At 69.0% G+C, this 113,746-nt stretch carries 100 protein-coding genes and 6 pseudogenes (1 of these 106 only partly in view); 48 read left to right on the forward strand and 58 right to left on the reverse strand.

Translation table 11 applies throughout. The annotated features are described in order from the left end of the window. The 23 genes and pseudogenes from ACGFY9_RS03455 to ACGFY9_RS03565 all read right to left on the reverse strand — a co-directional run. Positions 1 to 286 carry the 5' portion of a DnaB-like helicase N-terminal domain-containing protein gene (locus ACGFY9_RS03455; RefSeq protein WP_393751471.1) on the reverse strand. Its footprint begins 875 nt before the window's first position, so 286 of the gene's 1,161 nt are visible here — the first part of the coding sequence; the start codon lies at positions 284 to 286; its stop codon lies beyond the left edge, outside the window. Beyond that, positions 283 to 528 carry a hypothetical protein gene (locus tag ACGFY9_RS03460; RefSeq protein ID WP_393751473.1) on the reverse strand — a complete coding sequence of 82 codons (246 nt, stop codon included), beginning with the start codon at positions 526 to 528 and terminating at the stop codon, positions 283 to 285. Before ACGFY9_RS03460 ends, ACGFY9_RS03455 begins: the two co-directional genes overlap by 4 nt. Positions 529 to 558: 30 nt before the next feature. After that, the gene (locus ACGFY9_RS03465; RefSeq protein WP_393751475.1) at positions 559 to 1,482 is read right to left on the reverse strand and encodes a hypothetical protein; all 924 of its coding nucleotides are present in this window, start codon (positions 1,480 to 1,482) and stop codon (positions 559 to 561) included. Further along, positions 1,479 to 3,267: pseudogene (locus tag ACGFY9_RS03470) on the reverse strand (type IV secretory system conjugative DNA transfer family protein). The gene ACGFY9_RS03465 and the pseudogene ACGFY9_RS03470 overlap by 4 nt, the downstream one beginning before the upstream one ends. Positions 3,268 to 3,375: 108 nt before the next feature. Further along, positions 3,376 to 4,050 (reverse strand): hypothetical protein, encoded by a 675-nt coding sequence (locus ACGFY9_RS03475; RefSeq protein ID WP_393751477.1) that lies wholly within the window; start codon positions 4,048 to 4,050, stop codon positions 3,376 to 3,378. 118 nt (positions 4,051 to 4,168) lie between these two features. Beyond that, positions 4,169 to 5,401, reverse strand: a complete 1,233-nt coding sequence (locus ACGFY9_RS03480) for an acetyl-CoA carboxylase biotin carboxylase subunit family protein (protein WP_393751479.1) — start codon at positions 5,399 to 5,401, stop codon at positions 4,169 to 4,171. Between the two features lie 62 nt (positions 5,402 to 5,463). Further along, positions 5,464 to 6,678, reverse strand: a complete 1,215-nt coding sequence (locus ACGFY9_RS03485; RefSeq protein ID WP_393751481.1) for an MFS transporter — start codon at positions 6,676 to 6,678, stop codon at positions 5,464 to 5,466. A 53-nt stretch (positions 6,679 to 6,731) separates the two neighbouring features. Further along, positions 6,732 to 7,775, reverse strand: coding sequence for a hypothetical protein (locus ACGFY9_RS03490; RefSeq protein WP_393751483.1), 1,044 nt, complete (start codon positions 7,773 to 7,775; stop codon positions 6,732 to 6,734). Positions 7,776 to 8,124: 349 nt separating this feature from the next. Next, the gene (locus ACGFY9_RS03495; RefSeq protein WP_393751485.1) at positions 8,125 to 8,271 is read right to left on the reverse strand and encodes a hypothetical protein; all 147 of its coding nucleotides are present in this window, start codon (positions 8,269 to 8,271) and stop codon (positions 8,125 to 8,127) included. Between the two features lie 329 nt (positions 8,272 to 8,600). Beyond that, entirely contained in the window at positions 8,601 to 10,400 is a 1,800-nt protein-coding gene (locus ACGFY9_RS03500; protein WP_393751486.1) for a hypothetical protein, read from the reverse strand. Next, positions 10,397 to 11,539 carry an AAA family ATPase gene (locus ACGFY9_RS03505; RefSeq protein WP_393751780.1) on the reverse strand — a complete coding sequence of 381 codons (1,143 nt, stop codon included), beginning with the start codon at positions 11,537 to 11,539 and terminating at the stop codon, positions 10,397 to 10,399. The genes ACGFY9_RS03500 and ACGFY9_RS03505 overlap by 4 nt, the downstream gene beginning before the upstream one ends. A 194-nt stretch (positions 11,540 to 11,733) precedes the next feature. Continuing rightward, positions 11,734 to 11,955, reverse strand: a complete 222-nt coding sequence (locus ACGFY9_RS03510; protein ID WP_393751782.1) for a hypothetical protein — start codon at positions 11,953 to 11,955, stop codon at positions 11,734 to 11,736. 144 nt (positions 11,956 to 12,099) lie between these two features. Continuing rightward, on the reverse strand, positions 12,100 to 12,870 hold the full coding sequence (locus ACGFY9_RS03515; protein ID WP_393751488.1) for a hypothetical protein: 771 nt from the start codon (positions 12,868 to 12,870) through the stop codon (positions 12,100 to 12,102). A 97-nt stretch (positions 12,871 to 12,967) separates the two neighbouring features. Further along, a complete protein-coding gene (locus ACGFY9_RS03520; protein ID WP_393751490.1) occupies positions 12,968 to 13,546 on the reverse strand; it encodes a hypothetical protein in 579 nt (192 codons plus the stop codon). 133 nt (positions 13,547 to 13,679) lie between these two features. Further along, the gene (locus tag ACGFY9_RS03525; protein WP_393751784.1) at positions 13,680 to 14,312 is read right to left on the reverse strand and encodes a hypothetical protein; all 633 of its coding nucleotides are present in this window, start codon (positions 14,310 to 14,312) and stop codon (positions 13,680 to 13,682) included. Between the two features lie 76 nt (positions 14,313 to 14,388). Beyond that, positions 14,389 to 14,859, reverse strand: coding sequence for a hypothetical protein (locus ACGFY9_RS03530; protein WP_393751492.1), 471 nt, complete (start codon positions 14,857 to 14,859; stop codon positions 14,389 to 14,391). A gap of 33 nt (positions 14,860 to 14,892) precedes the next feature. After that, complete coding sequence (locus ACGFY9_RS03535; RefSeq protein WP_393751494.1) at positions 14,893 to 16,398, reverse strand: ATP-binding protein; 1,506 nt, start codon at positions 16,396 to 16,398, stop codon at positions 14,893 to 14,895. A gap of 26 nt (positions 16,399 to 16,424) precedes the next feature. Then, positions 16,425 to 16,877, reverse strand: a complete 453-nt coding sequence (locus ACGFY9_RS03540) for a DUF6238 family protein (RefSeq protein ID WP_393751496.1) — start codon at positions 16,875 to 16,877, stop codon at positions 16,425 to 16,427. A 35-nt stretch (positions 16,878 to 16,912) separates the two neighbouring features. Continuing rightward, positions 16,913 to 18,385, reverse strand: a complete 1,473-nt coding sequence (locus tag ACGFY9_RS03545) for an SCO6880 family protein (RefSeq protein ID WP_393751498.1) — start codon at positions 18,383 to 18,385, stop codon at positions 16,913 to 16,915. A 239-nt stretch (positions 18,386 to 18,624) separates the two neighbouring features. Further along, positions 18,625 to 19,989 carry an ATP-binding protein gene (locus tag ACGFY9_RS03550; protein WP_393751500.1) on the reverse strand — a complete coding sequence of 455 codons (1,365 nt, stop codon included), beginning with the start codon at positions 19,987 to 19,989 and terminating at the stop codon, positions 18,625 to 18,627. Positions 19,990 to 20,017: 28 nt separating this feature from the next. Further along, positions 20,018 to 20,707, reverse strand: a complete 690-nt coding sequence (locus tag ACGFY9_RS03555) for a hypothetical protein (RefSeq protein ID WP_393751502.1) — start codon at positions 20,705 to 20,707, stop codon at positions 20,018 to 20,020. Continuing rightward, positions 20,707 to 21,015, reverse strand: a complete 309-nt coding sequence (locus ACGFY9_RS03560) for a DUF6112 family protein (protein WP_384848499.1) — start codon at positions 21,013 to 21,015, stop codon at positions 20,707 to 20,709. Before ACGFY9_RS03560 ends, ACGFY9_RS03555 begins: the two co-directional genes overlap by 1 nt. 88 nt (positions 21,016 to 21,103) lie before the next feature. Further along, positions 21,104 to 22,237, reverse strand: a complete 1,134-nt coding sequence (locus ACGFY9_RS03565; protein ID WP_393751504.1) for a C40 family peptidase — start codon at positions 22,235 to 22,237, stop codon at positions 21,104 to 21,106. A 578-nt stretch (positions 22,238 to 22,815) separates the two neighbouring features. Between ACGFY9_RS03565 and ACGFY9_RS03570 the strand changes: the two genes are divergently transcribed. The 10 genes from ACGFY9_RS03570 to ACGFY9_RS03615 all read left to right on the forward strand — a co-directional run bounded on the left by ACGFY9_RS03570 (position 22,816) and on the right by ACGFY9_RS03615 (position 35,483). Next, positions 22,816 to 23,562 carry a DNA-methyltransferase gene (locus tag ACGFY9_RS03570; RefSeq protein ID WP_393751506.1) on the forward strand — a complete coding sequence of 249 codons (747 nt, stop codon included), beginning with the start codon at positions 22,816 to 22,818 and terminating at the stop codon, positions 23,560 to 23,562. Between the two features lie 137 nt (positions 23,563 to 23,699). Further along, positions 23,700 to 23,918, forward strand: coding sequence for a hypothetical protein (locus ACGFY9_RS03575; RefSeq protein WP_393751507.1), 219 nt, complete (start codon positions 23,700 to 23,702; stop codon positions 23,916 to 23,918). 25 nt (positions 23,919 to 23,943) lie between these two features. Continuing rightward, positions 23,944 to 24,099, forward strand: coding sequence for a hypothetical protein (locus ACGFY9_RS03580; protein ID WP_393751509.1), 156 nt, complete (start codon positions 23,944 to 23,946; stop codon positions 24,097 to 24,099). 457 nt (positions 24,100 to 24,556) lie between these two features. Beyond that, positions 24,557 to 27,073 (forward strand): N-6 DNA methylase, encoded by a 2,517-nt coding sequence (locus ACGFY9_RS03585; RefSeq protein ID WP_393751511.1) that lies wholly within the window; start codon positions 24,557 to 24,559, stop codon positions 27,071 to 27,073. After that, on the forward strand, positions 27,066 to 28,301 hold the full coding sequence (locus tag ACGFY9_RS03590) for a restriction endonuclease subunit S (RefSeq protein WP_393751513.1): 1,236 nt from the start codon (positions 27,066 to 27,068) through the stop codon (positions 28,299 to 28,301). The genes ACGFY9_RS03585 and ACGFY9_RS03590 overlap by 8 nt, the downstream gene beginning before the upstream one ends. Positions 28,302 to 28,340: 39 nt before the next feature. Further along, positions 28,341 to 31,667, forward strand: coding sequence for a type I restriction endonuclease subunit R (locus ACGFY9_RS03595; RefSeq protein WP_393751515.1), 3,327 nt, complete (start codon positions 28,341 to 28,343; stop codon positions 31,665 to 31,667). Between the two features lies 1 nt (position 31,668). Beyond that, positions 31,669 to 32,427, forward strand: a complete 759-nt coding sequence (locus ACGFY9_RS03600; protein ID WP_393751517.1) for a M48 family metallopeptidase — start codon at positions 31,669 to 31,671, stop codon at positions 32,425 to 32,427. 95 nt (positions 32,428 to 32,522) lie between these two features. Then, entirely contained in the window at positions 32,523 to 33,470 is a 948-nt protein-coding gene (locus ACGFY9_RS03605) for an ABC-three component system protein (protein WP_393751519.1), read from the forward strand. After that, on the forward strand, positions 33,467 to 33,733 hold the full coding sequence (locus ACGFY9_RS03610) for an ABC-three component system middle component 6 (protein WP_393751521.1): 267 nt from the start codon (positions 33,467 to 33,469) through the stop codon (positions 33,731 to 33,733). Before ACGFY9_RS03605 ends, ACGFY9_RS03610 begins: the two co-directional genes overlap by 4 nt. Next, a complete protein-coding gene (locus ACGFY9_RS03615; protein WP_393751523.1) occupies positions 33,711 to 35,483 on the forward strand; it encodes an ABC-three component system protein in 1,773 nt (590 codons plus the stop codon). The genes ACGFY9_RS03610 and ACGFY9_RS03615 overlap by 23 nt, the downstream gene beginning before the upstream one ends. Before the next feature lie 156 nt (positions 35,484 to 35,639). On the opposite strand, the gene ACGFY9_RS03620 is transcribed toward ACGFY9_RS03615, so the two are convergent. Beyond that, positions 35,640 to 36,575: a hypothetical protein gene (locus tag ACGFY9_RS03620; protein ID WP_393751525.1), complete on the reverse strand. Its 936-nt coding sequence runs from the start codon at positions 36,573 to 36,575 to the stop codon at positions 35,640 to 35,642. 215 nt (positions 36,576 to 36,790) lie between these two features. On the opposite strand from ACGFY9_RS03620, the gene ACGFY9_RS03625 reads away from it, so the two are divergent. The 5 genes from ACGFY9_RS03625 (at position 36,791) to ACGFY9_RS03645 (ending at position 47,502) form a co-directional block, all read left to right on the forward strand. Beyond that, entirely contained in the window at positions 36,791 to 38,551 is a 1,761-nt protein-coding gene (locus tag ACGFY9_RS03625; protein ID WP_393751526.1) for a DUF262 domain-containing protein, read from the forward strand. 241 nt (positions 38,552 to 38,792) lie between these two features. Beyond that, a complete protein-coding gene (locus ACGFY9_RS03630) occupies positions 38,793 to 40,052 on the forward strand; it encodes a helix-turn-helix domain-containing protein (protein ID WP_393751528.1) in 1,260 nt (419 codons plus the stop codon). 60 nt (positions 40,053 to 40,112) lie between these two features. Further along, the gene (locus tag ACGFY9_RS03635) at positions 40,113 to 41,357 is read left to right on the forward strand and encodes a hypothetical protein (RefSeq protein WP_393751530.1); all 1,245 of its coding nucleotides are present in this window, start codon (positions 40,113 to 40,115) and stop codon (positions 41,355 to 41,357) included. Then, positions 41,354 to 44,683, forward strand: coding sequence for a hypothetical protein (locus tag ACGFY9_RS03640; RefSeq protein WP_393751532.1), 3,330 nt, complete (start codon positions 41,354 to 41,356; stop codon positions 44,681 to 44,683). Before ACGFY9_RS03635 ends, ACGFY9_RS03640 begins: the two co-directional genes overlap by 4 nt. Positions 44,684 to 44,697: 14 nt before the next feature. Further along, positions 44,698 to 47,502, forward strand: coding sequence for an RNaseH domain-containing protein (locus ACGFY9_RS03645; protein WP_393751534.1), 2,805 nt, complete (start codon positions 44,698 to 44,700; stop codon positions 47,500 to 47,502). Positions 47,503 to 47,555: 53 nt separating this feature from the next. Here the strand turns inward: ACGFY9_RS03645 and ACGFY9_RS03650 are convergent, their stop codons facing one another. The 7 genes from ACGFY9_RS03650 to ACGFY9_RS03680 all read right to left on the reverse strand — a co-directional run bounded on the left by ACGFY9_RS03650 (position 47,556) and on the right by ACGFY9_RS03680 (position 54,477). Continuing rightward, the gene (locus ACGFY9_RS03650) at positions 47,556 to 47,792 is read right to left on the reverse strand and encodes a DUF397 domain-containing protein (protein ID WP_393751536.1); all 237 of its coding nucleotides are present in this window, start codon (positions 47,790 to 47,792) and stop codon (positions 47,556 to 47,558) included. Then, positions 47,770 to 50,127 carry a tetratricopeptide repeat protein gene (locus ACGFY9_RS03655; RefSeq protein ID WP_393751538.1) on the reverse strand — a complete coding sequence of 786 codons (2,358 nt, stop codon included), beginning with the start codon at positions 50,125 to 50,127 and terminating at the stop codon, positions 47,770 to 47,772. Before ACGFY9_RS03655 ends, ACGFY9_RS03650 begins: the two co-directional genes overlap by 23 nt. A gap of 122 nt (positions 50,128 to 50,249) precedes the next feature. Then, on the reverse strand, positions 50,250 to 50,330 hold the full coding sequence (locus tag ACGFY9_RS03660) for a hypothetical protein (protein WP_393751786.1): 81 nt from the start codon (positions 50,328 to 50,330) through the stop codon (positions 50,250 to 50,252). Continuing rightward, the gene (locus tag ACGFY9_RS03665; RefSeq protein WP_393751540.1) at positions 50,327 to 50,458 is read right to left on the reverse strand and encodes a DUF397 domain-containing protein; all 132 of its coding nucleotides are present in this window, start codon (positions 50,456 to 50,458) and stop codon (positions 50,327 to 50,329) included. Before ACGFY9_RS03665 ends, ACGFY9_RS03660 begins: the two co-directional genes overlap by 4 nt. After that, complete coding sequence (locus tag ACGFY9_RS03670) at positions 50,455 to 52,845, reverse strand: tetratricopeptide repeat protein (protein ID WP_393751542.1); 2,391 nt, start codon at positions 52,843 to 52,845, stop codon at positions 50,455 to 50,457. The genes ACGFY9_RS03665 and ACGFY9_RS03670 overlap by 4 nt, the downstream gene beginning before the upstream one ends. After that, positions 52,842 to 53,261 carry a hypothetical protein gene (locus ACGFY9_RS03675; protein WP_393751544.1) on the reverse strand — a complete coding sequence of 140 codons (420 nt, stop codon included), beginning with the start codon at positions 53,259 to 53,261 and terminating at the stop codon, positions 52,842 to 52,844. The genes ACGFY9_RS03670 and ACGFY9_RS03675 overlap by 4 nt, the downstream gene beginning before the upstream one ends. Before the next feature lie 307 nt (positions 53,262 to 53,568). Next, positions 53,569 to 54,477 (reverse strand): hypothetical protein, encoded by a 909-nt coding sequence (locus tag ACGFY9_RS03680; protein WP_393751546.1) that lies wholly within the window; start codon positions 54,475 to 54,477, stop codon positions 53,569 to 53,571. A gap of 884 nt (positions 54,478 to 55,361) precedes the next feature. On the opposite strand from ACGFY9_RS03680, the pseudogene ACGFY9_RS03685 reads away from it, so the two are divergent. Both ACGFY9_RS03685 and ACGFY9_RS03690 read left to right on the forward strand, forming a co-directional pair. Then, positions 55,362 to 55,478: pseudogene (locus ACGFY9_RS03685) on the forward strand (GntR family transcriptional regulator); the annotation flags it as partial. Between the two features lie 204 nt (positions 55,479 to 55,682). Beyond that, complete coding sequence (locus ACGFY9_RS03690; RefSeq protein ID WP_393751548.1) at positions 55,683 to 56,435, forward strand: DUF4118 domain-containing protein; 753 nt, start codon at positions 55,683 to 55,685, stop codon at positions 56,433 to 56,435. Positions 56,436 to 56,702: 267 nt separating this feature from the next. Here the strand turns inward: ACGFY9_RS03690 and ACGFY9_RS03695 are convergent, their stop codons facing one another. Beyond that, the gene (locus ACGFY9_RS03695; protein ID WP_393751550.1) at positions 56,703 to 58,121 is read right to left on the reverse strand and encodes a hypothetical protein; all 1,419 of its coding nucleotides are present in this window, start codon (positions 58,119 to 58,121) and stop codon (positions 56,703 to 56,705) included. Between the two features lie 113 nt (positions 58,122 to 58,234). On the opposite strand from ACGFY9_RS03695, the gene ACGFY9_RS03700 reads away from it, so the two are divergent. Continuing rightward, positions 58,235 to 59,497, forward strand: a complete 1,263-nt coding sequence (locus tag ACGFY9_RS03700; protein WP_393751552.1) for a molybdopterin-dependent oxidoreductase — start codon at positions 58,235 to 58,237, stop codon at positions 59,495 to 59,497. Positions 59,498 to 59,819: 322 nt separating this feature from the next. On the opposite strand, the gene ACGFY9_RS03705 is transcribed toward ACGFY9_RS03700, so the two are convergent. The 4 genes from ACGFY9_RS03705 to ACGFY9_RS03720 all read right to left on the reverse strand — a co-directional run bounded on the left by ACGFY9_RS03705 (position 59,820) and on the right by ACGFY9_RS03720 (position 63,179). After that, positions 59,820 to 60,722 carry a class I SAM-dependent methyltransferase gene (locus tag ACGFY9_RS03705; protein WP_393751554.1) on the reverse strand — a complete coding sequence of 301 codons (903 nt, stop codon included), beginning with the start codon at positions 60,720 to 60,722 and terminating at the stop codon, positions 59,820 to 59,822. Next, entirely contained in the window at positions 60,719 to 61,336 is a 618-nt protein-coding gene (locus tag ACGFY9_RS03710) for a DUF2064 domain-containing protein (RefSeq protein WP_393751556.1), read from the reverse strand. Before ACGFY9_RS03710 ends, ACGFY9_RS03705 begins: the two co-directional genes overlap by 4 nt. Continuing rightward, the gene (locus ACGFY9_RS03715; protein ID WP_393751558.1) at positions 61,333 to 62,091 is read right to left on the reverse strand and encodes a glycosyltransferase family 2 protein; all 759 of its coding nucleotides are present in this window, start codon (positions 62,089 to 62,091) and stop codon (positions 61,333 to 61,335) included. Before ACGFY9_RS03715 ends, ACGFY9_RS03710 begins: the two co-directional genes overlap by 4 nt. Positions 62,092 to 62,180: 89 nt before the next feature. After that, on the reverse strand, positions 62,181 to 63,179 hold the full coding sequence (locus ACGFY9_RS03720; RefSeq protein ID WP_393751560.1) for an NAD-dependent epimerase/dehydratase family protein: 999 nt from the start codon (positions 63,177 to 63,179) through the stop codon (positions 62,181 to 62,183). Between the two features lie 233 nt (positions 63,180 to 63,412). Between ACGFY9_RS03720 and ACGFY9_RS03725 the strand changes: the two genes are divergently transcribed. After that, positions 63,413 to 63,784: a hypothetical protein gene (locus tag ACGFY9_RS03725; protein WP_393751562.1), complete on the forward strand. Its 372-nt coding sequence runs from the start codon at positions 63,413 to 63,415 to the stop codon at positions 63,782 to 63,784. A gap of 104 nt (positions 63,785 to 63,888) precedes the next feature. On the opposite strand, the gene ACGFY9_RS03730 is transcribed toward ACGFY9_RS03725, so the two are convergent. Beyond that, positions 63,889 to 65,151, reverse strand: coding sequence for a hypothetical protein (locus ACGFY9_RS03730; protein WP_393751564.1), 1,263 nt, complete (start codon positions 65,149 to 65,151; stop codon positions 63,889 to 63,891). Positions 65,152 to 65,164: 13 nt separating this feature from the next. Between ACGFY9_RS03730 and ACGFY9_RS03735 the strand changes: the two are divergent. Then, positions 65,165 to 65,368, forward strand: a pseudogene (locus ACGFY9_RS03735) (response regulator transcription factor); the annotation flags it as partial. Between the two features lie 45 nt (positions 65,369 to 65,413). Here ACGFY9_RS03735 and ACGFY9_RS03740 read toward each other — a convergent pair. After that, positions 65,414 to 65,611, reverse strand: a complete 198-nt coding sequence (locus ACGFY9_RS03740) for a DUF4333 domain-containing protein (RefSeq protein WP_393751566.1) — start codon at positions 65,609 to 65,611, stop codon at positions 65,414 to 65,416. A gap of 96 nt (positions 65,612 to 65,707) precedes the next feature. Between ACGFY9_RS03740 and ACGFY9_RS03745 the strand changes: the two are divergent. Next, positions 65,708 to 66,163 (forward strand): annotated as a pseudogene (locus tag ACGFY9_RS03745) (DUF5994 family protein); the annotation flags it as partial. A gap of 1 nt (position 66,164) precedes the next feature. Here the strand turns inward: ACGFY9_RS03745 and ACGFY9_RS03750 are convergent. The 4 genes and pseudogenes from ACGFY9_RS03750 to ACGFY9_RS03765 all read right to left on the reverse strand — a co-directional run bounded on the left by ACGFY9_RS03750 (position 66,165) and on the right by ACGFY9_RS03765 (position 70,389). Beyond that, positions 66,165 to 66,813 (reverse strand): annotated as a pseudogene (locus ACGFY9_RS03750) (B/F/G family RNA polymerase sigma-70 factor). 154 nt (positions 66,814 to 66,967) lie between these two features. Then, positions 66,968 to 67,300, reverse strand: coding sequence for an SCO4225 family membrane protein (locus ACGFY9_RS03755; protein WP_393751568.1), 333 nt, complete (start codon positions 67,298 to 67,300; stop codon positions 66,968 to 66,970). 60 nt (positions 67,301 to 67,360) lie between these two features. Further along, entirely contained in the window at positions 67,361 to 68,053 is a 693-nt protein-coding gene (locus tag ACGFY9_RS03760) for a response regulator (protein ID WP_393751570.1), read from the reverse strand. Next, positions 68,050 to 70,389 (reverse strand): histidine kinase, encoded by a 2,340-nt coding sequence (locus tag ACGFY9_RS03765; protein WP_393751572.1) that lies wholly within the window; start codon positions 70,387 to 70,389, stop codon positions 68,050 to 68,052. Before ACGFY9_RS03765 ends, ACGFY9_RS03760 begins: the two co-directional genes overlap by 4 nt. Before the next feature lie 213 nt (positions 70,390 to 70,602). Here ACGFY9_RS03765 and ACGFY9_RS03770 point away from each other — a divergent pair, with 213 nt between their 5' ends. From ACGFY9_RS03770 to ACGFY9_RS03790, 5 genes are all read left to right on the forward strand, one after another. Further along, a complete protein-coding gene (locus ACGFY9_RS03770) occupies positions 70,603 to 71,025 on the forward strand; it encodes a DUF5707 domain-containing protein (RefSeq protein ID WP_393751788.1) in 423 nt (140 codons plus the stop codon). A 165-nt stretch (positions 71,026 to 71,190) separates the two neighbouring features. Then, positions 71,191 to 72,855 (forward strand): IS1182 family transposase, encoded by a 1,665-nt coding sequence (locus ACGFY9_RS03775; protein WP_393751574.1) that lies wholly within the window; start codon positions 71,191 to 71,193, stop codon positions 72,853 to 72,855. Positions 72,856 to 72,971: 116 nt separating this feature from the next. Then, the gene (locus ACGFY9_RS03780; RefSeq protein ID WP_393751576.1) at positions 72,972 to 73,418 is read left to right on the forward strand and encodes a DUF3052 domain-containing protein; all 447 of its coding nucleotides are present in this window, start codon (positions 72,972 to 72,974) and stop codon (positions 73,416 to 73,418) included. A 127-nt stretch (positions 73,419 to 73,545) separates the two neighbouring features. After that, positions 73,546 to 74,439 carry a glycosyltransferase family 2 protein gene (locus ACGFY9_RS03785; protein ID WP_393751790.1) on the forward strand — a complete coding sequence of 298 codons (894 nt, stop codon included), beginning with the start codon at positions 73,546 to 73,548 and terminating at the stop codon, positions 74,437 to 74,439. A gap of 440 nt (positions 74,440 to 74,879) precedes the next feature. Then, positions 74,880 to 79,079 carry a BTAD domain-containing putative transcriptional regulator gene (locus ACGFY9_RS03790; protein ID WP_393751792.1) on the forward strand — a complete coding sequence of 1,400 codons (4,200 nt, stop codon included), beginning with the start codon at positions 74,880 to 74,882 and terminating at the stop codon, positions 79,077 to 79,079. Positions 79,080 to 79,122: 43 nt separating this feature from the next. Here the strand turns inward: ACGFY9_RS03790 and ACGFY9_RS03795 are convergent, their stop codons facing one another. Beyond that, positions 79,123 to 80,811 (reverse strand): bifunctional 3'-5' exonuclease/DNA polymerase, encoded by a 1,689-nt coding sequence (locus ACGFY9_RS03795; protein ID WP_393751578.1) that lies wholly within the window; start codon positions 80,809 to 80,811, stop codon positions 79,123 to 79,125. Between the two features lie 264 nt (positions 80,812 to 81,075). On the opposite strand from ACGFY9_RS03795, the gene ACGFY9_RS03800 reads away from it, so the two are divergent. After that, positions 81,076 to 81,621, forward strand: coding sequence for a Uma2 family endonuclease (locus tag ACGFY9_RS03800; RefSeq protein ID WP_393751580.1), 546 nt, complete (start codon positions 81,076 to 81,078; stop codon positions 81,619 to 81,621). Positions 81,622 to 81,643: 22 nt separating this feature from the next. On the opposite strand, the gene ACGFY9_RS03805 is transcribed toward ACGFY9_RS03800, so the two are convergent. After that, positions 81,644 to 82,360 carry a Clp protease N-terminal domain-containing protein gene (locus tag ACGFY9_RS03805; RefSeq protein ID WP_393751582.1) on the reverse strand — a complete coding sequence of 239 codons (717 nt, stop codon included), beginning with the start codon at positions 82,358 to 82,360 and terminating at the stop codon, positions 81,644 to 81,646. A 74-nt stretch (positions 82,361 to 82,434) separates the two neighbouring features. Here ACGFY9_RS03805 and ACGFY9_RS03810 point away from each other — a divergent pair, with 74 nt between their 5' ends. Beyond that, positions 82,435 to 83,289: a hypothetical protein gene (locus tag ACGFY9_RS03810; RefSeq protein ID WP_393751584.1), complete on the forward strand. Its 855-nt coding sequence runs from the start codon at positions 82,435 to 82,437 to the stop codon at positions 83,287 to 83,289. Positions 83,290 to 83,736: 447 nt separating this feature from the next. Here the strand turns inward: ACGFY9_RS03810 and ACGFY9_RS03815 are convergent, their stop codons facing one another. After that, positions 83,737 to 84,360: an HAD family hydrolase gene (locus ACGFY9_RS03815; protein WP_393751586.1), complete on the reverse strand. Its 624-nt coding sequence runs from the start codon at positions 84,358 to 84,360 to the stop codon at positions 83,737 to 83,739. Between the two features lie 203 nt (positions 84,361 to 84,563). On the opposite strand from ACGFY9_RS03815, the gene ACGFY9_RS03820 reads away from it, so the two are divergent. After that, the gene (locus ACGFY9_RS03820; protein WP_393751588.1) at positions 84,564 to 85,679 is read left to right on the forward strand and encodes a DUF2786 domain-containing protein; all 1,116 of its coding nucleotides are present in this window, start codon (positions 84,564 to 84,566) and stop codon (positions 85,677 to 85,679) included. Between the two features lie 6 nt (positions 85,680 to 85,685). Here ACGFY9_RS03820 and ACGFY9_RS03825 read toward each other — a convergent pair whose 3' ends face one another. From ACGFY9_RS03825 to rpmB, 4 genes are all read right to left on the reverse strand, one after another. Next, complete coding sequence (locus ACGFY9_RS03825) at positions 85,686 to 86,207, reverse strand: DUF4232 domain-containing protein (RefSeq protein WP_393751590.1); 522 nt, start codon at positions 86,205 to 86,207, stop codon at positions 85,686 to 85,688. A gap of 63 nt (positions 86,208 to 86,270) precedes the next feature. Further along, complete coding sequence (locus tag ACGFY9_RS03830) at positions 86,271 to 86,741, reverse strand: hypothetical protein (RefSeq protein WP_393751794.1); 471 nt, start codon at positions 86,739 to 86,741, stop codon at positions 86,271 to 86,273. A gap of 129 nt (positions 86,742 to 86,870) precedes the next feature. Next, the gene (rpsN, locus tag ACGFY9_RS03835) at positions 86,871 to 87,176 is read right to left on the reverse strand and encodes a 30S ribosomal protein S14 (protein WP_366497569.1); all 306 of its coding nucleotides are present in this window, start codon (positions 87,174 to 87,176) and stop codon (positions 86,871 to 86,873) included. Further along, complete coding sequence (gene rpmB / locus ACGFY9_RS03840) at positions 87,176 to 87,412, reverse strand: 50S ribosomal protein L28 (protein ID WP_393751592.1); 237 nt, start codon at positions 87,410 to 87,412, stop codon at positions 87,176 to 87,178. Before rpmB ends, rpsN begins: the two co-directional genes overlap by 1 nt. A 75-nt stretch (positions 87,413 to 87,487) precedes the next feature. Between rpmB and rpmG the strand changes: the two genes are divergently transcribed. From rpmG to ACGFY9_RS03865, 5 genes and pseudogenes are all read left to right on the forward strand, one after another. Then, the gene (gene rpmG, locus ACGFY9_RS03845; protein ID WP_033287272.1) at positions 87,488 to 87,652 is read left to right on the forward strand and encodes a 50S ribosomal protein L33; all 165 of its coding nucleotides are present in this window, start codon (positions 87,488 to 87,490) and stop codon (positions 87,650 to 87,652) included. A gap of 5 nt (positions 87,653 to 87,657) precedes the next feature. Next, a complete protein-coding gene (locus ACGFY9_RS03850) occupies positions 87,658 to 87,906 on the forward strand; it encodes a type B 50S ribosomal protein L31 (protein ID WP_393751594.1) in 249 nt (82 codons plus the stop codon). A gap of 2 nt (positions 87,907 to 87,908) precedes the next feature. Then, positions 87,909 to 89,194, forward strand: a pseudogene (locus tag ACGFY9_RS03855) (GTP-binding protein). A gap of 2 nt (positions 89,195 to 89,196) precedes the next feature. Continuing rightward, positions 89,197 to 89,442, forward strand: coding sequence for a 30S ribosomal protein S18 (gene rpsR, locus ACGFY9_RS03860; RefSeq protein WP_393751596.1), 246 nt, complete (start codon positions 89,197 to 89,199; stop codon positions 89,440 to 89,442). A gap of 287 nt (positions 89,443 to 89,729) precedes the next feature. Then, positions 89,730 to 89,948 carry a DUF397 domain-containing protein gene (locus ACGFY9_RS03865; RefSeq protein ID WP_234478148.1) on the forward strand — a complete coding sequence of 73 codons (219 nt, stop codon included), beginning with the start codon at positions 89,730 to 89,732 and terminating at the stop codon, positions 89,946 to 89,948. Positions 89,949 to 90,017: 69 nt separating this feature from the next. Here the strand turns inward: ACGFY9_RS03865 and ACGFY9_RS03870 are convergent, their stop codons facing one another. Continuing rightward, positions 90,018 to 90,509, reverse strand: a complete 492-nt coding sequence (locus ACGFY9_RS03870; protein WP_393751598.1) for an ATP-binding protein — start codon at positions 90,507 to 90,509, stop codon at positions 90,018 to 90,020. A 375-nt stretch (positions 90,510 to 90,884) separates the two neighbouring features. Between ACGFY9_RS03870 and ACGFY9_RS03875 the strand changes: the two genes are divergently transcribed. The 6 genes from ACGFY9_RS03875 to ACGFY9_RS03900 all read left to right on the forward strand — a co-directional run bounded on the left by ACGFY9_RS03875 (position 90,885) and on the right by ACGFY9_RS03900 (position 96,491). After that, positions 90,885 to 91,709 carry a helix-turn-helix domain-containing protein gene (locus ACGFY9_RS03875; protein ID WP_393751796.1) on the forward strand — a complete coding sequence of 275 codons (825 nt, stop codon included), beginning with the start codon at positions 90,885 to 90,887 and terminating at the stop codon, positions 91,707 to 91,709. A 119-nt stretch (positions 91,710 to 91,828) separates the two neighbouring features. Next, positions 91,829 to 93,289, forward strand: coding sequence for an aldehyde dehydrogenase family protein (locus tag ACGFY9_RS03880; RefSeq protein ID WP_393751600.1), 1,461 nt, complete (start codon positions 91,829 to 91,831; stop codon positions 93,287 to 93,289). A gap of 114 nt (positions 93,290 to 93,403) precedes the next feature. After that, positions 93,404 to 93,949: a DinB family protein gene (locus tag ACGFY9_RS03885; RefSeq protein WP_393751602.1), complete on the forward strand. Its 546-nt coding sequence runs from the start codon at positions 93,404 to 93,406 to the stop codon at positions 93,947 to 93,949. Between the two features lie 24 nt (positions 93,950 to 93,973). Continuing rightward, a complete protein-coding gene (locus ACGFY9_RS03890; protein ID WP_393751603.1) occupies positions 93,974 to 94,615 on the forward strand; it encodes a PadR family transcriptional regulator in 642 nt (213 codons plus the stop codon). Positions 94,616 to 94,689: 74 nt separating this feature from the next. Next, positions 94,690 to 95,733 (forward strand): ATP-binding cassette domain-containing protein, encoded by a 1,044-nt coding sequence (locus ACGFY9_RS03895; protein ID WP_393751605.1) that lies wholly within the window; start codon positions 94,690 to 94,692, stop codon positions 95,731 to 95,733. Next, a complete protein-coding gene (locus ACGFY9_RS03900) occupies positions 95,730 to 96,491 on the forward strand; it encodes an ABC transporter permease (protein WP_393751607.1) in 762 nt (253 codons plus the stop codon). Before ACGFY9_RS03895 ends, ACGFY9_RS03900 begins: the two co-directional genes overlap by 4 nt. 299 nt (positions 96,492 to 96,790) lie before the next feature. Here the strand turns inward: ACGFY9_RS03900 and ACGFY9_RS03905 are convergent, their stop codons facing one another. After that, on the reverse strand, positions 96,791 to 98,197 hold the full coding sequence (locus ACGFY9_RS03905) for a glutamate decarboxylase (RefSeq protein WP_393751609.1): 1,407 nt from the start codon (positions 98,195 to 98,197) through the stop codon (positions 96,791 to 96,793). A 39-nt stretch (positions 98,198 to 98,236) separates the two neighbouring features. Beyond that, on the reverse strand, positions 98,237 to 99,520 hold the full coding sequence (locus ACGFY9_RS03910) for an ion channel protein (protein ID WP_393751611.1): 1,284 nt from the start codon (positions 99,518 to 99,520) through the stop codon (positions 98,237 to 98,239). A 137-nt stretch (positions 99,521 to 99,657) separates the two neighbouring features. Between ACGFY9_RS03910 and ACGFY9_RS03915 the strand changes: the two genes are divergently transcribed. Further along, on the forward strand, positions 99,658 to 100,440 hold the full coding sequence (locus tag ACGFY9_RS03915; protein ID WP_393751613.1) for a MerR family transcriptional regulator: 783 nt from the start codon (positions 99,658 to 99,660) through the stop codon (positions 100,438 to 100,440). A gap of 21 nt (positions 100,441 to 100,461) precedes the next feature. Here ACGFY9_RS03915 and ACGFY9_RS03920 read toward each other — a convergent pair whose 3' ends face one another. Next, positions 100,462 to 100,827 (reverse strand): YbjQ family protein, encoded by a 366-nt coding sequence (locus ACGFY9_RS03920; protein WP_363101818.1) that lies wholly within the window; start codon positions 100,825 to 100,827, stop codon positions 100,462 to 100,464. A gap of 144 nt (positions 100,828 to 100,971) precedes the next feature. Between ACGFY9_RS03920 and ACGFY9_RS03925 the strand changes: the two genes are divergently transcribed. Further along, positions 100,972 to 101,907 carry a DedA family protein gene (locus ACGFY9_RS03925; protein WP_393751615.1) on the forward strand — a complete coding sequence of 312 codons (936 nt, stop codon included), beginning with the start codon at positions 100,972 to 100,974 and terminating at the stop codon, positions 101,905 to 101,907. A gap of 119 nt (positions 101,908 to 102,026) precedes the next feature. On the opposite strand, the gene ACGFY9_RS03930 is transcribed toward ACGFY9_RS03925, so the two are convergent. Beyond that, on the reverse strand, positions 102,027 to 103,682 hold the full coding sequence (locus ACGFY9_RS03930) for a threonine/serine exporter family protein (protein ID WP_393751617.1): 1,656 nt from the start codon (positions 103,680 to 103,682) through the stop codon (positions 102,027 to 102,029). Positions 103,683 to 103,785: 103 nt separating this feature from the next. After that, complete coding sequence (locus tag ACGFY9_RS03935; protein ID WP_019070224.1) at positions 103,786 to 104,277, reverse strand: inorganic diphosphatase; 492 nt, start codon at positions 104,275 to 104,277, stop codon at positions 103,786 to 103,788. Positions 104,278 to 104,356: 79 nt separating this feature from the next. On the opposite strand from ACGFY9_RS03935, the gene dacB reads away from it, so the two are divergent. The 6 genes from dacB (at position 104,357) to folE (ending at position 112,128) form a co-directional block, all read left to right on the forward strand. Then, positions 104,357 to 106,051, forward strand: a complete 1,695-nt coding sequence (gene dacB / locus ACGFY9_RS03940; RefSeq protein WP_393751619.1) for a D-alanyl-D-alanine carboxypeptidase/D-alanyl-D-alanine-endopeptidase — start codon at positions 104,357 to 104,359, stop codon at positions 106,049 to 106,051. Positions 106,052 to 106,187: 136 nt separating this feature from the next. Then, a complete protein-coding gene (locus ACGFY9_RS03945; RefSeq protein WP_393751621.1) occupies positions 106,188 to 107,309 on the forward strand; it encodes a zinc-dependent metalloprotease in 1,122 nt (373 codons plus the stop codon). A gap of 193 nt (positions 107,310 to 107,502) precedes the next feature. Further along, a complete protein-coding gene (gene tilS / locus ACGFY9_RS03950) occupies positions 107,503 to 108,543 on the forward strand; it encodes a tRNA lysidine(34) synthetase TilS (RefSeq protein WP_393751623.1) in 1,041 nt (346 codons plus the stop codon). A gap of 65 nt (positions 108,544 to 108,608) precedes the next feature. Continuing rightward, positions 108,609 to 109,169 (forward strand): hypoxanthine phosphoribosyltransferase, encoded by a 561-nt coding sequence (gene hpt, locus ACGFY9_RS03955; RefSeq protein WP_393751625.1) that lies wholly within the window; start codon positions 108,609 to 108,611, stop codon positions 109,167 to 109,169. A gap of 186 nt (positions 109,170 to 109,355) precedes the next feature. Beyond that, positions 109,356 to 111,389 (forward strand): ATP-dependent zinc metalloprotease FtsH, encoded by a 2,034-nt coding sequence (gene ftsH / locus ACGFY9_RS03960; protein ID WP_393751627.1) that lies wholly within the window; start codon positions 109,356 to 109,358, stop codon positions 111,387 to 111,389. 133 nt (positions 111,390 to 111,522) lie between these two features. Further along, positions 111,523 to 112,128 (forward strand): GTP cyclohydrolase I FolE, encoded by a 606-nt coding sequence (gene folE, locus ACGFY9_RS03965; protein WP_318017968.1) that lies wholly within the window; start codon positions 111,523 to 111,525, stop codon positions 112,126 to 112,128. Between the two features lie 68 nt (positions 112,129 to 112,196). Here folE and ACGFY9_RS03970 read toward each other — a convergent pair whose 3' ends face one another. From ACGFY9_RS03970 to folB, 3 genes are read right to left on the reverse strand one after another with little or no spacing between them, the layout of a single operon-like run. After that, complete coding sequence (locus ACGFY9_RS03970; protein WP_393751629.1) at positions 112,197 to 112,685, reverse strand: DUF3180 domain-containing protein; 489 nt, start codon at positions 112,683 to 112,685, stop codon at positions 112,197 to 112,199. 59 nt (positions 112,686 to 112,744) lie between these two features. Further along, positions 112,745 to 113,356 carry a 2-amino-4-hydroxy-6-hydroxymethyldihydropteridine diphosphokinase gene (folK, locus tag ACGFY9_RS03975; RefSeq protein WP_393751631.1) on the reverse strand — a complete coding sequence of 204 codons (612 nt, stop codon included), beginning with the start codon at positions 113,354 to 113,356 and terminating at the stop codon, positions 112,745 to 112,747. After that, entirely contained in the window at positions 113,353 to 113,712 is a 360-nt protein-coding gene (gene folB / locus ACGFY9_RS03980) for a dihydroneopterin aldolase (RefSeq protein ID WP_033286136.1), read from the reverse strand. Before folB ends, folK begins: the two co-directional genes overlap by 4 nt. Between the last annotated feature and the right edge of the window lie 34 nt (positions 113,713 to 113,746).

Genomic DNA, 113,746 nt, shown 5'->3' on the forward strand with positions numbered 1-113,746 from the left:
GCGGGCAGGCGGAGATCAGAGTGTGGGGGTAGGCGGCGGTCAGTCCGCGGACGTGGCGGCCGGCCTCGTCGACCGCGTCGGTCACCCACGACAGCGACGGTGCGGACCTCTCGCCCGCCACCGCCGGGTGGCCGACCTTTCGGAGGGTACGCAGAGCGGCGAACAGGGCCCGGTGAACAGGCCGTTGGAAATGATCCGGGGCGAGCCAGTCGAGACGGTCGAGCTGGCCGGGCTCGATCAGTACCGAGCCGAGGACCGCCTGCTCGGCCTTCAGTAGCGGGTTCACCGCTCCTGCCCGAAGCGGGGAGTTGGAGGGTCGTCCCGCTGACAGCGGAGATCGGCGATGGCCTGGTCGGCGGCGGCCATCGCCACGGCGAAGCGGTCCAACTCGTCGGCCAATACCGGATCGGCGGCCAGCACTGAGCCGGAACCGGTAGCCAGCCACCACCGACCGTAACGCCGGACAGCCGGTGACTGGGCAAGGCATTCGGAGCGCGGCGGAGGGGAGAACGGGGGGAGTGAGGACACGAGGGAACTCCTGAACAGGAATCGAGAGGGTCAGGCCGTGAGATCGACGTCGGCCTGCACGGGGGTGCCGGAGCGGCAGGACCAGGGCGAGCAGCCGTCCGGCTCGCCGTTCTCCAGCTCGGCGTCCGCGAGTGCGTCGAAGATGTCGCCCTGGCGTCCGGACCACTCGTGGGCGGTGACCCGGTCGATCGGCGCCTGATCCAGGGGACGGCGACTGCGGTGCAGATACGCCTGCCCGAGCAGCGGTGTGCCCTCAGCGGTCGCCCGCGCGTTGCCCGACCTGATCGCGGCATCGAACTCCACGACGTCGCGCCACTCCTCGGGCGAGCCGTCGCGCAGCGCCCGCCACTGGGCGTTGCCGTGGTACGGGCACCCCAAGCACGCGCTCTTCGGCGTCTGGCCGAACCCCCGCGAGCGCAGCAGCCGCAGGCAGTCCGAGCGGGAGAACCCGGCCTCGATCAGCGGGAACCGGTTCTTCATGTAGGCGACGTCCGCGTCCTTGGCCCGGGTGAACTCGTCCACCGAGATACCGATCCACTGCTCGACGTGGACCCCGGCGGGAATCCGCTGGGGATAGGGGTAGCCGAGCAGCTCGCGGACCTTCTCCTTGATGGGCCGGATCTTGTACTGACCCGTGCACTGGCGTCGTGACATCCCTTCACTGCCAGTGGAGTTGAGGATGTGCAACGGCATCGACGCGAACCGCTTGGACGGATCGAGCGCATCGGAGCGGATGTTGCCCGACGACACCCGCAGGACCGGAATCCCGGCGGGCGCGGCGATCTCCCGCTCGATCCGGTCCAGATGCTCGTAGACCGCGCGCGGCTCCCAGCCGGTGTTCGCGAAGATCGCCACGTCCAGGCCGGGCAGGTGGCCCTCGGCGGCCATGAGCAGCAGACAGGTCGACTGGACCCCGGCGCCGAGCGAGAGCACCTTGAGCGTCGGGGCGCTCATGCCGACAGCCCGAAATCGTCGCGGTTTACGGACTTGGCGAGCGCCCGCTCCGTGATGGCCTTCGTCGCGCGAGCCGAGGCCGGACCGACGACCTTGGCCGCGGGCTCCTTGTACCAGGGCCGCAGATCGAGCATGGCGACCCGGATGCCGGTGGCGAGCAGCAATGCCTTGCCCTTGGGGAGGGCGCGGATCGCGTCCGGGGGCAGGATCCGCTCGGTGCGCATGCTGACCGAGGTGGACTTGCCGCTCTCGCTGGTGGACACCGAGGTGGTCTGGACGTCATGGTCTCCGACCTGTCGGCTGAGTCGGTCGGCGAAGTCGGCGTCGTCGATACCGCTTCCGATGATCTTGATGGTGGCGGCGGACCAGAGGGCGTCCATGCCGGCCTCGCCCCAGCATCGCTGGCCCTGCCGGTAGGACTGCAGGATTGTCATCGGGATGACGCCCCGGCTGCCCAAGTGGGAGTACAGGTCGGGGAGATCGGAGATCTTGCAGACGTTCGCGGCCTCGTCGAGGACGCACAGGGCGGGCGGGTCGAGCCGTCCGCCGGAGCGCTCGGCGACGACCACGGCCGCGCGCATCACGGCGTCGGCCGCTGCCGCGATGATCGCGCTCGCGCTGCCGCCGCCGTCCTTGCTGAGCAGGTACAGGGTGTCGCGGGAGGTGGCGAACGTGAACGGCTGGAACTCGGGGAGGTCCTTGCTGGGCGTGACCCAGGCCGCGACGTCCGGGTCGAGCAGGCAACTCGCGTACTGGCGCGCGGTCTCGTAGATGCCGTCCCGCGTCTCCGTGGCTCCGCTGACGGTGCCCTGGAGCTGGGCGGCGACCGCGTCGTGGCCGGCGTCGGTGAGCAGGTCGACCGGGGTTCGGTCGGCGGGGGAGGCGAGCCAGGCCAGGACGTCGGTGATCGGACGCCGGTGGCTGGCGGCAGCCAGGAACAGCGCGCCGAGCGTGTTGCTCGCGGCCGTCGACCAGAAGTCGGAGCCGTTGGACTCGTCCACGCTCGCAGCCACGAAGTGTCCGGCAAGGCGCTTCGCCCCGGCCAGATCGCGGGCGTCGGCCAGGATGTCCCACCACATCTCGCGCGGGTGGTGGGCGATCTGCTGGGGGTCCAGCGTCCAGACCGTGCCGACCTCGGCGCGGGCGTCCACCGTCGCGGTGAAGGCGTCGTTCGCCGCCTTGTTGGAGGTCAGCAGCACCGGGCCCGGAGCCGCGAGGATCGCGGGGATCGCCAGTCCAGAAGTCTTGCCGCTCCGCGGGGCCATGATCGCGACGATCACGTCCTCCCAGGACGCGCGGACTTCGACCCGATCGGAGGAGAGCGCGCCGAGCAGGATGCCGCGGTCAGCAGGAGCGACCTCTTTTACACTCCCGGCCGTTCAGGGACGGCCGAAGGCTCCGGGCCTTGGCGGTGATCTCCTTGTCAAGCAGCGGAGCAAGGTCTGCCTTGCGGGCGAGACCGCTCTTCGCGGTACCGCGCAGCCGGAACCACAGCATCAGGCCGACGACGGTCAGGGACACGGACAGCAGTCCGGGGATGATTCGCGCGCCGACGAGCAGGGCTGCGGGGCTCAGGGTCGGCCACAGCACGTCGGGATGAAGCAGCGCATCAGTGGCCCTGAACGGAGACCAAGGTCCCACTCCCCAAAGGGAGTTGGTGAGATTTCCGCTCAGCCAGGCCAGCGAACCGAAGGCGAGCGCGATGCCGAGTAGGCCGAAGAGGAGGTAGAGGAGCGCGTCCGACCCGGTGGTGGTCGAGGGCGCGCTGGTACGCGGTGCGGGCATGGTGAGTCCTGGAATTGAGCGCAGGCGAGAAACGGTGGCGGGGCGCGCGGCGCTCTTCTGCTGGTCATCGAGGAAGCTCCTGCTCAAGAAAGGAGTCGGCGGTCGGGGCTATCGGGTACGAGGGGCTCGGGGCGGCGGAGTGCTCGGCGCAGCGTCTGAGGGGCCGACCGGGGACGTCGTGCCCTGGGCGGCTGCCTTCGGTGAGGAGGTACGGGCAGCGCGCTGCCGATTCGTTTCCGCAGTGCCATCGGCGGTCGGCGGGGCCGGAGCGACCGGACCAGCGCCGAGGACATCGCTGAGCAGTTCCCTGGTCCGCAGGACGTTGACCATCTCGTGGTGCCTGGGGTCGGTGAGTTCGGCAGGGCACGCGGCGATCCCGTCCTCGGCGAGCGCCAACTGCTCCTGGACGTCCAGGAGCATGCCGTGGGCGGCGGCCAGCCGTGTCCAGGTCTCGAAGACGGGGTTGTGGTCCGGGGTGTCGAACGTCAGACGGACGCGGGTCCAGTCGGCGGCAGCGGCGACAAGTTCAGTCAGCTGAGGGAGAGCGCCGACCAGCGCGCCGTTGACCTCTTCGATGATCGCGGCGACCTCGCTGGGCGTCGCGGTCTCGGCAAGCCGGGCGATCATCCCCGGAACGGAGTACGGGTCGGAGGACGGATGGGGCAGGTGGCGGACCTGCAGAGGCTTGTCGGGGCCCGGCGTTTCGCGGCCCTGGGCGAGCCGGATGTTGTGCTGCATCGCGGCGCCGACGGCCTCGCCGATGCTCGGGTAGAAATCGGGCACGGTTGCTCCTCGACCATGTGCTGGACCTCTGGGCCGGGTGGGGGGCACGAGGCCGACGTGCTCCCTACCTGGAAGGACGGACGCCGATCCCCATGCCGGTCTTGTGGCGGTGGACGGTTCACGGGGCCACCGACAGAGCCAGAGCGTCAGTGAGGCGCGAGAGAGAGTCCTGGGCCGCTTCGGGACTGTCGGCGGTGACGACAAAGAAGCCGACCCGGCTGGTGTCGAGGTTGCCCGCCGGCGGCAGTACGACCCGCTCTCCGACGTCTCGGAGCCACGTCACCTGGTGCAGCCACGGGAACTCCGGACCAGGGTGGATCGCCAGGGCGCGCGCGGAGAGGGTGCCGGAGGCCGGAGGATAGACGAGCTTTATCGCAGCGGTGCCGTGCGCCGTGGGTGTCAGGTCGGGAACCTGTCCGCAGGCGACATCGGACGCGATCCGAGGCAGGTCGAGACCGGTGGCGAGGCGGACGAGCTGACCGATCAGATCGCCGCCGATCCGGGAGTTGACCTCGATGATCCGCGGCCCGGACGCGGTCAGGCGCATCTCAACATGCTGGACGCCAGCCGTGACGCCGAGCGCCCGCACTGCCTGAACGGCGATGGGGGCGACCTCGGGCAGGAGCGGGTCGCCGGCACTCAGGGTGTGGCCGACCTCCTCGAAGTAGGGAGGGAAGGCGACCTCCTTGCGGGTCACGGCCAGGGCGGTGGTGACACCGTGCTGGGTGACGCACTCCACCGATATCTCCGGGCCGGACAGATACTCCTCGACCAGCACACCGCTGCCTTCCGGGCCTTGCTCACCGGCTCCGGCGGCGGCGAACTCCCAGGCGGAGGGCAGGAGTTCAGGGGTATCGACGCGGATGACGCCGATGCTGCCCGCGTGCGAGGAGGGCTTGAGGACGACCGGGAAGCCGGTGCGGACCGCGGCGGTGGTCGCCTCGGCCAAGGTGTCGACACGCGTGGACGCGGCCGAGGGCACACCGTGCTCGGCGAACAGGCGGCGGCTTGTCGCCTTGTCCCGGCAGGCGTTCATCGCCACCGTGCTGTTGCCGGGCAGGCCGAGGCGGGCGGTGAGTTCGGCGCTCGGTACGAGCGTGTACTCGTCCCAGGTGACGACTCCGGCGATGGGGTGGCGCGCGGCCAGAGCCAGGCCGGCAGCGACCACGGCCGCCGGGTCGTGGGTGTCGGCGACCTCGTGGTCGACCACCAAGTGCTGCTGCCAGGACGGGGGCTTGGTGTCGATCACCGCGATCGGGTACGCGGCTGCGGCCTGCTCGACGCAATAGCCGCGAAACACGGGCTCGGTTCCGCCGACGACGATGAGCAGCGGCCGGGTGGATCGGGACATGGGAAAGCCTCCGTGATGCGGTGGTGGGAATGAGAAGAGGAGGGAGGCGGCGGTTCAACGGCTCATCGCGAGGCGTCTGCGCGGGGAGCCTTCTCGCGGTGTGTGAGAACCGGTTGCTGGAGTGGCTCGTACGCGGTCCGGTGCCGTCGGAGACCGGCGAAACATGCGCTCAGCGCCAGGCCCTGCAGAGCCGCGCACGCCAGCAGCAGGTGCGGAATGTCAGCGGCGGGAACGGCCGCGATCAACCCTCCGGCCAGCGGGAGCGGTATGACCACCAGGATGATCGTCACCGCCAGAGTGGAGCCGAACGCCCGTACCGGGATGAGCCGGGTACGCAGCGTGCGCAGCACGACGGTGATCGCTCCTTCGCTGGCCATGACCACCGTCACCATCACGGTGTACGCGGTGAAGTCCGGAGCCAGGGCGGTCGCCACGCACGCCATCGTCGAGACGGCGGCCGTCACCGCGCCGACCGCCCAGACGCCGAAGCGGTCGATCGTACGGCGGCTGGCCCACACGGCGATCAAGGAGGCGACGGCTGCCGCGCTCCAGACCGTACTCATGGCGAGGGCGGAGTGACGGAAGCGATGGATGACCATGATCGGGGCGGCGGCCTGGAGGACGCCGGTGGCCAGGTTGGAGGCGGCCAGGCCACCGACCAGCCAGGCGAGCGCCGGGGTACGGCGCACCGTCGTCCATCCCGTCAGGAGACTGCTGGGAGCCGGGCGGTGACCCGTGACGCCTGCGTCGACGGACGTGATCGCGGCAGCGGTAAGGGCCAGCACGGCGACCGTGGCCATCAGTACGGTCGGGCCGACGAGGAGGAGCAGGCCGCCGAGCAGCGGACCGGCGAGCATCGCGCCTTGGTCGATTCCGGTCTGTACGGCCTGAACGCGGTGTGCCGCATGGCCCGACCTGCGGCCGGCCTCGGCACCCAGGGTCTCCATCGCGACGAAGGAGACCTCCGTGAGCAGCCCCGAGGCAGCGCCGAAGGCCAGGACAACGCCGGTGGTCGTCGAGCCCGTGCTCGGCAGGGCCAGCAGCATCGCACCGGTCACGGCGACCGAGACGGCACGGACCAGGTTGGACATCCGGAAGACGCGGCCGGCACCCCACCAGTCGACCAGCGAACCGGCGAAGGTGAAGGCAGCCAGTCGCGGCGACCACTCCAGCAGAAACGCCAGGCCCGTCAGGGCAGTTGAGCCGGTGGTGACCAGGACCAGCAGCGGGATCGCGTAGGTGACCGTCGTGCTGGCCAGCGCATCGGTGGTGCGCATGACGTAGATGCGTGGCAGACCGGCATCCGGAGTGTGCGAAGGGATCACTTGGGTCACCGCGTTCGGGGGCCGGGAGCCTGCGACGGGCGTACGACCGGGCTGGGGCCCGCTGCCCCGGTACCGGGCGACGAGGAGGCCTTGGCCTTCGCCACTGCGGGCGATGTAGCAATGGCGGCGCTTCGGGATTCGGGGAGTTCCGGGGAATGCGTCTGGGTGCCGACTTGCGAGCGCGGCAGGTTGTTGGAGTGGCGCAACTCGCCCTCCCAGCCGATGAGTTGCGACTGCGCCGAGCTGACGAACTCCGCGGCGAACTCGAACCGGTCAGCGAGCTGGTATGCCTCGTCGTGGAGGTCGGTGATCTGTTCCCCCGCCGCCTCCAGCGCTTCCCGGACGCGCTCCAGCGCACCGTGCTCGGAGTGGAGGAGGTGATCGACCGCCCGCCGAAGGGCGGCGCCGTCTTCTGCGGCCCTGATCTGGTCGGTGACCCGCAGGAGTTCGCCTCCGGCGATGTAGGGCCCGAGCAAGTTTGTCGGGCCGGTACCCAGGGCTGTGTCGAGGGAAGGGGTGAGATCGACGTCGTAGCGCGCGGCACGGAGCATCTCGGCTGCGTGGGTGGCGATGGCGGCGCGGTCTGCGGCCGGGGTGGTGGTGGGAAGGCGGTGGCGTCGGCCGTACCAGTCCTCGATCTGCTGGAAACCGGCGTGCCTGAGGAGTGTGGCGGAGAGGTCGTCGCTGGCTCCCTTCGCCGAGACGCTGCCGCTGGGTTCGGCGGTGATGGTGATGGAGGGGGCAGGCACGTGAGTCTCCTGGGAGGGGGGTACCGGGTGTGGAGCGGTGGGCTGATGAGCCAGTTCGGTGGCCAGGCGGTAGCACTCCGCTTGCAGGCGGAAGGCGTCGCGGTAGGAGTTGTGGAGGCTGCCGTCCTCGCGGGCGAGGGTCGCCACGATGTGCACTTGCCGTGGCTGGTTGCGGACGGCGATCCATCGGCATGCGTCCGGATCGCCGTCCGGGGCGATCCCGGTAACGGTCACCAGACGGCGGGCGACGGTGGCCCACTGCGAGTCTGTGAGATCCGGCCGACGAGGGTCGGAGCGCACGGAGCAGATCCACGTCGGCCGTTCGGGCGCACGTCCTCGGAGGCGCTCGACGGGTGCATCGAGGGCGTGGGCCAAGTAGGGCAGTGAGTCCGGCTCCGCGAGTAGTTCGATCGGGGCTCCGTGGGCGTCACCTGCGATCAGGCGAGGACTGGTGTGGTTTCCGCGTTCGCCTGGCCCGTACAGGTATGAGAGCAGGCCGGCGGTGTTGCTGGCGCGCTGCAGGTGGGCGATCACGGCGGCTACCTCGATGGGGAGTGACAAACAGGAGCCCGGTCGTCGGGCTGTCAGGGAGAGGATCCGCAGAATCCGCGATTTCGCGCGGCCGGAGATCCCTGGTAGACGCCGCTGCTCACCCCGGGGTGTCGAGGCCGTGGTCGTAGGTGAAGTTCGCGCACGCGGCACGGGCGAAGTAGGCGTCGTTGTGCAACCGGGCCCAGCGGCCGTCCTGACGGATGACGGTCGCCACGATGTCGAGCCCGCTGGCCTGGTTGCGCATGGCCACCCACCGGCAGGCCGCCGGGTCGGCGTCCGGCTCTATCTCTGTGGCGTCCAGAACCTCGCGCGTCAGCTCGAATCAGCCGCCGTCGTCGATTTCCACGTCGGTGGTGTTGCGGATGGCGCAGTGCCAGGTGAGCCGCCGGGACGCGGTGTGCCCGGTCCGCGGTTTCCGCAGCGCAGGGGGTACTCGGGCATGGGGTATCAAGGTCCTTGAAAGAGGAGCCGGTGCCCCGCAGAGGCGGGGCACCGGGCGGTCAGAAGTGAGGGTTCTCGGTCGGCCGGTCGGCCTCGGTGGTTGCCCGGAGCAGCTCTGTGAGGTCGTCAGGCTCAGCGTGTCCTGCGGATGGCGTCTGTGGCCGCCGTGGCGATGGCGGCGGGAGCGCTGGAGGGCTGGGGCAGGTGCAGCAGGGTGGTTCCCGGCAGGTGATGGGACCCCGTGGTGAGGGTGAGCTGGAGTACGGCGCAGCCGGCGGTCGTGAGCTGTTTGACGCGGGTGACGGCTTGAGCGGTTTCGTCGCTGGCGTAATGGGCGTCGGTGACGATCACGAGGAGGCGGCCGGCGCCGGGGCGGCTGAGTTCGAGGCCGTGGTCGAGTGCGTCGATGGCGTCGGCGAGGTTGTGGTGGCCGCCGTTGGCGGCGAACGTCGTGACGCGTTCTGGTGCTCGGTGGGTGGGTCGGGTCAGTGCGGTCAGGTGCTTGTCGTAGGCGATGGTGGCGGTGAGGGAGTCGGGGTCGGTCAGGGCTGCTGCGCGTGCCACGATCCAGGCGGCGGACGCGACGGGCGCGCAGGCGGCGCGCATGGAGCCGGAGACGTCGACGGCGATACCCACACGCAGCGGTGGGGTGGGGGAGTTCCGGCGGCGGGTGTGGGTGAACGGTTGTGCGGTGGGGACCGACCCGGCCGCGCGCTGAGCGTCGCGGGCGAGGGCCGCGCGCATGTTGAGGCGGCCGGGCGGGGTGGGGCTGGTGGTCCGCTCCTCGGTCCGCTCGCGGTAGGCGGCGGCACGCAGGGCGCGGCTCAGGCGCGCGGCGGCACTCTGCTCGGCGGCGGTGGGCCTGCGGGTGCCGGTGACCGGGTTGCCGTAGGAGGCCGGTGTGCCGTCGGGGGTGACGGTGGTGCCACGCGGGTTGAAGACCGACTTGGCGGTGGCGGCGGCTTTGCGTCGCTGGCCGGCCCGCTGGGCGCGGTCCTGGGCCTGCGCCGTGGACTGCGCGGCCATGGCGTTGGTCGCTGCGGCCTGTGCCGCGAGGTCGGCGGCGTCGGTGGCTGCCGTGCTGTCCATGACGACCCCCACGGCGCCGGACAGCAGATCGGTGAGGTTCTTAGGCACGGGCAGGGCGGGGGCCGCGGTGTCCAGAGCGTCGCACCATTCTTTCGCGTGCGCGAGCATGGTCGTGGCGTCGTGGTCGGCGCACTGGTGGGCTGCGGTCCAGATGCGGGTGAGGGTGGCCAGCAGGTTTGCGCCCAGCACCTTTTCGCACAGATCGGCGACGGCCCGGGTCTCGCCGGCGTCCAGGATGCCGACGTCACGGCGGCCCAGGACCAGGGCCGCCACGGCGGCGGCGTGCTCGATGCCCTGGAGGGTGGGGTGCGCTGTGTCGGGCATGACCAGGGTTCGGGCACTGGTGCGCAGGTACGTGCGGTCCGTGGGCCGCCGGTTCAGGTGTGCGCCTTCGACGCGGCTCTCCTCCAGCAGGAGCGCGGCCTCGACGACACGGGGGTTCGCTCCGGCAGGCTTCGTCCAGACGGAGTGGGCCGCGTGCGCGGCCTCGTGGACGAACACTCCCCAGGCGGCGGGATACCGCTCCTCGTCGCCCACGATCCGCGGATGGATCTCGTGGGGCTTAAGCGGGGCGAACAGGCCGGCGTCGAACTCGACCTCGCCCAGAGTGGGGAAGAACGCGGCCGGTGCGCCGCTGCGCGTGCCGGGGCGGCAGGTGACGAGGAGGTCCTGGCGGCCGGAGAGGGCGACCAGCCGGTCGCCGAGTTCGGCTCCCACGCGCAGCCACAAGTGCGGGGAGGAACGGGGTTGCGCGGGCGGGGCGCCGTCGTCGTCCCATCGCGCGAGGTCGGCGTCGTCGTTCCGGGTGGTGGCGGGGGACTGGACGTGGTGGTGGGCGCTCATCGCGAGCGGCCCCGGTGTGCGGAGCCGGTGCTGCCCGGGGGCTGGCGGACGGCCGGGGCGGGGAGCTGCTTGCCGAGGGTGAGGGGCGCGATCTTCTTGACGCCGGAAGCCTTGATGACGGCGGCGGCGACGGCGTCGCGATCCTCCAGAGGAGCGATGCCGACGAGGTTCGCGAGCGCGGCTTTGGTGCCGAGGACGGCCTCGGTCTTCTGGTAGCTGAGCAGCTCTCGCAGTTGGGGGGCCCATCCCAGTTCGCCGAGTTCGACTTGGTGGGCGAGGTGCCGGGCGACCCGGACCACCCGGGCATCGATCCTCAAGGCCAGGGCGAGGTCGTAGTCCGTGCCGATCTGGATTTGCACGCTGAACCGGCTCGCGAGCGCCTCCGTCAAAACCGCGCCGTGGACGCCGGGATTGTGGCCCGCCACCACGTAGAAGCCCGGCTCGGCCTTGATGGTCTCGCCCTTGTGGGCCTTGACCTGGATCTGCCTGCGCCCGTCCATCGCGGGATACAGCGCCGCCAGGACCTTCGGTGAGATCAAGGTGGCATCGTCGATCAGCAGGGCGCGGCCCTCGGTCATCGCGGTGACCAGCGGACCGTACTGGAAGACGTAGGCTCCCGCGTCGTCCTGTGTGTACTCGCCGATCAAGTCGCCGACCGTGGTGTCGCCGTCACCGGCGACGGTGAGCAGGTCCGGGAACGCCGCCTCGACCAGACTCGTCTTGCCGGTGCCCGGAGGGCCGTAGAGCAGCACCGGCACGTCGGCGTCGCGCAAGCGATTCAACGCCTCGACGTCGGGCAGATCGGCCAGCTCCCGGGGGTGGTAGACCTGGCCCCCCGCGCGGCGGATCGGGCCGGTCTGCCTGGGCGTGGCTGCCGCGGGAATGGTCGTGCGGGCCGTGGCCGCCTGGGCGCGGGGAGAGTGGGTGCCCGGTGGGCTGATCACAGCGGTCTGCGCGGCTGCGGCGGTTTTCGCGTTCGCGCGGAACTCCGGTTGTCCCCTTCCGCCTTGGCCGGCCTCGCCGCGTCGCACCAGGGTGAGGGCGGCGTTGCGGACGGCGCCGTGGGAGTGGCCCAGTTGCCTGGCCATGTCCCCGATGGTGAGCGTGTCCGCCGGCCGGTCGGCCAGCAGTCGGGCCACCTTGGCCCGTAGTTCGCCGCCCTTGGTGCGCGCTGGACTGGTAGGCGTTCCGGGTGTGGTCAAAACGAGGCCCCTTCAACAGGTGCGGGTGCGGGCGGGGTTGGCGATGCGCGGCAGAGGCCGGCCGCTCCCGGAGCGGATCACGGACTGTGCCGACATCGGCGACCGGGCCAACCGGGGCGTACCGTCGGCGCTCACCGGCCGACCGAGGGCTCGGTCCAGGGGCAGGGGATGGCCGGCGACGAGCAGCTCGCCGGCTGCCGGGCAGGCCCGTGCGTCCGCTCCGTACCGGGTTCCGTCGCCCGGCAGGCGCAGCCTGGCGTCTCTTCGAAGCCGGCCTGGAGCAGGATCCGCCGGGCGGCGGCGTTGTAGCCGGTGGTGGTGATCTCGCCGGTGATGGCGTGCCGGATCGTCATGAACGGCTCTGCTGGTGCTTCGGGCAAGGCGGATCTCCTATCGGTGGTGGCGGGAAAGCGGTGGGGTGTTGGGCGAAGGCGAGGCGGGCCCGGAGCCGGGTGTACCAACAACGGCCATGGGAACTGCTCCTTACGGAAGTTGGGTCAGTGGTTGCGGGAGAACGCGATGCGCGGGTCGACTGGCCGGGCCGCCGCAGCGGACGCGGCGGGAGCGGGAACCGGACTCTTGCCCGGGAGGCCGGCGCGGGCCGGGCTGGCGGCGAGCGCGGCGGCGCTGACGGGGAACTTGTGGGTGGCCAAACCCTGACCGCGCTCGTGACGTGCGGCTGGCGCGGGTGCCGGAGGGCGGTGGGCCGCTACGTCCTGGGCGAGACGGGGCTGTACCGCGACCTGGAGGTCGGATCGTTGCATCGACACCGTGGTGCTGGCGACCGTTTCCAGTGCTTCGCTGCGGTTGGAGGCGATGGGCAGCGTGTAGATGTCCAGGTCCGGGTTCAGCCGCCAGCCGTGTTCCTCCAGGATGAGTCGGCCGCCGAGCGCAGAGGAGTGGTCGCTGGTGGCCGCGACGATGCCGAGCCGCGGATGCTCGGCGAAGGCGACGTCGGGATCTATGCGCGGAGGGCGCTCACGGGCCGGAGGCGCACCGGAGGCCAGTGAAGGGTCGAACGCGGCGTCCACGTCGACCTCGTAACGGGCTTTGCGGAGCAGTGCGACGGCCCGGGTGGCGCGGCCCTGTCCGTCACGCTGCTGGTCGGCCAGCGCGTACAGCGTCGGCTGGCCCGGGACGGGGTGGAAATCGAAGCCCTTCAACATCCATGTGCTGGCGGCGAGTTGTTTCGGATTCGCGGCGACGATGCCGTAGTCGGGGTGGCGGCCGATTGCGATGTCGGGCAGCGAGTCGTAGTGGGTGGGCATGGCAGATCCATCCGGTGGAAGCTCGGGGGCCGGGGTGGTCGAGGGTCGGGATGGTTCTGGTGGGGTGGGCCATGGCGGACTCCGGGGCGGGAAGCGGTCAGCGACCGGGTGAGGACGAGGGGCGAACGGGCGGCAGCGCCGGGCGCATGGCCGACGCGGCTGGCTGTGGTGCCGGCTTCGTGCGCTGGGTTGTCGGCGAGAGCACACGAGCAGCACTCGCCCGTGGTGTAGCAGTGCCCGCCCTGGGAGTCACGCTGAGCTGATCAAGGCGCGAGTCGATCGCGGCGAGCAGACTTGGAACACTGCCGCCGTGCTGCGCCCGGGGGCCGTCCGGTTCCGAGTCGTAGATCACTTCGTGGACTGCGGCGTCGTCGGGATGCCCACGGGTCACCAACCAGCTCTCCGGATGCCCGGGGGCACGCTCCGTGGACGGCTCCTGGGGCGGCGAGATGATCAGCGAACTACCGTCGGGCAGCCCGACGCGGACGATGTAGTCGCTGAGGCCGTACTCGACGGTGCACTCCAGGCCGCGCTCCCGAAGGGGAGCGGTGACGTGTCCGTATCCGTGCTTCTGTTCCACGGATGCCGCTGCGAAACGCGGAGGAGGATCGCTGACGTGCGCGGTGACGCGAGTGCCCTCGGTATCGAGGGAGACCAGAGGCTGGTCGGATTGCATGGACCTCTCCTTGGCCGGGCGCCCCAGCGGTCGACGGCGCGAGCCGAAGGCCGAGGGCGGTGGAGGTATTGGCGTTCCACGAGGATCCGGAGATGGGGCGGTTTGGCGGCGCCGGAACTCTGTGTTAGGTGCGTCAGCGAGAGCGACGCGGGGATGGCGGATTCGACGCGGGCGGTGCAGGAGGCGAAGTAGCGGGAGTGCCGCGGTTGCCTGATGCGGACCGCGCGAGGGCCACCTGGGCGCGTTCGGTCTGCGGAGCGGGATCTGTCTCCGCCCGGTGGGCCAAGTAGTCGCCAGCCCGCGCGAGCGCCGGACCCTGGTAGGACAACTCGTCGGCGTAGTGCCAGCCTTCGGCGTTGCGGATCTCCTCCACCCGGCTCACGTACAGTTCTCGCGAACCGGGTTGCGAGCCTTCCATGAGCGCCAGGACCTGATCCCACTCGTGCCGGATCTGGCCTGCTCGCACCAGGCTGGTGTCGATCCCGCGCAGCTGCCGGAGGTCTTCGCTGACCGGTCCCTCGACGTAGTCGGCACCGCTGGCGGCGGTGCGGACACCGGCCAGGACCTCGGGGCCGTGGGCGAGGAAGACCTCGACGTGTTTCCACGCTTCGGCGTCACGTTTCACCTTGCCGTCGTCATAGCTGCCATCGATGGGCCAGCCGTCGCGGTCGCAGAGGGAATCCGAGACCGCGTCCCAGGCGTCGGACGCCTGGCGGATGCCGGCGGCGGCAGCGGCCAGGGCCGGGATGTGCTGCCGCCACGCCAGGTGATCGGAGGCCGACTGGTCTTCGTGAGGCGCGGATATTTCGGGCACGGTAGATCCTTCTTCTTGCGCCTTCGTCTCACCGCGAGCGCGGCAGTGAGCGGACGGCGGAGGGCGTCGCGGAGGCAGAGGCCGGAGTTTGCCGACCGACGGGTGGGCCGCTGACTGCCACGGCCGGGGAGACGCGAGTCGCCGCTGCCGGTCGACGGGAGCGGGAGTGGATCTCGTGCTCCAGGCCCTCCCCGACGAGGTGCAGCTCCTCGCCGAGATCGGTCAGGCGGCCGGTGAGGGCGTCCAACTCGGAGGCGCTGCCGCGGACTCCGTGCGTGCGACACCACTCCGAGGCAATTTCGAGCATCTGGTGCAGCCGGGCCACCGCGCCGAAGTCGTCCGTGAGGGCCTTGTGGAACACCGAGGCGAACTCCTCGGGGCGGGCGGCGGCAAGGCGGTCGGCCCAGCCGTCGTCCGGTACCGTGCTGCACGGACTCGGGCCCGAGCCAGTACCTTCCCCGTGGACTCGGTCGTCCCGTCGCGGTACGGTTGACGACATCTCTCAACTCCGTTTATTTAATGGCTAGTTGAGCTATGACGACATCCGGGCGTCGGTGTCGAACAGCTCGCGCTCAGCGGGGTGCAGAATGTGCTGGGTGATGAAGGAGCGGCCCGCGACCTTCCACAGGCCCCGGCCCTTGGTCAGGGCGGCGACCGCCTGGGTCTCGACGCCGGTCAGGCCCAACAGCGAAGCAGCAGCGGCGAGTTGGTCAGGTTCCTGGCGGTAGATGATGCGGGTCGAGCAGTCGGCCAGCAGACCCTCGGCCAGCACCCGCCCTCGTGAGCCGGCGTCGCCGGCGCTGAGCAGGTCGCTGAGGCGGTGAATGACCATCAAGTTCGCGATGCCGAGGCCACGCGACAGCTTCCACTGCGACTGCATGCGCTCCAGCAGCCCGACGTGCCGCATCACCCGCCACGCCTCGTCGTAGATCACCCAGCGCCTGCCGCCGTCCGGATCGGCGAGCGCGGACTCCATCCACGCACTCGCGCAGGTCATCGCCAGCACCAATGCGGTGTCGTCGCCGGAGCCGCCGAGTCGGGACAGGTCGATGGACAGCATCGGGGTGGTCGGGTCGAAGGCCACGGTCGAGGGGGCGTCGAACATGCCGCTCAGATCGCCGTGCACCAGTCGGCGAAGGGCGTGCGCGAGATCCTGCGCGGCGGGTCCCATACGTCCGGCCTGGTCGCCGAGGGCCCGGTCGAGACGCTCGGGCGAGCCCAGGACCTGAGCAATCTCGCCGAGCAGCGGCACCGTGCCGCTGGCGTTGGCCTCGGCGACGACCAGGTCGAGCGCGAGATCCAGGGCGGTGTGCTCCATCGGCAGGAGATCGCGCTTCAACACGGTGCGCGCCAGGCCGGCCAGGAGCAGGAGGCGGCGTTTGCGGACCTCGGTTGACCAGTCTCCCTCGCTCACCGAAGCGGGCCGGGCCGGAGCGTCCAGGGGGTTCAGCCGACCCGGAAGTCCCGGGCCGAGCGCGATGCTGTAGCCGCCGAGGGCGTGTGCGACGGCGGTCCACTCTCCCTTGGGATCGCAGGGGACGTAGACCCGGTATCCGTGCGCGATGGCCCGGGTGGCGATCGACTTGGCCAGCGCACTCTTGCCCATGCCGATGATCCCGGCCAGGACGGCGTTCGGGTTGGTGAAGCCCTCGATCCGGCCGCTGCTGTACAGGGAGAACGGGTCGTAGCAGAACGCCGCTTCGGCGTGGACGTCCCGGCCGATGAAGATGCCCTCCGCGCCCAGGCCGCCCTCGGCGAGGAACGGGTAGGCCCCGGACACGGTGGCGGTGGTCATCCGGTGGGCGGGCAGGCTGAGCTTGCCGCCCCGAGCCGAGGAGGAACCGGGTCGTCCGGACGGCGGATACGCCGGACGCAGTTCCGGATCGAGGCGCTCCTCGGCGCGGTGCTTCGGCGGTGCGCCGGCGCGGCGGGCCTTGTGGCGGGCCTCGGCGAAACCGGCGCGGGCGGCACGCTGCTCGGAACGTGTTGCCTTGCGGGGGACGAACAGGGGAGAGGCGCTGGCGCGGATACGGGGCATGAACGTTTCTCCAGACGGAAGGCGGATCAGCGGCGGACGAGGCCGGTGAACGGCGCGTGCAGGTCGGCCGGGGTGGTACGGCGGCGCACCAGGTGCGCGGTGCGCTGATGGCGCTGGCAGATGGTCAACTCCGGTGCACCTTCCGGAAGTTGGGCCTGGCACGCCTCGCGGTCGGGCACCTCCCCGGAGTCCGGGCGCGGTGCCGCGTGGTAGGCGGCGTGGAGGTGGACGGCGGCCTGCCAGATACGCGTACGGGCGGCGTGGAGGTGGTCTCCCTCGGCCGGGACGAGTCGTCCGGTGCGGCCGGTATGGGCGTCGAGGAGACCGTGCAGCGAGACGAGGTGGGCGTGCAGGGCGTCTAGCTCGGCACGCGTGGTGACGAGGGGGCCGCCCGGGATGTTGAGCGCGCGGTGGAAGTCGAGCGCGGCGGTGGCGAAGGGCACGAAGTCCTGCGAGGTCGGAGCAGCGGTGCGGGACATGGGGGTGCTCTTTCGGAAGGGAGGGAAGGCCACCGTCAGGCGGAGAGGGCGAGCGGCATGGCGGCGGCGGTGAACGCTTCTGCCTGCTGCCAGGTGAGTGGCCGCAGGTCGAGCTGGGCGCCGACGGCCGCGGTCTCCACGACCGCGCAGGCGGAACGCAGTTCCTCCTCGGAGTCGGCCGAGACGGTCAGCAGGCCGGTCAGGGCGACATCCGCGTGGCCCGCGATGAGCTGGCGCTCACGGGACTTGATGTCCTGGTACTCGATCGAGTCGGCCTCGGAGTCGACCTGGCCGCGCCGGGCGCGCTCGGCGGCATCCGCGATCACGCTGGCCTTTTTGCGCTGGACGTCGCGCAGGGCGGCGTCCAGTCCCTTCGGCTCGTAGGCGAGCGAGAGGGTGCGCCGGACACCGGCGGTGAACAGGAGCTGGTGCAGGAAACCGGCCGAGGTCTCGGTGCGGGGCCAGTTCTCCACCCAGTACGTGGCGTGGAAGGCCGAGTCGGTCGCGATGTGGTCGGCTTTCTCGACGACCACGACCGGACCAGCAGCAGCGGGCTCAGCCTCGGGATGCCCTGCCGTGGACCAACGGTCCAGTGTCGCAAGGGACTTGGGGTCGTACGCCGTGCGTACGACGGCCGCGATCTCGCGGGCGGTGAGCCAGCCGGTGGGGTTGAGCCCAGCGGTGCGCGCGGCCTGGTCGAAGGTCGAGGTCAACTGCGCCAGAACGCTGAAGGACCCGGTCAGGCCGCCGCCTGCCTGGTTGATCAGACGCCGTGCGGCCTTCGCGTCCAGGGACACCGCGACATACGCCTCGTGGGGTGCTGCCGCCGGGCCCGCGCTCTGGATCAGCTCGCTGTAGATCGCACCCGCCAGGGGAGCATGCGGCTGGCCGTGCTCCTCCCAGTAGCGGCGCAGGGCGTCGCCGGAGTCCGGGACGGTGCGCTCGATCACCTGGATCCGGGCGACCTGGCCCGTGCGGGCAAGTGCGGCCAGCGCGCGTCCCCATCCATTGACGTTGGCGTTCTGGGTGCCCGGGTCGAGCAGCGCGTAGGCGCGGGAGGAGACCTTGACGACGGCGGTCAGCGTGCCGGTGTGGGGGTTGTGGACCGCGCCGTATCGGCGGTCGGGCGCGGTGACCACACGCAGGCTCGCCGCTGTGCCGGGCAGATGGAGGAGCCCTTCGCGGACCGGGCGGCGGGAAGGCCGGGTGAGCCAGACCAACTGGCCCCGCATTCGGCGCAGGGTGTACCGGGTGGCGATCGGAGCCCAGTCGGCGAGGGCGCGGCCCCGGTGGCGGACGAAGACGAGGAGGGCGATGGCGGCCCACAGGGGGATGAGTTCGAGGGCACCGACCACGCCGCGGGTGAGGATCACGGCGAGGAGGAACAGGCCGGTGAGGCTGACGACGATCAGCTGTGAGGCGGTCAGGCCGAGCAGAATGCCGCGCCGCGAGCGGTGCGGAAACTTGACGCTGGCTGTGGTGGCTTCGGCCTGCTGCTTGTTGGACATGGTGGTTCCAGACGGTTGGAGCGGGCGGGGGCGGGGCGCGCGGCGCTCTTCTGGAGGTCATGGCGAGGCTCCGTTTCCGGTGGTCGGTGGTGCGGGGGGGGGGGGGGGGGGGGGGGGCGCCCCCCCCCGGGGGGGGGGGGGGGGGTGGGGGGGGGGGGGGGGGGGGGGGGGGCGTTGGGGGGGGGGGGGGGGGGGGGGGGGGGGGGGGGGGGCCCCCCCCCGCCCCCGGATGTGATGGGTCAGGAACCCGAAGGCGGCTGGCTGGGATACACCCAGTTCGTCGGCGTCGGGGAACCGGTCGCCGAAGGTCCCGTGGAGGACGGCGGTGCGGCACCAGCGCGGGCCATGCTGTTGCCCCCAGCCGGAGCGGCAACGAACTGGCCGCCCGCTTCTCCTTCGGCGCCTCCCGATTCGCCCTCGCCGGGCCGGGTGATGAGCGGTGGGATGCCGGGGCGCTGGATCAGGGCCCGGCCCTTGTCGCCGGAGGCGTTCGGGTCCTCGCCGTACCGGAAACGGGTCTGCGGCTTGGGCGGTCCGGAGTCGATGCCCTCCTTGCTGAGAGTGCCGCCGGAAGGGCTGATACCGGAGGCGACACCGTCGCTGCCCGCGCCGGGGACCTGGCTCGGCCCCTGCGGCGCCGGTGTACCGGTACCGGTCTGCATCGCCAGGCTGCCCGCGGTCTTGGCAGCACCTGCGGCGACCGCCATGCCGGCGACGCCGGTGCGGTGGAGGTCGTCGTGGCCGCCGCCGTCGCTGGCCCAGTGGACGAACTTGTAGGTGGCGTACGGGCACAGCAGGACCAGCACCATCACGACGATGCCCGCCATCGCGTCGGACAGCGCGGCCATGCCGTCGCTGGCATCGGACTTGCCCATCGCCGACACCCCGATGAGGAAGACGACGGTCATCAGGAGTTTCGAGACCACCAGGGTGGCGGTGGCCTCGATCCAGCCGCGCCGCCACCGCTTGGCGACCTCCCAGCCTCCACCGGCTCCGGCGAACACGGCGAGCGCGACCAGGACCAGAACGCCGACCTTGCGAGCGACCATGACGCCCCAGTACATGAACGAGCCGATCGCGCATCCCAGGGCGACCAGGGCTGGGACTCCCCAGCCGAGGCCGTACATCGCCCCCAGTTCGCTGACCTTTACCACGCGGCGGATCGCATCGTCGACTGAGCTGTTGGCCGCTTGGAACAGGCCGTCGGACAGGGCGTCGACCACGGTGATGGCGACAGTCGTGAAGGCGATGGCGCAGAAGGAGAACAGGACGCCGGTCATCGTGCCGATCGCGGCTTGGGCGAGGGCGCGTTCGTCCCGTCGCCAGGCCGCGGACATCAACTGGATGCAGAACGTGCCGACGGTCAGCGCGAGTCCGATGGGCAGCAGGAGTTCGTAGTTGTCCCGGAACCAGCCGGCGTTGAGATCGATGGCGGTGGTCTCGTTGACGGCCTTCGCGGCGAGATCCGCAGCGCTTGCGGCGAGTTGGCCTGCCGACTTCGCGATCCATGCTCCGATGCCGTCGGTGACGGTCCCGGCGGGGTTGGTGGCGAAGTCGACAGCACCGCACACCTTGTCCATCAGCGGGTAGTCGCAGACGCTCATGGCGCTACCTCCTTTCCGGAAAGAGGGGTCAGGGCGCGACGGACGGCATGACGCCGGCCAGGGCGCAGGAGCGGGAGGGACGGCACTGGATTGCGAGCGTGGTGACACGGCTCTCGGCACCGCCGGCGGGCGAGCCGTTCCAGGCGATCGACTGCTTGCCGGAGACGGTCACGGCGTAGATGTACGCCTGCGTGATCGTTCCGGGATCCGCCTGGAGGGCCTGGGTGAACGAGTCCGGGAAGTGCCCCTCGTTCACGGTGGCGGTGGCGAACTGGCCGTTGGCGGCCATTTCCTTCCACAGCACGGCCGAGGGGACGACCGTGTCGACCGAGGCGGCATCGGCGTACTTGGACTCGGTGGTCAGCCACCGGTGCAGGGCGGTCCGCAGCTCTGCCCGGGAGTACGCGCGCGTGTCGTAGGACCACAGGGCGTCGGCGGCTGCCTTCCCGAACGCGATCGGATCGTGGGTGTCCGGTGGAGCCGGGAGGGACCGAGGGCGTGACCTCGGTGAGGGCGACCCGGACGGAGGGCTGGCCGACGAGGAGGGCGAGGGGGAACTCGCGGGTGAAGCATCGGCTTCCGAGGAGCCCCTGCTATCGCGAGTCAGGTAGGCGGCCAGGCCGGCGAGGGCGACGAGCACCACCAGAACGGCGGTGCCGAGCAGCGCCCGGCGACCCACGCGGGATCCGCTGCCGGGGTTCGAGGAGTGGGCAGGCATCAGTGGACCTGCGTCCCCAGCGTGCTGAAGAACGCGACCACGCCGTTCGCGGCACCCAGCAGAAGGGCCGCACCAGCGCTGACCAGCACACCCTTCTTGCCGTTGGCCTCGGCCTGGTGACCACCGGAGTGGTGGCCCCACGCCCACACTCCCGCGCTGACGGCGAGCGCGCCCACGACGGCGATGATGCCGAAGAGGTTGACGGACCCTATTACCTGCTTGAGGACCGCGAGGCCCGGCAGCCCGCCCTCGTTCGGCTTGATCCCGGGATCGTAAGCGAGCTGGATGACCTTGTCGGCGAGAAACATTACGAACTCCAGTTCGATTTATTGCACGCTGAAGCCCGAGAGGGCGGAGCGGGCGGTGCGAGAAGAGGGGGGGAGGGAGGAGCGCCGGTCAGACGACTCGGCGGGCCGCGACAATCTGCGGTTTCCAGGACGCGAGGGTCGCGATACGGACCACGTCACCGGTGTGCGGGGCGTTGATGATCAAGCCCTGGCCGATGAACATGCCGACGTGCTCAGGGACTTGGGCCGTTCCCTCGGTGAAAACCAGGTCGCCCGGCTCAAGGGCGTCGACGGATACCGCCGTGCCCTCCTTGACCTGCGTGTACGTCGTCCGCGTCAGGGTGAGCCCGGCGGCCTTGTACGACTGCTGCATCAAGGAGGAGCAGTCGCAGCGGCCCATGGGATCGGACCCGTGGGAGTTGGTGCAGCTCCCGCCCCACTGATACGGGGTGTCGAGCTGGCCCAGTGCCCAGCGGATCGCCGTCCGGACCTTGGCCGGGGCGTCGGCGGGGATCTTGTATCCGGTTGGCACCGCGCCGGCGGGGATGGTTCCGAAGTCGGTTCCGTCCCCGTCGGCCGTGCAACTGCCTGCGGTAGTAGGCGAATTGATGCCGGTGTCGGCCGAGCTGGACGCCGACGCGTCGCCGGACTTCGGCAGCAGGGGCGCGATGGCCTTCTGCAAGGCGGTGGCCAGGGGCTCCCACTTGGCGTATGCCTCCGGGAACCCGGACCTTTGTACGGCCTGAGCAGCCTGGGTGATGGACAGGGACTCCCAGCCCGAGACCTTCCGCAGCCCCTCGTAGAACTTGGTCGAGGAGTGGACCGGGTCGAGAATCTCATTCGCCGTGCCCCACCCCTGCGAGGGACGCTGTTGGAACAAGCCCAAGCTGTCGCGGTCGCCGTAGGTCAGGTTCCGCAGGCCGCTCTCCTGCAAGGCGGTCGCCAGAGCCACGACCTGCCCTCGCGCTGGGATGTTCATCGCGACCCCGGTGGCCTGGATCGTCTTGGCGTTGGGCACCTGGTCGGCCGGGTCATCCAGGCCCGGCACGGAGACCGGGCTTTTCTCGCCGCCGTCCAGGATGGCCTTCACCTGCGAGGCGACGGCTTCGGTATCCACAGACTGTGCACCGTCGGTTGAGCAGGAGGCTGAAGCCGTCCCGGCACCGATGGCGAGGATGGGCACGGCCAGCAGGATTGGGCCGGATGCGAAGAGACCGACGACGGCTCCGGTGGTCTTTTTCATCGCCGCTGCCGTTGACCGGTACGGCGGCGCCCGCAGGACGGCGGTGTTGGGTCGGGGCGCGGGGGCGTCAAGGCATGCTGCATCGCAGCGGCTCCTCGTGGTTCGTAGGAGGCGCGGTGCCGACTTCTCGTGCAAAGCCGTCGGCACCGCGCCGATGTGAATCCGCCTCTCAAGGCAGGCCCGGTTCAGAGGAGTTGGTAGCTCCTGGACACCGGTTTTGGGTCATGCGCGGCAGCCAGCCGCGCTCGTAATCTCAGGCGGTACACCGGATCTCCTCACGGGTGTTCGGACGGGGCGCGCACGTGCCTTCCGGGCTGCGCATTTGGACGAGGCAACATAGATAGGCACAGGTCAGCAGGGGTGGAGCGCTGCTCTGCCCCGGTGGCATGGCGAGACAGTAGACCGGGAATCCGGCCGCACCAAACGGCCCTCGGCGTCGGCCTTGACTAACGACACGGCTCGTTAGGCACGGCCGGATTTCGCGGTTAACGTCCGGCCCAACCCCGCTCGACGCGACCGCTCTTGAGTGACGTCCGGAGCGGATCCAGTCCCGCCGCGCCCTGAAAGAGGCCCCGCACATGAGCTACACGCTGCACCGAGGCGATGCCCTCACCGTGCTGAAGACCCTGCCGGACGAGAGCGTCAACGCCGTGATCACCGACCCGCCGTACAACTCCGGCGGGCGCACGAGTTCGGACCGCACCGGCCGTACGGCGCGCGCCAAGTACGTCACCAGCAACAGCGCGCACGATCTCCAGAACTTCCCCGGAGAAAACCGTGACCAGCGGAGCTACCGGAGTTGGCTGACCGCCCTGCTCACTGAGGCGTACCGAGCCTCCACCGAGCACGCGGTCGCCGTCGTCTTCTCGGACTGGCGCCAGGAGCCGACCACGTCCGACGCTCTGCAGATGGCCGGCTGGACCTGGAGCGGCACCATCCCGTGGATCAAGCCCGCCAGCCGGCCTCGCAAGGGCGGGTTCAAGCAGTCGTCCGAGTTCATCACCTGGGGCGTCAAGGGAAGCCTGGCCAAGGACCGGGACCTGTACCTGCCGGGCCACTTCATTGCCTCGCAGCCGCGCAAGGACCGGGTGCACATCACGCAGAAGCCGGTCGAGGTCATGCAGCAGCTCGTGCAGATCTGCCCCGAAGGAGGCACTATCCTCGACCCGTTCACCGGCAGCGGCTCCACGGGCGTCGCGGCCCTGCGCGAGGGCCGGCAGTTCGTCGGGGTTGAGCTGTCCGCGCACTACGCCGACGTTGCCGAACGAAGGCTTCGGGCAGAGCTGACTCAGGACGACTTCGTCCTGGCCGGACCGGAGGCGTGAGCATGAGCCCCAGAAGAGCGGGCCTGGCAGAGCGCACACCGATGGGTGGCCGGAGCGTCAGACCCACTGATGCTCCGGCCGCACATCGCGTGCCTTCTTCTCGTGCGGCGTGAGGACTTGGTCAGAGAGATGGGCTGATGAGGACGCGCTGCAGGCAGAAGACTTGCTGCGATGACAGCCCCGACCTCACGCCGACTCAGCGCGCCGCGATGCCGCCCCGCTGGCCGGAGATCACCGGCCAGCTTCAAGACGGAAGCGTCAACGCACTCCTCCAGCGGCGTCTCGACGACGCCCACCAGTTGGCGGTCGTTCTGCAACTCTGCATCGAAAAGGACGTCGACCTCCTCTTCGGCTGACGTCGACCGGCGTTACCGGCTCACTGTGACCAGCAGTTACGGGACAGCTCTAGCCGTCGATGTCCAGAGGGTCGCCTCAGTCAACTCCGCGGAGAACATCAAGGCGCTCGAGCGCCAGATCGCGACCCTTGAAGACGTCACTCTGAACGAGCACGCGTACGTCACGCTCGTGTCCCTTTAGTGCCGACGTAGCCGCTGACAAACCGCGTTCGTGCCGCGGCGCGTGAAGACCCGCCGCACATGCCAGACGACGGATTTTGGATCGATGGTGGGGCGCCCTGGCGGGCCATGTGAGGCGTTTTTCGCCCCTCCAGCTGCACTGCGGGCCACGTATCGCTGGGACAGCTGATACCGAAGCCGGACTGCAGAGCTCCCTGACGTGATGAGCCATTCCACGAAGCCACAGCACGAGCCAGTGGTTTGTGAGAGGTTCAGCAGTTGCCTATCTGTGCCCGACGTAGAGCGACGAGTGCGCTCACGAGTTCAAAAACGGTCTCGGAGGACTCTGCCACGATCGCCCGGACTCCTTCGAGCCGGCACATTCGACTGTATCGCTGCGCGATGATGGGCCTGGTGTCGTCAGTGCGATGCGGTAAGACGGTAGTGGCAATCCAGAGCGCGCAAGGATCAGCAGGCCAGTGGCCTTCGGCCTGCGCGACTCGAACGATGAGAAGGAGGCGCGCGTGGCACGGCTGACCCTGCCCCAGTTGGAGCGGCACCTGTTCGCAGCGGCGGACATCCTGCGGGGCAAGATGGATGCGGCGCAGTACCAGGAGTACATCTTCGGGATGCTCTTCCTGAAGCGTGCCTCTGACCAGTTCGACGTCGTCCGCGCCCAGATCATCGAGCAGCGTCTGCGCGCCGGCGACTCCCAGAGTCGGGCGGAGGCTGTCGCCGAGGCAAAGGGGTACTACCCCAGCAATCAGTTCTTCGTTCCCGAGTGTGCCCGGTGGTCATACATCGCCGATCATGCTCGCGAGGCGAATCCCGGTGACCTGCTCAACAAGGCGCTTGGTGCGTTGGAGGAGCACAACTCGCTCGCCCTAGCCGGAGTGCTGGACCACATCGACTTCACCCGTAAGGTCGGAAACTCCCCACTCAGTGCCACTGCGGTGCGGGACCTGATCGACCACTTCGGCCGCTACCAGCTGCGCAACGAGGACTTCGAGTTCCCGGACCTGCTCGGTCACGCCTATGAGTACCTCATCGGTGAGTTCGCCGATGAGGGGGGTAAGAAGGGCGGGCAGTTCTATACGCCTCGTTCCGTGATCCGCATGATGGTCCGCCTCGTGGAACCTCAGGAGGGTCAATCGGTCTACGACCCATGCTGTGGCTCCGGCGGCATGCTGATCCTCGCTAAGGAGTTCGTCGAGGAGCACGGCCAGGACGCTTCGACGCTTGCTGTGTACGGGCAGGAGGAGAACGGCAGCGCCTGGGCGATGGCCCGGATGAACATGCTCCTCCACGGCATCACCGGCGAGGGCATCGCGCATGGGGACACTCTCGCCGATCCCAAGCATGAGGACGCACAGGGCGATCTCCTTCGCTTCGACCGCGTTCTAACCAACCCGCCCTTCGCTCAGAACTACAAGCGCAAGGGCATGCCGCACCCCGAGCGCATGGCATACGGCTGGGCGCCGGAGTCGGGCAAGAAGGCAGACCTGATGTTCATCCAGCACGTGCTAACGGTGCTGGAGCCGGACGGCGTCGGGGCCTCCGTCATGCCGCACGGTGTGCTCTTCCGGGCCGGCGAGGAAGCCAAGATCCGCGAGCAGATGATCGAGAAGCATCGCCTGGAAGCGGTGATCGGAGTTGGCCCGAACATCTTCTACGGCACCGGCATCCCCGCCTGCATCCTTGTGCTGCGCGGCACGGATGGCTTGCCTGAGGACAAGCAGGACGGCGTGCTCTTCATCAACGCCGACCGCGAGTTCGCGGCAGGGCGGGCCCAGAACAGTGTCGCCCCACAGCACGACGAGAAGATCGTCACCGCTTTCCGAGAGCGGAAGAACATCGAAGGCTTCGCGCGGGTCGTCCCTTTCCGAGAGCTGAAGGAAAACGACTACAACCTCAACATTCGCCGCTACGTCGACAACACCCCACCTCCTGAACCGCAGGACGTACGAGCCCACTTGCACGGCGGCGTACCAAAGGCGGAGATCGCGGCCAAGGTTGGGCTGTTCAAGGCGTACGGAATTGATGCTACGCAGCTCTTCGAGGACCGGGATTCCGACTACTACGACTTCCCTAAGGTCGGATATGAGGCGACCGCCGCCATCATCCCGGCGCTGGCTGCGGCACGCGAGCGTAAGGTTGGGGAGGCATACGGCAAATGGTGGGGCGCACATGTGAAGCACCTCGTCGCTCTCGGGGAGGAACCTGAGCTCGTCTCGGGTAAGAGTGGCGAGCTGATGAGGACGCGTAAGGAATTGCTGACGACCTTCACCAGGGACCTGCTGCCGGTCGGTGTACTCAACCGCTTCCAGCTCTCCGGCGTGATCGCGGCCTGGTGGTTCGAGGTTCAGTACGACCTCAAGAGCCTGGCCGGACAGGGTTTTCGGGGAGTCGTCGATCGTTGGGTGGCCAACATTGAGTCGGCCTTCGAGGAGCCGGAAGACGCGGACGTAAAGACGCTAACTCGGCTGCGAGCCGACCAGCGCAAGGCGAGAGGCCACCGGCTGGTGCCGGCGCTGATCCCCGAATATGTGGAGCAGCTGGAAGCTGCGGAAGCGCTAGTCGCCAAGCTAGACGGCAAGATCAAGGCCGGTACGCCGAAGAAGGCTGCCGATGACGGTGACGAGCCGGAACAGGACCCGGAGGAGTTCCTCGATGCGGCAGAGCTCCGCAACCTTCGGGCTGGTGCGAAGACCGCCAAGACAAGAGTGAAGGAACTACGGGCCGCCTTTGTCGACGAATTGAGGGAAGCGGCGAAGGGCCTCTCAGCGGAGGAGGCTCAAGAGATGGTTTTGACCTTCCTGGACGACGACCTGCGGGCAAGGATGGATCGCTTCGTGACAGCAGGGCGTAGGGAGCTGGTCGCGGTGTACCGGAATTGGGGTAGCAAGTACGCGGTGACGCTCGCGAACCTGGAGCAACGGCGTGACGCTGCTGCTGAGCATCTGGCGGGATTCCTGAAGGAGCTGGGCTATGCGTGAGCAGACCATGGATGACCTGAGGCAGGTGACTCTAGGGCAGGTACTCAAGCTCCGATCGTCACGTGCGGCGGGAGATGCGCCGCTCCTATCGGTGACCGCTAGTCGTGGTGTCATTCTTCAAGAGGAAAGCGGACGTCGCGACAGTTCGAACGTGGACAAGAGTCTCTATCTTCAGGTCCACGCTGGAGATATCGTCTACAACACCATGCGAATGTGGCAGGGTGTTTCTGGCCTGGCTAGCCGCGATGGCATCGTAAGTCCCGCCTACACCGTTTGCACCCCTACGCCTGATGTGCATCCGGAATATCTGGCTCGAGTCTTGAAGCATCCAGAGATGGTTGCTCGCTTCTACCGTGCATCGCAAGGGCTCGTGAGTGATACTTGGAACGTTCGGTACTCTGAATTCGCGAAAATTTCGACGCTGTTGCCCTCGCTGCGCGAACAGCATCGGATCGTGGAGATCTTTGACGCAATCGATACTCAGATTGTTGCGAATCGGCGAATCGTGGGAAAGCTACAGAAGACTCGAAGCGGGGTGATGGATCGTCTTTTCGCGGAGGGAGTGGTCGCGGGACGGCAAAAGTCCCTGACCTCTGTTGGAGAGATTCCGACTTCCTGGAATGTTGTGAGCATCGAAGATATCTGCACAGTCGAATCTGGAGGAACGCCGTCACGCGCCGAAGAGGACGTGTTTTTCTCGACTTCGGGTACGCCATGGGTTAAAACGCTCGATCTGAACGAGGCATCTATTTCCGCTACGGCAGAATGTGTTACCGATCTCGCGATCGAGCACACGAGGTTGCGCGTATTCCCGCCGCGCACTGTGTTGGTGGCCATGTACGGAGGCTGGGCGCAAATTGGCCGTACGGCATGTCTGGCGGTCCCGGCGGCAGTGAATCAAGCCGTGTGCGCACTGAGGCCAAGAGCTGCGGGAGAAATTCTTCCCGAGTTTCTCATGCTGGCACTACAGCAAGGTCGCTCGCGATGGCGCGGTTTCGCAGCGAGTACACGTAAGGATCCGAACATCACGAAGAGTGATGTCCATGATTTTTTGGTTCCAGTACCGAGCCTCTCTGAGCAGGAGAGAATCTTGAAAGTTGCATCGTCCTATTCAGATCGACTTCTGTGGGAACTAGAAGCTGGAAACCGCCTCGAATCTCTCAAAGAAGCGCTGGCGGACGACCTCATCACCGGCCGGGTACGGGTGCCTGTCAGTGATGGGCTGTAGCCTCGAAATGATCAGTTAGCTGATGCGCAGGGGGAGAGGATGAGCATCGTGTCGGAGTCGGGGTTGGAGTACGTACTCGTCGAGGAGCCGCTCATCGCGCAGCTCGAGGCGATGGGGTGGCGACACGAGCGAGGAAGCACGCCCGGCGCAGTGGAACCGAGGGACCCTAGAGCATCTCTCCGGGGCTCCTTCGCGGAGCCGATTCTTGAGCGGCTCCTCCGACTCAAGCTTCGTGAGCTGAACCTCGACAGTGACGGCAACGAGTGGCTGGACGAGACTCGCGTTGTGCAAGCGGTCAATGCCTTGACGCGGCTTCCCTCAACCACCCTGCTAGAAGCCAACACCGTCTCCACCGACCTACTCTTAACTGGCCTCACCGTCGATGGGCTGCCTGGTTGGGACAGCGGTCGCGACCAGCGGGTGCAGTATGTCGACTGGGCACATCCGGAGCGGAACGACTTCCTCGTCATCTCGCAGTTCCGCATGGACGTCCCCGGGACGTCGGGGCAGAAGTCCGTCGTCCCGGACCTGGTCCTGTTCGTCAATGGCATCCCCCTAGTCGTCATCGAGTGTAAGAAACCAGTCATGCACGGCGGCTCCCTCTCTCCGGCGATCGATCAATTGCGCCGCTACGCCAACCAGCGCGGGGCCAAGACGCACAGCGAAGGCAGTGAACCGCTCTTCCGGACCGTCCAGCTCACCGTGGCGACCACGGGTGACAAGGCCATGCTCGGCACGTATACCTCGCACACCGATCACTACACCGTGTGGCGCGATCCGTATCCCCTGTCCAAGGGCGATCTCGCTGCCGAACTAGGAAAGAGCAAAGACGCCCTCTGGGCCCAGGAGGTCCTCACTGCCGGCGTACTGCGACCTGCCCAACTACTCGACGTCGTGAAGAACTTCGTCGTCTTCATGGACGTCGCCACTGATGAGGGTGGCACTCGGCGGGTGAAGATCGCCCCCCGCTATCAGCAGTACCGGGCTGTGAACCGTGCCGTGCAGCGCCTGCTGACCGGCAAGACCAAGCGACAGGACGGAAAGGACGACCGGCGGGGCGGGATCGTCTGGCACACCCAGGGGTCGGGCAAGTCACTGACCATGGTGTTCCTAGTGCGCAAGATGAGGTCGACACCTGGGTTGAGCCAGTTCAAGATAGTGCTGGTCACAGACCGGACGCAGCTACAGACCCAGCTGTCAAAGACGGCGGTACTTACCGGGGAGAAGCCCGATGTAGTGAAGCGCTCGGCCGGTGTGCCGGCCGCGCTGCGTAAGACGGGCGCTGGCCTGGCCTTCGTGATGCTTCAGAAGCAGGTGGACGCCGCCCAGGTGAAGCAGGCCGCCGCAGCGGATGCCCTCACCCACGACCGAGCTGTCGGCTGGGGCGAACTCAACGACAGCGAGTCGGTGTTGATCCTGGTGGACGAGGCCCACCGCTCTCACGGCTCCAAGCTGCACCAGAACCTGATGGCGTCTCTTCCTAACGCCGTCCGGATCGGTTTCACCGGAACGCCGATCATCATGCGCGCGAAGAACCGCACCGCGGACATTTTCGGCACGTTCATCGACCAGTATCGGCTCGCCGACGCCGAGGAGGACGGGGCAATCGTCCCGATCGTCTACGAGGGCCGAATCGCCAAGGCCGCTATAACAGACGCCGAGGATCTCGATGATGCCTTTGCCTCGTACTTCCCCGAACTGACCGAGGAGGAGTACGACAAGCTCCAGCAGCGCTACGCCACGACTAGCGACGTACTAAGCGCCGACAGCCTGATCCTGAAGAAGGCCCGGGACATGTTGGCCCACTATGTCTCCAGCGTGATGCCGAACGGCTTCAAGGGCCAGGTCGTCGCCCACTCCCGGAAGGTCGCCGTACGGTATCGAGACGCGCTGCTCCATGCCCGGGACGAGTTGGTTGCCGAGGCGGAGAAGTTGTCGTCGGTGGTCTCAGAGAAGCCTACCGAGAGGCTCACTGCCAAGCAGGCGATTGCTGTTGCCGCGCACCGGCAGTTGGAGCTACTCAAAGCCATCGACTTCGTGCCGGTCATTTCAGGGGACCACAATCAGGACGAGGACATGGCCCAGTGGACCGATGGGAAGGGACATGAGGACGTCATCGAACGGTTCCTCAAGACATTCCCCGACACGCCGGCCCACAGGGAGAAGCCCGTCGCGTTCCTGATTGTTCGCACCATGTTGCTGACCGGCTTCGATGCTCCGATCGAGCAGGTGATGTACCTGGACCGGCGGATCAAGGAAGCGGATCTGCTGCAGGCCATCGCGCGGGTCAACCGCACCGCTGACGGTAAGGCCGTCGGATTCGTCGTGGATTATGCGGGCATCTCCAAGCACCTCCAGGCGGCCATGGACGCGTATGCCGCCGAGGACGCTGAAGGCGCGCCCACCGACTTCGGCGCGGAGATCGCCAGGTTGGAACCACGACGTAACCGTCTGCGGATGCTGTTCACCGAGCGTGGCGTTACCCCGGCCGCCGGCAAGCAGACGATCGAGGAGTGTGTGCAGCTCCTGGCTGACGACGAACTGCGCAGCCAGTTCGACAGCGCTCTGCGAAAGTTCCTCATCACCGTTGAGACGGTGATGCCCCGGCAGGAGGCCAAGGACTACCTCGCCGACGTTCGGCTGTACTCAGAAATCAGCACCTGGGCGCGAGATCGCTATCAGGACAGCGGTGACTTCGACGCTTCGCTCTACGGCGAGAAGGTTCGCGAACTCATCGACCAGCACATTGCCGCGCTGGGCGTGAAGCAGGTGATACCGCCGCGGCAGCTCACTGCGGGGGACTTTCAGGACAAGGTCGACGATCTGCCTGGTGCGAAGGCGCAGGCGTCGACGATGGAGCATGCCATCCGGCGTCATATCGAGGTGCACCTTGGGGAGGACCCCGCCGAGTACACCAAGCTGCGGGAACGGTTGGAAGAGATCCTGCGGGATTACGTCGATCAGTGGGACCAGCAGGTGCTGCTCTTCAAGGACTTGACCGGCAAGGTCATCGCTGTCCATGAAGGAAGCGGCGACCACGGGGACCAGAGGCTGGCGGCGCTGTCTCCTCTGGAGCGGGCCCTTTACGGCGAGATGGTGTCCGAGACGATCACTGACGGCGTCCTGGCCCAGGAGGTTCACGACCGTCTCGTCCTTGTGGCGGAGAAGATCGAAGATGAGGCGGTGAAGCACGTGCGCAAGAAGAACTTTTGGTCCAACCCCGTGGCCCAGGGAGACCTGCGTGCGGCCGTCTTCCGTCTCTTGATCGATCTCGGAGTAACGGACCCCTCACAGGTCGACCACCTCGCCGACAGCTTGCTCGACATCCTCGGCCACCACCGCCACTCCCTCCAGAGGAGTAGTTGAAGTGGCTGCGGTCGCGGTGACGGAGCAGCTGGGCCCGGTCCGTTCGGGCCCGTTGCAGGTCGGCCGCTTGGAGATCAATGTCGTTGTCGTACCGGACCGCGGTGGCGTGAAGTTGACGGTGGAGCGCGACGCACGAATCACCGTGACTGTCCCGGCTGGACTGGACACTGCTCGGCTGATCGCGGTCGTGCGAAGTCGGCGACGATGGATCTACGACAAGCTCGACGAACGCACAGAGGAAGCAGCGCTTCGGCCGGACAAGGAGTTCGTCACGGGAGAGGGCTTCCACTACCTTGGCCGTAGTTACCGGCTGAAGATCGTGGATGAGACTCCTGTGCCCGTTGGATTGGTGCGTGGACGGCTCCTCCTGCGGCGAGACTGTCTGGATCACGCCCAGGACGACCTCATCACTTGGTACCGCCATCGGGGGAACGTCTGGTTGCCGGCCCGCGCTGAGCCATGGGCTCAACGGATGCGCGCGCCATTCCAGAACATCTCAGTACGCCGACTCGGCTACCGGTGGGGCTCCTGCAATCGAGAAGGCGGGGTCAACATCCACTGGGCCGCGATGCAACTTCCCGCGAAGTTGATCGACTACGTCTTGGTGCACGAGCTAGCCCACCTGCACAAGCGTGACCACTCCCCAGAGTTCTGGAGCCTCGTAGGCCGGGCCCTTCCGGACTATCGCGAGAGGAGAGACCAGCTAGATCAGTTTGGCGCGCTCCTGTGGCTCCCGGAACCTGTGGGTTCCTCAAAGTAGGCTGCTCAGCCATGAGTTGTCTGGGAAACGGGCTACTCAGTGAGTCGGTAAGCCGTTACTGTGCGTGGAGAGAGAACAGCACAGGGGAGGCGCCGGTGCTCCCGCACCAGAGGCAGTACGCGCACAGCAAGTTCCGGATGATGGTCGCGGGCAGCTCGGGCAACGAGTTCGAGAAGTTCTTCCATCTCCTGATGGAGCTACGTCACGGCGACTATGTTCCGATTCGGACCGCCGGCAACATCGGTGACCTTGGCGGTGACGGCCTGCGAACCTCAAGCCGGACCCTGTACGCCTGCTACGCGCCAGAGAGCTTTGACGTGTTCTCGGTCAAGAGCAAGTTCCACGGCGACGTGGAGAGCGCCATCATCCAGCGCCCGGAGCAGTTCGACACCTTCGTCTTCGTCCACAACGACCAGCGTGGAGGCATCCACCCCGTCATATCGGGGCTGCTCATGGAGGCTGGTCAGAGGTTCCCTCCCATCGCCTTCCAGCAGATGGGACCCCAGAAGCTCTGGAACGAAGCGATGTATCTCGATCGCTTGCAGATGGAGAACCTGCTCGGGGAGACGATCCCGGTGGAGCAGGTCGTCTACAGCATCGGGCTGGCCGAGATCGAGCCCCTGCTGAAGCACCTTTCCGAGGCGCGTCAGCGTGTTCCCGACGCCTCCGTTCCGTTGCCCACCACATACAAGGTCGACTTCAACGGCCTCTCGGAGCAGGCTCGGGCGGTGCTCCAGGCCGGTCGGCCCTACGTCTATCTCGTCGACCAGTACTACCGCGAGCTGCTCGACCAGATGGAGCGGGATGAGACAGCTGCCGGATTCCAGGCGTACTACGGCCGGATGCGGCACGAGTATGGCGACGACACGGACGAGATCCTCTGGCAGATGCAGCGCTTCGTGCTGGGCCAGGAGGCTCCGCGGTGGGACCGTGATGAAGCTGCAAAGGCTGTCCTCGCATACTTCTTCGACGAATGTGACATCTTCGAAGTCCCCCCACCGGGCTGGAGACCGATGCACATAGCGGACGGAGGCGCAGCATGATCACCCCAACCAAGGGAATCGCCCCCGACCGCGCGCTATTGGCTGTCGGCGCCCAGATCATCATGCAGCTGGACCGCCCCCTGACCGTCAGCCAGGCATGGGCTCGTCTCCGCGATTGGCGGCGAGAACACGATCATCCGGCGCCCCTCTCCTTTGGCTGGTTCGTTCTGGCCTTGGACCTACTGCACGCCCTTGATCTCGTTGACATGAGAGACGACCTTCTCACCAGAAAGGCCGCCCATGCTGCGCCGACTCAGCGCTGACAATGAGCGGTTCAAGACGGTCACTTTTCAGTCGGGCCTCAACCTCGTAGTGGCCGAGGCCACCGCAGTCTCTCGATCAACCGACAGCCGGAACGGCTCAGGCAAGTCGAGCATGATCGAGCTGCTGCACTTCTTGCTGGGCGCACGAGCGGACAACAAGCATCTGGCGGCCCGCAAAGAGCTGCGTCAGACGACCTTCACACTCGACCTGGACTGGCCCGGTCTGGGCCAGGAGCTGAGCGTCAGCCGGTCTGGCACTGACGTCAAGCACGTCACGCTGCGTCCGCCGCTCCTGGATCAACCAGAGTTGAGCGGTTCATCCAACCGGTCTCTGTTTGGAGCCGGCGAGGGGCAGAAGATCCCTCTGGCCGAGTGGCAGGCACTGATCGAGAAGGGGCTCTTCGGTCTCACCGGGGAGCACCCTGGAGTCAGCGGTCGAGCGCTGCTCTCCTTCCTCATCCGCCGCGTTGGCGACCATGGCTTCAATGAAGCGGTGCGCAGCTTCTCGCGCCAGTCAGAGGCGAAGGCGACGCCGAATCTGGCCTACCTGCTCGGCCTCGATTCCGCCCTTGCCGCCCGGTACCAGGACATCGCGGCGAAGAAGGCCACCCGAGACCAGCTGAAGAAGGCCGTGGACGACCCCGTCTGGGGCAAGGTGATCGGCAAGACCGCTGATCTTCGTGGTGAGATCGCCGTTCGAGACTCGAAGATCGTTGAACTCCAGAGAGAGATCAGTGCATTCCGCGTCGTTCCCCAGTATGAGGAGCTCAAGGAGCGCGCCGACGAGCTGAGTCGGCGGATCCAAGATCTTGGTACGCAAGATGTGATCGACCGGCGGAATCTCGACCACCTCGAAAAGGCGGTGGCCGAGGCTGTTGATCCCGAGGTGCAGTACCTGGAGCAGGTTTACGGCGAGCTGGGCCTCATGCTGCCCGGGCAAGCTCTACGGCGGTTCGAGGACGTACGAGCTTTCCACACAGCGGTGGTAAAAAACCGGCGTACGTACCTCGGCGAGGAGATCGAGGCGACCCGCCGCAATCTCGAGGTCCGGAAAGCTGAGCGAGCCCGACTCGACACAGAGCTGAGTGCTGTCCTGAAGGACCTCAGTGAAGGTGGGGCGCTCGACCGTCTTACGGCCCTGCAGAAGATCCTGGCGCAGGAAGAGGCAAAGCTCGGGGCGCTGCAGCACCGATTGGAAGTCGCCCAGACGGTGGAGGCGAGCAGCCGGGAGATTGAGGCGACACGCATCGACCTCGTTCGGGAGGTCGACACTGATCTACAGGAGAGGCAACAGCAGATCGGCCAGGCGACCGTTCTGTTTCACGAACTTGCTAGCAGGCTGTACGGCAACGATCGGCCGGCCTACCTCTCGGTCGAGGCCGGGAAGAGCAGTCTGAAGATCACCCCGAAGATCAGCAGCGACGTCAGCCAGGGCATCAACAAGATGTCGATCTTCTGCTTCGACCTCACGATGGCCGTAATCGGTCATCGTGAGGGTCGCGCCCCTGACTTCCTGGTACATGACAGCCACATCTTCGACGGAGTCGATGACCGTCAGGTGACGAGAGCGCTCGAGGCGGCGGTGGACATCACCGAGGCAGAAGGTATGCAGTACATCGTCACCATCAACGAAGACAAGCTCACCCAGACCCGTAGTCTCGGATTCGATCCGGCGCCCTACATCATCGAGCCACTGCTGACAGATGCTTACGACGGGGGCGGGCTCTTCGGATTCCGGTTCGAACGATAGGAAGGCCCGGACACTTCGGGGTCAGATCCCGTTGAACTGTCCGTGCGGTGCTCCGTGTCTCTCGACGCTGTGGTTACGTCCCAAGAGTCCTAGGATGCGAACCGAGGCGCACCGGAGACCTCCGACCTGGAACGCCGCCGCGCGCTGGCCTACGCCTTAGGTCGGCTCGAGCGCTCGCCGGATCAGCGGGCCGGCCTTCTCCAAGTCGGCCGCCGAGGAGATGCGTACCTCTAGATCGCCCGTTCCGAGGTGGCCGATCCCACGCATATCGCGGGAGAAGTCCTCCTCCAGCTCGATCGTGTCCGGGTCGACTCTGAGGTAGACCACGATCACCTCGTGCTTCGGGCGGAAGATCACCTCGGCAAGGTTCACCATCCGCCGGTAGGCGATGTAGTGCAGAAGCGGAGCCACCTCGACTTCACCCCAGGCGGTGAGGGACTCGTCCAATTCGGCATACAGGTCCTGTAGGCAAGCCGGAACGACGCCCGGGGCCACCGGTATCGACGGCTTCCCGTGTCCTCCGCCAGCACCGGGCGCCTTCTTCTTCCGTCGCTGATGCCGAGCCAGAGCGGGATGGGGAGAACCCGGTGCGGACTCGACCAACAGCAGGCCCAGCAACCCGCCGTCGAAGATGCGGTAGCGCACCAGGTCGATGCGCTCGTGCAGGCGCTGAACCGCGACCCGGTCGTGGTGCGAGAAGCTGGCCGCGATGCAGACCATTCGCGGGTTCTGCCAGTCGATCGACTCAGCGGCCTTGATGCCCAGCTTCTCCTTGACCAGCGCCTCGAACTCGTGGTGTGCCGAGTCCAGCCAGGCCAGGTATGAGACCGACTGGGACAGCACCCCGGCGTCTGCCCCCTTCTTGAATTCGATCACGACGGGCGTGTTGTTCTCGTCGAGCCCGAGCGTGTCGATCCGGCCCCGGTGCCAAGGGCCGGTCGGGTACTCCGACGCCAGGAAGCGGATGCCGAGCATCGCTTCCATCCCCGCCTCGATCCGGCGCTGAAGCTCCACCTCCAGCGCCACCGTCGAACCCCGCAGCTCGACGTCCCGGCCACCGGCATCCAGCCGGAACAGCTTCAGGTCGGTCACCAGCGTCCCCCTCCTGCGATCACTACAGGAGGTCAATCGATAGCGGTACCGCACTATTCCGGCCGGGAGGATGAGGCGCCTGCGCTCCGGACGAGGACATCGGTGAGGGGACGTCAGCTCTCCGTGCGCACGCCGCAGCCGGTACGCTTGACACGCCGTTTCTGACGCATCCTCATTTTCGATGATTGGTGGGAACTGTGGGTTTTCTGCCGCCTATGACCGTGGCCGAGGCGCTCAAGAACATTCATAACCGGTCATGGGTGCTACCGGCGATCCAGCGCGAATTCGTCTGGGGCTCTGACCAGATATGCGTGCTGTTCGACAGTCTGATGCGCGGCTATCCGGTTGGGTCGTTCCTGCTCTGGAACGTCGTCCCCGAGCAGGCGGCACAGTTCACCTTCTACGACTTTCTCGCTGACTATCACGAGAAGAACCCCTATGCGCGGGTTGCCCAGATCTCGGCAGGCCGGAACGTGACAGCCGTGCTCGACGGCCAGCAGCGGTTCACCTCGCTCAATATCGGCCTCTACGGTAGCTACGCGGAACGCCTGCCGCGTAAGTGGGCCGCCAACCCTGATGCCTATCCGCGCAAGCGCTTGTATCTGAACCTGCTCAGCAGAACCGGAGACGAGGAACTTGGCCTCACCTACGACCTACAGTTCCTGACCGATCAGGAGGCGGAGTCAGAGCTGGACGGCCAACGTCCCTGGTTCAGGGTTGCCGATATCCTCCAACTGGAGAACAGCGGGCCAGCAATGATGGCGGCGCTCGAACAGCACGGACTGTCCGGCTCCCAACCTTTCAACACCTTGTACAACCTGTACGAGGGGGTCCGGACGAAGACGGCCATCAACGCGTATCTCGAGGAATCGACGGACGCCGATCGAGTGCTGGACATTTTCGTCAGGGTCAACAGCGGCGGCACCAAACTCTCGAACTCAGACCTGTTGCTGTCCATGGCCACCAACCAGTGGCGCGAACTGGACGCCCGAGAAGAAATTCGCTCACTGGTCACCGAACTCAACCAGGAGCAGGGGCGCCCGTTCGCCTTCAGTAAGGACCTGGTACTCAAAGCGGGCCTGGTATTGACCGAAGCACCCGACTTCCGCTTCAAGATATCGAACTTCACCCAAGCCAACATGGAGCGACTGGAGAAGGCATGGCCTCAAATGCGCGCCAGCCTCTTGCGTTCCGCCAGGCTCCTGGTCGCTTTCGGGCTCTCCGAGCGTACGCTGACCGCGGACAGCGTCGTTATCCCACTTGCCTACTACCTGCACTCACACGGCCACGACGACGCCTACATCGTCTCAAGTGCACACTCCAAGGACCGTGAAGCCGTCCGATCGTGGGTCTTCCGCAGCCTCCTCAAACGCGGGGTGTGGGGCTCCGGACTGGACACACTGCTCAACCGCATCTGCACCGTCATCCGCCAATCTCCGCCCAGTGACGGCTTCCCTGCAGCTGACATCGAGTCAGCGATGGCCGCGCGCGGCAAGTCCTTGCAGTTCGGGCCCGAGGAGGTCGAGGAACTCCTCGACCTGCAGTACTCCAAGGCTCGTACCTTCGCCGTGCTGGCGTTGCTGTACCCGGGCCTGAATCTCAGTCAGGACGTCCACGAGGACCACATCTTCCCGCGTTCCCGGTTCAGGCGGAGTGCCTTGACCCGGATAGGGATACCCGCCGAGAAGATCGAGGAATACCTCGTCAGGGCCAACGGCCTGCCTAACCTCCAGCTACTCGCCGGCACGCCGAATGTCGAGAAGAGCGATGCCTGGCCATGGGAGTGGCTTGGCGGGCCGCATTTCCCGACCGTGCAGACCCGAGAGGAGTACGTCACTCGCAACGACCTCGATCTCCTCCCCAGCGAGCCCGTCGGGTTCCTCGACTTCTACGAGGGGCGCAGACTCCGGATGAGGGAGCGGCTCCTCTCGGTGCTCGGCGAAAGTGTCGCGTCGACTGATGCGCTCGGAGAATGATCATTCGATCAGGGGTGGAGCGAGGCTGGTGTCGCAGAGATGCCGTCAGAGTGCGGTTCCTGAGGTGAAGCTGCACCGTTTACCTCCGGAGACCGTGCAGACCCAAGGATGACGGAGCGGTCAGGCGGCGCGCACCGTTCAGGGGACGGCTTGCCGGTGTCAGTGTTGATCCGTGCCGGCGGTAGGGCCGACAGCAGAGGCACGGTTGCAATGAAGTCTTCAGCCTGGTTCTTATGGAGTTATGCCCGCGCCCCTTCGCAGAATCGAGCCGAGCCGCCTGGCGGCCCGGCGCGAAGAGCTGGGGCTGACACGAGCGGAGCTGGCGGCTCGCGCGGGGGTGTCGGAGAGAATGATCTTCTTCTACGAGGAGGGCAGGCACTCGCCTACTCCGGCCCGGTTGGACCAGCTGGCCAAAGCGCTGGGGTGCGACTCTGGAGCGCTCACCGGAGCTCAGCGCGGTGCGGAAACGCTGATCGATCTTCGATATGCCGCTGGACTGCCCCTCGACCGAGTCGCCGAGCTGCTGCGAGCATCATCCGCCGGACGTGAGCTGTGCGTGTCCGCAGCCAAGGTGGCGGCTCTGGAGAGCGGTCGCGAGGTGCGTGGCCGGAGGTGGAAGGACGCCCAGACGACCGGCAGGTTGCTCGCTCCTCTCGCGAAGGTCTACGGCGTGCCCGTGCGTATGGTCCTGGACGCCTGGATGCGCACGCGTGCAGGTGAGCCGGCGCCGCAGATCCTGGGCAAGCGGCAACAGGACCCCTCGCAAGCCGCACTGAAGACCTGGGAGTTGTTGAACGAACGGCAGCGCATCTACCTGGGCGAAATCATGCGGGATGACCGCATGACGGAGACCGAGATGTGGATGCGTCGGGTGCAGCGTCTGCCAGTGCCCCGAGCGGCCGAGTGGCGCAAGTTGCCGTTGACCCTCAAGGCCGCACCGTCGCTGGTGGGCTATACCCGCCTGCAGGAACGCCTTCGGCTTGGCGGAGTGCACGATCCTGGCGCTGGTCAGACCGTGCATGCACTTGAGCGGCGGGGGCTGCTGATCATCACGGAGGACGCCGTCGAGCATCCCGGCGTTGGTTATGTGGACCGGGTGCTGGTGGAGATTACCCGCCGGGGTCGGGCGGCTGCCCGCGCCGGGCTGGGCGAGCCTCGTGAACCCGACCACGCGGTGCATCTGCTGTCGGAGTGGCTATGGGGCGTATTGGCACGGGTTGCGGCGGCGGAGCCGACCGGGTTGGAGGATGACCGGTTGGCGGGCCGGTCCCTCTTCTTCATCGGCGTGGGCTACAAGGGGAAAGCAGGCGGTCAGCCGAGCCGGGGCTTCGTCGAATCCGTTCCGGTGATGGCGGCCGGGGGCACGCACGTTGCCGAGTACCGATGGCGATTGACCAGGCTCGGTAAGCGGCATGTCACGGAGTATCTCGATGTCTATCGGGAGCTCTATCCGCAGGTCCCTACCACAGGGCTCGGCCCTTTTCCGGTCAACTCACTCTAGAAGCTGGCATTCCCTCCATCTCGGGGTGATTGTCAGTGGTGCGGTCTAGGCTGCGGATTTGTGACGAGCCCCGCGCACGACGATGCTCAGACACTTGACGAAGTCAGGGTCCGCTACCTGGTCACCCGGGCTGCCCTGCGGGCGGCGAAGGCCATGACGTCGCCCGGTTTGAAACCGGAGCAGCGTCTGGCGACCCTGATGGAGTGCCACGGCACGATGCTGGCGGCTCGCGGCCCAAGCAGCCCGCTGCCATTCGCTGCGTTCCGGAAGGCACTCAGAGGGGACCTGGCCGGGCTGCTGCCGGACGGCGTAAATGCTTTGGACCTGGGCGGGTTGCTGGTCGTCGACCGGGATGGGCAGGTGACCGAGGATGCCTTCGACCTCGATCTGGAGCAGCGGATTCTGCTGCATACCCTGCGGAAGCTCGACAAGGACGCCGGTGCGATCAGCGACCGGGAGCTCCAGTCGGAGATCGAGCAGGAGACGGCGTACGCGCTTCTACGAAAGCAGGGTACGCAGAACGCCTACGAGGCAGGCCGGTCCGACCTCATCCGGAATCCGGCCGGTCCGGTCGACCAACTGCGCAAGCTGAAATTGCCGATGGGAGTCGTCGACTTCTACGAGGAGATCCCCTACGGGTCCGTCCACCACGGCTGGTGGTTTCCCTGCCCGGTCTGCCGTTGGCCGATGCGCCTCACGCTCCGCAAGAACGCCGGCAACATCGTGGGGTCGGCTCGCTGTTGGCATGCCCCCCACGCGGACATGGGCGCCGCGTATCTGTTCCGTCCAACGTCGGACGAGGAAGCGCCGGAATTGCTGCCAGAACCGTCTCCGGCGCGCCCGAGCGGTAGGGAAGCGGTGCTGTATCCGGACACCAAGACCCTGCCCGAGGCGCTGCCCGCTGAGGGCCACAAGGCGCTCGCCCGCGGAATCTGGCGGTACACCACCGTGCCGGGGCTTCCGGAGCTGGCGCTGTACGACCGGTTGAAGGAGCGTGGGCTGAAGGTGGACCTGTGGCCGGGGCTGGACGCCTACGACCTCCTGGTGGAGGTCGGGCCGAAGCGACGCAAAAAGCTGTCGTTCAAGGTCGATGTCAAGGACTACACGTCGGTCACGACGCTCGCGAAGCTCATCCACGCACAAGAGGGCGACAAGGGCGGAGCCGAGTGGCTGGTCGTGCCGGACTATCGGGCCCGCCAGGTCCCGCTGCTCTCTGGGGTGTGCGAGAGGTACGGGATGAGGGCGGTCACCGCCTCCGAGTTCGGTGAACTGGCGTGCAAGGAGGCAGGGGTGAGCTGGACATGAGCGAGGCGTCGGTCAAGGAGACCGCGGTACTGGCGGCGCTGGCACTGGCCGCCCACTACTTTCCCGAAACGGTGGATGGGGACGAACGCGGCGCTGCCCCCTTTGGGCAGGCGGCGTTCCTGGTCTCCGGCAAGTACCAGGCGTGGGAACGTTGGGACAGCCTCACCCATGAGGAGAAGCGGCGGATTACGGCGGTGTACGCCATCGCCCCCGCCGAGATCTCAGGTCTCCGGGCCTTCTCGATCACAGCCCGGTCCATGCTTGCGCCCCTGCACGGAGACGACCCCGACGGCCCAGGGACGATGCTTCCCTTTGAGCTCGTCGGCGACAACCCGTTCACCGCCAGCGCCGCCTTCCCACGGGTGGGCGGCGACCTGCCGGGATACGTCGACCGCCTCACGGCCCGCTTCCGCCGGCCCAGTAACCGCTCCAAGCCACCGGACTTCGCCGGCCCGGGGACATGGGCCACGCAGGAGATGTTTGTGAACGGGGAGGGACAGATCCAGGGGCGGCTCACCATCCCCACCTACCCCCAGTTCACCGCCCCGCTCGGCCACGACCGGCTCCCGCACGTCTCCTCTGTCCCCTACCTGCCCGACGTCCGTATCCCCACGCCCGAACTCCTTGGCCTGGCCCGGCATATCGACCTGCGCTACACGCCGGAGAAGCGCTACCTGCACCAGACCCTGCAACAGCTCTTCGAGGTGCTGCAGACCACCGACAGCCTGTCCCCCCGCGAGGCGCTGACACTGACCGCCGGTCGGACAGAGATCTTCAACGCCCCGACCGGCACCGGCAAGAGTGTCCTGGTCCGGGTCATGGCCGCATGGTTCGCAGCGAACCAGCTACGCGTCGCCATCGTGCTGCCCGACATCAAGGCGTGCCTGGCAGCGACCTGGAACGTGCGCGGGGACCTCGACCACCTGCACAAAACGGGGGTCATCGAACACGAGGCAGGCTGCGCCCACCTGATGTCCTCGTCCGGGATGCACGACCGCGCCCTCAAGCACGCCTCCCTCATCAACGAAGACCCCGACCTCCCCGGTGAATGGGGTGAGCGAGGCGAGCGAGATCTTGACCAACTGGCCTACGGATGCGCCCAGAAGACCTTCCTGGAGGCCACCGGCGACTACCCACCCGGGCGCGAGCCGTGCCTGAACCTGCGCCGTCAGGGGGTGGGCTCCGCGGCCTGCCCCTGGATCCCGACGTGCGGGAAGTTCGCCCCCGTCTACGACGCCTGCGCCGCGAACGTCGTCATCATGAACCACTACGCCTTCATGCAGGGCAACCTGCGCATCGGCGTGAACCTGGACGGCCGGGCCGTCCGGAGCATGACGGCGGCCGAATTCGCGCTCCGGACCTGCCACGCCGTGCTCGTCGACGAAGTGGACCAGTTCCAGTCCCGGGCCATCGACAACTGCGCCGGCGAGGTGGTCCTGCACTCGCGGCGGCACTGGTCCGCAGCGCCGCAGGAGATGGACACCGACGCGAAGCGGCTGCACATCGACGACGAGCACAACCTGCTGCCCGCAGTCAGCCACGTGCGGCTGATGGCGGAATTCCTCCTCCTGAGCATCTGCAAGAACGCCCTCAGCCTGCACGCCACGGAGGACGAGCGAGCCCAGGCCCGCATTCCGGACCAGACCAGTACCCGCTGGCACCTGGCCCGTGGGCGGGACCGTGCACTGATCCGCCTGCTCTGGCCCGAGACGGAGATCGCGGAAGAGGCGGACATTCCGCCGGACTTCTTCCAGCGGCTCAACGCCCTCATGCCGGCCCGATATCGGGGCCTCGATCCGCTCGCCTCCCAACCGAGTCTGCTCGAACCCGACTGGGACGACGTGCGCCGGGCCCTCGGCGCCCTCGTGGCGCCACGAGGCGAGCACCTGCTCGACATGGTGAAGCTGGAGCTGCACACGCTTCTCGAGGATTCCATCAAGGACGTTCAACGGCGCGCCAAGGCCATCAACCTCCTGGTGACACGCACGGCCATGATCGAGCTGGATGAAGCTCTCTCCGAACTGCAGGACAAGGCCCAGGACTACCGCTCCTCCGGCCTGCGGTCGGCGCAGAAGATCGTGGAACTCCTGCGGGCCACGGCAGTCTCCTCGGTGATTCCGCTGGGCATGCTCGGCCGTTCCATCACCGGCTACCGCATCACCGGGCTCGACGACAAGGAGAAGAACGCCAGCCTCGTCGCCCAGACCATCACCGGTGACCCGCACACCTACGCCGCCGAACTCGGCGGTGTCGTCTCGCTCCTCCTGGCCGCTGTGGAACGTCCGGTGATGGGCTTGTCGGCCACCGCCTACTTCCCCCAGGCCGTGCGCGAACACGTCCACGCCCCCGTCCGGTGGTGGATGACCGATGCGCAGGCCAAGTCCATTCGGGCCAGGAAGCACCGTATCGAGTACGGAGAGGGCCACCCCCTGTTCGGGGAGCCCATCAAAGTGTCAGGCACCCACCCCAGCCGCAAGAAGGACGCCCTGATCGAACTGGGCAGCAACCTGTACGACCAGAAGATCCACCGCGAACTCGAACGAACGGCGGCCCAGGACCCCGACCGCGCCCATGTGCTCGTAGTGGCCAACTCCTACCAGCAGTGCGCCTGGCTGGCGCGCGGCATCGCGCAAGCCGGCCACTACAGCGGCGGATTGTGCGTCGCGGTGCGGGCGGAGGACCGCCACCGCGCCGACCCCGACCTGCCCAAGGAGAACGTCGCAGTACGCCTCACCGCCGAGGAGTTCGAGGACTTCCCCAAGCACGGCAAGATCCTGGTCGTGCCCCTGTCACTGATTGCCAGGGGGCTCAACATCGTCGTCGGCATCCGCTCCGCGGTCCGCTCCGTCTACCTCTGCGTACGCCCCCTGGCACTCCTCAGCGAGCCCGCCGAGATGTACGCCAGCATCAACGCCGCCGGTCTGCGGGCCCTGCCGACCGGCGGTAGCTCGAACCCGTCACAGGCGCTTGCCGTCGGTCGTGACGCCGCCTGGGAACGCCTGTCCCTTCTCCTACGGACGGCCCCACAGTTCACGGCCATGCACAAGTCCCTCCAGGAGGAGGTCGTCGCGGGCATGATCGTCGATCTCATCCAGCTGGCCGGCCGGGCTCGCCGCGGAGGCACCGAAGCGGTTCTTCACATGGTCGACTACGCCTTCCACGAGGACACCTGGAACGCCGACCTGGAAACAGTCCTGCGCCGCATCCACTCCCAGTGGACGCCCCAGGTGCGTCAACGGATGAACGAACTGTACGGAGAGGCGCTCAACGCGTTCCTGTCCTACGCCGGCATCGAACCCCACGAGCCCGGCTTCCCGGGCGCCTGAAGAGAAGAGGACGCGTGACCCAGCAGGACCGCGAGCCCGGGATGTACCTGAACACCCTCGCCTACCGCTGCACACCCAAGCTCGTCGGCGACGCCTCGGTGTACGTGCGGCACTTCGACAGCGAGACCGAGAAACTATGGAGCGACTTCAGCAGGCAATGCGCACGCCGCTACGGCGACGACGCGGCGCAGGCCCCGTACTCCATCGCCACCACCGTGCTCAGCACCCTGAGCGGCGGCTACGTCTACTTCGACCCCGACTTCCGCGGGCCGTTCCTCGCCTCGCGCGAACCGCTCGACAGCGAGCTGCTCCGTCAGGTGTTCACCCTCACCCATGCACTGGCGCTCGGCGAGAAGATCGACACCATCGATCTCACCCTGGCTCCTGAGCTCGCCAAACGGATCGCCGCGTCACCAGAACACCGGTACGCGCTCGCCGACCACCTCAAGCCGGCCGACGGCACGCAGCCCAACGCCCCCGGATGGGTCTACCGGACCGTCGCCTGGGACCTCTCCCGCCGCATGGCCGCCAAGCCGTGGGCGATCTCCGACGGCAGGGAGATCGCACTGCGCCCCGACACCACCGGCGGTCTGGTTGCCCTGGAAGAGCCCTGGCAGAACGAGCAGGGCGGTCGGTACGCCCTCTCCCGCACCGCGCTGCGGCTCAAGACCCTTCCGAACATCGCCAGTCCCGTGCTCCTGGTGTCGTCCAGGGTGACCCGCATCTCCTCCTCGCTGATCTTCTCGAAGACGGCCCTGGCTGTGCAGCCCGGCCCTGGGCGCCCGCTCCTTGAAGTGTCGCTCAACGGCCGCGGCGCCGCCCGCACCGTGAACCGGCTCGCCTTGGAGGCGCTCGGGCGCCTGGAGATGGACTACTCGATCCTGAGGACCATCGACCAGCGATCCCGCAGGGAACAGGAGCTCCTCAAGGCGGCCCGTGAGGAGAAGAAGCCGGCGGCATTCCCCCGCGAACACCCCGGCCAGGTGTGGCCAGTCCTCCCCAAGAGCTATTCCTTCCCCATCGGCACCGGCACCGGGATGCAGCACCTGCGCCTTCTCTACGGCCACATCGCCGAGGCATTCGGCGACGTGGCCGTGCCTCTGACGATGCGGGAGGCGCCCATGACGCTTCCCCACCGGCCGACCGACCCCGAGCGCGTCACCAAGAAGGAGCTCGAACGCCGCAAGGAGGAACGAGAGAAGAGCGAAAGCAAGGAGCCGCTCCGGGCGCGAGGCAGTGCCGTCCCCACACCGGAGTCCATCTTCTCCGCCGTCGAAGCTGCTGGCTTCAAGAAGCTGCGCATCGCCTGCCTGTGGTACCGCGACGAAACCCGGCTACGGATGCTCGACACCCTCTGCAAGACCTATGGCATCGACCCCACGGGGCTCGACCCGCACGACGGCCAGGAGTTCAGCCTCCACGGCGATCAGATCACCGCGGTGCTCCACCTGGCCACCGACTTCCTCAAGCCCGGTGGACCGGACGGCAGGCGAGAAGCCCTGGCACAGACCGGCGCTTCGTTGGCCTCCAGGGACGGGATTCTTGTCGGCGCCTGGTGCGAGACCGAGAAGCCCGAGGCCGTTGACGAACAGAACGGCACGGACGCCGACAGCCGCGACGGCAAGCTCCTGACGCGATCCCTCCTTGCCGGCCTCGGTGTTCCCACCCAGTACATCCTGGGCAAGAACGACAAGGGCATCGTCATGCCGAAGGCGAAGGACCACCCGGCCGAAATGGCCCTCCTCGACCTCTACCGCTCGCTCGGGGTCATCGACGACCGCATCGCCAACGCGCTGGAACCCGAAACCTCCGACTACCCCGTCCACCGTGTCGCCCAAGTCGGCATCCATGTACGCCAGCAGAACCGGCGGAAGGGGGAGAACGGGCCCCCCAAGGTGGTGATCACCGCATCAGTACTCATCCCGCCAGCCCAGACCAGTGGGACATGGAGCATGCTCGGATGGAGCTCCACCCGACCCCAGTGGCAGCCCTACCGCAGCGCCCAGCCCGCCTTCCACGCCACGGCCTACCCCCAGGAGAACGGGGACAAGAAGACTCACCGGCAGCGCTGGGACGATGCGGCTGAGGCGGTTGAGTTGGCCCTCGGAGACCTCGCCGAGGAGCTGGACGGCGTCCCCTACACCGTCACCGTGGACGGGCTGGCCTGCCGCCGCATGTGGGAGGGGCTGCAGAACATGAACCAGGGAGCCTCCCCGACTCCGCGCTTCAGCCGCTACTGGCTCCCGGGCAGCTCCCTGAGCAGCGACGAGAGGCCGCGCGCCGTGATCCGCATCAACATCGCGGACGAGGAGGTCCCGCCGCCTGTCAGCACCACGCGTGTGCTGAAGGGACAGGCTGGCGTCACGACAGACGGCGAAACAACCCGGATGCTGTATCAGGTCGAGGTGGACTTCGGCGCACCCGTCTGGATCTTGTGCAACGTGCCGCGCGCGTACGACGGCGACGGCGCTGGCCGACTTGGCTCGAAGTACACCCGATGGGACGCCAAACGGTCCGTCCACTCGGAGAAGAAGGAGGAGCGCCGCAAGGGCGAGATGCCCCAGAACTGGTACTCCATGACCGCGACTGAGATCTACCCGCTGGCCTGCGCCGAAGGCGTCTCGGCGGAAGCCCTTGCCGTGGCCACCGCAAAGCTCTGCCACCAGACCCTCTTCTGGTCCGACCGGGCCCGCTTCCCCGTGCCCTTGCACGCCGCCAGGCAGATGGACCTCGACCACCCGCAGTACCGGCGCACCGCTCCGCCCGAGGAGAAGCCCGCCGCCGAGCCGGGTTCTGACGGCGAGGCATCCGAGCAGTAGCGGCCTGGGAACAGCGGTCCGCGGAGGCGCCGCTGTTTGTCTACCAGCCCGCCCTAATGGGTTGTCGCCTTCACCAGGCCGCCCGTGCGATAGGCGTGTACGAACGGGGCCCATGCTTCGGTGTGGAAGACGATCATCCGGCGATGCGGATCTTTCGAATCGCGGACGACGGCTTTACCCAGCGGGGGGGGGTGAGGAATTCCATGCAGTTGTTGTTGTGGCCGCTGTAGCTGCTCTTGATCCATATACGGCCCGGGACGGTGTCCATCAGCGCTGCACGTCCTTGTCATGCCCGGTCCCGGGCGCGTCGTCGTCTTCGGAGTTCGGCCCGAAGGCGTCCTGGTGGGCTTGTCGGCAGGCGCGTGTGTCGGGGTGTTCGTCGCCCAGGATACGGATGCACGCCTCAAGGTTCAGTACGGCCAGAGGGCGTGCGGCAGCCAGGTCGCCGGCGCCGGTGAGGATCCGGATCAGCTCGGTACGCATGGCCAGGGTGTGCGGGTGCTCGGGGCCGAGGATTTCCTCGCGGGTGGTGAGAACAGTGCGAGCCGCGGTTTCGGCCTCCGCCCAGCGTTCCTGGCCGAGCAGGATGCTGGCGAGCAGATCCCGGACGACCAGCGTGCGCGGGTGTGTGGATCCGAGGGAGTTTTCCCGTTCGGTGAGAGTCGCGAAGGCGAGGGCCTCGGCTTCGCCGAGATGTCCCAACTGGTAAAGAGCCCAGGCCAGGGTGTGTCGTGCCGCGAGCGTGTACGGACTAACAGGACCGTGGGCTGCCTCACTCGTGGCGAGGTTGGTGCGGGCGAGGGCTTCGGCCTCCTCCCAGCGCTGCTGCTCGCCGATGGCCTCGGCCAGGCAGGCGGTGCTCATGATCGTGTTGGGGTCGGCTGGCCCGAGCACCCGGCTGCGGCCCTCGACCGCGCGGCGCAGGTAGAGCTCGTCCTCCGCCCACTCGCCCAGCCCGTACAGAGCGAGGCCGAGGGCGTGGGCGCTGTCGAGCGTCTGGACGTGGTCGGGGCCGAGTTGTCCCTCGCGGTCGCGCAGGATCTTTCGGTGCAGTGCGACGGACTCCGCGAAGCGCCCCAAGTCGGCCAGTGAACAGGCGAGTTCGTATTGGTCGGTGAGCAATTCGGCCCCCGTGGCAGTGGACGCGGATGGGGATACGCGCACGGCAGCCTCCGCCAGGACGTGTGCGGTGGAGTAGTCACCGCGTTCGCGGTTCTGGTCGCGAAGGTACCGGACAAGGCCGAGTGCCTGCGGGACGGCGGCAGAGTGGGCCGCAGTGGTGCGGTGCAGCAGGCTCAGTGTGTGGGGCGTGAACAGGCGCAGGGTCTGGGCGTCGACGTACGCGCCCTCTCCTTCGCCGTGCTGCAGCAGGTCGTCCAGGAGCTGGGCTGCGGCGGCGAGGATGGTTTCTCGCTGGTCGAGCGGGATGCGCGCCGCCACGGTGTCCAGGAGGAGGGCGTGCGCCTGGACGGACTGTACTGAGGGCCGGCCGACGTCTCCCGGGACGTCGAGGACCGACACCATGGACTGTGACATCAGGCCGCGCAGCGCGGTGTCCGCCTTCTGCGCGGGGAACGGCGGCTCGGCGCCAGCCAGACCAGTGAGGCGCAGGCGCCGGGAGTGGAGCAGCCCGAGGGGCAGGGGATCGGGCGCGAAGCACGACAGCAGCCACATCAGCGTGGTGGCCTCGGGGACGCCGCGGTCGGCCAGGGCGGTCAGCGAGATCTGCCACGTGGAGCTGATCAGCCGGCGCAGATCACGCTCGTCGGGGTCGGCGGCCTCGTCCAGGGTGCCCCCCGGGTCCTCACGCAGGCGCTGGAGGAACTCGTCCACGGTGACGGTGTCCAGGAGCCGTCGGTCCAGGTACTTGCCGGCGAGGGTGAGCGCGAGGGGATGGCAGCCGAGGCCGTGCGCGAGTTTCTCCAGTGCGGCCTGGTCGTAGCCGGTGACGTTGAGGTCGCGCAGGACGCGTACGGCGTCGTCCAGGCCGAGGGCGTCGAGGCGGCGCCGGTCAGCGTCCTGCCACAGGGAGGTGCCGCCGTGCCGTGTGGTGACGAGTACGGTGCCGCGCCGGGCGGAGCGCAGCCAGATGCCGTCGCTGAACACGGCCGGGTCGTCGGCGTTGTCGAGGACGAGCAGCCATGGTTCGGGGGAGGCTCCGAGGTGCTGCCAGACGAGGTCGGCGGCGGGGCGGCGTCCATCGCGGGCCGCCTCCACCTGGTCGGGGTCGGCGCCGCGGTCCAGAGCGACGGCCAGCATGCCGGCGCGGAAGGCGACCTCGGTGGCCGCGTTCACCCACAGACCCACCACGCCGTGCGTGGCCACGGCCTCGTCGAACATTGTCTGGGCGAGCGCTGTCTTCCCGCTGCCCGCGGTGCCGTGCAGGACGAACTCGTGGGGCGAGTCGTCCGGGTGGCCGATGGCGTGCAGCAGGTCGCGTCGTACGTCATCACGATCTCTGACGGGAGAAGGCGATCGCGCGGCGAGCGGTACGCGGACTGAGTCTGGTCCCGACCGCTCGGACGCCGTGCGGCCGGGCTTGCCGCCGTGGTGGGCGACGTAGTGGCCGATCTCCACGATGTACTGGTCCCGGGCAGCACTGACCCAGCGGGCGTGATCCTGCACTGAGACTTCGGCGGCGGCCGGATCCGGCGTCGATGGTTTGGGCACTCCCACCGAGTTACCGCCGCGCCGTCTTGTCCGGCGCCCGGCCCGAGGGCCGTGCACGGCCGTCGCCCATCTCGTTGTCAGTGGTTATGGTCGACGAACTCACCTCGCTGCAGGGCCTGGACGAAGGACACCCATGAATGATCCAGAAAGTCGATCACTGGGCCTCGGGGTGCCTTCGAGTCGCGAATCGGAGCCCTTTTCGGCGGGGGGGGGTGAGTATTTCCACGCACCCGTTGTCAGCACCGCTGTAGCTGCTCTTGCGCCACACACGTATTCGCTCGGTCACGACTCGCCGTCCTCCTGGTCAACTTCCCCGCGGTGGATCAGCGTTCCCCCAGCGGCTTCGAGCGTGGCTTCGAATTCGGCACGACAGGACAGCGTATCCGGATGATCGTCTCCCAGCACCCGCACGCAGACCTCCAGTGTGCGGGTGGCCAACTCCCTTGCCTCGGGGGCGCGTTCGGCGCCGCGGAGAATCCGGGACAACACGATCTCGATGGAGAGGGTGTGCGGATGTTCCGGGCCGAGAACCCGCTGACGGACAGTGCGCACCGCCTGCGCTGCGTCCAGGGCCTCCGGCCACTGACCGAGGCGGGAGAGGACATCCGCCAGCCGTTGTCGCGCGGCGAGTGTCCGCGGGTGGTCCACGCCCAGCACCCGCTCGCTGCCCTCCAACGTGGCACGCGTATGGATCGCGGCCTCCTCCCGCTCCCCGACACCGGCGAGCACCCAGGCCAGAGCGAGCCGGCTCAGGAGGGTGTGGGGGTGGTCGTCGCCGAGGGCCTGCTCGCTCACCGTGAGGTTCTCGTCCGCGAGTTGACGGGCTTCGGCCCAGCGCTGCTGCTGCCCGATCGCCTCGGCCAGTCGGCCTCGGCTGTCGATCGTGTCCGGATGCGTGATGCCCAAGACGCGGGCGCGCCCGTCGGCAGCCCGGCGCATGTATTGCTCGTCCTCTGCCCAATGGCCGAGGCCGTACAGGGAGATGCCCAAGGCGTGGGCGCTGTCGAGCGTGTCTGGGTGATCCGTGCCGAGGAGAGCCTCTCGGGCCTCCAACGTGGCCCGGTGCACCGCGGTCGCCTCGTCGAAATGCCCGAGGGCGGCCAGCGCCCGACCGCGCTCGTGCTGGTCGGTTGTCGCGTCCGCGGATTCCTGGCCGCGGGTGACGCGGGCCGCGTCGTCAGCAAGCGCACGCGTCGTGGAGTAGTCGCCACGGACGTACGACTGATCACGCAGATCGCGGACGATGGACAGCGCCGCCTCGGTGGCCGCCTCGGTGTGACGCGCGGCGGCGTGCGCGAGCAGGGCTGCGGCATGGGGAGTGAACAGGCGCAGGGTGTGCGTGTCGACGTAATGGCCCGAGTCCGTCGAAAGGAGCCGCCGCAGGAGGCCGGCGGCGGATTCCAGCAGCAGAGCCCGCTGGTCGACCGGTATGCGTGCCGCGACCGTTTCCAGGAGGATCGGGTGCGCCTGAACGCTGCGCACGGCGGCACGTTCGGCCCCGGCTGACGCGTCGAGGACCGAGACCAGGGAGTGGGTTGTAAGCCGTTCGAGCGCGAGGTTCGCACGTTCGCCGGTGAGCGGTGGAACGGCGTGCGCCAGCCCCGTGCCGTCGAGACCGGTCGGCGCGAGCACCCCGACCGGCAGCGGCGCTGCGGCAAAGCACGACAGCAGCCTGAGTAGTGTCGTCGCCTCGGGTACACCCTGCTCGGTCAGAGCGTCCAAGGAGATCTGCCACGTACCGGTGATCAGTCGGCGTAGTTCCTGTTCCCCAGGCGCCGCTCCGTGATCGAGCAGCGACGGGTCGGCATCAAGACGCTTAAGGTACTCATCCACTGAGACCGGCTCCAGGAGTTGACGGCCGAGGTAGGCGCCGGCGAGCGACAGCGCGAGCGGGTGACAACCGAGCCGCCGCGCCAGCAGCTCCAGCTTCGCGAGGTCCTCCGTGCTGACCGAGAGGTCACGCAGCACGTCGACGGCGTAAGAGACGTCCAGAACATCGAGTGGGTGCTTGGCGGCCCCACGCCACTCGGCGGCGTTTCGGAGCCGACTCGTGATCAGTACGATGCCGCGACTGCTCGACCGCAGCCAAGCGCCGTGTCGGAACACGGAAGCATCGTCCGCGTTGTCGAGGATCAGCAACCAGGGCTCGGGCGAGCGGTCCAGGTAGTGCCAGACGAAGTCCGCGTCTGGCCGGCGGCCTTCCCGCGCCGCATCGACCTCCTGCTGCGCGGCCCCGCGGTCGTGGGCCACGGCCAGCATCCCGGAACGGAAGGACGAGTGGTCGGAGGCGTTGACCCACAATCCCACGACTCCGCAGCCGGTCAGCGCCTCGTCGAACACTGTCTGGGCCAGTGCCGTCTTGCCGCTTCCCGCCATCCCGTGCACGACGTGCAGACCGTTCGCCGCGGTCGCCGGATCGCGGATTTCCTCCAGGAGCGTGCCTCGTACGTCGAGACGGTCACGCAGCGGGGAACTCAGTGGAGCGACCAGGGGAGTGCGGACCGACTCGGGGCTCGCCCATCCCAACCCGGCTCCTGGGGCGGGCGGTTCGGACTGCTGGACGGCGTATTCCACGATGATCTGGTTGCCGGCGGCCTGGTACACGCGACTGCGCCCGTCGGCGACAGCCCGCAGCACATGGTCCCCTTGCGGAACGTCCGGACGTCCCCTCATCGCTCGACGATGTGCTGGTCGCGACCGGCCTGATAGACCCGCGCGTTCCCGGAGGCCTGTGCATGCATCCGCACCGAGGGAACAGAAGGCTGGTCGACCTCCGGCAGGGACGCACGTGCCTCCGCCAGAACTTCCTCAAGCTCCCGGGCGACGGACGGGTCGGCGGCCAGCAAACGCCTCAACCTGCGACGCCAGTCCCGCTCCAGGTCTTCAGCACCCGCCGAGTCGCCCTCGCGCCGCGAGGCAAGGATCTCCTCGCGGGTTTCCTCCAGCGCCGTGTCGATCTCGTCGGCCTGCACGGGGCGCACACGACGCCACAGCGCCACCACACCGTCGCGTGTCCGCTGCCACGCATCCGTGGCCATCAGCGCAACGACGGTGGTTCCGGCGGTCTGTGCCAGCGTTTCCGGATCCATGGCCGCTTCCCCCGTACCTCTTGACACGTGACGACGATGATAGGCACCAGCTTGCTGACCGAGAAGATGATCTGGCCCATCGGCACTTGGGCAGCACACATCTTGGCTGAAACACATGTCTGGCCAGAGCCATACCGTCACCCGCGCCTGCCACCGACTCGACCTCGGCGGCCTGCGCTGGATCAACCAGCGCCCTGACGGCAAACCTGGCGGAACATATCCATGCCAGGACCATGGTGGTCGCCAAGGCGAGAGGGGTTGGGAGGAGGGAAGGCCCCTGCGGACTTCAATCAGGGCGAAGTGGTCCTTAGTCGATCCGATCCAACTCGGCCCGAAGACGTTCGGCTTCGGCTTCGGCTTTTCGCAGTCTCCGCTCCAAGGCGGACCGCGAGGGCGTGGGTGCGGTGCTCGCCGCCTTTTCGGATTGTCGCTGCCGGGGGACAAGCCATCCAACGCGCTCGTAGGTCAAGATCATCCGAACTTGGGGGCAGGAGTAGCAGAGTTGTTCAGGCTCCGGTGTCGGCCAGCCGTCCGCGAGCATCCGTCGGGTGTGCTCCCGCTCCTGCTCGGTCTGCAGCTCCGGGTTCGCGCGCCAGGCGTTCTCGAACTCGGCGGAGATCCGTTGGACTCGTTCCGGAACCGCACGACGAGGTCCAGAAGCAGGCACCCAATCGAGACTCGGGGCGATGATCTCCTCCACGTGACCGCAAGTCAGCGTCACCTTCCAGAAGGCGGAGGCGTGCGGCTCGTCATGGCGGATCACCGACCAAACCCTGGGGTCCGTGTCGTCCGGCGGTTCGACCGGGTCAGCGGGAAACGTGACCTTCCTCCGTTCTCCCCACTCAGCAATGACGCGATACGGCGGCGGCGGGGAGTCGTCGTGATGACAGATCATCTGCCCAGGAGGCAGCGGTGAGTGGAAAGCCTTCCACTGCGCCTTGTGCGGTGGCGTGCCGTCTTCGCGGGTGAGGACCTCGGGGGTGCAGCCGCAGTCGAGCTGAACGCGCCACCGGAACACCCGGGTCAGATCCGGAATCAGGAAGTCCCAGAGCACCCGCGGGATGTACCCGCGCATTTCGGTGGCCTCTGCCTCGCACTCCCGCAGCACCTCCTGGCGCGGCCTGGCCTTGCCGGGAAGCCGTCGCACCGTGGGGGTGCTCGGCGGCGGCCGGTCTTCAAGGAGAAGATGGCGACTATTGGTTGATGGGGCACCCATGGCGTCTCCCCGTTCTTTGCCCGGTGCTGCCGTTCATCGCCCAAGCGGAGTGTGAGTTGCAGCCAAGCACGCTACAGAGCCGGCCGCATTGTCAGGGAAATGCCGCGCCGTTTCACTCGCGTGGGTGACCGTTCGCGGGCGTCGAGTCTTCAGGATCTATAAGGCTTGCTGTCAGGAGCGGGCAGGGCTGTCCACGGTTCGCCATTCATGGCGAACCGCCCTTTAGGCACCGACGGCACGCACACGGCTGCCGGACACGCCACGGGCCCCCGGGGCGGATCAACCCAGGGCGCCGGGTCTGGGAGTCGCACCGGCCGCCGACGGTGCGATCCAGGCATCAGCGTGCCGGTCGGCTTGCAGGTATCGGCACTACGTCGCCGTCGCCCGCGCTCGCCTCGACCTCGGCGGCCTGGGCTGGATCACCTAGCACCCCGACAACAACCTCGGTGCGACACATCAGCGCAGGACCGGGCAGTGGGGCTAGGCTGAGGCGCTACCGGGGAAGACTCGTGAGGAACCCCACTGGCGGTTGATTTGTCGAGGCCCCACAATGATCGCCGGTCGTCTCTCCGACCGGTAGACAACATCGCTGGTAGCCCCGGGTAGTCTCGCTGGCGCGCCGGTGAGAGCTCCACCGGTGGACAGTCGGTGGACAGACGCCTTTGGACGGCGCGTCACGGGGTGGTACGGGTCAACCTGTTGCACATGCTCTGATCAGGAAAAACGTCACCCAGCAGCACGACCAGGCACTAGGCAACACGAACGCTCACGGTCTCGTAATGCGTAGGTCTCGGGTTCGAATCCCGAAGGCGGCTCTGCCGAAGCCTCAGGACTCACTCGCCGTGACCTGGGGCTTTTGCTTTTGGTGGATGCGGCGGTGGCGCGGGTCGCGCGGTGGTCGCCGGTGTCGGGTGTACCTAGATCGGCACGGCATCGTGGCGCACAGTACGTCTTGGATTCCCGCTCAGTACGGGAGGCTGATCCCGCAACTGGCGAACAGCGGTTGCTGACTGAGGGGGATGCTCAGCTCTTGGAGCTGGACTCGTAAGTGCGCTGTCAGGAATGCATCAAGACCGCAGCCTTCCCGGTAGTCGGGCGAGGGCGGAAGCGGGATGCTGGCCCTGGCGGCGCCGTACCGCGTCGATCCCTGTGCGGGTGGCCTCTTGGACAAGGGGTTGCCCCGCGCTCTCGTGAGGTGGTGGAGCATGCGGATGCCTCTGCGTGACCGGATCGCCCTGGCGGTTGCCCTGGCCGCTCCGCTCGTCGTCGCCCTCGCCCTGGTGCCTTTCCGTACGCACATGACGTCCGCGAACCTCGCGCTGGTCCTCGTCGTGATCATCGTTGCGGTCGCCGCCCTCGGCAGCCGGGCCGCCGGCGTGCTGGCCGCGCTCTCGGCGGCGGCATGGTTCGACTTCTTCCTCACCCGCCCCTACCAGCGGTTCACCATCTCCCACGGCGACGACATCACCACCACGCTCCTGCTGCTGGCGGTGGGCGTGGCCGTCTCCCAGCTGGCCGCCCACGCCCGCACCCTGAAGCTGGTGACCGTCACCGACGCGGCCCACCTGGCGCGGATCCACGAGACGGCGAGCATGGTTCAGGCGGGAGCCTCGCCGTATGCCGTGGTGGACCAGGTACGGCAGCAGCTCGTCGAGATCCTGGGACTGCGAGGCTGCCGCTTCGAACCCGGGATGCTGCTGGGCAGGTACCCCCGCCTGGAACAGGACGGCACGCTGACCGCCGCCGCCCGGGCCCACTGGGACTTGGACAAGGACGGCTGGCCCGGTGAGGAGATCGAACTGCGTGCCTCGGTCGGAGGCCGTTACCTCGGCCGGTTCATGATGCGGCCGGAGCCCGGTACGCCGCCGCCGCCGCTGCGGACGCGTCTCGTGGCCGTGAGCCTGGCCGACCATGTCGGCGCCGCACTGGACACCGCGGGACCGGTGCTCGACCGCTGACCATCTCCGCGGCCCGGCCGCCGGCAGGGCACGGCCGACGCGGGCCCGCTGTCACCACCCGGGTGCTTCGTCCTGGATCCTTCGGCAGCGTTCGCGTCGTGCCGCGGCGTGACGATCACCAGCCGGGAAGCCGGTGACTGGCGACTGGCGACTGGCGGCGGCGTCAGCGGCCGCGGGCCGGTCGGCTGAGTCGCCGGTGACGAGGATGCCGTGATCAAGCGCGGTGCGGGACTCCTCCGCAACCTCCCGAGCCTGCCCGGTTCACTCTCACCAGCCCGTCAGCAGCAGGTGGTTGAGGAGCAGGGCCAGGACGGCCTGCGCGGTGAGCCAGGCGCGGGGCCGGGGGAGGAACGCGCAGGCGGGGAGCAGCCACATCGCGAACGGCAGCCAGATGCGTTCCGTCTCCGCCTTGCTCATGCCGGAGAGGTCGGCGACGACGAGGGCGAGCAGTGCGGCGAACACGAGCGGGGCGAGGCGGTGTTCGGGTGCGGCGGTACGGAGACCGCCCCGGAGGTCCCGGAGTTCGGGACGTGCGGAAGCGGCGCCCGCACGCCGTAGTCCCGCCGCCGTCGCCGGGCCCACGAGCAGCGCGGTGCAGGCCAGGTTCGCCCATACCCAGTAGCTGTACGGCCGGGTCCCGCCGACGCCTTCGTAGTAGCGGGTGATCAACAGGTGGTATGCCTCCCACCAGTTGAAGCCCAGCAGCGTGAACACGACTGGTACGACGGTGAGTCCGGCGGCCACGTAGGGGAGAGGGGCGAGCCGTCGGTGGCCGAGCAGCAGTGCGGCGCCCGCGATGACCGCGAACAGTGTCAGCCCGTAGGAGAGATACGCGGTGAGGCCGAAGAGGAGACCGGCGGCGAGGCCGGCCGTGCGTGGCCGGTGTCCGGTGACCGCGAGGGCTAGGAAGGCGACGGACCAGGCGGCGACCGCCGCGAAGTAGCCGTCGGCCGAGGTGCCCATCCACACGGCGGCCGGGGCGAGGACGAGGAAGGGGGCGGCGCGGCGGGCGAGTTGCTCGCCGGCGAGGACGCGCACGGTGACGAGGACCGCCGCGCCCGCCGTCGCCCCGACGGTGATGCACCAGACGCCCGCCCAGGCCCCGCCGCCCAGTCCGATCCGGTCGAGGAGGACGAAGGTGACGGTGGCAGCCGGGGGATGCCCGGCGATGTGCGCGGGCCACGGGGCGGGGGAGTGGCTGAGGATGTGGTGGGTGAAGTCGCGCAGGGTGGCGGGGATGTCGTGGAAGCGGTTGATGACCGTGAGGTATTCGTTCGTGGTCGTCAGCCGACTGGCGATGCCACGCTGCCAGCCGTCGACCAGGGCCAGGGAGAATGTCCAGGCCATGGCGGTGCCCCAGGCGGTGAACAGCAGCGCCCGCCAGGGCAGTCGGGCGGCGAGGCCGGGACCGTAGGCGACGACGGCGACCGCGACGGCGAGGGCCGCCGGGGTGCCGGGGCCGACGTGCGGTTCCCACTGGGCGAAGACGGGTGGCCAGCCGACGAAGAGCGAATGGTCACGGTGCTGGACGGCGGTGCCGACCAGGACGGCCACCAGGACGAGCAGGGCGGCGGCGAGGGCCGCGGCCAGGTCGCGGACGAGGTCGCGTCGGCGGTCGCCCGGAACGTCACGGGGACGGTCGTCGGGACGGGTACGGGGACGGTCGCGGAGAAGATCGCGGTTCACACCGACACGCTAGGCCGGAGTGTGCCCGCTGGAGCCGCCGCCGGAGTGGACGTCAGGGTTTCGTCATGGTTTGCGAACCCGTTCGGGGGGTGTCCTCGGCCTACGGTCGGGTCATGCCACGTTCCCCCTCCTCACCCGCGTTCTGGCGCAGCCCGTTGCGCGGTCCCTGGTTCACCTCCGTGCTGGGTGTCGTGCTGCTCGTCGGGATCACGGTGCTGTTCGTGACGGGTCTGGTGTCGTACGCCGCCTACAACCCGGACCTGTCGCCGGTGAACGACCAGACCCCGGACAAGGGCCTGCTCGGCTTCTATCTCTTCTCCTGGCCGACGCACCCGTCCTGGCTGTACCGCCTCACACAGGGTGTGCACGTCACCCTCGGCATCGTGCTGATCCCCGTGCTGCTGGCGAAGCTGTGGTCGGTCGTGCCGAAGCTGTTCGCCCTGCCGCCGGCCCGCTCCCTCGCCCACGCGCTGGAACGGCTCTCACTGCTTCTCCTCGTGGGCGGCGGCCTGTTCGAGTTCACCACCGGCGTGCTCAACGTCCAGCTCGACTACATCTTCCCCGGCTCCTTCTATCCCCTGCACTTCTACGGCGCCTGGGTCTTCTTCGCCGCCTTCGTCGCGCACGCCGTCCTGAAGATGCCCCTGGCCCTGCGCAACCTGCGTCACCTCCGAGACGAAACCCCTGTCGAGACCTCTGTCGAGGCCTCTGTCGAGGAAGGGGAGTTGGTGTCCCCGGACCCCGCCGAACCCACCGTCTCGCGCCGTGGTGCCCTCGGTGTGGTGGGCGGCGGTTCGCTGCTCCTGCTCGGCACGACGGCAGGCCGCAGCTTCGACGGACCACTGCGGGAGACGGCCGTCCTCGCACCGCACGGCGGGCCCGAACCGGGTTCCGGGCCCGGGGGCTTCCAGATCAACAAGACGGCGGCCGCGGTCGGCATCGACGCCCGGGAGACGTCCGAGGAGGCGTGGCGGCTGGTGGTCGAGGGCAACGGCCGGACGGTCCGGCTGGGGCGCGCCGAGTTGCTTCAACTGCCCTTGCACAGCGCCGCGTTGCCCATCGCGTGCGTGGAGGGCTGGTCGACCTCCGACCAGTGGTGGCGGGGCGTACGGCTGCGGGACCTGGCGGCGCTCGTCGGCTACGAGGCGACCGCGGCGCCGGACGTCCTGGTGGAGTCGCTGCAGCGGCACGGGGCGTTCCGCCGGTCGGCCCTGCGCGACAACCAGGTCCGCGACCCGCGCTCCCTGCTCGCCCTGTTCGTCAACGGCGAGGACCTCACCCCCGACCACGGCTACCCGGCACGCGTCATCGTCCCCGCGGCGCCCGGCGTGCTCAACACCAAATGGGTGGCCCGTATGACCTTCGGAGACCTGTGATGCGCGTTCCGTTCAGGCGGCCGGCCCTCGGCAGCCCGCTGCAGATCCTTCTGCTCGCCTGCTCGTTCGCGCTCGCCGGGTATGCGGGGGTGCGGCTGCTCGCGGACGACTGGTTCGGGGTGGCGCTGTGGTTCGTGGGCGCGGCGCTGGTGCACGACCTGGTGCTGGTGCCGTTGTACGCGGGGGCGGACCGGGCCCTGGCGGGAGCGCTGGGTGCGGTCGGCCGCCGGACGTGGACGGTGTACGTCCGGGTCCCGGTCATGTTCTCCGGCCTCCTGCTGCTGGTGTGGTTCCCGTTGATCAGCGGGCGGGTCGCGGACCACTACAGGTCCGCCACCGGCCTCTCCGGCGACGGGTTCCTGGCCCGCTGGCTGCTGGTCACGGCGGTGCTGTTCGGGGGCTCGGCCGCGCTGCTCGTCCTGCGGTTGCGCAGGGCGACGAAGGAGCGGCCGCCGGCCGTCCACTGACCGTCCGGGCGCCACCCCGCCCGGCGGGCGTGGCGCAGCAGGGCCGGGGTGCCCAGGCGGGCCCACGGGAAGGCCGTACCGGAGGCTCCGCGGCCGTCGGCGACGTGCACCTGCACGCGTTCGTCGACGTCGACCGGCGCGGTCTCGGCGATCAACAGCCCGTCAGGGGCGAGGAGTTGGGACATCCGGCGGAGCAGGGCGTGCGGGTTGCCGCCGATGCCGACGTTGCCGTCGATGAGAAGGGCGGTGTCCCAGCGGCCCTCGCCGGGGAGGGGATCGAAGACGGACCGGCGCAGGGCCTGCCCGCCGAGGCGGACGGTGTGCGCGACGGCGGCCTCGCTGACGTCGATGCCCAGCGCTCGCCTCCCCTGCGCGGCGAGCGCTGCCACCAGCCGCCCAGGCCCGCAGCCCACGTCGAGCACGGCCCCCTCGCACCGCCCCAGTACCTCCCGGTCCGCCGCGTCGGCCTCGGCGCACCAGCGCTCGACCTCCAGGGGCAGCAGCCAGCCGTCGGTACGGCGGAGGTAGAGGGGGCCGCGGCCGGTGCGCAGGGCGTCCGTGTACGGGTCGGCGGACCAGGGGCGTGCCGTGGCGTCGGGAGGCGCGGAGGACAGTCGCCCGGCGGCCTGCGCGGACCGCTCGCCGGGATCCGCCTTCGAGTGGCTCGCGGGGCTCGGCGCCGGGTGGTTCATGAGGGCGGTTGCCGGGCTCCCCTGCGCTGTGGGCGCGGGACGCTCCGTCTCGTGTGCCGCGCTCACCGGGCGACTGCCGTTTTCAGCCGCGCCAGTTCCCTGGCGAACCGCCCCTCCGGTGCCGCGGCGGCGACGAGTCCGGTGTCGTGGGCTGTGTCGACGTCACGCAGACCCGGCAGGTCGTGGACGCGCAGGCCCGCGGTGGTCAGCCGGGCGCGCTGGACGGCGCCGGTGGTGGGCGTCGACATCGGTACGCCGCGCAGGAGTGCCGGGTCGGGGTCGGCGAGGCCCAGGGCCCAGAAGCCGCCGTCCTCGGCCGGCCCGAAGTACGCGTCGCAGTCGGCGAAGTCGACGGTGAGGAGTTCGGGTGTCACCTGCGGGGTGTCCATGCCGATGAGCAGCGCGGGCCCGTCGCAGCCGGCGAAGGCGGCGGCCAGCCGCTCGTCGAGCCCGCCGCCGCACTGCGGTACGACGTCGAAGCCCGGCGGCAGCCAGGGACCGGGCGTTCCGTCGAGCACCAGCACCCGTCGCCGTGCGGGCGTCGCCAGCACCACGTGCAGGGTGTCGACGAGCGACGCCTCGGCGAGCGCGGCGGCCTCCTCGGGCGTGAACGGCGGAGTCAGCCGGGTCTTCACCCGTCCCGGCAGCGGTTCCTTGGCGATGACGAGAAGGGTGGTCACAGGGAGTTCGCTCCTTGCGGTGCGGAGAAGGAGCCGGTGGCCGACACGCCCCCGGGTGCCGGGGGTTCGGCAAGGACACGGCGCATGTCCCGCACCGCCTGCCAGGTGCCGCGCCAGGTCCCGGTGACCTTGGAGGCGCCGGTGCGCGGCAGATACGGCACGTCGTGCTCGGCGACGCGCAGGCCGGCGTCCGCGGCGCGGACGACCATCTGGAGCGGGTAGCCGCTGCGCCGGTCCGTCAGGCCGAGGGCGAGCAGATCCGCGCGGCGGGCGGCACGGAGCGGGCCGAGGTCGTGCAGGCGCAGTCCGGTGCGGCGGCGCAGCATCCCGGCGAGCGCGAGGTTTCCGGCCCGGGCGTGCGCGGGCCAGGCGCCTCGTCCCTGCGGCCGGCGCCGCCCGAGCACCAGGTCGGCCTCGCCGTCCCGTACCTCGCGTACGAAGGGCACCAGCAGGGACGGGTCGAGCGAGGCGTCGCAGTCGCAGAAGCACACGATGTCCGCGGTGGCGGCCATCAGCCCGGCGTGGCAGGCGGCGCCGAACCCGCGGCGCTCCTCCCGCACGACGGTGGCGCCGAGGGCGCGCGCCCGTTCCGCCGAACCGTCCGTGGATCCATTGTCCACGACGAGCGCGCGCCAGCCTCGTGGGATGCGGGCCAGCACCCAGGGCAGGGCCTCGGCCTCGTTCAGACAGGGGAGGACAACGTCGACAGGCGCCGTGTCCGGTTCCGTTGCGGGGGAGGTCGTCACGGCTTTCACCCTACGGTCGAGAAACGGACATATCGGGCTTCCGGTCCTTACGAAACGCGGACGTCGAGGCGTGAAGGCCGGGGGGCGAGCGCGGTCGGCTACCGCTCCCCGCGGAGCTTCGACGTCGCGAACTCGCGCATCCCCTCCGTGAATTCGACCTCGGCCTTCCAGCCCAGCTCGGACCGTAGCCGGGACGAGTCCGCCGTGATGTGGCGGACGTCGCCGAGCCGGTACTCCCCGGTCACCACGGGCTCGGGCCCGCCGTACGCGGCGGCCAGCGCCCGCGCCATCTCGCCGACCGTGTGCGGGTCCCCGCTGCCGGTGTTGTACGCGGTCAGCGCCCCCTCCCGGGGCTCGGACTCCAGCGCCGCCGCATTGGCCGCCGCCACATCCCGTACGTGCACGAAGTCCCGCCGCTGGCCGCCGTCCTCGAAGACCCGAGGCGATTCACCGCGCGCGAGCGCGGAGCGGAAGAAGGAGGCGACCCCCGCGTACGGGGTGTCGCGCGGCATCCTCGGGCCGTACACGTTGTGGTAGCGCAGCGACACCGCCGAACCACCCGTCGACCGCGCCCACGCCGCCGCCAGATGCTCCTGGGCCAGCTTGGTCGTCGCGTACACGTTCCGGGGGTCGACCGGAGCGTCCTCGCCCACCAGCCCCGGTGCCAACTCCTCACCGCAGTGCGGACACCGGGGCTCGAAACGCCCCGCGTCCAGATCGGCCACGGCCCGGGGGCCCGGCCGCACCGGTCCGTGCCGCTCGCAGGCGTAGGAGCCCTCGCCGTAGACGACCATCGACCCGGCGAGCACCAGCCGGCGCACCCCCGCGTCGGCCATGGCGGACAGCAGCACCGCCGTACCGAGGTCGTTGTGCGAGACGTAGTCGGCCGCGTCGCCGAACCCCGTCCCCAGCCCCACCATCGCCGCCTGATGACACACGGCGTCCACATCCGGCAGCACGGACGCGACCGCCTGGGGACTGCGCACGTCGTGGCCGTCGCGCAGGTCGAACACGACCGCCTCGTGCCCTCGCGCGGTCAGCGCCTCGACGACATGGGACCCGATGAACCCGGCACCGCCGGTGACCAGTACTCGCATACGCCCGACGCTAGGACCGCGCCCCCGCCGCTCGGCAGCACCACGCCCGTCATGTCACCGGCCCGTAAGACGCTCTGGCCCGACTTCCCGGCAACTCCCGCCCGCGCGCGTGAAGTTGTTACGGGACGCTGACGTGGCGGCCGAACCCCTACTGCCCCGCCCGCCTCGTGGGCAACTCTGGTCCCCGTTCTCCACCGACCCCGTGGTGACGGCGAAGGCCCGAGGAGCGACGTATGAGCAGGCACACCAGGCGAAGGTCGCCGTTACAGATCAAGCTGACGGCCGTCGGAGCGGGCATCAAGGGCAACGCGGTCCACGGCAACACCGTGACGTCGTTCCGGGTCGCGGGACCGAAACCGGACCGGCACGGCAAGCTGGCGCTCACCGACGACGTCGGCGTGGCCACCCCGCCGTCGGCCAGGTCCCAGGGTGTCATCGACCTGGCGGCGACCCGGGACCAGAAGTTCCTCCACGCGCAGAACGCGACGTCGGGCACCGTCGACGGCTTCCGCGTCGGCCGCGACGGCTCGCTGACCAAGGTCGGTACGACCAGTGGACTGCCTCCCTTCGCCGAGTCCGGCATGGAGGGCATCGTCGCGGTGTAAAGAAGCGGCCACCGCGGCCAGGGCGCCCCTGACATCACCTGTCCGGGGCGCCAGGCGCTGCCCGCACGGCACGGCGTGCCCGAGCGCCGGCCGTCGCGGCTCTCTCACTCGCGCAGACACCACTCGACGAAGACCCCGATGCTGGGGTCCACCTGCCCGGCCTCGTCCGCCACCGCCGCCGTGCAGAAGAACCGGACCTCCCCGAACTGCAGATCCATCGTCTTCACCAGATTCCGCAGCCCCAGCTGTTCACTCAGCCACTTCCGCAGGGCATCGCTGTCGTCCGGTTCGGGGGCCAGCAGGGCGGGCTGTCCGGTCAGCAGGTCCCTCTTGCTGACGGCTACGGTGAGCCGGGCCTTGTCGAGGCGGGTGTCCATCGTGTGGATGGTCTGCACCGAGCGCGAGAACACGTCCTCCGGATCGACCGTCGACGTCAGCGTGCGGTCCACCTTCGGGCCCTCCGGGTCCAGGCGGGTCCAGAACGCGTCGACGGCCATCGGGTCGAGGACGAAGACGAAGGTGCGGGCCTCCCGGGCGTAGCGCAGCGCGTCGGTCTCCTCGCGGCTGACGAACCGCTCGCCGGCCGTGTCGAAGACATGCACCAGCCGTTCGGCGCGGCCGCCGCCCAGCACGAACGAGTGGGCTCGCGGCAACGTCTTCTGGGTGGGGCGGGTGTGGCCCTGGAGTTCCAGAACCTCGTTCAGCACCCGCTGGTTGGCCGTCGACTCGGGGTCCGCGAGCCGGATCGCCGGGCCGCCGTTCTCCGCCGAGTTCTCCAGCGACTTCACCATCGCCGCCATCAGCTGGGTCTTGCCCGCGGCCCGGCCGCCGATCAGCGGCAGGATCACCTCGGGCATGTGCCCGGCGTCCGGGTTCATCGGCTCGCCGCAGTGTTCGTACACGCAGTAGCCGCTCAGCCGGGCGTCCCTGCTCATCAGCATCAGCAGGGTCGGAACCCGCTCGTCGCAGGCGCACCGGCGCCTGAAGAGGCCGAAGGTGCCCGGGCGGATGTCGGCGTGCCGGCGTCGGCAGTTCGCGCGGGGGCAGTCGTACGCGGGGTAGGGGACGCGTTCGAAGCAGCTCGGGCACAGCATGCCCCGGGGCAGCCCGCGCAGGATCATCACCGTGCGGTCGACGGCCCGCAGGGTGAACGCCGTCAGCCGGGCACCGCCCGCCAGCAGGGCCACGCCGAGCGCCTGCACGGCGAGGAGCGTGCCCAGCACGAGTGTCGCGGCGCCGGCGCCGATACCGAGGCCCAGGTAGAGGGTCAGGCCGTACGGGACCGAGAAGGCCCGGTTCACGGAGGGCGCGGTGAACTGGCCGGTGGTCACCTGGCGATAGGCGTCGGTGACCGTGCGGACGTACAACCGCGAGGTGTCCTCAAGTCCCCTGACAGGACGGGAACTTGACGTGGTGCGGCTGGTCGCCGAAGGGCGGACCAATCAGGAGATCTGCGCCGAGCTGTTCGTGTCGCTCTCCACCGTCAAGACGCATATGGCCAGCGTCCAGGGCAAGTTGAAACTGCGGAACCGGGTGGAGATCGCCGCCTGGGCGTGGCGGTGCGGTGTGGCCGGCGACCGCTGATCCGGCCGGTCGCCGTGACCCGCACCAACTGCCGCGCCACATCGCCTACTTCGTCAGGCCGTAGTCGAAACTCACGCGGTCGCCGTGCACTCCGGTGACGGAGATCAGCATCTTCTTGGTCTCGCCCTTGAAGACGGCCATGCACGCCACGGTGTAGTCCATCTTCGCGCGCAGCCCGCTCGGGCAGCTCACGGACTGCGGGCCGTCCTGGACGAACGGGATGGGGGGTACGCTCGAAGTCACCGAGGGTATTCCGCGCACCGGCCTCCATGCCCGTGTCGTTTTCGGCGATCGATTACGCCGGGCCGGTTGCGACCGGCCCAGAGCAGGGTTCGCGTCATGACTGCGCCCGTTGTGCCTGTTGCCCCCGTTCCGTCCGCCCCCGCACTCCGTATGTCACTCGCTCCGCTCGGTTCCGCGCCCGCTCTGCTGGACGGGGCCTGGTGGCCCCGGTCCCGGGATCTGGGGGCGGAGCTGCCCTCGCTGGTCGCCGTGCTCGACTCGTTGTGGGGGCGGATCACGCGGGTCACGGTGAATCCCACGCACTGGCCGGCCGATTTCCCGCGCAAGGTGCCGGTCGACGGGCACATCGTGAAGGTGGGCTGGTTCCTGACCGAGCAGGATCCGCACCAGCTGCTGCTCCTGTCGTACCGCACGAGCCGCTGGGACCTGCTCGTCGTACCCCCTGAGACGGACCCCGCCACGGCGGCCTGGCTGATGACCGCCGCGAGCGATCCTTCGCGTACGTCGACCGGGAGTGAGCTGGTCGCCGAAGCGGCGAACACACCGATTGCCGTTACGACGCCCGCCTGAACGCGCGCGGTTCGGCCATCACCTCGTCGTGCGGGCGGGCGCAGGTGCGGGTGATCAGGCGGGAGACGTGCATCTGGGAGACACCGAACCCGCAACAAGGGGCGCAGGGCCTCGCGGTTGACGATCAGGTCGAAGTCGGGCCCGATGTCACCGAGGGTGTCCGTCAGCGGATGGCCGTCCGTGGGGTGACCCGGTACGGCGTCCAGGGACCAGGCGGTGTAGGCCCTCCAACGCCCCCTGGCCCAGCCGTACTTCGGCCCCCGTCAGCCCGGTGTGCGCGGCGATCTCGCCGACGGCGGAGATCGTCCCGCCCCGCGTGGCGCTCAACTCGTGGTCGGCGGACCGGACTTGACCGCGCAGCTCCTGCACCCGGCGCGGGACGTGGACGACCCAGAGCTCGTCACGGAAGTGCCGCTTCACCCGACCAGGCCGAGTTGGGCGCCCTGCGTGAGATCCTCGGCGGACTCTCCGCGGTGCCGGAAGCGCCGGGCCAGCCGAACGGCCATCGGCATCCACGCGCACACCACCTCCTGGCACAACGCCGCCCGCTCCGGACCGTTCGGCAGTGCGGCGATCCGGCGGAACGACTCGGCGGTGTCGGGGGGAGGAGGAGGGGGAACGGCCGTCAACAGGAGGCGTAGGGGCCGTTCTTCATGCGTTGTGGTCGGTTGGTGCGTGGTGCGTGGTGCGTGGTGCGTGCCTCATGCCGCAGTCCTTCGACGCGGTGGTTGTGCCCGATGCGAAGCAGGGTCAACACCGCGCCCCGAGCCTGGTTCTGCCCGGGGCTCAGCGGGTGGTGTCGGACTGGTTGCCGCCGCGCAGGGCGCGGGCGCACCAGCCGATGACCGAGGCGTTCACCAGAGCGCCGATGACGACGGCGACGATGAACATGGCCTTGCCGCCCGGCAGCACGAGGACCACGAGGCTGGCCGGGGCGGTCGCCAGGATCGGGACGACGCCCGCCATGGACTCGCCCGAGTCGTCCATGACGGTCACGACGACCGTCCAGATGACGATGGCCACGCAGACCCCGAGATAGGCCAGGGCGAAGGGGTTGCGGAGGTTCTGGCCGAGCCGGTGGAGGGGTGAGTTGGCGGCATTGGCGTCGGTACTGGGCATGGCTGTACTCCTAAGTGGCGTCGATTAAAGGGGTGTTGGTAGTCAGAAGGGTGTTGGTGGTCAGATGTGGTCCGCGCCCGGTGGGTTCGGGCGCGTGATGCCGAGGTCGTAGGCGAGGATCGTGGCCTGGACGCGGTCGCGCAGGCCGAGTTTGCGGAGCAGGGCGTTGACGTGGGACTTGACCGTGCCGACGGTGATGTCCAACTCCGCCGCGATCTCCGCGTTGTTGAGGCCCGAGGCGAGCAGGGCGAGGACGTTGCGCTGGCTGCCGGTGAGGCTCTCCAGCTCGCGCGGACCGTTCTCGGCGTCGGAACGGAAACCCGTGCCCGCGCCGGACGCGTAGTGGCCGATCAGCCTGCGGGTCGCGGACGGGGCCAGGACGCTCTCGCCGCTCGCCACCACCCGGATTCCCGCCAGGAGTTCGGAGGCGTGCACGTCCTTGAGGAGGAACCCGGAGGCTCCCGCGCGCAGGGCGTCGAAGACGTACGCGTCGAGGTCGAAGGTGGTCAGCACGAGGACGCGCGGCGCGTTCTCCCGCGCGGTGATGATCCGGGTGGCCGCGATGCCGTCGAGTTCGGGCATCCGTACGTCCATCACGACCACGTCCGGGGCGAGTTCGGCGGCGAGGACCACCGCGGTCGCGCCGTCGGCGGCCTCGCCCACGACCGTCATGTCGTCCTCGGCGTCGATCACGGCGGCGAAGCCCGCGCGGACGATGCCCTGGTCGTCGACGACCAGCACCCTGAGGCTCATCGTTCTCTCTCCTCATCGTCCGGTGCCGTCAGCGGCAGCCGGAGGTGGACCGTGCCCGGTGGGCGGCCGGCCGTCAGGGTGCCGCCGAGCGGCGCGATCCTTGCCGTCAGGCGGGCCCGTACGGCGGTGTCGGTGGCGCGGGGTACGCCGGTGGCCGTGATCGTCAACGTACTGCCGTCCGCGTCGAGTTCGAGTATGGCGGGGTCGTTGTCGCCGGTCGCGAGGAGGGTTTCGGCGACGTGGTAGGCGGCGAGGTCCACTTCGGTGGGGAGCCTTTCCGGTACCCGGTCCGTCACGCGTATCTGTACGTCTCGCCCGGTGGCTCGGCACTGGTGGGCCAGCAGGTCGAGGGCTTGGACGGTGGGTTGGGGATGTAGGGCGGGGCTTGTCGTTTCGTCGCCCTCCCGGACTGCGTCCAGGAGGGCGCGCATTGCTGCGAGGGCCTCTCGGGCGCGGGTGGCTGTTGCGTCCAGGTGGCCTGCCTCTGCCTCCGTGATCATGTCTGCGGTGCGGGCGAGGACGGTGGTCTCCAGCCCTGCTGCGATGCGGCGGCGTTCTGCCCAGGCGTCTCTTACGGCTTCCTCTGTCCAGGTGGCGAGTTGTGCTGTTTGGGTGCCGTGGGTTGCCTGGTTGCGGTGGGCGATGAGGGCTCCGGCGTAGTAGGACGCGCCAATTGCCAGTGCGACAGCGGTCGTTGCTGCCGTGGCCACCGCCCAAGCGGGGGTGGTTGTGCCTCGGTGTAGGACAGCGATGGTCAGGGCGGTGGCGTGTGCGGCTGTGGCTGCGATGGAAAAGACAGAGATGGGGACTTGAGGTAGTCGGTAGGTGCGGGGCGGTGGGGGCTGGTCGCGCAGTTCCCCGCGCCCCTTTAGGTACGCCAACGCAACGCATGTTGCCAGCGTGCTCAGGATCGGTGGGAGTAATACTGGGCCGGTGTAGTGGCCCACCGACATGGCCGTTGGCCACAGCAACGCCAGCCCGATCAAGGCCAGTTGGACTGTCCTCGGTGCTCTGCGCAGCCACAGCAGGGCTACCGCCTGGGCTGCTGCCAGCAAGGTGAACAGGACGCCCGCCGACACATGCGTGCTGGTCGATGTCGCATCCGCGCGGATGATCAGGACCGGTAGCAGGGGCTGGAAGCACAGGCCGATCGCGGCGACGACCTGGGCTGCGCGGTAGCTGCGCGGGACGGCGTGTTCCACCGGGGCCGCCGTACGGCCGGGGAGGATCGCGCGTACCTCCCAACCGCCTTCCGGTGTCGGGCCGGTGGTCAGGGTGCCGCCTGTTTCCCGGGCCCGGGAGCGGAGGAAGCCCTGGCCTCGGCCGCCGCCCAGGCCCGCGCCGTGGGCAGGGGTGCCGGACGGCGGGGCCGCGCTGGTGACCGCGATGTCGGTGCGGGTGTCGGCGTAGCGGACGGTCACCGTGGTGTGGGCGCCGGGGGCGTGGCGGGCCACGTTGGTGAGGGCCTCGCGGACGATGCCGTAGGCCGCGTCCGCGACGGTGCCGTCGGGGAGGGGGGCGATCTCGAAGTCGACGGGTTGGTTGAGGCGGCGGAAGCCGGCGATCAGGGAGTGCAACCGCTCCTCGGGGGAGGGGAGTTCCTCGCGGGAAGGGGCCGGGGCGCGGACCACGCTGAGTGCCCGGGTGACCTTGCGGCCGGTCTCGGTCGCGAACTCCAGTGCCTCGGCGGCGAGTTCGGGACGGCGTTCGCGCAGGCCGAGCGCGGCGCCGGCGGTGACGACCACGGCGGTCAGATGGTGCGCGCTGACGTCGTGCAACTCCCGTTCCATACGGCGCCGTTCGGCCGCCGGGAGCCGGTGGCGCTCGGTCTCGGCGCGGTTCAGGAGGAGTTCGGCCGCCTGGCGGGCGCGGCGGGTGCGGCGTACGGAGAAGCCCGCGCCGCACGCGGTGGCGTAGAGCAGGGTGATCAGGACCAGGTCGAGGCCGTTGTTGTCGCTGAGTCCGTGCAGGGTGATGTTCTGCAGGAACTGCCAGAGCGCGAGCGTGAGCACGCACAGGACCGTGGTGAAGGTGTCGCGCTCGGTCGCCACCGTGAACAGGGCGAGCGCGACGCCCGCGGTGCCGAAGACGGCCATCGCCCCGAGGGGCAGCGGGCCGGCGCCCACCGCGCAGGCGGCGGCGACCACGACGAGCGTGATCACCGGACGGGTCCGGCGCAGGGCGAGCGCGGCCGTCACGGATCCCGCGACCAGCGCGGCCACGAGCAGGTCGGCCGCGGTCGGCACGGTGCCGCGCAGCAGCGGAGCCACCGGCCACACCAGGGCCTGGGCACAGATCAGCAGGACCGGGAGCAGCCGGTCGTCGGTTCGTTTCATGACATTCAAAGGCTATGGGAGCAGGTGAGGGGCCTGGGTCGGGCGGAAGGGGGATTACGGTCCCCCTCTTCTCTATCTCTGGTTTGACGCGGCAACCGTCCTTCCGCCCGAGGACCGGACCCCGTCCCGCTCCTAGGCTCGATCACATCGAGGGAAGCGGTCGACCACCGCCTCCCACACCGTCCACATCACACAGGGGGATCTCCCATGTCCATGTCCAAGCGCGCCCTTCTCCTCTCCCTCGCCTCCGTCGCCGCGTCGGCCGCCTCCGCACCCGAGAAGCCGGCCCTGTCGAACGGCTCGGCCCGCTACACCGCCCCGTCCGCGAGTGGCGCCGGTTCCTTCACCTACACCGTGGACGTCAGTGACGACTCGGGCATCCGCGGCCTCAAGGTCGTTGCCTGGCCCGCGAGTTCGAAGCTGAAGCCGACCGCGGCGGACCTGCGCGACGTCGAGTCCGCCACGTGCAGGAGCACCTCGGACGACACCTCCCGCTGCACCTACACGTTCAAGGTGACCAAGAAGGAGGCGGCCGAGGCGGCCAAGGGCACCTGGTACGTCTCGGCGCTCGCCACCGCCAAGGACGGCGACACGACGTTCGTGTCCAAGGCGGCGACCTTCGACATCGCCGGCTGACACCGGCGCGCTGACGCCGGTACGCGGTCATTTGCGCGGTCATTTGGGATACGGTGCCCCGTCTCGATCGAGATGCTGTTGGCGAATTCGGGGCCAGCGTGACGGCGGTTCCCAAGACCCGGTTGTGGTCTTGGGAACCGCCGTTGTCGTATGGGGAGGGTGTCGATGTCGATGCGACCGAAGGGCTCCGGGGACATCCCGGTGGAGACAGCGCGCGTAGCGAGGGCGGCCTTCCCTAAGGGCAGTCTCGCGATCCGGATCCGGGACGAGCTGGGCGTGTTGTTCGGCGACGAGCAGTTCGCCGGTCTGTTTCCTTCCCGGGGCAAGGCCGCCTGGTCGCCTGGCCGCTTGGCCCTGATTTCGGTGCTGCAGTTCGCGGAGGGCTTGCCGGACCGTCAGGCCGCGCAGGCGGTGCGGGGGCGTATCGACTGGAAGTACGCCCTGAACATGGAGTTGACCGATCCGGGCTTCGACTACTCCGTGCTCAGCGAGTTCCGCACCCGGCTGGTCGAGAGCGAGACGGGGCAGCAGATTTTCGACTGTGTCCTGGAGGCGGCCCGCGAGAAGGGGATGTTGCAGCCGGGCGGCCGAGCCCGCACTGATTCCACGCATGTCCTGGGTGCGATCCGGTCGCTGAATCGCTTGGAGTTCGTCATCGAGACTTTATGGGCGACACTCAATGTCGTGGCGGCGGCAGCCCCCACCTGGCTGACCGAGCATGCCGACGCGGACTGGTTCGAGCGGTACGCCTCCCGCACCGAGGACTACTGGCTGCCGCAGGGCCGCGGCAAACGGACCGAGCTGGCCGAGCAGACCGGGCGGGATGGAATGCGACTGCTGCGGGACGCGTTTGCTCCCGTTGCCCCCGCCTGGCTGCGGGAGCTTCCAGCGGTGCGGATCCTGCGTGAGGCGTGGGTGCAGCAGTACTGGCTCGACGAGGTGGGGCAGGTGAGATGGCGCGACCCAAAAGACTGCCCGCCGGGCGCGAAGCGCCTGGTCAACCCCTATGACACCGAGGTCCGCTACAGCATCAAACGCGACCTTAAATGGGACGGCTTCAAAGTCCATCTCACCGAGACCTGCACGCCAGGCACCCCGAACCTGGTCACCCACGTGCTCACCACTGACTCCACCGTCCCCGACATCAAGGCGACGGAGACGGTTCACGACGAACTCGCGGTACGAAATCTGCTGCCCGACGAGCACGTGGTCGACGCCGGCTACGTCGACGGTCCCCGTATCGTCACCGCCCGCCAGCGTCACGGCGTCACTCTGACCGGGCCGGCCGCCGGTAACACCACCGCCCAGGCCACCGGCGAGTACGCCCAGGACGCCTTCATCGTGGACTGGGACAACAAGACCGTGACCTGCCCCAACGGCGCTACCACCAGCCGATGGGGCGATGCCCTCTCCCACCGCGGCACCCCGGTTGTCCGGGTGAAGTTCTCCCCGGCCGACTGCCGCCCCTGCTCTGCTCGTTCCAACTGCATCAGCTCGGCCGTCGCCAGCTACAGGCAGATCACCCTGCGGCCCAGACCCGAGCACGAGGCCATCCAACAGGCCCGCATCGCCCAGGACACTGACGCCTGGAGGGAACGTTACGCTGCCCGCGCCGGCATCGAGGGCACCATCGCCCAAGCCGTTCACACCACCGGCCTGCGGCGATGCCGCTACCGCGGGCTTGCCAAGACCAGGCTGCAGTACCAGCTCACCGCCACCGCGATCAATCTCGCCCGCATCGACGCCTGGACCTCCAATCGGCCCCGAGCCCGCACCCGGACATCCCACCTGGCAGCACTCGCCCCGCCGGAAAACCGGCGGGGCGAGTGATCAGAGCCCGAATTCGCCAACAGCATCTCGATCGAGACGGGGCACCGGTCGTTGGCGTAGAAGGCCATAGAGGTTCACAGCAGGCCAGAGAAGTTCGTAGGAGGTCGGAGAAGAGCATGGTCAACTCCCCTGCGGCAGCCGGAGGTTACTCCGGCACCCCGCTCGCCAGGAAGATCGGCGTCAAGCCCGGCCACCAGGTCCACCTGCACCATGCCCCCGTCTCCTGGACCGTCCCGGGACTTCCCGCCGACTGCGACGTCACCGCCGGTGGCACGCGTGGCGCGGACGTCACCCTGGCCTTCTACCGGGAGCGGCGGCAACTGGAGGCGGAAGCCCCGGAGTTGGTGCTCGGCCTCGCCGACACCGCCATGCTCTGGATCGCCTGGCCCCGCAGGGCCGCCGGGCATGTCAGCGACATCGGCGAGAACGACCTGCGCGACCTCTTCCTTCCGCTCGGTGTCGTCGATGTGAAGGTCGCCGCGCTGGGGGACGACTGGTCGGGGCTGAAGTTCGTGCGCCGGAGGGAAAACCGGCAAAGCCCCAACAAAGGTCCCGCAAAATGAACGTGAGTCGGAGCAACCGGCCGACCTGAGGCAACATCTTGGTGAACGGGGAGTGCTGCGCGGTCAGGGCGCGGGCATCGCCGGATGGCCGGATGGAGCGAGAGACGTGCCGGATGGAGTGAGCGACGTGGTCGGACCGAGGATCGCCGTCGCCGTGGTGACCATGGGGAACCGGCCCGCCGAGGTCGACGCGCTCCTTGAGTCCGTGGCCAAGCAGGACCTCCCGCCCACCCGCATCGTGATCGTCGGAAACGGCTGCCGGCTCCCCGAGTTCACCGACCGGCTGTCCCTGCCCGGCGAGGTCACCACCATCGACGTCGAGGAGAACCTCGGCTGCCCCGGCGGCCGCAACGTGGGCCTGGCCCGGCTCCGCGCGTTCGGCGACGTGGACGTCGTAGTGGAACTCGACGACGACGGACTGCTCGTCGACGCGGACGTGCTGCGCCGCGTACGCGATCTGTACGCGGCCGAACCACGCCTGGGCATCGTCGGGTTCCGGATCGCCGACGAGCACGGGGAGACCCAGCGGCGCCATGTGCCCCGCGTCGGCGCGGGGGATCCGATGGAGGGCGGGTACGTCACCGGGTTCCTCGGTGGCGGCCACGCGCTGAGCATGGCGATGCTCGCCGAGACGGGGGACTGGCCGGCCGAGTTCTTCTTCGCGCACGAGGAGACCGACCTCGCCTGGCGGGCAGCCGACGCCGGCTGGAGCATCCTGTACGCCCCCGAGCTGCTCCTCCAGCACCCCAAGACCTCGCCCGCCCGGCACGCCATCTACTACCGGGTCACCGCCCGCAACCGCGTCTGGCTGGTCCGCCGCAGGCTCCCGCTCGCGCTGATCCCGGTCCACCTGGGCATCTGGACGCTGCTGACTCTCGTACGGACACGGTCGCTCGCCGGGCTGCGGGCGTGGTTCGGCGGGTTCGTGGAGGGCGTGCGCGAACCGGCGGGGGAGCGGCGGCCGATGCGGTGGCGGACGGTGTGGCGGCTGACGCGGCTGGGGCGCCCGCCCGTCATCTGACCGGCCGGTAGTACCTCAGGGGTAGGTGGTGGACCCGTAGTACCTCGGATGTACCCGTAGTACCTCGGATGTAAGGGACGAGGGCCTCGGTCGTTCACCTCCGCCGACCGGGGCCCTCTCGCGTCCCCCCGGACCCGGCCGCGACGGCGACACTCCCCCGAGCTGCGCGTCGTACGCGCGCACCGTCGGGCCAGATCCGATGATGTGATCACATCAGGTCGCACCAACGAATCGCTAACATGTGGCCAATGGTGCGCACGACGCTCCTGGGCCGCGTGGCCTGAAGTCGCCGGACGGCGATGGGAGACGCCCGGGACGGCAACGGATTCCGGCGTTCGGCGGCCGGGACAGGGTGGCGGGAAACCGTCGTGAACAGGGCGGATATCCGCCAAGGGGCACGGTCACGAGAGGCCGTGCGGAAGGGTGACGGGTTCGGTGTGATGCGGTACGAGCTGCGGTTCGGACTGCTGGGCACGCCCGTCCTTTTCGACCCTGTCGACGACGATGCCGTGCACCCCGTAGGCAGCCCCAAGGTGCGGGTGCTGCTGGCCGCGCTGCTCCTGGAACCCGGCCGGGTGGTCTCCGTGGACGCCCTGAAGGACGCCCTGTGGGGCGGTTCACCGCCGGCGTCCGCACACGCCTCCCTGCACAACCACGTGACCCGCCTCCGCCGCCTCCTCGACGACCCCGACCGGCTGCGAGCGGTCCCGCCCGGATACGTACTCCGGGTCGACGAGGGCGAGTTGGACGTCCACGTCTTCGAGTCCCACGTCGCCACCGCCCGCACCGCGCACGCGGCGAAGGACTGGCCCGCCACGGTCCGCGCCTGCGCGGCGGCCCTCGCCCTCTGGCGCGGCACCCCGCTCAGCGGAGTCCCCGCCGAACTCGGCGGCTACGCCTTCGTCCAGCGCCTGGCCGAGGCCCGCCTCCTCGTCCTCGAATGGTGCTACGACGCGGAGTTGGCCCTGGGCGGACCCCGACTCGGCGCCCTCGTCCCGGAGTTGGCCGCACTGGTCGCCGACCACCCCCTCCGCGAGTCCTACCACCGCCAGCTGATGCTCGCCCTCCACCACACCGGCCGCCAGGCGGAGGCCCTCGCCGTCCACCGAGACCTCCGCAACCGCCTGGTCGAGGAACTGGGGATCGAGCCGGGGGCGGGGGTTCGGGGGGCGCATGCCGAGGTGTTGCGGGGGGAGCCGCGTCCGTGGGGGACGGGGAATGGGGAAGCACGGGCGGAGGTGTCGCGGGGGCCGGCGGGGTCGGAAGCGCGTGGGGAGACGCCGGGTGGGGCGGTGGTGCGGGAGACGTACGGCGAAGCGGCGCAGGGATCCGTGAGTTCGGCCTGGGACGCGCGTGCGGAGGTGCCGTCAGGGGAGGCGGTTCGGGAGGCGCGTACAGAGGTGCGGCGAGGTGAGGCGGCTCGGGATGCGCACGTGACGATGCCGCAGGGCACGGAGGTGCGGGAGCCGTGGGATCTGCCTCGGGGGGTGGCGGCGGGGCAGGAAGCGGGTACGGAACGGGCGGCGGACGGCGACCGCGTCGGGGGCGCCGGGCGCATCGGGGAGGCTGGGCACGGCGATCACATTGAGGACGCCGGGGGAAGCCGGCAGGTCGGTCCCGCCGAGCAGGCCGCGGCCGCCGGTGCTTCGGGGCGCGTGGGAGCTGTCGGGGTCGGCGGTGCGGGCGGGTCGACGAGCGTGTCTCAAGCGCACGGGTTTGTCGGGCACGCCGATGACATCGAGGGCGCCGGGGACGCAGGGCAGGTCAGGGAGGCCGAGGCTCCGGGTCGCCTCGGAGCCGCCGGAGCCGCCGGGGCCGCCAAGGCCGCCGGTGCGGGCGAACCGGCCGACGCGCCTCGCGCACTCGCGCCTCACCCGGGGGTGCCCGACAGCCACACCCCGATGCCCCATGTTCCCGGCGCCCAAGCCCAAGCCCACGCCTCTGACCTCGACAGTTCCGAAGCGCCCCGTAGCCCAGGCGCCCCGGCCCCCGCCTCCGATACCCCCGAGCCCATCGCTTCCGAGCCCGGCGCCCCGGCCCCCGCCTCCGATACCCCCGAGCCCATCGCTTCCGAGCCCGGCGCCCCGGCCCCCGCCTCCGACGCCCCCGAGCCCATCGCTTCCGAGCCCGGCGCCCAAGCCCCCGCCTCCGACGCCCCCGAGCCCAGCACCTCCACCCCCACCACCCCCGACCTCGACCCCCGGGACCAGCCCACCCCCCACTCGCCCCACTCGCTCCCCTCACCCCGCCCCGCCCAACTCCCGCCGCCGCCAGCCCACTTCACCGGGCGCGTCGACACCCTCCGCGACCTGTACGACACCCTCGCGCTCCTCTCCGCCGGCCCCGGAGCGCAACCCCTCGCCGTCATCACCGGCATGGCCGGCGTCGGCAAGAGCGCGCTCGCGCTGTACACGGCCCATGCGTTGAGGAACCGTTTCCCCGACGGGCAGTTGTACGTGAACCTGCACGGCGCAACCCCCGGCATGGCCCCCCTCACCCCCGGCCAGGCACTGCACGCCCTGCTCCGTGACCTCGGCGCCGAACCGCGTCACATCCCCGAACACCCCGACGCGGCAAGCGCGTTGCTCCGCTCCCTGCTCGCCCCCACCCGCACGCTGATGGTGCTGGACGACGCCGAGAACGCCGCCCAGGTACGGCCGTTGCTGCCGGCCGGCGCCGGCTGCGCGGTGATCGTCACCAGCCGTTCGCCGCTGACCGCGCTCGACGGTGCCCGCCGCTTCCCGCTCACCCTCCTGTCCGGCGAGGACAGCGCCGCACTGTTGCGCGCCGTCTCCGGCCGCGACGGCCTCGACGCGGCGCACCCGCTCGTCGAACTCACCGGCCGCCTCCCGCTCGCCCTGCGCATCGTCGCCGCCCGACTGGCCGCCCGCCGGGCCCTCGCTCCGGACGTCCTGGCCGGTCAACTCGCCGCCACGGAAGGCCGGTTGCATCACCTGGAGTACGACGACCTCAGCGTCCGCCGCTCCCTCGCCGTCGCCCACGACGCCCTCGCCGCCTCCGAACGCGAGACCGACCGTGACGCGGCCCGCACCCTGCACCACATCGGCACCCTCGACCTCCCGGCCTACGGCGCCCCCTTGCTCGCCCGCCTCGCCGGCACCGACGAACGCCGCGCCGAGGCAGCCCTCGACCGCCTGGTCGACGTAGCCCTCCTGGAGGAGACGTCGTACGGCCGCTACGCCCCCCACGACCTGGTCCGCGACTTCGCCCGCGAACTGGCGGAGAGGGAAGGGGAGTTGAACGGGGCCAGGGGCAAGAAAGCCAGCAGGGATGGGAAGGACGCCCGCGCCGACGCCGACCTCGTGGAAACGACCCGCGCCGACACGGACCTCGCCGACACCGGCCTCACCGACGCCCCCTTCTCTCAAGCCCCCCTCTCCGAACCCACCCCCGCCGACACCGACCTCATAACCACCGCCCTCGCCTGGTACGCCGCCCACGCCGAACGCACCCTCACCGCGATCGTCGAACCGGGCCTCGACCAGGACGACCGCCGCCGCCCGACCGCCGCGCAGCCCCCCGGCCACGCCACCGAGGTCGCGGCCACCACCCCCTTCTCCCGCCCCGAAGACGCCTTCGCCTGGGGCGACTTGGAGCTGGAGAACGTGGTGGCGCTCGTGACCCGGTACCGCGACACCCCCGATCTCCGCAGGACCGCCCACGTCTCGACGCTCGTCCGGCTCCTCTTCCCCTACGTCCTGCGCAGCGGCCGCGTCGCCGAGACGGAGGTGCTCGGCCGGGCCGCCCTCGGCGCGGCTCGTCGGCTCGGGGACGACGCGGCGGAGGCGTACGCGCTGGGCGATCTCGCCGGGCTGCACTTCCTGACCGGCCGGCAGAACGAGGCGCTCGGTCTCAACGACCAGGCCCTGGCGATCTGGTGGCGGCTCGACGCGGTCTCCTGGATACGCCGCTGCCTCAACAACCGTGGCCTGCTCCTCGAAGGCCTGGGCCGTTACGCCGAGTCCGGGGTCGCCCTGCGCCAAAGCCTCGCCTACTCACGGCAGTTGAACGACCCGTACGGCGAGGCCGTGACCCACAGCCACCTCGGCAACCTGTACGAGCACACCGACCCCCGCGCCGCCATCGAACAGCACCGCCGCTCCCTCGCCATCGGCGACGAGATCGGCGCCGTCATCGTGCAGCACTCCGCGCACTGCAACATCGGCTACGCCCACCTCACCCTCGGCGAACCGGCCGCCGCCGTACCGCACTTCGAGGAGAGCCTGCGCATCCTCGGCGGCCACGGCGACTGGCACGGCGAGTCGCAGACCCGCCTCGGCCTGGTCCGCGCCCTCCGCCTCCTCGGTCACACGGAAGGCACCTGCACCGAGCGAGTCGACAGCGAAGGCACCCGCACCGAACGAGCAAACACCGCACGCGCCCACACCGCACGCGCCCACATCGAGTGCGCCGAACTCCTCCGCCGCGCCGACGCCCGTGCCGACCGCTACATGGGCGGCCTGGCCCGGCACCAACTCGGCCTGCTGCTACGGGAACAGGGCCGCGAGGACGAGGCGTACGCGGAGTGGCGGGTGGCCCTCGACGCGCTCGACGGGACGGACGAGAAGGCCGTCGTCCAGGAACTCGGCGAGCTGTTGTCGCAGTGTGACGCGCGTTGACCAGCTGACCACCCGAATCCCTGCCCCGCCCTACCTGACCGCCCTACTTGGCATCGGCGTAGCACTCGACCACCGCCACCGTGAAGGGAAACCGCACCGGCGTCTCCCCGAACGTCAGCCGCCCGGCGAGGTCGGCCGCCTCCTGTATCGCCGCGGCCACGGTCTCGGCCTCCTCCTCGGGGCAGTGCACGATCACCTCGTCGTGCTGGAAGAAGACCAGTTCCGCCGACAGTTCCGCACAGGACCGCCGGAGCGCGGCCAGCATCAGCAGGGCCCAGTCCGCCGCGCTGCCCTGGACGACGAAGTTACGGGCGAAACGGCCCCGGGCACGGGAGTTGGTGGAGGCGTAACCCGGCACCCAGCCCTGGTCGGCGGGGGCCGTGACGGGGTCGTCCTGGGGGATGCCCGCCTCCTCCGCCGCGTCCTCGCCCCCGGCCACCGGCGGGCAGGTCCGCCCCAGCCAGGTCCGGACGAGCCGCCCCTCCTCGCCCGCCTTCGCGGCATCGTCGACGTACGCCACCGCCTTGGGGAAGCGGCGTCTGAGCGCGGCGAGGTTCTTGAGGCCGTCGCCGGAGGTCTGGCCGTAGACCGCGCCGAGCACGGCGATCTTGGCCTGGTCGCGGTCGCCGGAGAAGGCGCGGTCGGACACGGCCTGGTAGAGGTCGGTGGCGCGGCCGGCCACCTCCATCAGCCCGGGGTCGCGGGAGATCGCGGCGAGCACCCGCGGCTCCATCTGGTCGGCGTCGGCGACGACGAGCCGCCAGCCCGGGTCGGCGACCACGGCCCGCCGGATGACCTTGGGGATCTGCAGCCCGCCCCCGCCGTTGGTGACCCAGCGCCCGGTGACCGTCCCGCCCGCGAGGAACTCCGGCCGGAACCGCCCGTCCCGCACCCAGTCCTGCAGCCAGGACCAGCCGTGCGCCACCCAGATCCGGTACAGCTTCTTGTACTCCAGCAGCGGCTTCACGGCCGGATGGTCGAGGGACTGGATCTCCCAGCGGCGGGTGGACTTGACCTTGATCCCGGCCTCGGCGAAGGCCTTGACCACATCGGCGGGCAGATCCGGCCGCACCCGTCTCCCGAAGGCGACGGACACCTCGTCCGCCAGCTCGGCGAGCCGCCGCGGCTCACCGCCCCCGGCATACCGGTCGCCCAGCAACTCGTGCAGCATCTCCCGGTGCACGTCGGCGCTCCACGGCAGCCCCGCCCGGTTCATCTCGGCCGCGACCAGCATCCCCGCCGACTCGGAGGCGGTGAGCAGCCGCATCCGGTCGGGGTGCGTGGTCGCGTCGTGCCGCCGCTGCTGCTCGGCGTACACCGCGAGCAGGTCGGCCAGGGGGAGATGGACGCTCTGCGGTTCGAAGAGCGAGGGCTGCGCGCCCGGTTCGGCGGCCCGCTGCGGCGGATCCGGCGGTACGGCACCGCCCCGCAACCGGGCCAGCGCGGCCGCCGCCGACCGCGGCTCACCGTGCCGCCCCTCGTGCCCGAGCAGCAGCGTCTCGGCGTCCTCGACGTCGTAGCACCGCTCCACCCGCACCCCCGCGGCGAGCAGCACCGGATACACCTCGGCCGTGGACCGCCACACCCACCGCCCCACGTCAGGCCGCCCCCGCACGGCCTCGACAAGATCCGGCTCCCGCCCCACCGCCCCCGAGGGCAGCCCGTCCGGACCGAGGGCGGCGACCTCCACACCACCACCCTCGGCCGGAGCGAGCGCCCAGCGATCGGTCATGTTCGCGAGTGTGGCACGGAGGTCTGACAACGCCCCCGACCTGCACGAATCGCATCGCCGGCGAAGCGTCTCCGAGCGAAGAAACGTCACGCGCACACTCGTACGAGTGACGCCTCAAGAGATCACGGGCGGCCCTCTCGCCTACGCTGACAGGGTCGCTCCGTACGAAGGAGGTCCGCCGTGGCACTGACCGCCCCAGAGCGTCGACCGAGTCCTCATCCGAGTCCGATGAGTACTCACCCGAGTCCGACGGAGGAGAGGCGCATGGACGCTTCGGTCGAGGCCGCCTTCGAGGCGTTCGACGCTGCCGCCCCGGAGGGCTGGCGCGTGGAGTTGATCGAAGGGAAGATCCACGTGGTGCCTCCGGCCAATGGGGAGCATGAGGAGATCGTGTCCGAGACGGCGGAGCAGGTCACGCTCAACCGGCATGACGGCGATCTGCGTACGTACACCGGTATCGGCCTGGACGTTCCGGACGCGTCCGTCACCGGCAAGGTCGTCCCCGACCTGGTGATCGCCCCGAAGGGCAGTTTCGCCGACGACCAGCGCTATCACGACCCCGCGCCCGTCGTGCTCGTCGGCGAGGTGACCTCCGAGTCCACCGCCGTCAATGACCGCGGCCCCAAACTGCGTGGCTACGCGCGCGCGGGCATCCCCTGCTACCTGCTGATCGACCGCGAGGCCGGGACGGTCATCGTCTACAGCGAGCCCTCCGAGGACCGCTACACCCGGGCCGCCGAGATCGAGATCTCCAAGACCGTGGCGCTGCCCGAGCCGCTCGGGTTCGACCTCGACACGAGCCAGTTCTGACCCGGGCGGCGGGCCGGCCGTCTCAGCCCTGAAACCCTTTGAGCATCTCCGCGATGTGCCCTTCGGTCGTGGCCTTGTCGATGCCCAGGCCGTTGAGGACGCCCTCGCCGTTCTCGTGCTCCAGGAGGGCGAGCAGGATGTGTTCGGTGCCGATGTAGTTGTGGCCGAGACGCAGGGCCTCGCGGAAGGTGAGTTCCAGGACCTTCTTGGCGTCGGGGCCGTAGGGGACGAGCTCCGGGACCTCGTCGGCGGCCGGGGGGAGTGCGGCGGTGGCCGCCTGGCGTACGGCGTCCAGGAGGACGTCCTGCCTGACGATCGCCTTGGCCGCCAGGCCGTCCGGCTCGGCGAGGAGGCCGAGGACCAGGTGCTCGGGGCGACCCTCGGGGTTGCGGGCGGCGATGGCTTCGTTGTGGGCGGCCATCACCACGTTGCGGGCGCGTTGCGTGTACCGGCCGAACCCCTGACTGGGGTCGAGGTCGGCGGAGTCCTTCGCCACGAAGCGCTTCTGCGCGGCCTGCCGGGTGACGCCCATGCTCTTGCCGATGTCCGACCAGGACGCGCCGGAACGCCGGGCCTGGTCGACGAAGTGCCCGATCAGATGGTCGGCCACGTCGCCCAGGTGGTCGGCGGCGATGACCGCGTCCTGGAGCTGGTCGAGCGGTGCGGGGTGGACCAGCTTGATGGCCGCGATGAGGTCGTCGAGACGTACGGATGAGGTGACGTTCGGGTTGGTCGTCATGTGTCAACCGTAGGTTGACAGCATGAAGGTGTCAACCCCGGGTTGACACCTGTCCTGCAGGTGAAGGTGAGGGTGTGATCAAGCAAAAGCCGACCCGCATCGATTTCGATAATGATAGATATGGCAGGTCATCTCCCCACCTCCCCAACGGAGTTCTCGTGCAAAAAGTCATCGATTACATAGAGGAACGCCGGGCATCGTACGAAGGGCATGAATTCTTCACCGAGTTATTGGCCGACGAATCCCTCTCCGGCGAAAAGCGCCTGGCCTGGGGCCCCAGCGTGATCCCGTTCATCATGGGCTACTCCGACCTGAACAAGTACGTTTTCCGCAAGGGTGAGGAAGAGGCCGAACTCGACCGGCTGCAGGCCCTGCTGAACGCCCACACGTACGAGGAGGACTTCCACTGGCAGTGGATGCTGGCCGACCTGGAGAAGCTGGGCGCCGACCGCGAGTTGCCCCTGTCGGACGCCACCCGCGTCCTGTGGAGCGCGGACTTCCAGCACTCCCGACGCCTCGTTCTGGAGCTGGCCGCACTCGCCGCCGACGCGCCCACGTACGCCGTCTTCGCCATGGTCGAGTCCATCGAGGCGGTCTCCGTCACGATCTTCACGCACTGCCGGGGAATCGCCCTGCGGGACGGTCGTGAATGCGAGTTCTTCGGCACGAAGCATTACCTGGCGGAGGCGTCGCACAGCATCAAGTCACCGGAAGTCGAAGAAACGAGCCTGCCGTCCCTCGACGAGGCCCAGCGCGAGGGATCCAGGCGCATGGTGGACCGCACATTCGCGCTTTTCGACGACTGGTCCGGCGCTCTCCTGCGATTCGCGCTCGACAATGCGGACCACGACCGCACCTACGCGAGGATGATCCAGCAGAGCAAGGACCTGCTGCCGGAGGCCGAGGCGGCAGCCGCGAGCGCCTTCTAGCCGGCGGACGCAAGCGGCCACTCCGTAGGCGGCCACTCCGTAGGTGACCACTCCGTAGGCGACTACTCCGTAGGCAGCTACTTCGTGAGTGACCCGGCGGCGCCGGACAGCAGCCAGTCGAGGCCGCGTTCGAAGCTCGCCTCCGGGTCGTCCTTGTAGAGCAGCTCGGAGAAACCGGTCTCGGCGAGGTGGGGGAGCCTGCCGGCGTCGCCGCGGCCACGGCACCTACGCGGCCGACGCAGCGGCCGACCCCTACTTCGCGGCGTTCTCGGAGTTCTCCGATCACCCGCCGACACTCGTTGCCTGGCTCAGATCGCAGCGCTTCTTGAGCTGATCGGCGATGCGCGAGCAGACCGCGTGTGATGACTACGAGACGGGCCGGTCACGGCAACACCCTTGAGGGAAAACGGAGTTCACCGCCGCAGCCCTGCGGCCCCGGCCCCCGCCTCAGCCCCGGGGCAGCAACGGCGCGACCGCGTCCCGCAGTTGACCCACGTGCTGGTAATGCAGTCCCGTCAGCCCCGCCTCCCGGGCCGCGACGACATGGCCGGCGGTGTCGTCGACGAACAGGCAGCGCTTCGGGTCGGCTCCGACGCGTCCGGCGGCCAACTCGAAGACGCGCGGGTCCGGTTTGGCCACTCCGACGCGGGCGGTGTTGACCACCGCGTCGAACGACTCGGACAGGCCGATCTCAGTGAGGTAGGTCTCCAGCCGGGTGGTGGCGTTGGAGAGCAGGACCACGGGCACCGTGCGCCGGACCTCGGTGAGCAGGTCCATGACGTCGGGGTCGACCCGGCCGGTGAGCGCGGTCCACGCGGCCAGCAGGTCACGGGCCCGTTCGGCCGAGCCGCACAGGGGCGTCAGATCGTCGGCGATGCGGGACCGCCACTCCTCGTCACTGAGCCACCCCGTCACGGCCGCCCGCAGCAGCTCGCCCTCGAACGCGGCCCCGGCCAGCGTCCCCTCGGCCAGCCCCCAGGCCCCTTCCAGTGCCTTCATCCCGTCCGGATCCCACACGTGCACGACTCCGTCGAAGTCGCACAGCACGGCGTCGAACGGCAGCGTCTCCATACGAACCGATCTTGCCACGCGGGCCGAAGCGCCACCGTCCCAACGCCCGTACATCCACGAGGAGTTGATTGTCCACAGGGTGTGGACAGTCCGGAACGCGGCCCCGGCCCGGACAGCCGGGAGGCATCCCAGGACCCACCCCTCCCGGCGACTCCGCAAGGTACCCCGCCCCTCTCCCCGCCACCCCATGACACGATCAACCGGTGAGCAGTACGACCACCACCGTCGAGCGCGCCTTCGAGGCCGCCCTCTACACCGACACCCACGACGCCCTCGACGCGGGTGCCTCGATCCTCGCCGCCGACCCCGCCGCGGACCCCGAACTGGCCGGCCGCGGGCGGGAGTTCGTGGCGGCGGCATGGCGGCGTGGCTGGCAGCCCGCAGACGTCGTACGGCTGGTTCGGCGGGAGCTGGACGACGTACACGTACGGCTCGTCTCGGCGCTGATCCGGGCGCAGGCGCCGGACGACCGGGCGCGCGGCCCCCGTTGGAAGGCACAGGTCGACGAACTGACCGTCGAAGAGCCGCCCCGCACCGACCGGTTCACGCACGCCACCACCGTGCTGGAGCTGTACCGCCTGCTGCTGCGGCTGCCGAGCCTCGAACGCCTCGACGAGCACGAACCGAAGCGGCACGAGAACCGTCGGCCCGCGTCCCGCATGCTCACCCGGATCCGAGCGCTGCTCGCGAAGGCGGAGGCGACCGGGTTCCCGGAGGAGGCGGAGGCGCTGAGCGCCAAGGCGCAGGAGCTGATGGCGCGGCACAGTATCGACGAGGCGCTGCTCGACGCGCAGGCGCCGGCGAAGGACGCGCCCGGCGCGTGCCGGATCGGGGTCGAGGCGCCGTACGAGCAGGCGAAGGCGGTACTGCTGGACGCGGTCGCCGGCGCGAACCACTGCCGGGCCGTCTGGAACGAGGCCTTCGGTTTCTCGACCGTCGTCGGTTTCGAGGGCGATCTGGAGGTGGTCGAACTCCTCTACACCTCGCTCCTCGTGCAGGCCACGACCGCGATGACGCGCGCGGAGGCGGCCCAGCGCGCGGGTGGCCGCCGGCGGACGAAGACCTTCCGGCAGTCCTTTCTCGCGGCCTACGCCCACCGCATCGGGGACCGGCTGGCGCGGGCCGCCGGGACGCAGGTCACCGACGACCTGCTCCCGGTGCTCGCCACCCGTGAGGTCGCCGTCGCCGACCGCGTCGACGCGATGTTCCCGGAGACGACCACGACCCGCCTGCGCGGCGTCACCGACGAGGCGGGCTGGACGCAGGGCGCCGAGGCGGCGGACCGGGCCCAGGTCAGGGCCCGACCGTCACTGGACTGACGGACGTCAGTCGCCGGCCTGCGTGAAGGCGCTGACCGAGGCGTCCGAGTCGCTCACGGAGGTCTTGCCCTGGACGGGGCCGTACGACCACTTGTAGCTCGCGGTGTCGCTGCTGCCGGGCAGGGTGATGACCACCTTCGTCGCGGCCAGGCTCAGCTTGTCGCCCGCCTTGCCGCGCACGTAGGTGATGGTGAAGGACGCCGCGTCGCCCTTGGCGAGCCTCAGCTTCTGTGCCTTGGCGCCCTTCAGCGTGGAGAGGACGACCTTGGTGCCGCCGCCCTCCAGCGTGGCACCCGGGAACCCGTCCAGGTCGCACGGCTTGCTCTGATTGGTGAGCGAGACGGGAACCTCACCGGTGTCACCGGCGGCCGGAGCGGTGCTCGCGGGCCCGACCTGGACGGCGACCCCGTCGAACGAGCAGGCCGACCCGTTCTTGCTGTCGGAGGAACCACCGCCGCCGCCACTGTCGCAGGCGGTCAGAAGCAGAGCCGACGCGAGTGCGGCGACGGCGAGGGGAACAGTGCGCATGAGGGGATCATCCCGCACCGGACCCCCCTCCGCCGACCGGCCCCGGGCCCACCCCTCCCGGGCCTACGACCCCGAGCTCGCCGTGGGCAGCCCCGACGGCAGCTTCCCGCCCTCGGCCCGCGTGTACGTCTCCTTGCCGGCACTCCCCGACCAGGTGACCGCGAGGCTCGACCTGCTGACGGAGTTGACCATTCCGGTCGTCCGGGTCTTGCTGTTGTCCGTGCACTTGAGGTGGATCATCTGCATCCCCGCCTCCTCACCGGCCGTCCCGTTGCACACGGTGCCACCGGTCGTGAACAGCGCGGCCTGCTTGTCGGTGACCACAAGGACCAACGCCTTGCCGCCGGCCGTGGCGAGCCAGCTGCCCTGCAGCCCGTCGGACGCGGCCGACGGGCTGCTGCTGGAACCTCCTGAGTCCGCGGACGCCGTAGAGGTGGCGGACGCGCTCGGCGTGGACGAGGAGTCGTCCGAGGAGTCACCGCTGCATGCGGTCAGGACGAGCGCGCCCGCCAGACCGGCGGCAGCCGCCGCCATCCGTACCGTCGGCACCGTCGAAAACGCCGTAGTCACTGGTAGCTCCCAAGCTGTAGCGGGACGCGGACGGCCGCCCCGTGGGCCTTGGCCTCGACCCTGGCCGGAACGACCGCAGCAAGCTACCAGTGGTTACCAGGAGGACTTGCGGACGCCGGGTAGGTATCCGCTGTGAGCCTGTCCGCGCAGGTTCACCCGGGACAGCCCGAAGGCACGGAAGTAGCCGCGGGGCCGCCCGTCGACCTGGTCGCGGTTGCGAACCCGCGTGGCGCTCGCGTCACGCGGCTGGCCGCGCAACTCCCGCTGCGCGGCGGCCCGTTCGGCCTCCGTCGAACCGGGCCGCCGGATGATCTCCTTCAGCTCGGCCCGCCGCGCCGCGTACCGCGCGACGACCTCCCGCCGCCGTTCGTTCGCCGCGATCTTGCTCTTCTTCGCCATCAGATCCTCACCCCGCGCTCGCGAATCCTGGCCACGGCCGCCTCGACGCCGATCGCGTCCACGGTCTTGATCCCCTTCGTGCTCAGCTGAAGCCGTACGTACCGGCCCTCGCCGGGCAGCCAGTAGCGCTTGGACTGGATGTTCGGGTCGAAACGGCGCGAGGTGCGCCGGTGGGAGTGGGAGATGCGGTTGCCGAAGCCGGGCTGTGCGCCGGTCAGCATGCAGTGGGCGGACACGAGTGACGTACCTCTCCTCTATCGGGGCCGTAGCCGATGCTGCTAATGGAATTCATTTTCATTAAGGTATCAGGCATGGCTCGCAACGAACTCCGCCCGGTCATCAAACTCAGGTCCACGGCCGGCACCGGCTACACCTACGTGACCCGCAAGAACCGCCGGAACAACCCCGACCGCCTGGTCCTGCGCAAGTACGACCCGGCCGCCGGCCGCCACGTCGACTTCCGAGAGGAGCGCTGACCGAGATGCGCGCGAACACCCACCCGCCCTACGGCCCCGTCGTCTTCCGGGACCGGGCCGCGAACCACGCCTTCCTCACCCGCTCGACGATGACGAGCGCGAAGACGATCGAGTGGGAGGACGGCAACACCTACCCCGTCGTCGACGTCGAGATCTCGGACGTCAGCCACCCCTTCTACACCGGCACGGCCCGCGTCCTGGACACGGCCGGCCGCGTGGAGCGCTTCGAGCGCCGGTACGGGAAGCAGGCCTGACGGTGCCCGACCTCTCCGTCGCGATCGTCGCCGGCCTGCACGCCGACGCCCGCAGAGCGACCGTCGCCCGACTCCTCCACGACGTCCCCGGCAGCGTCGCACTCCACCACGACCTCGCTACGGCCGCCGCCGGCACGGTCGTCCGCACGATCAGGGACGCCACGGGCATCGTCTCCGCCGGCGAGACCCCCCTCGTCAACGACTGCGCGTGCTGCGCGCTCCGCGAAGACCTGGTCCCGGAGCTCCGCCGACTGGCCGCGACAGGTCAAGTCCGGCTGGCAATAGTCGAGTTGTGGGACTCCGTCGAACCCAAGGCGATGGCCGAGGTGATCGCCGCCGGCGGCCTCACGGTCACCGCCGTCATCACCGCCGTGGACCCGTCCCTGCTCCTCCCGTACCTCGGCAACGGCGACGACCTCGCCGAGACCGGCCTCGCGGCCGCGGCCACGGACCAGCGAACCGTCGCCGACACCTTCGCCCGCCAACTGGAGTACGCCCCCGTCCTCGCCGTCCTCGACTCACCCGACGCCGACGAAGACCGCGAACTCCTGGGCCAGTTGCACCCAACGGCCCGCCAAGTACCGGTCGGAGGAGGCGACGCGCCGAGGACCAGAAGCACCCAGGGCGCCCACGAAGCCCCGCCGAACCCCCCTCGCACCCCGGCACAGACTCCCACCCCGCCCACCCCCAACCCCCTGGGGGCGCACGCTCCAACCCCAACCACCCACCCCCACCCCGGTCCCCCCACCGCAGCGTCCTCGCCCACGCAGCCCTAGCCGGTTTCGACGTAGAAGCCGCAGCCGCAGCCCAACACCCCGCCTGCGCCCTCCTCCCCGTCGAGGCCGACGCGCACGGCGTGACCACCCTCGTCTGGCACCGCCGCCGCCCCTTCCACCCGGAGCGGCTGTACGCGGCACTTGAGGACATCACCTGCGCCGCCGCCCGCAGCCGGGGCCGGTTCTGGCTCGCGGACAAGCCCGACTCGTTGCTGCACTGGGACGCGGCCGGGGGCGCCCTGTGCGTGGAGAGCGCGGGGCCGTGGCTCGCCTCGTTGCCGGACGCGGCTTGGGAGTTGGTGCCGCCGGTGCGCCGCGCCGCCGCCGCGCTCGACTGGCATCCGGAGCACGGGGACTGCTGCCAGCACCTTGTTTTCACATCCCCAGGACTCGACCGCGACGGACTCGAACTGCTCCTGGAGTCCTGCCTGTTGACCGACGCCGAGTACGCCGCGGGCCCTAGCGCCTGGAAACGCATCCCGTCCGCCTTCGACACCCTTCTGGAGATCTGACCGTGCCCCGCAAGTCCGACCTCAAGTCCGCGCGCCGGCCTGCCAGGTCCCGCCGTAATCCGTTGGAAGCGGCCGGAGTCACGTACATCGACTACAAGGACACCGCCCTGCTGCGGACGTTCGTCTCCGACCGAGGCAAGATCCGCAGCCGCCGGGTCACCGGCGTATCGGCCCGGCAGCAGCGGCAGTTGGCGGCCGCGATCAAGAACGCCCGGGAGATGGCATTGTTGCCGTACTCGACCCGATAGCCGCCCGCATGGAACACAAGGGCCCCCGCACACGTCTTCCCTAGTACATGTCCTGCCCGGTCCTGGGCAGACGCTGGAACGGCATCGGTAAAGCAGTCGTCAAAGCTGTAACCGGAGCACCACCCCCCGTGCACGTGCATCTGCCCATGCATCTGCACATGAACAGGGCTATGATCCGGAACAGTTGACCACTGCATCAATGGCCACACCAGCCAGTGCACAACCGGGAGCGACCTGTGGACCACCGCGTTGACAGCGTGTACTTGGGGTTCGACGTGTACAACGGCATGGCTGCCACGCAGCTGGACGGAGTGGCCTGGCAGAAGAGCCGGCACAGCAACTCGCAAGGATCCTGCGTGGAGTTCGCGCGGCTGCCCGGCGGCGATGTCGCCGTGCGCAACTCGCGGTTCCCCGACGGTCCGGCGCTCGTCTACACCCGCGCCGAGATCGAGGCGATGCTCCTGGGCATCAAGGACGGCGAGTTCGACCACCTGATAGTGGGATAGCGGACCGACGACCTGCGGGAACCACGGCAACGCGCGTAGAACCGCGGCCCCAAAAAGGGCCGCGGTTCCTCACGCGTCGTTCTGTACGGGGTCGCCCTGGAGCCGGAACAGTGCCCAGACCACCTTGCCGCTGAGCGTGCCCGCCAGCGGGTGCCAGCCCCAGCCGTCGGCGAACGAGTCGACGAGGAACAGGCCGCGGCCCGACTCCGCCGAGAAGTCCTCCGACTCGCAGGCGATGGGACTGTCGTGACTGGGGTCGCGCACGGCGCACACCAGCCGCTCGGTCCAGCGCATCAGGTGCAGCCGCACGGGCGGGTTCTGCTCCGGGACGCGCGGGGTGTTGGCCGGCAGGGCATGCCGCAGCGCGTTGGTGACCAGTTCGGAGACGACCAGACAGACGTCGTCGAAGCGGTCGCCTATGTCCCACTGGTCGAGCGTGCGGCGGGTGAACTGCCGTGCCTCGCGCACCGCTTCGTAGCGGGCGGCCAGAGCACACGACGCGGCGCTGGACACGGCCGACGGGTCCAGCGGCGGAAGGCCCTGCCGTAACGGCTCGAGCATGGTCGATCCATTCGTCCCCATGCGAGGCACTCCCGGGAATTCGCGGTCGTTGCGATGCAGCGGTGGCGCGAGACCATGGTTTCGGATGCGTACAGCAGATGCAAGGGCAGATGCACGTGCAGCTGACCGAATTGGACCCTCCCGTACCGCTTGTTGGCCATTTTTTCCGCCAACTTCACGCCGATCTCGGCCCCGGACCTTGCTTCTCCCTGACGTCTTCCTGGCAACTTCCTGTGAACGGGCGTCCCTTCTTTCCATTTCTGTAATCGAACGAGTACTGCTCGAAGTGTTTTAGTGGCAGACTGCGGCCCCTGAAGACGGTTGGGGAGGCTGGCGAACGTGAGCGCGGGAGAGCCCGGATCGGTGGTGCGGCGGATGCTGCTCGGCTCGCAACTCAGGCGACTGCGGGAAGCGCGTGGGATCACCCGAGAGGCGGCGGGGTACTCGATCCGCGCTTCCGAATCCAAGATCAGTCGCATGGAGCTGGGGCGAGTGAGCTTCAAGACCCGGGACGTCGAGGACCTGTTGACGCTGTACGGCATCACGGACGAGGCGGAGCGCATCTCACTCCTCTCCCTCGCGAAGGAAGCCAACGTAGCGGGCTGGTGGCACAGTTACTCGGACGTCCTGCCCAGTTGGTTCCCCACCTATGTGGGCCTGGAGGGTGCCGCCTCCCTCATCCGCGTCTACGAGGTGCAGTTCGTGCACGGACTGCTGCAGACCGAGGCCTACGCCCGCGCGGTCGTCCGGCGCGGCATGAAGGGCGCGAGTGCGGCGGACGTGGAACGGCGGGTGGCGCTGCGCCTGGAGCGGCAGAAGTACCTGGTGAACGAGAACGCGCCGGACTTCCACATCGTCCTGGACGAGGCCGCCCTGCGCCGCCCGTACGGCGACCGCGAGGTCATGCGCGGGCAGCTCCAGCATCTGATCGAGGTCTCCGAACACCCCAACGTCCGGCTGCAGGTCATGCCGTTCGGCTTCGGCGGTCACGCGGGCGAGTCCGGCGCCTTCACGATCCTGTCGTTCCCGGAGTCCGACCTCTCTGACGTCGTCTACCTCGAACAGCTCACCAGCGCGCTCTACTTGGACAAGTCCGAGGACGTGGCCCAGTACGAGAAGGCGCTGAAGGAGCTCCAGCAGGACAGCCCGGGCCCGGACGAGAGCCGGGATCTTCTTCGGGGACTGCTCCAACTCTCTTGAAACACAAGTACGATGACGTGTGATCAGACCGTGATGATCGTGAGGGGTCGTCCGGCCTGCTGTTGATCGTGTCTGCAACTGATCGTGTCTGCTGACGATTTGAGCGATTGAGGGATCACATGTCGTCCTACTTCACCGACCTGGCTCAGCAGTACATCGACGGTGAGTGGCGCCCGGGCACCGGCTCCTGGGACATCATCGACTTCAACCCGTACGACGGCGAGAAGCTCGCGTCGATCACCATAGCCACGGTCGACGAGGTCGACGAGGCGTACAAGGCGGCCGCCCGCGCCCAGAAGAAGTGGGCCGCGACCAACCCCTACGCCCGCCGCGCGGTGTTCGAGAAGGCTCTGCGGATCATCGAGGACCGCGAGCAGGAGATCTCCGAGGTGATCGTCGCCGAACTCGGCGGCACGTTCCTGAAGGCCGGCTTCGAGCTGCACCTCGTCAAGGAGTTCCTGCGCGAGGCGATCCACCTCGCCCTGCGCCCCCAGGGCCGGATCATCCCCTCGCCGGTCGACGGCAAGGAGAACCGCGTCTACACCGTCCCGGTGGGCGTGGTCGGCGTGATCAGCCCCTTCAACTTCCCGCTCCTGCTCTCCCTCAAGTCGGTGGCCCCCGCACTGGCGTTGGGCAACGGCGTGGTCCTCAAGCCGCACCAGAACACCCCGATCGTCGGCGGTTCCCTGGTCGCGAAGATCTTCGAGGACGCGGGCCTGCCGGGCGGACTCCTGAACGTCGTCATCACCGACATCGCGGAGATCGGCGACGCGTTCATCGAGCACCCGATCCCGAAGGTCATCTCCTTCACCGGCTCCGACAAGGTCGGCCGCCACGTCGCGACCGTCTGCGCCTCGCAGTTCAAGCGCGCGGTGCTCGAACTCGGCGGCAACAGCGCGATCGTGGTCCTCGACGACGCCGACGTCGACTACGCGGTCGACGCGGCGGTCTTCAGCCGCTACGTCCACCAGGGCCAGGTCTGCATGGCCGCGAACCGTGTCCTGGTCGACCGGTCGATCGCCGACGAGTTCACCGAGAAGTTCGTCACCAAGGTCAAGTCCCTCAAGGTCGGCGACCCGCGCGACCCGCAGACGGTCATCGGGCCGGTCATCAACTCCCAGCAGGTGGACGCCCTTTCGGGTGTCGTCGAGCAGGCGATCGCCGAGGGCGCGACGGCTCTCGTCCACGGCACGACCACCGACAACCTGGTCGCCCCCTCGGTCCTCACCGACCTCCCCGCCGACTCGGACCTCCTCCGCCAGGAGGTCTTCGGCCCGGTCGCCTTCCTCATCCCGTTCGACGGCGAGGAGGAGGCCGTGAGCATCGTCAACGACACGCCGTACGGCCTCAGTGGCGCCGTCCACACCGGTGACATCGAGCGCGGCGTGAACTTCGCCAAGCAGATCGACACGGGCATGTTCCACGTCAACGACGGCACCGTCCACGACGAGCCGATCGTCCCCTTCGGCGGCGAGAAGGCCTCCGGCCTCGGCCGCCTCAACGGCGAGTCGATGCTGGACGCGTTCACCAGCCTGAAGTGGATCTCGGTGCAGCACGGGCGGAGCGGGTTCCCGTTCTAGACATGTGCTTCCGGCGGGCCATCGAGGACAGAACCTGACCTCGATGGCCCGTAGCTTCGTCGATGTCGGGCAGGGGGACGCGCTCCCTGCCGGCACCGGCGAAAGGTGAAGGCCATGGTCACGCACGTACCCTCGGAGGCACAGGGCGACGAGCGCGGGGCGCTGCTCGCGTTCATCGAGGAGCAGCGGGGCGGCATCCGCAGGGCGTTGCTCGGGCTGACCGAGGAGCAGGCCGCGAGCAGGCCGAGCGCGAGCGAACTCTCCCTCTCCGGGCTGCTCAAGCACTGCGCCGAGGTCGAGCAGGGCTGGATCGCGCGGGCCAAGCAGGAGCCGCCGGCGGTTGAGCGGGACGAGACCAACTGGCACGAGAACTTCCAACTGGTCGACGGCGAGAGTGTCGAGTCGCAGCTCGCGTACTGGGAGAAGGTCGCCGCCGAGACGGAGGCGTACATCCGCTCGGTGCCCAGCCTGGACGACACCTTCCCGCTGCCGGACCAGCCCTGGTTCCCCGAAGGGCGGGTCTCCGTACGGTGGGTCTGCCTGCACCTGATCCGCGAGACCGCCCGGCACGCCGGCCACGCCGACATCATCCGCGAGTCCCTCGACGGAGCCACGGCCTTCGAGCTGGTCGCGAAGGAGCAGGGCAGCAGCCGGGGCTGACCTGCCTGGTTCTACGCTGGGCTCATGTCAGCGATCCGTCTCCTCGTGCTCGGCGCGGTGCGCCAGCACGGGCGGGCCCACGGCTACCAGGTGCGCAACGACCTCGAATACTGGGGCGCGCACGAGTGGTCCAACGCCAAGCCCGGCTCGATCTACCACGCGCTCAAGCAACTGGCCAAGCAGGGCCTTCTGCACGCCCACGAGATCGCGCCGTCCACCGTCGGGGGCCCGCCCCGCACCGAGTACGAGATCACCGGCCAGGGCACCGAGGAGTACCTCCGGCTGCTGCGCGAGGCGCTGACGTCCTACGACCAGCAGATGGACGTCAAGTCCGCCGCGATCGGCTTCATCGTGGACCTGCCGAGGGCCGAGGCGGTGGCGCTGCTCAAGGAGCGCACCCGGGGTATCGACCAGTGGCGGGCCTCGGTCACCGAGCACTACATCCCCGAGGACGGCCCCGAACAGCTGGGCCACATCGGCGAGATCATGAACCTCTGGGTCCACACGGCCGACGCGGAGGCCGCGTGGACCCAGGGGCTGGTCGAGCGCATCGAGGGCGGGGCGTACACCTTCGCGGGGGAGGGTGAGCCGTTTGTCGGTGTCCTGAGGGACGACGAGGAGAACCCGTACGCGACGGGGGAGCGGCACCCGGGGGATACTCACTAATCAAGTTTGACTAATAGAGGCCCCCGGGTTACTTTCGGGCATGTAGTCAAGTTTGACTAGCGAAGGAGTGTCCAGTGGCCGACGCGGCGATCACCGTCGAGGACGCGCACAAGACGTATGGCGAGAAGAAGAGCCGCCGGAAGGCTGAGGGGGCTGAGGGGGGTGACGGCTCCAAGGGGGTCAAGAAGGCGTTGGACGGGCTCGATCTGTGTGTCGCGCGCGGGACCGTGCATGGTGTGCTCGGGCCCAACGGTGCGGGTAAGACCACCCTGGTCCGTGTTCTGTCCACCTTGCTGCGGCCCGACTCCGGGCGCGTCGAGGTTGCGGGTCATGATGTGCTGACCGAGGCCCGTGCGGTCCGGTTGCGTATCGGCCTGCTCGGTCAACACGCGGCTCTGGACGAGGAGTTGGGCGGGCGGCAGAACCTGGAGATGTTCGGGCGTCTCCATCATCTTGGTGCCCGTCGCGCGCGTGTGCGTGCCGATGAACTCCTGGAGCGTTTCGACCTCGCCGACACGGGGCGTAAGCCGGTTCGCGCCTACAGCGGAGGCATGCGGCGGCGGTTGGATCTCGCCGCCTCGCTCGTCACCGCGCCGGAGATCCTCTTCCTGGACGAGCCGACTACCGGCCTCGATCCGCGCGGGCGTGCGGAGGTGTGGTCGGCGGTTCGCTCTCTGGTCGGGGGTGGTACGACGGTTCTGCTCACCACGCAGTACCTGGAGGAGGCCGACCAACTCGCCGATCGGGTCTCGGTAGTTGACCGAGGGCGGGTCATCGAGGACGGCACCCCGGACGAGCTCAAGTCCCGTACGGGCGGCGACCGTATCGACGTCGTTCTGCGTGATGCGGGTCAACTGGGGGCCGCTGTCGCCCTGTTGCCGCTGCCTGCTGCCGACGTCCGGGTCGATGCGGATCGTCGGCTGCTCAGTGCGCCGGTCTCCGACCGGATGGCGGCGCTCTCCGGAGTCGTAGGGGCGCTGGAGGAGGGCGGGATCGATGCCGAGGATGTGGCGTTGCGGCGGCCGACCCTGGATGAGGTGTTTCTGCATCTGACGGGGCACGGTGACGGGGCGGGTGCGGGTGCGGGCGATCGTACGAATGTGAAGGAGGCCGTGTGAGTGCCTATGCCCTGACCGATTCCTGGACCATGACCCGGCGTGAACTCGCCCACTGGGCGCGGCAGCCCGTGCAGGTTGTGGTGAGTCTCGTTTTTCCGGTGATGTTGCTGCTGATGTTCGGCTATCTGATCGGGGGCGGGCGGGCCGTCGAGGGTGCCTACGTCGACTATCTGGTTCCCGGGATGCTCGCGCTGACCATGGCCTTCGGGCTGGAGGGCACGATGCTCGCCGTCACGCAGGACCTCAACAAGGGGGTGATCGACCGGTTCCGGTCGATGCCGATGGCTGACGGGGCGGTGTTGGTGGGGCGTTCGGCCGCCGACATGTTGCAGTCGGCGATCGGGCTGGTCGTGCTGATCGGGGTTGGGCTCGGGCTTGGTTGGCGGCCGCATGCCGGGCCCGGTGAATTCCTGGGTGCCGTGGGGCTGTTGCTGCTCTTCCGGTTCGCCATGTTGTGGGTTGGGATCCAGTTGGCGCTGGTGGCGGGGCGGCCCGAGATGGTGCAGGCCGTGCAGATTCTGGTGTGGCCGGTCGGGTTTCTGTCCAACGCCTTGGCTACGCCTGAGGCCATGCCTGCGTGGCTGGGTGCGGTTGTTCAGTGGAATCCGATGTCTCAGACCGCTACGGCCGTGCGGGAGCTTTTTGGTGGGCCCGGGGGAGAGTCGGGGCATGTCTGGGCTGCTGTGGCGTGGCCGTTGGGGTTGTTGGTTGTGTTCTTTCCGCTGGCGGTGCGGCGGTTTCGGGGGCTTGGGGGGTGAGTTGTCGGGTGCGGGCCGGTACGGGCTGGTCGCGACCACGCGGCGGAGCCGCAAATCGACACAGCCCCGCGCCCCTAGGTCGTACGGGGTGCGGCTTTGTGGGTGGGTGCCGGTGCGTTGTGGTTTGCCCGCGGTGCGTTGTGCCCCCGGCGCCGCGCCGGGGGGTGTCCGTCCTCGGATCGGCGCGGATGCCGTTGCTTACCGGCTTGCCCGTGCTTGACGCGCCGACCGCTGCGGGCGGACACCCCCCGACACGTCGCCTTGCCGCCGTACGCGGCTTGCGGGCCGTGTCGCCCGGCTCAGTGGTGGAAGCCCGTTGCCGCTGCCTTGTCGCGGGTGAAGGGGTGGGGCTGGCGGCGTAGTTCGGGGAGGAGGCGGGTCAGGTCGTCGAGGAACAGTTCGGCCAGGTCTGCTGAGAAGCCGTTGCGGCAGACGATTCGGAGGACCGAGAGGTCCTCGCGGTTTGCCGGGAAGGTGTACGCCGGGATCAGCCAGCCGTGTTCTCGTAGGCGGCGGGAGACGTCGAACACGTCGTATGTCGTGACGTCCGGGGCTGTGGTGAAGGCGAAGACCGGCAACTCGTCGCCCCGGGTTAGGAGTTTGAAGTCGCCTAGGGCCTCGATGCGGTCTGCGAGGCCTCGGGCCACGTCGCGGGTGGACTGTTGGACTGCGCGGTAGCCCTCGTGGCCCAGGCGCAGGAATGTGTAGTACTGGGCTACTACTTGGGCGCCGGGGCGGGAGAAGTTGAGGGCGAAGGTGGGCATGTCGCCGCCCAAGTAGTTGACGCGGAAGACGAGTTCCTCGGGGAGGGCCTCCTTGTCGCGCCACAGGGCCCAGCCGACGCCCGGGTAGACCAGGCCGTACTTGTGTCCCGAGGTGTTGATCGAGGCCACGCGCGGGAGGCGGAAGTCCCAGATCAGGTCCGGGTCCAGGAAGGGCGCGACCATGGCGCCGGACGCGCCGTCCACGTGGACCGGGATGTCGAGGCCCGTGCGCTCCTGGAGCGCGTCGAGGGCGGCGCACAGGTCGGCGATCGGCTCGTAGGAACCGTCGAAGGTGGAGCCGAGGATGCCGACCACGCCGATCGTGTTCTCGTCGCAGAGTTCGGCGGCGGCCTGGGGGTCGAGGTGGAAACGGTCGCCCTCCATGGGGACTTGGCGGGCCTCGACCTCCCAGAAGTTGCAGAACTTCTCCCAGCAGACCTGGACGTTGACGCCCATCACCAGGTTCGGGCGGGCGGCCGGGTAGCGGTCCTTGTTGCGCTGCGTCCAGCGGCGCTTGAGGGCCATTCCGGCGAGCATGCAGGCCTCGCTGGAGCCGGTTGTCGAGCAGCCGACGGCGGTTGACGGGTCCGGTGCGTTCCACAAGTCGGCGAGCATCGCCACGCAGCGCTTCTCCAGCTCCGCTGTGCGGGGGTACTCGTCCTTGTCGATCATGTTCTTGTCCCGGCACTCCGCCATCAGGACGCCGGCTTCCGGCTCCATCCAGGTGGTGACGAAAGTCGCCAGGTTCAGGCGGGAGTTGCCGTCCAGCATCAGCTCGTCGTGCACGAGCTGGGCCGCCGTCATCGGCGCCAACGGCCCGTCCGGCAGCCGGTGTTTGGGCGGGGCCTCGGTCATGCCGCCGACCGGATTGGCCTCCCCGAAGAAGGGGTTCACGGACATCGGGCGCTCGTCGGGCTTCTCGGGACCTTTGTGCAACGGCATGGGCGTGCCTCCTGAATGGATCAAAAGAACCAACGGGTACTAGCGAACCGGAGTTCCGTCCGCGCGCAACTGCATCTGCGGTCTCCCGGTCACCAGCAGCCAGGCCGGCAGCGAGCCGATGCACAACAGGGCGAGGACGGCGGGGGAGGCCACCAGGATCGCGGCCGTGAAGAGGCTCACCCAGCCTTGCCGGGTGATCGCCAGGAGCATGCCCAGGACGCCTGCCGCCACCGCGAGTGCCGGGTCCACGGCGGGCACGACCGCGTGGGCGAAGAGGCCGAACGCGACGCCGATGAAGACGGAAGGGAAGATCCGGCCGCCCCTGAAGCCGCAGGACGCGGCGACCAGCAGTGCCGCCAGTTTCACGACGGTCATCGTCGCGAACTGGCCCGCCGACCAGCCCTCGGGGTCTGCCGCGAGCTCCCCGACCTCGTCCAGTCCCTTGAAGAGCGTCAGATGGCCGCCCACGGCCGCCAGAAGGCCCAGGACCAGTCCTCCGGCCGGCAGCGCCAGCATGGGGTGCTTGAGGCGGGAGAAGGCGCCATGGGCGTACGGGAAGAGGTAGACGGCCGCCATGCCGAGTGCCGCTGCCAGGGGTGCCAGCACCAGGACGGCCAGCAGATCGCCCCAGCCGGGCCTGCCGAACGCGGGCAGGTGCAGGTCGAAGGTCGGATGGGCCACCAGGGTGGTCGTCATGGCACCCGCCCCGGCCGCGGCGAGCGGCGCGAACACGTTGTCCCAGAGTGCCCCCTTGGTAGTGCGCCCGGCCAGCGCTTCCGAGATGAGCAGCGCCGCCGCGACCGGCGTCCCGAACAGCGCCCCGATCGTCGCCGACTCGGCCAGCGCCCCCCACGCCCCGCCCGGCACCCGCGGCGCCAGCCTGCGCCCCGCCCACAACGCGAGCCCCACGTTCACGGCGATGATCGGGTTCTCGGGACCCAGGCTCGGACCGCCGGCGAGCATCAGCGCGGTCGCCAGGACCAGACCGGGAAGTACTCCGGGGGGCAGCGCTACGGCTTCCAGGCCTGTGGTCGCCGGGTCGGGACCGGCGTGCCCGGTGACCTTCCACACCACCAGCCCGACCGCGATGCCGGTGGCCGTCAGCATGACGAGCATCCAGAGGACCGAGTAGCGGCCGATGCCCAGGGCGTCGGGGAGGTTCTTCCAGAGCACGTGCTGGAGTTGTTCGGCCGCCTCGCTCACCCCGATGAAGAGCAGACTCGCGAGCACGCCCACGACCAGTGCGGGGACGATCATCGGCAGCAGGGTGCGCGCCGGGGTCGTAGGGGCAACGGGTGCCTGTTGCGCGCTGTCCTGGGCCACGGGCTCACCATAAGCGGGCAAAACGGACCGAACATCTTGAGGGAGAGAGCACTACGGGGCCGTGAGGCTTGTAGGGCTTGCACCTCACGTGGCGTGAGGCCTCAGCGTGGAGCGCGGACAGAAGAAGGGAGCGGAAAGTGAGCTACTCCGTAGGACAGGACTCCTACTCCGTCGGGCAGGTCGCCGGATTCGCCGGGGTCACCGTGCGCACGCTGCACCACTACGACGACATCGGCCTGCTCGTCCCGAGCGCGCGCAGTCACGCGGGTCACCGGCGCTACGGCGACACCGACCTCGACCGGCTCCAGCAGATCCTGTTCTACCGGGAACTCGGCTTCCCGCTCGACGAGGTCGCGGCCCTGCTCGACGACCCGGAGACGGACCCGCGCGCACATCTGCGCCGCCGGCACGAGCTGCTGACCGCCCGGATCGAGAAGCTCCAGAAGATGGCCGAGGCCGTGGAACACGCCATGGAGGCACGCACGATGGGCATCAACCTCACCCCCGAGGAACGCTTCGAGGTCTTCGGCGACAAGGACCCCGAGCAGTACGCCGAGGAAGCGGAACAGCGGTGGGGCGGCACCGAGGCGTACGCCGAGTCACAGCGCCGGGCCGCCCGCTACACCAAGGCCGACTGGAAACGCCTCCAGGCGGAGGTCGACGACTGGAGCGAGCGCTACGCCGGCCTGGTGACCGCGGGCGAACTCCCCACCGCCGACGCGGCGATGGACCTCGCCGAGGAACACCGCCTGCACATCGACCGCTGGTTCTACGCGTGCTCCTACGAGATGCACACCGGCCTCGCCGAGATGTACGTCTCCGACGAGCGCTTCAAGGCGTTCTACGACGCGATGGCCCCGGGCCTGGCCGAGCACCTGAAGGACGCGATCCTGGCGAACGCGTCCCGGCACACCTCCTAGGGACCCGGCCCGGGGGAACCGCTACTCCCGGGCCAGGACCACCGCCGTCCCGTAGGCGCACACCTCGGTGCCCACGTCCGCCGCCTCGGTCACGTCGAAGCGGAACGCCAGGACGCCGTTGGCCCCACGCGCGCGTGCCTGCTCGATCAGCCGCTCCATGGCCTGGTTGCGGGTCTGCACGAGGGTCTTGGTGAGCCCCTTCAGCTCACCGCCGACCATCGACTTCAGTCCGGCGCCGATCTGGCTGCCCAGATGCCGTGAGCGCACGGTCAGCCCGAAGACCTCGCCGATCACCTGCTCGACCCGGTAGCCGGGGATGTCGTTCGTCGTCACGACCAGTACGTCGGCCTGCGGCCCCTGGCCGCCGCCGTATTCGTCGATACCCATGGCTCACAGCTTTGTCCTACGGGGTGCACAGTGCATCCTGGAGTCACCGGTGGAACCTGGGACGGACACATCGCGTTGATAGCTTTGTGCGGCTGTACCTGGACGCTGGCACCTCCCTCCACCCCTCAGGAGCCCGGAACCGTGATGACGCTCGCCCTCGGCCCGAGCTGGCTCGATCCGAACACCATGCTCGACCGGTTCGGGATCTGGGGCCTCCTGCTCGTGGTCTTCGCGGAGTCCGGCCTGCTCATCGGGTTCTTCCTGCCGGGTGACTCCCTGCTCTTCACCTGCGGCCTGCTGATCACCGCGGGCACCCTCGACTTCCCGCTGTGGGCGGCCGTCGCGCTGATCTGCGTCGCCGCGATCCTCGGCGACCAGGCGGGCTACGTCTTCGGCAAGAAGGTCGGCCCCTCGCTCTTCAGCCGCCCGGACTCACGCCTCTTCAAGCAGGAGAACGTGGTCAAGGCGCACGAGTTCTTCGAGAAGTACGGCCCCAAGTCCCTTGTCCTGGCCCGCTTCGTGCCCATCGTGCGCACATTCACGCCGATCATCGCCGGCGTCAGCGGCATGAAGTACCGCTCGTTCCTCACGTTCAACATCATCGGCGGCGTCCTGTGGGGCGCGGGCGTCACCCTGCTCGGCTCCTGGCTCGGCAACATCGACTTCGTCCACAAGAACATCGAAGCGATCCTCATCCTGATCGTCTTCGTCTCCGTGATCCCGATCATCATCGAGTTCCTCCGCGCCCGCTCCAAGGCCAAGAAGAACCCCCAGGGCCGCCAGGACTCCCAGGAACAGCCTGGCGACCCGGCCGCGACCCAGCCGTTCCCGGTGATCATGGACGACTCGACGACCCAACTCCGGCGAGTGGACGGGCCCCAGCAGCAACAACCTCAGCAGCAGTACGACCAGAACAACGGCTACGACCAGTACTACGCCCAGCCCCAACAGCAGCAGCCGTACCCCCAGCAGACGTACCAGCCCCAGCAGCAACAGCCGTACGGCAACCAGCAGTACCCGCCCTCCAACGACCAGAACCAGGGCCAGGGTTACTCCCAGAACGGCTACCAGCAGGGCTAGCGACAGCGCGCCCCAAAGGGGCGCGGGGCTGTATCGATTTGCGGCTCCGCCGCGTGGGCGCGACCAGCCACAACGAGCCCGCACCCGCCACATAGCCAAGCCCCCGAGCTACTAGGCGCTCAGAACCCCCTGGTCCGCTTCGCCGCCCGCCGCGCCCCCGCAGAAGCCCCCGGAATCCGCAAGAACAACCGCGAGATCTCCGACCCCAGATTGACCCCGATCGCGATGGCCATGGCGAGAGACGCCGCCGTGGCCAACGACACCAGCCCCTTGTCGACATGGTTCTGCGCGATCGCCAACAGCCCGAAGTACGTGGCGGAACCCGGCAACAGGGGCCCGATCGCCGCGGTCGTGTAAGGCAACGCCGACGCGAACCGGTACCGCGACAGCAACTGTCCGAACAGCCCGACCAACCCCGCCGCGACAGCCGTAGAGGCGACCGGCGAGATCCCCGCGACGGAGTGCATCGCCCCGTAAACCGACCAGGCGACACCCCCGTTGAGGGACACCAGGAGCACGGTGGATCGTTCCTGCTGGAGGAGTACGGCGAAGGTCAGCGACAGCAGGACGGACGCGCCGATCTGCCACAGCGGCTGGTCGGAGTTGCCGAGGGCCACGTCGGGATTGAGCTGCGCGCCGAGCTTCACGCCGAAGTACAGGACGATCAGGACGCCGGCCACGATGCCGACGAAGAAGTACATGACCTCCAGGAGCCGGGCCGACGCGGTGATGTAGAAGCCGGTCAGTCCGTCCTGTACACCCGCCACCAGCGCCCGTCCGGGCAGCAGGGCGAACAGCCCACCGGTGATGACGGCGGAGGCCTTCACGTCGACGTTGGCGACCGTGAGGGCGACCCCTATCGCGGCGGGAGGCATCGCGGCGACCGTGAACTGGTAGAACTCCGGCAGTCCGCGCCCCGCGCACAGCCACGCCAGCCGGTCGCCGAGCATCGCGCCGAGCGCGGCGGCGAAGAACACGATGATGTCACCGCCCACGAGCACGGAGGCGGCACCCGCGAGCAGCCCGCTGGCGGAGGTCAGCACCCAGCCGGGGTACGGGTGCCGATTGCGTCGCATCTCCGCGAGCCGCCGGTAGGCGTCCTCCAAGGAGAGCGCGGTCTCCGGATCGCTGAGGTCCTGGACCAGCCGGAACACGGCCGCGAGCCGCGTGTAGTCGGTGCCCCGGCGCCGTACCGTACGCGACGCGGTCACCGGATCGTCCACCAGGGAGGGCTGATACGAGATCGACAACAGGGTGAACGTGACGGTCGGCTCGCAGCGATCGAGGCCGTAGGAGCGGCAGACCGCGAACATCGCCGCCTCGACGTCCTCGGCGCCCTCGCCGCCCGCGAGCAGCAACTCGCCGATGCGGAGCGTCAGATCGAGCACACGCGGTACGGCGGGACCGCTGTCGTCCGGCTTCTGCACCGGCTCCGGCGCGGGCCGCTCGGCCACCGGCATCCGCAGCATCGTGCGCATCCGGTCCTGCCAGGGCACGTCCTTGGTGAGGCTGACGACGGGGATCCCGGTCGGCGGAGTGAACGCGGGCGGTGCCTTGCGCGCGCTGTAGAGGCTGGGCGGGCTGAACGCCGACCCCTCGGAGTCCTCGACGGCCGGCGCGGGCGTCACGTCGAGACCGCTCGGAACGGCGAACTCGGACGTCGTGGACGATTCGCCGTCCGCCGCCGGCACGACCGCCGCCTCGACGCCCGCCGGAGCCGTGAAAGCACTCCTGGCCTCGTCCGACTGCGGCTTGCGGTCCTCCGCTTCCGTCACTCCGTGGCACTCCCTGTACGACGCTTCGGTGATCCTCAGTATGCGCACAGACATGCAAACGGGCCGCACGCGTGTGCGTGCGGCCCGTCAGTGCACAGGGGGCTCAGTGGCCGCCCTGCTCCTTGAGTCGCTTGTACGAGCGCTCGATCTCCGCCTCGGCGTCCGTGCGGCCCACCCAGTTGGCACCCTCGACCGACTTGCCGGGCTCCAGGTCCTTGTAGACCTCGAAGAAGTGCTGGATCTCCAGGCGGTCGAACTCCGACACGTGGTGGATGTCACGCAGGTGCTCCACGCGCGGGTCGGACGCCGGGACGCACAGCAGCTTGTCGTCGCCGCCGGCCTCGTCGGTCATCCGGAACATGCCGATCGCGCGGCACTTGATGAGGCAGCCGGGGAAAGTCGGCTCCTCCAGGATGACCAGCGCGTCCAGCGGGTCGCCGTCCTCGCCGAGAGTGTTCTCGACGAAGCCGTAGTCGGCCGGGTAACTGGTCGAGGTGAAGAGTCGACGGTCCAGGCGGATCCGACCGGTCTCGTGGTCCACCTCGTACTTGTTCCGCGAACCCTTCGGGATCTCGATCGTGACGTCGAACTCCACCGGTGGCTCCTCCATGATCAGCACATAGTTCTGGTGGTTAAGTGTCCCTCACGCAGGTGTGTGATCGCGAAAGGGGCTGGTGGTCGTGCCGGAGCTGAGGCCTTGGCAGGCCGCGAGACCGCAGGTGGCGCGGGTCGCGCGAGCCGTCCGGCCCCGTCTCAAGCGGGCCGCACAATCCGTGAAACCGCAGGTCACACGGGTCACGCAAGCCGTGAAACCTCAGGTCACCCGGCTCACTGAAGCCGCGAGACCACAGGCCACGCGGCTCACCGAAGCCGTGAAACCGAAGGTCGCCCGGCTCGTCGGATCCGTGTCACCTCAGGTCGCGAAGTTGCCGCGGCCGAACAGAACCTGGCAGTTCACCGCCGTCGCCGCCACCGCCGGAATGGCGCTGGCCGCCGGTGTGGTGACCGCCGCCGGTCCCTGGGACTCCTCGGGTCAGCGTACGGCCGAGCGGGACTACGCAGCCGCACAGGAACAGTCAGGTGGCGTAGATCACGGCCGTAATTCCGATACGTCCGCCAAGGCACCCCGACCCGCCCCCAGTGCCGCATCCGTCCTCGTCGGCCTCGGCGGCGCCGCCAGCACCGTGAAGTCGGCCCCGACCGGCACGGCCCTCGCGGACGTCCTCACGCCCCTCCTGGGCGACTCGGCGCTCGGCACCCGCCACACGGCCGCCGTCGTGGACGTCTCGACCGGAAAGCGCCTCTACGGAGTCGGCGCCGACGACGCGTTGACCCCGGCCTCGACCACGAAGATCGCCACCGCCGTGGCCGCCCTCTCCGCGATGGGCGCCGACCACCGCCTCACCACCCGCGCCGCCCTGGAGCCCGACACCAAGGAACTCGTCCTGGTCGGCGGCGGCGACCCGACCCTGACGGCCCACCAGGACGCCGAGGGCTGGGCCAGCCTGCGCACGCTCGCCGACAGGACGGCGGTGGCCCTGAAGAAGCGCGGCGTGAGCGAGGTGACGCTGTCGTACGACAAGACCCTGTACTCCGGTACCGAACTCCACCCGATCGGGGTCAACGAGAACCTCGCCCCGGTCAGCGCTCTGATGGCCGACGAGGGCCGCACCGACGACTCGTCCAGCGGTCCCGTGCGGCGCGTGACGGACCCGGCGGCGGACGCGGCCGGGAAGTTCGCGGGCTTCCTCAAGGAGCACGGCATCAGGACGACGTCCCCGGGCCCCTCCAAGGCGACCGGCCGCGCCGACACCCTCGCCACGGTCTCCTCGCCGCCGCTCTCCGACATCGTCGAGCGGATGCTGACCAGCAGCGACAACGACATCGCGGAGGCCCTGGCCCGCCAGACCGCCGTGGCCACGGGCAAGCGGGCCGACTTCGACGGCGGCGCCGCCGCGATCGACGCCCAGCTGAGGAAGCTTCAACTCCCGGTCAAGGGCGCCGTGTTCAACGACGGCAGCGGCCTCAACCGCGACGACCGTCTCACCGCCGACCTCCTGACCGCCCTCCTGGTCAAGGCCGGCTCCCCGGCCCACCCCGAACTCCGCCCTGTCCTCACCGGCCTCCCCATCGCCGCCTTCACCGGCACCCTGACGACCCGCTACACGGACGCGACAGGCGCGGCAGGCGTGGTCCGCGCCAAGACGGGCACCCTGACGGGCGTCAACACGCTCGCGGGAACGGTCGTGGACAAGGACGGCCAACTCCTGGCCTTCGCCTTCCTGGCCTCCGACACGACGAACGCCCTGGACGCCCAGGCAGCCCTGGACCACACGGCAACGGCATTGGCGGCCTGCGGCTGTAGTTAGCAACTGCTGTGGGCAGGCGTTCCGCAAAGCGGAACGGGTGGGCACAGCCAACAGCACCGGGCAACGTTCCGACCAAGCTCGCCCTTGCCCACCTCGTGCCCTGCCCCCAGCGGCAGCGCTCACGTACGGTTGACGCATGACGAGCATCGGTGGTGCCGAGATGGTCGACTGGAATCTCGCGGTGGCGACCGCGACCCGACTTGTGCGGCCGGGCCCCGAGGTGAGCCGTGACGAGGCCCGGGCCGTCGTCGCGGAGCTGCGCCGGCATGCGAAGGCCTCGGAGCAGCACGTCCGGGGGTTCACCCGGATGGGCACGGACGACATCCACGACACCCCGATCCTGGTCGTCGACCGCCCCGGCTGGGTGCGGGCGAACGTCGCCGGGTTCCGGGAGGTCCTCAAACCGCTGCTCGACAAGATGCAGGAGCGGCGCGGCAACACCCCCGGGGGCGCGGTCTTCGGGGCGGTCGGCGGCAAGGTGACCGGCGTCGAGCTGGGCATGCTGCTGTCGTTCCTGTCCTCGCGCGTGCTCGGCCAGTACGAGACGTTCGCCCCGGCGTCCCGCGAGCTGCCGGCGGGCGCGAAGGGCGGGCGGCTGCTGCTGGTCGCGCCGAACATCGTGCACGTGGAGCGCGAACTCGACGTGGAACCGCACGACTTCCGCCTGTGGGTGTGCCTGCACGAGGAGACGCACCGCACGCAGTTCACGGCCGTGCCCTGGCTGCGTGACCACCTGGAGGGCGAGATCCAGTCTTTCTTGGGGGAGACCGAGGTCGACCCCATGACGGTCCTGGAGCGCATCCGGGAGGCCGCCCAGTCGTTGGCGGGCGGCCGGCCCGAGGGCGAGGAGGACGACGAGGGCCGGTCCCTCGTGGAGATCGTGCAGACGCCCGCGCAGCGGGAGATCCTCGGCCGGCTCACCGCCGTGATGTCCCTCCTGGAGGGGCACGCCGACTTCGTGATGGACGGCGTCGGTCCTGACGTGGTGCCGAGCGTCACGGAGATCCGCGAGAAGTTCCAGCAGCGTCGCGCGAAGGGCGCCTCCCGGCTGGACTCGGCGCTGCGCAAGCTGCTCGGCCTCGACGCCAAGCTGCGGCAGTACCGGGACGGCGAGCGGTTCGTGCGGGCGGTCGTCGACCAGGTCGGCATGGACGGCTTCAACCGGGTGTGGACCTCCCCGAACACGTTGCCGACCAAGACGGAGATCGCCAAACCGGCGGACTGGGTCGCGCGGGTGCACCGCAAGGCCGAGTCGTGAGCGGGTCGCGGGCGTGGTGAAACGAATCCGGCCGACGGCAGGCGAACGCCCCTGCAATCACCCGTCCGAGGGACCGTGAGCGATGGGTAGGCGTGCAATGCTCGGGGAACGCCCCGGTTCTGTCACCATCTACACACTCTGAGTGACCGAACCTCGGGCCAACCCCCCGAAAACTTCATGAAGGGAACCGGACATGGGTCCCCATCCTGCGGTCGCGGCGATACGCCTGGCGGTCCGCCGCGTCCTCCACGACATCCTCACCGACCACGAGGCACTGCAGACCGCCGGCGCCTCCCGGCACACCTCGCACGAGCGCCCGCCCTCGCCGCTCGTGCTCGTCGCATGCTCCGGCGGCGCCGATTCCATGGCCCTCGCCTCCGCCCTCGCCTTCGAAGCCCCCAAGCTGGGCATCAGGGCCGGCGGCATCACCGTCGACCACGGCCTCCAGGCAGGCTCCGACCTGCGCGCCGACGAGGTCGTCCTGCGGCTGCGCGAACTGGGCCTGGACCCCGTCGAAGCCACGTCCGTGACCGTGGGCCGCGAGGGCGGCCCCGAGGCAGCCGCCCGGGACGCCCGCTACGCAGCCCTCGACGACTGCGCCGCACGCCACGGCGCCGCCGCCGTCCTGCTCGGCCACACCCGCGACGACCAGGCCGAGACCGTCCTGCTGGGCCTCGCCCGTGGCTCCGGCATCCGCTCCCTGTCGGGGATGGCCGCGGTCTCGGGGGCCGACGGCCGTTACCGCCGCCCCTTCCTGCAGCTCGACCGGCAGACCGCCCGCAAGGCCTGCATGGTCCAGTCGCTGCCCGTCTGGGACGACCCGCACAACGCCGACCCCGCGTACACGCGTTCCCGTCTGCGCCACGAAGGCCTGCCGGCCCTGGAGAAGGCGCTCGGCAAAGGGGTCGTGGAAGCGCTCGCCCGTACGGCGCAGCTGTCCCGGGACGACGCCGACGCCCTCGACACCTGGGCCAGCCAGGCCGAGACCGCCGTACGCGACGCCACCGGCCTCCTGGAGTGCGCCAAGCTCTACGCCCTGCCGCCCGCCGTACGCCGTCGCATCCTGCGCCGGGCCGCCATCCAGGCCGGTGCCCCGGCCGGTTCGCTGTTCGCCCGGCACATCGAGGAAGTCGACCGGCTGATCACCGGCTGGCGCGGCCAGGGAGCCATCAATCTCCCGGGCAAGGTCGTCGCCCGGCGCCAGGGTGGCAGACTGGTGATTCGGCAAGGCTGAATCGACACCCCCTCCGGGCCTCCGGGGGCGGGGCCAGGTAGTAGCCGGTTGGACGACCGAAAGTGATGCGGGTGGACGCGAAAGACATGGGTGACGACCTCCAGTCGGTGCTCATCACCAAGGAAGAGATCGACGCGAAGCTCGTGGAGCTCGCCGCGAAGATCGACGCGGAGTACGCGGGCAAGGATCTGCTGATCGTCGGCGTCCTCAAGGGCGCGGTGATGGTCATGGCGGACCTCGCCCGGGCGCTGTCCACCCCCGTCACCATGGACTGGATGGCCGTGTCGTCGTACGGCGCGGGCACCCAGTCCTCCGGTGTCGTGCGGATCCTCAAGGACCTCGACACCGACATCAAGGGCAAGCACGTCCTCATCGTCGAGGACATCATCGACTCGGGTCTGACCCTGTCCTGGCTGATCTCCAACCTCGGCTCGCGCGAGCCCGACTCGTTGAGGATCTGCACCCTGCTCCGCAAGCCGGAGGCGGCCAAGGTCGCCATCGAGGTGGAGTGGGTCGGCTTCGACATCCCGAACGAGTTCGTCGTCGGCTACGGCCTCGACTACGCGGAGAAGTACCGCAACCTGCCGTTCGTCGGTACGCTCGCGCCGCACGTCTACGGCGGCTAGAGCCACTCGGCCCAAGCCCTGTAAGACGATCGGGAACCCCAGCGGGTTTCGCGCCGTTGGAGCATGCAGACGCGTCTCCCAGCCGTCCCGTGCGACTTCGGGCAACATGGCTGGGGTACGGTCAGAAGAACTGTCTTTATCAAACTCACTATGGCAGGAGGGACGGAGCGAATTCGCTCCGTATGGATGGACGTGAAGCGATACTTCCGTGGGCCGGTCATGTGGATCGTGCTGGCCGTCCTTGCCGTGGTCGTGTTGATGCAGGTCGTCGGCTCGTCCGGCGGCTACAAGGCGGTGGACACCGGCCAGGTCGTCCAGGCGATCAATGACAACAAGGTCGAGTCGGCCAAGATCACCACCGGTGACGAGCAGACCATCAAGGTCACGCTCAAGGACGGCGTCAAGGTCGAGGGCAGCTCCAAGATCCAGGCGAGCTACATCGGCGACCAAGGCGTGGACCTCGCGGCCACGCTGCAGACCAAGTACCAGGACAAGCAGATTCCGGACGGCTACACGGTGTCGCCGACGAAGCAGAACGCTTTCGTCGGGATCCTGTTGTCGCTGCTCCCCTTCGTCCTCATCGTGGTCGTCTTCCTGTTCCTGATGAACCAGATGCAGGGCGGCGGCTCCCGAGTCATGAACTTCGGGAAGTCCAAGGCCAAGCTCATCACCAAGGACACCCCGAAGACGACGTTCGCGGACGTCGCGGGCTCCGACGAGGCCGTCGAGGAACTGCACGAGATCAAGGAGTTCCTCCAGGAGCCGGCGAAGTTCCAGGCCGTCGGCGCCAAGATCCCCAAGGGCGTACTCCTGTACGGCCCTCCCGGCACCGGCAAGACCCTGCTGGCGCGCGCCGTCGCGGGTGAGGCCGGGGTGCCCTTCTACTCGATCTCCGGTTCCGACTTCGTCGAGATGTTCGTCGGTGTCGGTGCCTCCCGAGTCCGTGACCTGTTCGAGCAGGCCAAGGCGAACGCTCCGGCGATCGTCTTCGTCGACGAGATCGACGCGGTCGGCCGCCATCGCGGCGCCGGCCTCGGCGGTGGACACGACGAGCGCGAGCAGACACTGAACCAGCTGCTGGTCGAGATGGACGGCTTCGACGTCAAGGGCGGCGTGATCCTCATCGCCGCGACGAACCGGCCCGACATCCTCGACCCGGCCCTCCTGCGCCCCGGCCGCTTCGACCGCCAGATCGCGGTCGACCGCCCGGACATGCAGGGCCGTCTGGAGATCCTCAAGGTCCACCAGAAGGGCAAGCCGGTCGCACCGGACGTCGATCTGTCGGCCGTCGCACGCCGTACGCCGGGCTTCACCGGCGCGGACCTGAGCAACGTCCTCAACGAGGCCGCCCTGCTCACCGCACGCGGCAACCGCAAGCTGATCGACAACTCCATGCTGGACGAGGCGATCGACCGTGTGGTCGCGGGCCCGCAGAAGCGGACCCGGATCATGTCGGACAAGGAGAAGAAGATCACCGCGTACCACGAGGGCGGACACGCCCTGGTCGCGGCGGCTTCCCCGAACTCCGACCCGGTGCACAAGATCACGATCCTCTCCCGAGGCCGTGCTCTGGGCTACACGATGGTCCTGCCGGAAGAGGACAAGTACTCGACCACGCGCAACGAGATGCTGGACCAGCTGGCCTACATGCTGGGCGGCCGCGCGGCCGAGGAACTGGTCTTCCACGACCCGACCACGGGCGCCGCGAACGACATCGAGAAGGCCACCGCGACGGCCCGCGCGATGGTCACGCAGTACGGCATGACCGAGCGCCTCGGCGCGATCAAGTTCGGCGGCGACAACACCGAGCCCTTCCTGGGCCGGGAGATGTCGCACCCGCGCGACTACTCGGAAGAGGTCGCCGCGCTCGTCGACGAAGAGGTCAAGAAGCTCATCGAGAACGCGCACAACGAGGCCTGGGAGATCCTGGTCGAGAACCGTGACGTGCTCGACGCGCTCGTGCTCCAGCTGCTGGAGAAGGAGACGCTGAACAAGGAGCAGATCGCCGAGGTCTTCGCTCCCATCGTCCGGCGTCCGGCCCGTCCCTCCTGGACCGGCTCCTCCCGCCGTACGCCGTCCACCCGCCCGCCGGTGCTCTCCCCCAAGGAGCTGTCACTGACGAACGGGACGAACGGCGCGGGTCCCGCGATCACCGCCGGTGCGACCGCCGAGTCCTCTCCCACGCTGGAGAAGGCCCCGGAGGAGCGCCCCGACAACTGACGCGAGTCTCACACGGCTCGAAATGGAAGCCGCGCCCCCCTGGATTTAGCCTGGGGGGCGCGGCTTTTCCATATGCCCGCAACTGAGGCGTGTGTCCGCACACGCGTGACCCGCACAGGAACGAGGCACCGCCATGACCGACCCCGTGACGCTGGACGGCGAGGGAGCGATCGGCGTCTTCGACGAGAAGCGCGCCGAGAACGCCGTACGCGAACTGCTGATCGCGGTCGGCGAGGACCCGGACCGGGAGGGGCTCAGGGAGACGCCGGCGCGGGTGGCACGGGCGTACAAGGAGATATTCGCCGGGCTGTGGCAGAAGCCGGAGGATGTGCTGACGACGACGTTCGACCTGGGGCACGACGAGATGGTCCTGGTGAAGGACATCGAGGTGCTGAGCAACTGTGAGCATCATCTGGTGCCGTTCGTCGGGGTTGCCCACGTCGGGTACATCCCGTCCGCCGACGGGAAGATCACCGGGTTGTCGAAGCTGGCCCGGTTGGTGGACGTCTACGCGCGGCGGCCGCAGGTGCAGGAGCGGTTGACCACGCAGGTCGCGGATTCCCTGATGGAGATTCTGGAGCCGCGTGGGGTCATCGTCGTCGTCGAGTGCGAGCACATGTGCATGTCTATGCGGGGGGTGCGGAAGCCGGGCGCGAAGACCATTACGTCGGCTGTGCGGGGGCAGTTGCGGGATCCGGCTACTCGTAACGAGGCGATGAGCCTCATCATGGCGCGCTGAGGGTTCGTCTGCCGGGTGCAGGTCCGCCGTGGCTGGTCGCGCAGTTCCCCGCGCCCCTATAGGGCGCCTCACGTGACCGGTGTTGCACCCGCCGCGTTGTTGTCGTCGTCCTCCGGGAGTTTGCAGACTCGCTCCAGGAAGATCGCTGCCGCTATCACCGCGATGCCTGCGAGGACCGAGAAGCCGGCGTAGATGGCCTGGTCGCGGCGGGCGGGGATGTCGAGGGACTCCAAGAGGTAGACGCCCGTGCCGCCGTACATGCCGGCGACGAGGGCGGCGACCAGGGCGCTGGCCTGGCCGAAGACGACCGCGCGGGCGGCCATCAGGGGGTCGACGCCCTTGGCGCCGGGGCGGCGCTCGCGCTGGGCCTTGAGGCGGGCGCGCAGGGAGAGCGCCGTGGCCAGCAGGACCACGGCGATCACGGCGAGGACGATGGGCGCGGCCAGCGGGACGCTCGGCAGGGTCCCCACCGCGCTCCACAGGCCGGCCCCCGCCCAGGACAGCACCCCGGCGATCACGAACACGCCGGCCAGCACCCTGATCCGCAGCTCTCTCACGGTGTCCCTTCAGCTCCCCGTGCCCTGTCCGGGCGTAGTGGTCGTCTCGACCTTAACGACTACTCGGGCAGCCGGAGTTCCAGATCCTTGCGGGGCGCGACTCCGTCACGCGTGACGGAGTCGAGGAGAACGGCGACCGGGCCGCGGCCGGGCAACTGCGCCTCGGGCTCCACGTCGTGCCACGGGGCGAGCACGAAGGCCCGCTCGTGGGCGCGCGGGTGGGGGAGCGTCAGGACCGGGTCGTCGGAGACGACGTCGGCGTACGCGACGATGTCGACGTCGATCGTGCGCGCGCCCCAGCGCTCCTCGCGGACCCGGTGGAAGGCCTCCTCGACCGCGTGCGCCCGCTCCAGCAGGGAGGACGGGGGCAGGGTCGTCTTGAGGACGACGACCGCGTTGAAGTACGACGGCTGGCTGCCGGGCTCGACGCCCCACGGCTCCGTCTCGTAGACGGGGGACACGGCCTTGATGCGGACGCCGGGGGTGTCCTCCAGGGCGTCGATGGCTCCCTGGAGGGTCTCCAGGCGGTTGCCCAGGTTCGCGCCGATGGAGATCACGGCGCGCCTCGGGTTGCTGAGGGTGGTGTCGGCGGCGTCCACCTGCTGCACCACGGAGGCGGGCACCGGCTGGACGGTCGGGTCGCTGTGACCCTCGGTGAACGAGAAGGTCATACTCGGCTCCGGGTGATGGTGACGGTCACGTCGTCGAAGGGGACGGTGATCGGGGCGTCCGGCTTGTGGACGCGGACCTCGACCTCCTCGACCCCTTCGTGCTTCAGGCAGGTCTGCGCGATGCGCTCGGCGAGTGTCTCGATGAGGTTGACGGGCTCGCCCTGGACGACGGCCACGACCTCCTCGGCCACGATGCCGTAGTGCACGGTCTTCGCCAGGTCGTCGTCGGCGGCGGCCGGCCGGGTGTCCAGGCCCAGGACGAGGTCCACGATGAAGGTCTGGCCCTCCTCGCGCTCCTTGGGGAACACGCCGTGGTGCCCGCGGGCCTTCAGGCCGCTCAGCGCGACACGATCCACGCGAATCACTCCTGCAATCGTCGGTGGTGGCCGG

Source organism: Streptomyces sp. NPDC048504 (assembly GCF_043200035.1).
In the GTDB taxonomy this organism is placed as follows: domain Bacteria; phylum Actinomycetota; class Actinomycetes; order Streptomycetales; family Streptomycetaceae; genus Streptomyces.

What these genes read in the sequence shown, in the direction of transcription:
- ACGFY9_RS03515 (WP_393751488.1), bottom strand. Translation starts at nt 12,870, where the DNA reads ATGCCCACCCACTACGACTCGCTGCCCGACATCGCAATCGGCCGCCAC.
- ACGFY9_RS03485 (WP_393751481.1), bottom strand. Translation starts at nt 6,678, where the DNA reads ATGCGCACCACCGATGCGCTGGCCAGCACGACGGTCACCTACGCGATC.
- ACGFY9_RS03540 (WP_393751496.1), bottom strand. Translation starts at nt 16,877, where the DNA reads ATGTCCCGCACCGCTGCTCCGACCTCGCAGGACTTCGTGCCCTTCGCC.
- ACGFY9_RS03680 (WP_393751546.1), bottom strand. Translation starts at nt 54,477, where the DNA reads ATGGGTGCCCCATCAACCAATAGTCGCCATCTTCTCCTTGAAGACCGG.
- ACGFY9_RS03625 (WP_393751526.1), top strand. Translation starts at nt 36,791, where the DNA reads ATGACCGTGGCCGAGGCGCTCAAGAACATTCATAACCGGTCATGGGTG.
- ACGFY9_RS03560 (WP_384848499.1), bottom strand. Translation starts at nt 21,015, where the DNA reads ATGTTTCTCGCCGACAAGGTCATCCAGCTCGCTTACGATCCCGGGATC.
- ACGFY9_RS03765 (WP_393751572.1), bottom strand. Translation starts at nt 70,389, where the DNA reads ATGAAACGAACCGACGACCGGCTGCTCCCGGTCCTGCTGATCTGTGCC.
- ACGFY9_RS03550 (WP_393751500.1), bottom strand. Translation starts at nt 19,989, where the DNA reads ATGAGCGTCTGCGACTACCCGCTGATGGACAAGGTGTGCGGTGCTGTC.
- ACGFY9_RS03865 (WP_234478148.1), top strand. Translation starts at nt 89,730, where the DNA reads ATGGCTGCCACGCAGCTGGACGGAGTGGCCTGGCAGAAGAGCCGGCAC.
- ACGFY9_RS03675 (WP_393751544.1), bottom strand. Translation starts at nt 53,261, where the DNA reads ATGGATCCGGAAACGCTGGCACAGACCGCCGGAACCACCGTCGTTGCG.
- ACGFY9_RS03570 (WP_393751506.1), top strand. Translation starts at nt 22,816, where the DNA reads ATGAGCTACACGCTGCACCGAGGCGATGCCCTCACCGTGCTGAAGACC.
- ACGFY9_RS03875 (WP_393751796.1), top strand. Translation starts at nt 90,885, where the DNA reads ATGCTGCTCGGCTCGCAACTCAGGCGACTGCGGGAAGCGCGTGGGATC.
- folE (WP_318017968.1), top strand. Translation starts at nt 111,523, where the DNA reads ATGACCGACCCCGTGACGCTGGACGGCGAGGGAGCGATCGGCGTCTTC.
- ACGFY9_RS03630 (WP_393751528.1), top strand. Translation starts at nt 38,793, where the DNA reads ATGCCCGCGCCCCTTCGCAGAATCGAGCCGAGCCGCCTGGCGGCCCGG.
- ACGFY9_RS03615 (WP_393751523.1), top strand. Translation starts at nt 33,711, where the DNA reads ATGCTGCGCCGACTCAGCGCTGACAATGAGCGGTTCAAGACGGTCACT.
- ACGFY9_RS03535 (WP_393751494.1), bottom strand. Translation starts at nt 16,398, where the DNA reads ATGCCCCGTATCCGCGCCAGCGCCTCTCCCCTGTTCGTCCCCCGCAAG.
- ACGFY9_RS03650 (WP_393751536.1), bottom strand. Translation starts at nt 47,792, where the DNA reads ATGACAAGGACGTGCAGCGCTGATGGACACCGTCCCGGGCCGTATATG.
- ACGFY9_RS03945 (WP_393751621.1), top strand. Translation starts at nt 106,188, where the DNA reads ATGACGAGCATCGGTGGTGCCGAGATGGTCGACTGGAATCTCGCGGTG.
- ACGFY9_RS03815 (WP_393751586.1), bottom strand. Translation starts at nt 84,360, where the DNA reads ATGGAGACGCTGCCGTTCGACGCCGTGCTGTGCGACTTCGACGGAGTC.
- ACGFY9_RS03530 (WP_393751492.1), bottom strand. Translation starts at nt 14,859, where the DNA reads ATGTCGTCAACCGTACCGCGACGGGACGACCGAGTCCACGGGGAAGGT.
- ACGFY9_RS03890 (WP_393751603.1), top strand. Translation starts at nt 93,974, where the DNA reads ATGTCAGCGATCCGTCTCCTCGTGCTCGGCGCGGTGCGCCAGCACGGG.
- ACGFY9_RS03495 (WP_393751485.1), bottom strand. Translation starts at nt 8,271, where the DNA reads ATGCGCAACCAGGCCAGCGGGCTCGACATCGTGGCGACCGTCATCCGT.
- ACGFY9_RS03610 (WP_393751521.1), top strand. Translation starts at nt 33,467, where the DNA reads ATGATCACCCCAACCAAGGGAATCGCCCCCGACCGCGCGCTATTGGCT.
- folK (WP_393751631.1), bottom strand. Translation starts at nt 113,356, where the DNA reads ATGACCTTCTCGTTCACCGAGGGTCACAGCGACCCGACCGTCCAGCCG.
- ACGFY9_RS03880 (WP_393751600.1), top strand. Translation starts at nt 91,829, where the DNA reads ATGTCGTCCTACTTCACCGACCTGGCTCAGCAGTACATCGACGGTGAG.
- ACGFY9_RS03500 (WP_393751486.1), bottom strand. Translation starts at nt 10,400, where the DNA reads ATGAGCGCCCACCACCACGTCCAGTCCCCCGCCACCACCCGGAACGAC.
- ACGFY9_RS03920 (WP_363101818.1), bottom strand. Translation starts at nt 100,827, where the DNA reads ATGGGTATCGACGAATACGGCGGCGGCCAGGGGCCGCAGGCCGACGTA.
- ACGFY9_RS03465 (WP_393751475.1), bottom strand. Translation starts at nt 1,482, where the DNA reads ATGAGCGCCCCGACGCTCAAGGTGCTCTCGCTCGGCGCCGGGGTCCAG.
- ACGFY9_RS03700 (WP_393751552.1), top strand. Translation starts at nt 58,235, where the DNA reads ATGCCACGTTCCCCCTCCTCACCCGCGTTCTGGCGCAGCCCGTTGCGC.
- ACGFY9_RS03795 (WP_393751578.1), bottom strand. Translation starts at nt 80,811, where the DNA reads ATGACCGATCGCTGGGCGCTCGCTCCGGCCGAGGGTGGTGGTGTGGAG.
- ACGFY9_RS03755 (WP_393751568.1), bottom strand. Translation starts at nt 67,300, where the DNA reads ATGCCCAGTACCGACGCCAATGCCGCCAACTCACCCCTCCACCGGCTC.
- tilS (WP_393751623.1), top strand. Translation starts at nt 107,503, where the DNA reads ATGGGTCCCCATCCTGCGGTCGCGGCGATACGCCTGGCGGTCCGCCGC.
- rpmG (WP_033287272.1), top strand. Translation starts at nt 87,488, where the DNA reads ATGGCTCGCAACGAACTCCGCCCGGTCATCAAACTCAGGTCCACGGCC.
- ACGFY9_RS03545 (WP_393751498.1), bottom strand. Translation starts at nt 18,385, where the DNA reads ATGTCCAACAAGCAGCAGGCCGAAGCCACCACAGCCAGCGTCAAGTTT.
- ACGFY9_RS03555 (WP_393751502.1), bottom strand. Translation starts at nt 20,707, where the DNA reads ATGCCTGCCCACTCCTCGAACCCCGGCAGCGGATCCCGCGTGGGTCGC.
- ACGFY9_RS03670 (WP_393751542.1), bottom strand. Translation starts at nt 52,845, where the DNA reads ATGAGGGGACGTCCGGACGTTCCGCAAGGGGACCATGTGCTGCGGGCT.
- ACGFY9_RS03830 (WP_393751794.1), bottom strand. Translation starts at nt 86,741, where the DNA reads ATGGCGGCGGCTGCCGCCGGTCTGGCGGGCGCGCTCGTCCTGACCGCA.
- ACGFY9_RS03770 (WP_393751788.1), top strand. Translation starts at nt 70,603, where the DNA reads ATGTCCAAGCGCGCCCTTCTCCTCTCCCTCGCCTCCGTCGCCGCGTCG.
- ACGFY9_RS03640 (WP_393751532.1), top strand. Translation starts at nt 41,354, where the DNA reads ATGAGCGAGGCGTCGGTCAAGGAGACCGCGGTACTGGCGGCGCTGGCA.
- hpt (WP_393751625.1), top strand. Translation starts at nt 108,609, where the DNA reads ATGCGGGTGGACGCGAAAGACATGGGTGACGACCTCCAGTCGGTGCTC.
- ACGFY9_RS03885 (WP_393751602.1), top strand. Translation starts at nt 93,404, where the DNA reads ATGGTCACGCACGTACCCTCGGAGGCACAGGGCGACGAGCGCGGGGCG.
- ACGFY9_RS03925 (WP_393751615.1), top strand. Translation starts at nt 100,972, where the DNA reads ATGACGCTCGCCCTCGGCCCGAGCTGGCTCGATCCGAACACCATGCTC.
- ACGFY9_RS03720 (WP_393751560.1), bottom strand. Translation starts at nt 63,179, where the DNA reads ATGCGAGTACTGGTCACCGGCGGTGCCGGGTTCATCGGGTCCCATGTC.
- ACGFY9_RS03575 (WP_393751507.1), top strand. Translation starts at nt 23,700, where the DNA reads ATGAGGACGCGCTGCAGGCAGAAGACTTGCTGCGATGACAGCCCCGAC.
- ACGFY9_RS03520 (WP_393751490.1), bottom strand. Translation starts at nt 13,546, where the DNA reads ATGCAATCCGACCAGCCTCTGGTCTCCCTCGATACCGAGGGCACTCGC.
- ACGFY9_RS03790 (WP_393751792.1), top strand. Translation starts at nt 74,880, where the DNA reads ATGCGGTACGAGCTGCGGTTCGGACTGCTGGGCACGCCCGTCCTTTTC.
- ACGFY9_RS03760 (WP_393751570.1), bottom strand. Translation starts at nt 68,053, where the DNA reads ATGAGCCTCAGGGTGCTGGTCGTCGACGACCAGGGCATCGTCCGCGCG.
- ACGFY9_RS03780 (WP_393751576.1), top strand. Translation starts at nt 72,972, where the DNA reads ATGGTCAACTCCCCTGCGGCAGCCGGAGGTTACTCCGGCACCCCGCTC.
- ACGFY9_RS03805 (WP_393751582.1), bottom strand. Translation starts at nt 82,360, where the DNA reads ATGACGACCAACCCGAACGTCACCTCATCCGTACGTCTCGACGACCTC.
- ACGFY9_RS03480 (WP_393751479.1), bottom strand. Translation starts at nt 5,401, where the DNA reads ATGTCCCGATCCACCCGGCCGCTGCTCATCGTCGTCGGCGGAACCGAG.
- ACGFY9_RS03595 (WP_393751515.1), top strand. Translation starts at nt 28,341, where the DNA reads ATGAGCATCGTGTCGGAGTCGGGGTTGGAGTACGTACTCGTCGAGGAG.
- ftsH (WP_393751627.1), top strand. Translation starts at nt 109,356, where the DNA reads ATGGACGTGAAGCGATACTTCCGTGGGCCGGTCATGTGGATCGTGCTG.
- ACGFY9_RS03870 (WP_393751598.1), bottom strand. Translation starts at nt 90,509, where the DNA reads ATGCTCGAGCCGTTACGGCAGGGCCTTCCGCCGCTGGACCCGTCGGCC.
- ACGFY9_RS03825 (WP_393751590.1), bottom strand. Translation starts at nt 86,207, where the DNA reads ATGCGCACTGTTCCCCTCGCCGTCGCCGCACTCGCGTCGGCTCTGCTT.
- ACGFY9_RS03800 (WP_393751580.1), top strand. Translation starts at nt 81,076, where the DNA reads ATGGACGCTTCGGTCGAGGCCGCCTTCGAGGCGTTCGACGCTGCCGCC.
- ACGFY9_RS03590 (WP_393751513.1), top strand. Translation starts at nt 27,066, where the DNA reads ATGCGTGAGCAGACCATGGATGACCTGAGGCAGGTGACTCTAGGGCAG.
- ACGFY9_RS03775 (WP_393751574.1), top strand. Translation starts at nt 71,191, where the DNA reads ATGTCGATGCGACCGAAGGGCTCCGGGGACATCCCGGTGGAGACAGCG.
- ACGFY9_RS03850 (WP_393751594.1), top strand. Translation starts at nt 87,658, where the DNA reads ATGCGCGCGAACACCCACCCGCCCTACGGCCCCGTCGTCTTCCGGGAC.
- ACGFY9_RS03690 (WP_393751548.1), top strand. Translation starts at nt 55,683, where the DNA reads ATGCGGATGCCTCTGCGTGACCGGATCGCCCTGGCGGTTGCCCTGGCC.
- ACGFY9_RS03725 (WP_393751562.1), top strand. Translation starts at nt 63,413, where the DNA reads ATGAGCAGGCACACCAGGCGAAGGTCGCCGTTACAGATCAAGCTGACG.
- ACGFY9_RS03905 (WP_393751609.1), bottom strand. Translation starts at nt 98,197, where the DNA reads ATGCCGTTGCACAAAGGTCCCGAGAAGCCCGACGAGCGCCCGATGTCC.
- rpsN (WP_366497569.1), bottom strand. Translation starts at nt 87,176, where the DNA reads ATGGCGAAGAAGAGCAAGATCGCGGCGAACGAACGGCGGCGGGAGGTC.
- ACGFY9_RS03510 (WP_393751782.1), bottom strand. Translation starts at nt 11,955, where the DNA reads ATGACGATCCGGCACGCCATCACCGGCGAGATCACCACCACCGGCTAC.
- ACGFY9_RS03565 (WP_393751504.1), bottom strand. Translation starts at nt 22,237, where the DNA reads ATGAAAAAGACCACCGGAGCCGTCGTCGGTCTCTTCGCATCCGGCCCA.